Below are 88,060 nucleotides of genomic sequence, written 5' to 3'. Positions count from 1 at the left end.
ACGTGTATCTGGACGCGACCTACTGCAAGGCGCGGGTGAACCATCAGATCGTCTCCCGGGCCGTGGTCGTCGCCACCGGGATCACCGAGGACGGCGGCCGCGAGGTACTGGGACTGATGGTCGGCGACAGCGAGACCGAGATGTTCTGGACCGAGTTCCTGCGCTCCTTGCGCGAGCGCGGCCTGGCCGGGGTTCGGCTGGTCATCGGTGACCATCACAGCGGCCTGGTGAAGGCGATTCGCAAGGTCATGCTGGGTGCCGCCTATCAGCGTTGTCGCGTTCACTTCCTGCGCAATGTCTTTTCGGTGATCCCGAAGGAGGCGGCGGAGATGGTCGCGGCAACCATCCGAACGATCTTCGCCCAGCCTGCCGAAGCCGCGGTCCGGGCTCAGCTGGACACCGTCGCTGAGATGCTCGGAAAGCAGTTCCCCAAGGTCAGCCAGATGCTGCTGGAGGCCAAGGACGATCTGACCGCCTTCGCGGCCTTCCCGGAACGACATTGGAAGAAGATTCAGTCGACCAACCCGTTGGAGCGGATCAACCGCGAGATCAAGCGCCGCACGGATGTCGTCCAGGTCTTCCCCAACGACGACGCGCTCCTGCGGTTGGTCACGGCCGTGCTCTTCGAGATGCATGACGAGTGGATCGCTTTCCCCCGCCGCTATCTGCCTGAGGGCAGCATGGACCAGCTCTACCCTGGCGAGCAGGCTCGCGACCAACTACCACCCACCGCATGACCGTTGGCAAACGACCACTACACCACTTCACGGGACATGACCTCGCATCCGGCGGGAGCTCATTGTCAGTGCCGTCGAATAGGGTGCGGACCGGCAAGCCCGACCACGGGCAGGTCGGTGGAAGGGGAGGGGCGTCATGAGCGACGGCATCCAGTGGCTCGCCGAGGGCGGGCGGCGGCTCACCGGCGTGCTGTTCGCGCGCGGGATCCCGCCGGAGGAGCTGGCCCGGCGGATGGGCGCGGACCCGGCCCGCGCGGCCCGGCCGATCAGCGGCGCCGAGGTGTGGGACCTGGACGCCGAGGTGTACCGGCCGGGCGCGGACGGCGACGGCGTGATCCGGGTCGGCGAGTCCGGCGGCTGGTCGTTCGCGATCGAGTACGGCGACTCCACCGGCGGCGACCTGCTGACCGAGATAGCGCGCGACGGCGTCGAGGTGGTCCACTTCCGCCCCATGGCCGAGCACGCGCCGGCGCTGCTCGACTACGCCCGCGACGGCGCCGTCCTGTGCGGGTTCGGCCTCGCCGAGGAGCGCTGGCGCTGGGGCCGCGAGCCGGACCTGCTGCTCCCCGACCTCGTCGCCGCGGGCGTCCTCAAGCCTGACGGCGTCACCCGCGTCGCCCCCGACGGCGAGCCCCGCGCGGCCGCTGACCGCCGCACCCTCGGCGCGGTCGAGCGGCGCTTCGGCCTCACCCTGCCCCCGGCTGTCCTGGACGGGATACGGCTCAGGACCTACGCGGTGCGCGGCACGCCGGACCTCGACGCCTGGAAGGGGCTCGGGTGACGGGAGTTGGACTGCCCCGGGTACGCGTCCGCCAGTCCGTCCAGGTAGGCCTGGCGGCCGGCGACGTCCGGCAGGCCGCTCTCGGGGGCGCGGCGCAGGACGAAGTCCGGGGTGAGCAGTTCGCCGTGGTGGTCGAGGTTCTTCCGGTCGGTCTCGTAGCAGGGGTACCAGCGGTGCAGGACGGCGCGCACGCGGTTCTCGTAGCCGGCCTGGGAGAGGGCGGCGCGGAGCTGGTCGAACGAGGTGTTCTCGGGCATGGCAGCTCCTTCGGTGCGGGGGAGGCGGCGCACGGCGAAGTCCGTTGCGTGCACACACACGCTAATGATGTGTGCGCGCACACGCAACTCGGTACGATGAACGCCATGAACCGTGCCGACCTCACCATGGGCCCGCTGTCGGAGCAGGACCACGCCTTCTACGGCCTGGTCTGGGCGGGCACCACCCTCGCCGCCCGGGTGGACCGCGAGCTCACCCGGGCCCATGGGCTGCCGCTGTCCTGGTTCGAGGTGATGCTCTGGCTCAACGGCCAGCAGGAGCCCGTCGCCGCCTCCGACCTCGGCGCCAAGACGATGCTCAGCCGCAGTCAGGTCTCCCGCGTCGTCGACGCCCTCGCCGAACGCGGCCTGGTGGCCCGCTCGCCCTCCGCCTCAGACGCCCGGTCCGTACGGATCGAGCTCACCGAGCAGGGTCGCGCCGCCTTCGCCGAGGCCGACAACACCCGGCGGGCCGTGCTCGGGCCGGTCTTCGCCGACCGGCTCGACGAGACGGACATCGCCGCCCTGGAAACGGTGTGGCGCAAGCTCAAGGAGCCCCGCCCGGGCAACTGATCAGCCTTCCGCGGCGAGCTCCTTCGCGAGGAACACACAGGGATCCTCGACGTCGTGGACCTCGCCGCGGTCGTCGACGTAGGACCACCGGTCGATGTAGCGGACCACCGGCCGGTACCCGAGCCGGGCGTACAGCGCCGCGGCCCGGGGGTTGCCCTCCTCGTCGACGCCCAGCCCGATCCGCCGCACGCCACGCCGGACGGCGAGCCGTTCGGCGTGGCGGATCAGGGCGGTGCCGATGCCGCGCCCGCGCAGGGGTTCGGCGACGTCGAGCCCGTTGATCTCCGGGCAGTCCGGCAGCGACCGCCGGACCTCGGCCGCGGCGCAGCCGTTCCAGCGGAGCTCGGCGTTCCCGACCGGGCGGTCGTCCACCCAGGCGACCAGGTACGTGCTGGTGCCCGCGAGCTGGCGGGTGAAGCGTCGCGCGTGGAACGAACTCCGGCCGCCGGAGGGCAGGTGCTCCTCCAGCAGGGCGACGTGGGCCGGCTCGCAGGCGGTGATCAGCATGGGCACCACGGTCCCGCGCGGCCCTGCCTGTGCGCCAGGGGTTTTCGCGGCGTCGGCCCGACGCCGACCCGTGCGATTACAGCGGATCGCCGAGCGGGCCGTACGTGTCCACGAGGGCCTCGGCCCAGTGCGCCGCGAAGTCCGGCTGCGAGCCGTCCGCGTCGGTGAATCCGTACTCCTTGTAGAGGTCCCAAGTGGCCAGCGCCCGGCCGCTCTTGGCCAGCACGTCCGGGTCGGCGGCGAGCGCGGCTACCGCCCGGCCGAGGTAGGCGGGGCTCTCGGAGTACGCGAAGTCCGGGTCGACGGCCGCGCCCTCGCGCCAGGTGTCCTCGGTGACGCCGAAGTGCTCCAGCACCGCCTCGGAACGCAGGAACCCGGGGGTGAGCGCGACGGCCGCGACGCCGTGCGGGCGCAGCTCGGCCGCCTGGGCGAACGCGAGCCGGATCACGGCGGACTTGGCGAGGTCGTAGAAGAACGAGCCCCGGTAGCGCGCGGTGTTGCCGTCTGTGACCTCGACCACGAGGCCGCTCTTCCGCGCGACCATCAGCGGGAGGGCGTACCGGCTGGTGATCACATGGGTTTCGACGGCCTGCCGGAGGAGCCGCAGGCCGGTGTCCAAGTCCTGTTCCCAGAGCGGGTGTTCCCAGTCGGTCAGCGGATCGCCGCCCCACACGCAGTTGACCAGGACGTCGAGCCGGCCGTCCTGGTCGGTGGCGATCCGCTCGACCAGCGCCGCCACCTCCTCCGGCCGGCTGTGATCGGTCCGCACCGGGACGGCGACGCCGCCGGCGGCGGTGATCCGGTCGGCGGTGTCCTCGATCGTCTCGGGCCGGTCCAGACCCGAGCCGCCCGCCCCGCTGCTCCGGCCCGTGACGTACACCGTGGCACCGGCGGCGCCGAGTTCGACGGCGATCCCGCGCCCGCCGCCGCGCGTGCCGCCCGCGACGAGGGCGACCTTGCCGGCGAGCGGCTTCCTGTCCGTTCTCATGACTCCTCCGTTTTCGTTGTGACGTGCGGGGACAGCAGGTCGGCCAGTTCCTCGCGCAGCCGTTGCGGCAGGTCGCCCTCGCGGTCGAGCGCCCAGGTCAGGCCGGTACCGGCGATAACCGCCTGAACCGACCGCGCGAGCCGCGCCGGATCCGCGTCCGCGCGGAGCTCGCCCTGCTCCAGGGCCGCGTCCAGCAGCCGGGCGATCGCCCGCCCCTGGGCCCGGTGGACGGACAGGGCGTGCTCGTGCAGCTCAGGATCGGCGAGGTCCATGCAGAGGAACGCGAGGTGATTGGCAAAGCTCTCCGGGGTGGCCATCGGCGCGGACGTCTCCTCGGCGAGCGCCCGCAGCGCGGCGAGCGGCGACGCGTACGAGGCCCGCAGCCGCTCGTACCGCCCGTCCGCCGCCTCCGCGGAGCCCCGCGCGAGCGCCAGCAGCAGCCCGCGCTTCGACCCGAACCGCTGCACCAGCGTGGCGGGCACCACCCCCGCCGCCCGCGCCACGGCAGCGAGGGTGAACCCGCCCGGGCCCACCTGCCCCATCACCTCGGCGGTGTGCCGCAGCAGCACCGCATCGTCGACCCCTCGGGGGCGTCCCGCCACGCCGGGCCTCCATTCATAAATGACCGTTCATTTATTAAACCTCGCGCGGGCGGGCCCGGCAAGCCTTCCCGGGATACGGTCCGAGCCCAGCGGATGGGCCGCCGCACGCCGCCGGGGCGGGCCTTGGTGGCCCGCCCCGGGGTGAGGGTGTGTCAGAGGGTTCGCGCCGTCAGGAGACGGTCACGTCGTCGTAGTAGGTGTAGGTCGGGTCGCCCGGGTAGTTGTCGTCGACGTTGGTGAGGGTGAGTGTGTAGCTGTGGCCGGGGGTGATGCTGCCGGTGGCGGACTTCCAGCCGAGGCCGCTGGTGCAGGTCTTGGCGAGCACCGTGGCCGTGGTGCCGGTGGTGTTGTCCTTGAGGGTCGCGGTGGCCCAGTCGTAGGTGACGGTGTCCGGGCAGGTCACGTCGTACCAGAAGCCGACCTTGCTGGAGCCGGTCGGCGCGGTGAAGGTCTGGCTGACGGAGGACGTGGTGCTCGGGTTGGTGGAGCCGAGCATCGCTCCGTAGCTGCCGGTGTGCTTGGCGGCCGTGGAGGCCGCGGCCACACCGGTGGCGGTCCAGCCGCTCAGGCTGCCGGTCTCGAAGCCGCCGTTGGTGATGCCGCCGCCACCCGGGGTGCTGACGGTCCAGCCGAAGGTGGCCGAGCCGGAGGCGCCGGTGGTGTCCTTCGCGGTGACGGTGACGCTGGAGGTGCCGGCGGTGGTCGGGGTGCCGGTGATCAGGCCGCTCGCGGAGATCGAGAGCCCGGCCGGGAGGCCGGTCGCCGAGTAGGTGAGGGTCTGGCCGGAGGCGCTGTCGGTCGCCGCGATCTGGAGCCTGACCGCGTTGCCGGTGGTGCCGGCCTGGCTGCCCGGGTTGGTGACGGTGACGGTGTTGCCGGTCGTCCCGCCGACGATCGGGTGCGACATCTCGCAGCCGCCCGCACCGGAGTTGAAGTCGTTGGACCAGGTCGACTGCATCGCGAAGCTGCCGGTGGCGAAGTTGACGTTCGCCGAGGCGCCCTGGCCGCTGCTGACCCAGGCGCACTTGTCGCCGTTCTCGTAGCCGGTGCTGTCGGTCCAGCCGCCGGCCGGGTTCTGGTCGGTGATGGTCTCGGCGTACTCGTGGCCCTCGACGATGGTCGCGCCGTCGAGCGTGCCGGCCGAGCCCGCGTTGACGAAGTTCTGGCCGCACCCGCTGCCGGCGTCGGTGACGTACGGCAGGTTGGTGAACGCCATCTCGCCGTACGGCGAGGAGACCGCGCCGCCGGTCAGCGTGGTGTCACCGGTGTAGTCGTGCCAGGCGCAGAAGCTGCCCGACGGGGTGTTGAAGCCGTCCGGGTTGGTGCCGGTGGGCGAGACGATGACGTACTGGTTGTTGCGGTTGGCCGCGGCCGAGGTGTGGCCGAAGTGCCCGGACGCCGTGACCGCCTCGGCGCCGATCTGGTTGCCGGTCGCGGAGGACGGGGCAGCGGCCGAGGTGTCCACCCAGACGCCGGCGAGGGCGCCGCCGGTCGGGTACGCGACGTGCGCGGCGTTGCTCGGACAGGTCTGGGCGCCCTTGGCGATGCCCTCGCAGTACTGGGTCATGACGCCGGACCAGAGCTCGTTGCCCGCGCCGATGCCCTTGAACAGCTGCTGGAGCCGCGGGGCCATGCCGTTCGGGTCGCCGCTCAGCGTGGTGTTGCCGTTGGCGTCGGTGCCGGAGGTGCCCCACTGGGAGCCCCAGAACACCAGGTAGACCTTCTCCGGGCCGGTGGTGACGCCGATGCTCGGATTGCCGTTGCCCCCACCGTAGTTGAGGTTGTTGGCGGCCGTGGCGGCGTTCGACGACCGGTGGCCGCGGAGGGGGACGGCGCCGTGCCGGTAGGGGTGGCTCGCGGACGCCGAGGGCGCCGCGTTGTTGTCGGGCTGCGCCTGGGCCGGCGCCGCGGTGAAGCCGGCCACCGCGAGCGAGAGGGCGGCGATGCCGGTGAGGGCCGTTCTCCTGGCAGGACGGAACGTGGGGGAAATGCCCATGTGAGGGTTGCCTCTCTCATGTCGACCACCCGGACACCTGTGGGTGACGGGTGACCGAAAGGACAGGGAGAGGCCGGAGGCGGTGGGAATGCCTTGATGATCTGCCGCACGTGCAGATCATTTTGGGGGATCAGGCCCGCCGTCGGCCGCCGAAAGCAAAGCAGCCTCCGGAGAATCAGGTCAACGGGCGTACTGGTAAAGGGAATTGAGCGAAATCCCGCGTAAAGGGAAAGGCCGCACGTCGGTGGAGGGTTGACGCGGGTAGCACAACTTACCTCAACTGTATGGAGGTTCTTGTGAACCGTATGAGGAATCGGCTGTCACGTCGGCATGACCCCGAGGATGCGGGAGAGTGCGAACACCCGGGCGTCGTCGCGAAGGTGGCACCAGGCGTTCAGATACGGCGGGTCGAGTTCGAGTGCGCTGAGCGAACGCACGGTGTGGGCGCCGGAACCGTCCACGTACTCGATGATGATGGCTTCCCCGGTGTGGACCGCGTGCGCGAGTTGGCGGACGTCGGCCAGGGGCAGGTGCTTCGCCGACTCCCCGAAGATCTCCTCGGTGTCGGAGTCGTAGGGGATGCCCCGGTCGGGGTCGGGCAGGGGCAGTTCGGCCGGGGCGCCCACCAGCTTCGACGCGAGAGACCGGAGATCGGGCGGTGCGGGCGTGCCGGGTCGCCCCGCACGGGCGCGGGGCCGGGGAACGGGGGTGGCGCGCTGTGGTGCCGTTCGCTCGATGCGGACGGCGCCGTCGGCGGCCTCGGCCACCGGGGCGTACCCGTTGGCGCGCAGGGCGGCCAGCGCCTGCGCCACGGAGGCCTTGCCGACCAGGACCGTCGGTGCCAGCTGCCGGAGGCCGAGGCCGGCCAGCTTGCGGTGGGCCACGATCTCGGCCAGCAGTGCCGGTTCGAGGCCATGGATCACGCAGGCGGCCGAGGCCACCCGGACGCGGCCGTGGCGGCGTGCTGTGTCAGTGATCAGGTAGCTCAGCGCCTGGGGGAGCGGCCCGCCGGCGATGGCTGCGAGATCGGCCTCGATCGCCGGGGCGTCGTGTCCGGCGTCGAAGGCCCGGCGAAGGCTGTCGGTGCTGAACCGCCACACGGAGGCCGTCCCTCGTGCCTCGCGGTCGGCGAGAGAATCGAGGAGCGAGGTGAGCCGCGCGGAGGGAGCGCCGGTCGCGACCGCGGTGAGGTCGGAGCCGATGCGGACACCATGGACGGCCGGGGGCATCAACTGGCGGGCTTGATCGGCCAGTTCAGCCACGTTGCCCAGCGCTGCGCCCAAGGGTGAGAGCGCGCCCCGGGCGAGGACGCCGAGCAGGCTCGCCTCGTGGATGACCGTGGCGAACGGCCGTTCGTCCTGGGGCAGTTGCTCGGCGAACGGGTGGTGCCAGTCGATGAGAAGGCCCAGATCCGCGGTCTCGGCCACACCCTGGCCGGGCGGGAGACAGCCGAGCGCCGCCAACAGCCCGCGGCGGGCCTGGACGCAGCCGTCGCATGCTCGCGTACGGGCCAGCGCGGGCAGGACCTTGCCGTCCTCGTCGCGGGACTGGGTTGGCGTGAGCGGCAGTTGCCACCAGGCGCCGACCAACTGCGCCACCTGCGCGGCCGGTTCCTCCTCGGCCCAGGAGTCGTACGCCCCGGTGACGAGGACACGGTCGCCTTCGCGTGTTACGAGTCCGGAGCCCTGGGCGGTCTCCAGCACCAGCCGGACCGTGGGCTCGTCGCACCGGACCGCCTTGCCGACCCGGGCCAACTCACGTGCGCCGACCCCACCGGACTTGAGCACCGTCAGCGGCCTCGCCGCGCACTCGGCCAGCACGGCCGCCGCATGACCGCCGAAGTCCCCGGCGGCGGAAGCGGTCTCCCGGCCCACGTCGGCGGCGGACACCCGCGCCAGGGCCGGCAGCGGCGGGACGGGGTCGAACGGGGCGTGCCAGTCCGCCCCGCGCAGGGCGAGCGCCACCTCGGCGGGCATCCGCGCGGGCCCGAACCCGTGACGGTCCTGCACCAGCAGGCCGCGAGCGACCGCCCAGCGGGCGGCAGCCGGCACGTCGGGGGACGGCGAACCGAAGACGATCCAGGAACGCGACTCCACCGGCTTCGTCCGGGCCCGTCGCTCCAGCAGTTCCCGGGTCGGCGTGGGAGCCTTCGCCACGATCCCCGCGATCCACTCCGCCGAGCCGTACTGCTCCAGCAGCGCCGTCACGCGCTGCTGCCGGGTGGCGGGAGGCTTGAGGCCGAGCGACGACAGCATTCCGCGCAGGTCCTCCGAGGTCTGCCCGGGCAGCAGATCCGCGAGCGGGGGCTCAAGGCCCAGCGGAGCCGGCCAGGCCTGCCGCAGGGCCGCCGCCTGATGCAGCCGGCCGTCCCCGTCGGCCCAGACCAGCGCGTGGTCGGCCAACACGGCCAAGGTGTCGTCCAGTTGGGGGCCCGGAACTCCGAGCAGGGCGGCCAGCTCACTCCGGGACGTGGTCTCCCCCAACGCGGCCAGGGCCTCGGCCACTTGGAGACAGGGCAGGGGCAGCCGACGAATCGCCGGCGCCACCGACCCCGGTCGCTGCAGCCGGTCGGCCAACTCGCCCAGGGCGCGCGGCTCCGGAGCGGCCCCGGCGTCCGGACGATTGGACAGCACCCGGTGCAGTTGCTCGGCGTCGAGCGTGCACAGCCACGCCGTCAGCGGCGACCGGCGACTCTTCGTGTTACGGCTCACTTTGTCCTCCCGCGGAGAGCTTACGGTCTCCGGGTGGGCCGTCCGGCGGCTGCCGGACGGGATCGACCAGCCGGTCGAACGCCCGATCGGACCGTTCGAGTCAGGTGCCATCAGCGCCCGCCGCGTACCGCGCGGCCAGCGCCGCGACCGTCTCCGCCACCGCCGCCCGCAGCTCCGCCGGGCCGAGGACCTCCGCCTCCGCCCCCAGCCGCAGCAGATCGCCCACCGCGACCGCCGGCGACTCCACTGCCAGCTCCACCTCCATCCACCCCGCCCCGTCCGCCGGCCCGGCGTCCGCCAGTGCCAGGCTCCCGGCAGCGCCGAACAGCATCGGCAGCAGCGACCGCCCCCGCGGCGACAGCCGCACCCGCGCCGTGCCCTGTTCGAGCATCGCCTCCAGCCGCCGCGAGGACTCCTCCCAGTACCCGGCCAGGTCGAAGTCCGCGGGCCGCTCGAACCCCGCGTCCGTCGGCTCCACCGCCGTGAACCGGGACACCCGGTACGTCCGCAGCGCGCCGTCCGTACGGGCCACCAGGTACCAGATGCCGCTCTTCAGCACCACGCCCAGCGGCTCCAGCTCCCGCCGCACCTCGCCGCGCCAGCGCCGGTACTCCGTGCGCAGCACCCGCTGCTCCCACACCGCCTGCGCGATCGGCGCCAGGAACGTGCCCGGGTCGCCGTCCCGGAACCAGGCGGGCGCGTCCAGGTGGAACCGCTCCCGCACGCGCCGCGCGTGCTCGGCCGAGCCGCCCGGCAGTGCGGCCTGGAGCTTCAGCTGAGCGGTCGCCAGCACCGCGCCCAGCCCGAGGTCCTGCGCCGGGCCGGGCGCGCCGGCCAGGAAGAGCGCCCCGGCCTCGGCGTCGGTGAGCCCGGTCAGCCGGGTCCGGTACCCGTCCATCAGCCGGTACCCGCCGAGCGGCCCGCGGTCGGCGCAGACCGGCACGCCCGAGGCGGCCAGCGCCTCCACGTCGCGGTAGACGGTGCGGACGGACACCTCCAGCTCGGCGGCGAGGTCGGGCGCGGTCATCCGGCCGCGGTTCTGGAGCAGCAGGAGCAGGGCGAGGAGACGGTCGGCGCGCATGCCGCCCATCATGTCGGCCGTACCTGACAGCACGTACCTGACAGAAGGTGTCAGGTACGGCCGAGAGACTTCAAGGGCAGGACCGCACGGAGGAGCCGTGCGGCCGATCGAGAGGACCCCCATGCCCACGCGCACCACCGGCTACATCACCGCCGCCGACTGGCAGGAGCGGAAGGCCGGCCCGGCGGAGACGAGCCCCCGGCTCGCGCTCGCGTCCGTCGTCAACACCTTCACCGGCGGCATCGAGGCCGCCGACACCACCTGCGAGTACGTCATCGCCTATGCCACGGAGAAGACCGGGACCTTCGCGGGCATGGAACTGCTCACCGGCACCCTCGACGGCCGCGCGGGCGCCTTCGTCCTGGACGAGCGCGGCACCTTCGAGCCCGACGGCTCCGTGCGCTGCACCTTCGAGGTCGTCCCCGGCAGCGGCACCGGCGCCCTGACCGGACTCACCGGCACGGGGAGCTTCGTCTACCGCCCCGGCGAGCCGTCCTTCCCGTACACCTTCGACTACGAGCTCGGCCCCGAGCTCTCCTGAGCGCCACGGGCGGCCGGGCGACTCACTCGTTCGGGTGGGTATCCCGTCCTCGCCCGGGGATCTGTAGAAGGCTTTGCCGGTGGCAGGCCGACAACGCGGCGGCCCTCAGTGACGGCACTCGGAGGCCTCATGACACCGATTCCGGACGACCTGAAGTACACCAGGGACCACGAGTGGGTGCGGTCCGTGGAGAAGGGCCGGGTGCGCGTGGGCATCACGGCACACGCACAGCACCAGCTCGGGGACATCGTCTTTGTCGAGCTTCCCAAAGTGGGCGAGCGGCTTGAGGCCGGCGATCCTTTCGGCACCGTGGAGTCCGTCAAGGCGGTGACCGAGGTCTACGCTCCCTTGGCCGGGGTGATCGCCAGCGTGAACGGGGACCTGAGCGACGACCCGGAGCTGCTCAACGAGGACGCCTACAGCGACGGCTGGATGATCGAGATCACGCCGGCCAAGGACTCCAGGACGGACGGGCTGCTCACGGCTGCTCAATACCAGGCGTACATCTCTGACACAGAGACGGACTAGCCGCCCGCTGCTCCGCCCTGCCGGCCTCATCCGGCAGGGCGGAGTGCTGTCAGGCGTCGGGCCCGGGTTCGGGTGCGGCGTTTGCCGGCGAGCCTTGCGGAAACGTGGCGGGAAGGGGCCTGAGCAGGGGGGATACCGATCGGTATCATGCCGGTGGGGGAGTGTCATCGGGGAGGGGATGTCGGTTGGTCGGCGAGGGCGGGACTTCCGGCGGGCTGCGGTTCGCGGTGCTCGGGCCGGTGCGCGGGTGGCGGGACGGGGTGGAGCTGCCGCTCGGTTCGCCGCAGCAGCAGAGCCTGCTGCTGGCCCTGCTGTTCCGGGCCGGCCGGCACGTCTCGAGCGCCCAGCTGATCGACGACCTGTGGGGCGACGAGCCGCCGGCCAGGGCCACCGGCGTCGTCCGGACGTATGTGCACCGGCTGCGGCGGGTGCTCGGGGCGGAAGCGCTGACCTCGGTCGGTGGCGGGTACCTGCTCGCGGTCGGGGGCGGCGGCCTCGACACCGAGCGGTCCGAGGCGCTGCTGGCCGAGGCCCGGGCCCTGCGCGCCGACGGGCGGCACCCCGAGGCCGCGGCCGTGCTGCGGACGGCGCTGGCGTTGTGGCGGGGCGAGCCGATGTCCGGGCTGCCCGGCCCGTACGCGCAGCGCCAGCGCCGGGAGTGGGACGAACGGCGGCTCGCCCTCCTGGAGTTGTGCCTGGAGGCGGAGGTCGAGGGCGGTCGGTGCACCGAGTCGGTCGCCGAGCTGGCGGCGGTGGTCGAGGAGCATCCGCTGCGCGAGCGGCTCTCGGAGCTGCTGATGCTCGCCCTCTTCCGCTCAGGCCGGCAGGCGGAGGCGCTCGCGGCGTACCGGGCGGCGGACCGTCGGCTGCGCGCCGAACTGGGCGTGGGCCCCGGCCCGGGCCTGCGCGACCTGCACGGCCGGATCCTCGCGGCGGACGAGACCCTCTCAGTGCCCACCGACTGGACGATGGCGCCGATACCCCCGGAGCCGACCGCCCCGATCGCCGGAGCGGACCCGGCGTCCACCCTTACACCGGCCCAACTGCCCGCTGCTGCCGCCGACTTCACCGGGCGGCAGCCGGAGGTTGCGGCGCTGCGCGAAGCCCTGCGGGAGTCGGGCAGTGTGCCCGTGGCGGCCGTCGCGGGCATGGGCGGGGTCGGCAAGACCGCGCTCGCCGTACACGTCGCGCACGGCCTCGCCGCCGAGTTCCCGGATGGCCAGCTCTACCTCGATCTGCACGGCGCGGACGGCCGCCCGACCCGTCCCGAGGAGGCGCTCGCGATCTTCCTGCGCTCCTTCGGCGTCGTCGGGGAGGCGATCCCGGCGGGCCTCGCCGAGCGGTCGGCCCGCTACCGGTCGCTGCTCTCCGGCCGCCGAGTCCTCGTCCTGCTCGACAACGCGCGCGACGCCGAACAGGTCCGGCCGCTGCTGCCGGGCAGTCCGGGCTGCGCCGTCCTGGTCACCAGCCGGACCCGGCTCGGCGCGCTGCCCAACGCCCGCTTCGCCGAACTGCCGGTCCTCCCGGCCGGGGAGGCGGTGACCTTGCTCACCCGGGTGGTCGGTGCCGAGCGGGTGGCGGCCGAGGAGGAGGCGGCCGGCGAACTCGTCCGGCTCTGCGGGCAGTTGCCGCTGGCGGTCCGGATCCTCGCCGCGCGGCTGGCCTGCCGCCCGGGCTGGACCATCGCCCGGCTGCTGGAGCAGCTCACCGGTGACCGGTACCGGCTGGACGCGCTGCGCAGCGGGGATCTCGCGGTCGAGTCCTCGTTCCGGTTCGGCTACGACCAGCTGGATGCCGAACAGGCCCGCGCCTTCCGGCTGTTGGCCGTCCCCGAGGTGCCCGATCTGTCGCCCGCGGCGGTCGCCGCCGTGCTCGACCGGCCCGAGCCGGCCGCCGTGGAACTCGCCGAGTCCCTGATGGACTGCTCGATGCTGGAGAGCTCGGCGAACCCCGACCGCTACCGCTACCACGATCTGCTGCGGGCCTTCGCCCGGCGGGTGGGTGCCCGAGGGTGCCAGGGCGACGGTCCGGCGGCTGGACCCGATGAAGGGAGTGGCGCGCTGGCCCGACTGGTGGACCATCACCATGCGCAGGTCTCGGCGGCGCTCGGGGCATCGGCCGCTCTCGGGGCGTCGGCGGCGCGGGGCGGGTTCGCCGTCGGGGAGTACCTGGGCGTCGGTGCGCTGGTGAGCCAGTGCGCGAAGCTCCCGGGCCGCTCCGCTGACACCACCCCGGGCCTCGACCGGCTCGCCGAACTCCTGCTGGGCTGTTGCCTGTTGGCCGACTCCGGCCATGCCACCCGCCCGCTCGGCCATGCCGCCAACGCCCTGCTGCACGCCACCCTGGAGCAGGGCGACCGGGCAGCGGAGGCCCGGGCCCGACTCGTGCTCGGCCGGCTGCTGACCGACGTCGGCTCCGCGCCCTCGGCGCTCGCCGAGCTGCTCCGGGCCCGCGACCTGTGCACCACGTACGGGCTGTCGCAGCCGCTGCTCGCGCTCGCGCACAGCTCACTGGCGGCCTGTTTCGTCCAGATCGGGCGCCCCGACGAGGCGGTGACCGGGTTCTCGGCCGCGGTCTCGGTCTGGGAGCGGGCCGGTGACCGGCGGTCGCTGGCCGCCGAACTGCTCAACCTGGCGGGGGCGTTCGCCCGGCAGGGTCGCTTCGACGCGGCGAACCGGGTGGTCGACCAGTCGTTGGTGATCAGCCGCGAACTGGCCGACCGCGAGCTGGAGGCACTCGCCCGGGACTCGCTCGGGACGATCGCCCACGACCGCGGCGACCACGATCAGGCGGTCGCCCACCAGCGGGCCGCCCTCGCCCTGGCCGACCCGGACGACCACCGCCGGACCGGCCGGATCCTGCTGCGCCTCGGCGAGTCGCTGCGCGCGGCCGGGCGCGGCGCGGAGGCGGTCGAGGCGGCGGGCCGCGCGGTCGACGCGCTGACCCTCGACGGCGACCACCGGGGCCGGGGCCTGGCCCTGGCTGCGCTCGGCGATGCCCTGGCGGACCGCTGCTTCGGCGGCCCGGGGCCGACCGGCGACCTGGCCCGAGCCCGTGCCTGCTGGGCCGAGGCACACGGCATCCTCGCCCCGATCGGCTCGCCGGAGGCCGACCGTCTGCTGCCCCTGCTCGGCGGCGACCACCCGGCCGGCCCGCCCCAACAGCGCTGGCCGTCCTGGCTCCCGGCCTGAGCCGACGGCAGGACGGGATCAGGTACTGGAGCGCCGAGCGGTTCGGCCGCACGTGCGGCCAGTGCCTCGCCGGGCGTCCCCGCATGGGGGGTTGGCCTGTTCGCCCGGCGCGCTACCATGCGGGCCATGGGCGGCGACGGGGGCGCGGGCGGGGTCCACAGCACAAACGGGGGCCACAACGAGTTCAGCGGTGGTTCGGCCGACCACGTGGTGATGGCGGGACACATCGACAAGGTCACCATCACGGCGCCGGGCGCCGCGGTCACACCCGTGGACCGGGCCGCGCTCGAACTGGCCCGGATGGTCGGCGCGCAGTGGCGGGCCGAGGCCGGCGTCCGGGGTCTCCTGGACAAAGCGGCTCTCCCGGTTCGGTGGACGCTCGACGAGGGGCCGGGAGAACTCGCCACCGCCGGAGGGCTGGAGGCGCTGGCGGAGGCGTACCTGGCGTTGCCTCGGGGGCGGCTGGTCGTGCTGGGCGGACCGGGAAGCGGGAAGTCGACACTGGCGGTTCTGCTGGTGCTGGCCCTGCTGTCGCGGTTCGGGCCGGGCGATCGGGTGCCGGTGCTGCTGTCGTCGGCCTCCTGGGATCCGGCGGCGGAACACCTTCACGCCTGGCTCGCGCGGCGGATCTCCGAGGAGTATCCGCGGCTGCTGCGAGCGGAGTTCGGAGGAGCGCAGGGTCCGGCCCGGTTGATCGAGGCGGAGCGCGTGCTGCTGGTCCTCGACGGGTTGGACGAACTACCGCAGGGCCGGCGGGCGGTGGCGCTGCAGAGGATCAACGAGTCCGTGCCTGGGGACGCCCCGGTCATCCTGACCTCTCGCGCGCAGGAGTACTGGGCCGCCGTACGGGAAGCCGACGTCCTGCGGTCGGCGACCGTCGCCCGGGCCAATCCGGTGGGGGTGGAGGAGCTCGTCGACTACCTCCGCGCCGCGGTGCCGGCCCACCGCACCGCGCAGTGGCGGCCGGTGATCGACGCGCTGCGCTCCGAGTCGGACGGACCGCTGGCCACGGCTCTCGCCTCGCCGCTGATGGTGGGTCTGCTGCGAGCCGTCCATGTCACCCGGCCGGCCGATCCTGCCCTGCTCCTGGACCGGACGCTGTTTCCCGACGCCGGCGCCGTCGAGAACCACCTGCTGGACTCGCTCGTCGCCACGGCCTTCCCCGACACCCCGCCGGCGCCCGGCCTGCCCGGACCGCGTCGACGCTGGCGGGCCGCGGCGGCCGAGCGCTGGCTCGGTGGCCTGGCCGTGGACCTCGGCCACCGGGGCACCGAGGACATCGCCTGGTGGCAGGTGGGGGTGCCGAACTGGCAACGCGCCGTGGCGGCCGGCCTGGCCGGTGCGGTGCTCGGCTTCGTCTCGGTCTGGCCGCTGCCGACCGGCGAGCCCACGTTCGCCTTGATCATGGCCGCACTGGGCGCGGGCTTCTACGGCGATGCTGCCTCGCGAACGCGTCGGTACGTGCCGCACCGGAAGCCCGTCTCCCGTTCCTGGCCGTGGCAGCGGCCACGTCCTCCGCTGATCGCTCTCGTGGTCGTGCTGCCTCTGGCACTTCTGGTCCTGATCTACGTCGTCATCTGGGACATCGGAGCGGGGAGCGGATACCAGTGGGTCACCCTGCTCATGATGCCCGCACCCATGCTCGGCCTCTGGGCGGGAGCCCTGCTGGGCCGGTCTGCGGCATCGGACGACGCCGCGACGCCTCCGCAGTCCGCGACCCGGGCACTTCGAAGAGCCGCTGGAGCTGCGGTGGTGGTGGGTTCGCTGGTGACCTTCGCGGGAATCGCCGCGGCCCTGCTCGTCGATCACGGACTGAATGCCGCCGTCGCCGCATTGTTGGCGACGTTCGGCATGCACGCGGGACTTGTTGCTCTCCTGCGCTCACAGCCGGGCCGGTACGCGGTGGCCCGGGTGGTGCTGGCGGCGCGGGGACAGCTGCCCTGGCGGTTGACGGCGTTCCTGCAGGACGCCTACCGGCGTGGCGTGCTCAGGCAGGCGGGCTCGGTGTACCAGTTCCGCCACGCCCGGGTGCGGGAGCGACTGATGCACCGTCAAGTTGCGCTGTTCCAGCGGTCGGTCAGGCGGCGGTGACCGTCCAGATCTGGTCGGGGGTGCCGGAGCAGAACCGGATGGCGGCGGGCGTGGTGGGGCCCGCGGCGGACAGGCAGCGCCCCGGGTCCTTGGTGATGGCGATCAGATAACCCCCGTCCACCGGCACGAACGACCAGATCTGGTTCGAGCTGTAGGGCGGTGAGCGCCACAGCTGCGCCTGGGAGTGCGTCTCCTCCAGGTCCAGGACCCTCGTGTACTGGGTGGCGCCGTTGAACAGGAAGTACCCGCCGTCCTGGTGCTGGAGTCGCCAGAGGGCGGGCGATGCCGAAGTCGGCGATGACCACGCGCTCGTCGCGGACCATCAGGTTGTCCGGCTTGATGTCCCGGTGGACCACGCCGGCCTCGTGCGCCGCCCGGAGCGCCGCCAGCACCTGGAGTGCCAGCCCGAGCGTCTTCGGGGCGGTCAGCCGGCCCCGCCGCTTCAGGACGTCGCTCAGCGGCTCGCCGTCGATGAGCTCCATGACCAGGTACGCGATCGGGCGACCGGTGCTGCCCCAGGCCGTGGTCCAGGACCGGCCGCCGTCCGTCCGGCCGGAGCCGAAGTCGTGCACGCCGACGATGCCCGGGTGCCGCAGCCGGGCCATCACCCGGGCCTCCTCGTGGAACCGCTCCGCGAAACCCGGTTCGTCCAGCAGCGCGGGTTTCAGGACCTTGACGGCCACGCGGCGGCCGAGCACCTCGTCCTCGGCGAGCCAGACATCGCCCATCGAACCGCCGCCGAGCCACTCGTCCAGCCGATAGCGGTCCCCGAGCGTGGTGCCACGCATGATCCTCCTCGACCCCGTTCGTCGTCGCGTCCGCCTCCATCGGCCCGGGCCGGGCCGTCGGTCACGTCCGCCGGCCCTCTCACCTGCGAATAAACGCTGACTTGACGTGGGCACCGAAGCCCTGGAAGCCAACGGATCGTCAACGTCCCCGTTGACGGTCCGTCGACACCGCGTACACCGCCGCCCGGTGGCATGTCCCTCGGCCGGCTCCAGGGGGAGTCGCCGAGAGGAGAGCTTCGAGATGATCACCCGTCGTGCGGCCGCCGCCGCAGTCCTGTCCGCCGCGACCGTCGTGTCCGGGATGGCCTTCGGCGCCGGGACCGCCAGTGCGGCGACCGAGCCGCTGCCGTCCAGCGGCGCCGACTACCGAATCTCCAGTTACGCGGGCGGCGCCCTCCAGTGGGACAGCCGGAACAACGGCTCCAACGTGGTGATCCGCGACTGGAACCAGTCCTCCGCCCAGCAGGCCTGGACGGTCAGGGACGAGGGCAACGGCACCTGGTCGGTCAAGGTGCCCGGCACCAACAACGCGGTCGACCGCGACCGGAACAGGAACACCGTCGGCGCCTGGAACTACATCGGCGCGGACAACCAGAAGTGGCGGCTGGAGAACACCTCGATGGGCAACGGCCGGGCCTGGCTGCTGCACAGCGTCTCCGACAACAACCTCTGCCTCACCCGCGGCGCGGACCTGAACACCAAGGTGGCCGCCTGCAACGCCGGGGACCCGGCGCAGTCCTGGAACCTCGACCGGAACAACGGCACCACCCCGCCGACCGTCAACCGCCCGACCATCGACCTGGACTACTCGCAGGCCCCGGACCTGGGTCCGTGGCTGGAGCAGCAGAAGCAGACCGTCGCGGACTACTACCCGACGATCTCCGGCCTGATCACCAAGGGAGCGTTCCCCGCCCCCACCTACTTCCGGATCATCTTCGACCCGACCCTGACCCAGAACCCCGCCTACACCACGTACCAGAACGGCGCCAACGAGATCCACGTCAACATCGGCTACACCCGGGGCAACAAGAACGACACCGGCTTCCTCGTCCACGAGGCCGTGCACGTCGCGGTCTGGAACAACCCGACCAGCCGCCCGGTCTGGCTGGGCGAGGGCCTGGCGGACTGGGTGCGCGACTACAACTTCCAGCCGGGCACCGGCGCCCAGCACTTCGGCCCGGACGCCAGGTACGACAGCAGCTACCAGGTCACCGCCCGGTTCATCGACTACGTCTCGAAGGCCTACAACCAGCCCGACCTGGCGCACCTGCTGAACACCACGAACTACAGCGACCAGATCTGGGTCCAGCTCACCGGCAAGAGCGCCGACCAGCTCTGGAACGAGATGCCCAAGTAAGCCTCACTGCCTGACGGCCCGGCACCCGCGTGGTGCCGGGCCGCAGTGGCACTCACTCAGACAGATGCACTCACTCCGACGGCCGGTGGCAGGGCGGGCGCCGCGCGCCCTCTGACGGCGGTGTCCGGCGGGCGTGCGGCGTGGGGCGCCCCTAGGGTGGGCGGAACGAGCGCGGGCGCGTGCGCTGCCCTGGCGTGCGCCCGGAGTACGCGGCCGTCCGCCAGGCCTTCGCGTGGTCTTTCGAGAAGTCGCGAGGTCTTCGAGAGGTCTTCGAGAAGTGGAGTCCCCATGCACACCGTCGTCCGCGGTGCCGGCGCGCTCGGCCTGACCGCGCTGCTCCTCGCCTCCTCGGCCGGCTGCCAGGGCGGGACCACGTCGGCCGCCGAACCCGCGCCGACCTCGGCGGCGACGGCGTCCGCCACCGGATCCCTCACCTTCGCGCACCTCGACTGGCAGGCCTGCCCCGCTCCCAACGCCGCCCAGGGCGGCGGCACGGCCCCCGCCGGGGACTGGCAGTGCGCGACGCTGAAGGCGCCGCTGGACTACGCCAAGCCGTCCGACGGCACCATCGACCTCGCGCTGATCCGGTCCCGGGCCAAGGACGAGCAGCACCGGATCGGCTCACTGCTGTTCAACTTCGGCGGCCCCGGCGGCTCCGGCGTCGCCACGCTGCCCGCCCTGGCCGCCGCGTACACCTCCCTCAACACCCGCTACGACCTGGTGAGCTTCGACCCGCGCGGGGTCGGCGCCAGCGCCGGGGTGAAGTGCCTGGACGACAAGGCGATGGACGCCTCCAACGCCATCGGCAACACCCCCGAGAACCCGGCCGCCGTCAAGGAACTGGACGAGACCACCGCGCAGTTCAACGCCGCCTGCGAGCACAACTCCGGCCCGGTGCTGCCCTTCGTCGACACCGAGAGCGCCGCCCGCGACATGGACCTCATGCGCCAGGCACTCGGTGACCAGCACCTGTACTACTTCGGTATCAGCTACGGCACCGAACTCGGCGGTGTTTACGCGCACTTGTTCCCGCAGCAGGTCGGCCGCCTCGTGCTGGACTCGGTGGTCGACCCGACGAAGGACCCGCTGCAGAACTCGCTCGGCCAGGCGAAGGGCTTCCAGCTCGCGCTGGAGGACTTCATGAAGGCCTGCTCCACCCAGGTCTCGGACTGCCCGACCGGCAGCGGCGGCGCCCAGGGCACGGCGCGGATCACCGAGTTGCTGCAGAAGGTGGAGAAGACGCCGCTGCCCACCAGCAGCGACCGGCAGCTCACCGGGAGCCTGGCCGTCACCGGCATCGCGGGCGCGCTGTACAGCCAGGAGACCTGGCCGGCGCTGGCCGCCGGGCTGGCCGAGGCGATGCGGCAGGGGAGCGGCACGGTGCTGCTCCAGCTCGCCGACAGCCTCCTCGGGCGCGGCCCGAACGGGCACTACAACAACCTCAACGCGGCCAACCGGGCCATCAGTTGCGTGGACGCCAAGCAGCGCTACTCGGACCAGGACGTGGAGCAGCAGCTGCCGCAGTTCCGCACCGCCTCGCCGGTGTTCGGCGCGTTCACCGCCTGGGGCCTGACGAACTGCACCGGCTGGCCGGTGCCGGGCAGGACCGACCACCCGGACGTGGCCGCCCCGGGCGCCGCCCCGATCCTGGTGGTCGGCACCACCGGCGACCCGGCCACCCCGGTCGAGGGCGCGCGGGCGATGGCGCAGCAACTCGGCGCGGGCGTCGGCGTCACGGTGACGCTCCAGGGCGAGGGCCACGGCGGGTACAACACCGGCAACCCGTGCCTGAAGCAGACGGTGGACTCCTACCTGCTCGACGGGAAGGTCCCGGCCGACGGCACGGTGTGCAGCAGGCCGGCGACCTGAGAGCGGCCGGAGTGGGCGGAGTGGGCGGAGTGGCCCACTGTGGTGGGAGTGAATTGGCCCTGGGGAGCGGTCCACTCGGCCGCTAGGCTCACCGGGGTGACCACCAAAGTCGATTTCTACTTCGATCCCATCTGCCCGTTCGCCTGGATCACCTCCCGCTGGATCCTGGAGGTCGAGCGGCAGCGCGAACTCGACCTCACCTTCCGGGTGATGAGCCTGTCCGTCCTCAACGAGGGCCGCGAGGACCTGCCCGAGCGCTACCAGCGCCTGATGACCACCGGCTGGGGCCCGGTCCGGGTCTGCATCGCCGCCGCCGAACGGCACGGCGAGCACGTCCTGCGCGACCTGTACACCGCCCTCGGCACCCGCCTGCACGACCAGGACCGCCCCGCCGACGCGACCGTCATCCGGGAGGCGCTCGCCGAGGCCGGCCTGCCGGAGGACCTGGCCGACGCGGCCGACAGCACGGCGTACGACATCGCGCTGCGCAAGAGCCACCACGAGGGCATGGACCCGGTCGGCGAGGAGGTCGGCACGCCGACCATCCACGTGGACGGGGTGGCCTTCTTCGGGCCGGTGCTGAGCGCGATCCCGCGCGGCGAGGACGCGGTGAAGATCTTCGAGGGGGTCCGGCTGCTGGCCGGCTACCCGAAGTTCTTCGAGCTGAAGCGCACCCGGACGGGTTCGCTCGACTTCTCCTGACAGGGCATCAGCTCTAGCTGATCGATCGTGAGTTCTGCGTCTCCTTGAGGTCCTTGAGCGCAGCGGAGGCCGGCCACGTGAGAAGCACCAGGCCGGCCCCGCCCGCCAGGGCCGCGGCGGGGTGCCCGTCCGGCCAGGTGGCGAGGAGCGTCCCGCCGGCGAGCACACCGGCGGCGGCCAGGCTCGCCAGGCCTGCGCGCAGGCGGCCGGGGCGCGGGGCGACCATGGCGCGGCCGGCGTCGGCGACGGTCCGGCAGGCCTGCACCGCGGCGACGGCCAGGGCCGCCCACCAGCAGGCGAGCGCGGCGTAACGCCAGTCGCTCGCCCCGATGGCGGCCCCGGCGGCGGAGTGCGCGAGGGCCACCAGGCCCGCCCCGGCGGCGACGGGCGCGGCGAGCCGCCGGACGGCCGTGCCGAACAGGGCGCGCAATGCGGCACCGTCCAGCCGGGGGCGCGGGGCGACGAGGGCCAGGCCGAGCAGCAGGAGAGCGGTCGTGGCCGGGCCGGTCCACTGCCCGCCGGGCGCGGTGGTGAAGCGGGCGCCCTGCTCCGTGGCCAGGTTGCCGACGTAGCCGGTGGCGAGTGCGACGGCCAGTGCCAGCACCGCCGCCCGCTCCCGCCGCTGGGTGCGCGAGTCGGCGGGCCAGACGGTGGGGTGCAGCCACATGTCCGCGATCCCGGCCAGCAGGCCGGGCCAGGCCTTCCAGCCCGCCGCCCGCATCTCGTCCGCCAGGTCGGCGCCCCAGCGCTCGCGGAACGCGGCGGGGTAGAGCCGTACCAGCCCGTTCGCCCCGCTCATGCCGGGTTCACCCCCAGGCTGCGCAGCCCGGCGGCGGCGACCTTGGCCATCGACCGCAGCTCCTCCTCCAGCACCTGCCGCCCCTTGGGCGTCAGCCGGACGGGCCGCTGGCGCGCCTGCGGGTCGGTGGACTCGGCGGGCTCGATCAGCTGCTTGGCCTGCAGCCGGGTCAGCGCCCCGTAGAGGCTGCCGGGCCCGAGCCGCTCGCCGACCAGCCGCTCGATCGCCGCATTGACGGCGTAACCGTGCAGCGGCCCGTCGGCCAGGGCGCAGAGCACCAGCGTCTGGGCGTCGTTGGCCTGCATGCGTCCTCACTCCTCTCCGCTTCCGGGGTTCACGATCTCCGAGGCTCACGATACTACGTGACAAGTACTACGCGGTGTGTACTATGCCGCCATGCTCGAAAACGACACCCGTGTCACCGAAACCCCCGTGCCGCCAGGCGACTTGACCCGATGCCCCGGCCCTTCATCGGACCTGGGCCCGGGCCGACGGGCGGACGGCGCAGCCCCGACCGTCCTGCTGGCCGCCCTGCTCGCCCTCGGCCTGCTGACGGCGTACGCCCCCGCCGACCTCGCCGGCCCCCTGAGCCGCATCCTCCCGGCCGAGCAACAGCTGGCGGCCCGCGTCACCCCGAGCCTCCCGTGGCTGCCGGCCCCGGCGGCGCGGTCGGGCGCGGCTGCGGGAGCCCGTCCGTGACCCGCACCCAGACCCTTGCCCTGCGCCTCTCCCTCGCCCTGGCCGCCGCCTTCACGGTCTTCGCCTACGCCACCTCGCAGGCCCACCTGCTGCGCGCGGCCAGCCCGTGGCAGAGCGACCCGTACGACGCCGTCGTCTCCTTCACCCTGTTCCTCGTCCCCGCCCTCGCCGCGCTGACGGCCGTGCGCGCCCTGCTGTGCCGGCGCGGCGTCCCGCAGCCGGGCTACCGGGTCGACCAGCTGCTGCGGGCCGCCCGGCTGTCCACGGTGCTGGTCGCCGCGACCGTCTCCACCGACTGGACTGCTGCGGCCCTGTGCGCGGATCGCGAGCTGTGGGATGAGCGCACGCCCTGGCTGATCGCCGCCCTCCTGCCGCTCAGTGTGGGGGCGGCGGCCTGCCTCACCCTGCTGCGCCGTGCCTTCCGGCAGCCGGCGCCCACCGACACCCGCCGGACCGGTGGCGACTGGCTCGACGACCTCGCGCTGCTCGCCGCGCCGCTCGTCGACCTGCGCGCCGCGACCGCCTTCCTCCGCCGCCACATCGCGGGCGCGGCGGCAGCGCTGAGCGTGCTGGCCGGTGGGCTGCTGGCGACCGGCCAGGCGGTCGGCGAGGGCTGGCCCGGCCCGGGGATCGCGTTCCTCGAGCTCTCCGTCAACACCGGCGGGTTCTTCGCCTTCTGCCTGATCAGCAACGCCCTGCTGCGCATCGCGGCCACCGGCGACCGGCCCGGCGACCGGCCCGGCGCCGCCCGGACCGCCGCAGTGGCGGCAGCCCTCGCCCTCCCGGTGACGGGCGGGCTGCGCGACGCGCTGTGGGCCATGGCCGGGTTGCCGGGTGCGGTGGACTCGCCGGGCAAGCTGCTCGCGCTCATCTACCCGTGCGCGCTGCTCGCCGGCGCGATCACCTGGGGTGTCGTACGCCTGTGGGGGCGGACCCGGTAGGACCAGTTGGCTGGCCGTGTACTCGGTGTAGTCGACTGTCGGCCCTCGCGCCTTGCCCACCGGCGTGATCACCTGAGGCGCCCCCTCGGCCGAAGGGGCACGTATGGAGGGGCCACGCCATGAAGGAACCCGTCGAGCGGGCCGACGGTCGCTGACCAGGACTCCCGTTCGGGGCCGTCGCGTCCGACCATGGAGACGGAGGCCCCGGCGGTCGCCTCTCGCCCGTCCGCCTCCGGAGAGGTGGTGAGCGCAGATGATCGCACGTGTCCGCCTGCGCGGCGCCCGCCACCGGGCCACCCCGCCGGACCCCCCGCCGTCCCCGCAGCAGCGGCCGCCCGGCAAACCGGCGCCCCCGCCCTCCACCCTCCGTCGCTGGCTCCTGCCCTTCGGCGCCCTCCTCGCCCTGATCCTCCTCCTGGTCGTCCAGAGCCCCGGCCCGGCCGGCACCCGCTACGGCTACACCGACTTCCTCAACCGGGTCGGCACCGGCCAGGTCCAGACCGTCAACGTGACCGACACCGGGGGCGTCAGCGGCGCCCTCAAGGACGGCACCCACTTCACCAGCCAGATCCCGACCGCCCTCGACACCTCCCAGCTCAGCCATGCCCTCTCCGACCAGCACGTGGACGTCACCGCCAGCCGCAGCGGAGGCAGCTCGGTCTGGTCGACGCTGCTGCTGTTCCTCCCGCTGCTGCTCTTCGGCGGGCTCTTCCTCTGGTCCGGCCGGATGGCCGCCCGCTCGGTCACCGGCGGCCTGAGCGCGATCGGCCGCTCCCGCGCGAAGATCATCGAGGCCGAGCGCCCCACCACCGGCTTCGCCGATGTCGCCGGGTACGAGGGCGTGAAACAGGAGGTCAGCGAGGTGGTCGACTTCCTGCGCCACCCCGGCCGCTACGCCGCCGCCGGGGCCAAGGGGCCGCGCGGTGTGATCATGGTCGGGCCGCCCGGCACCGGCAAGACCCTGCTCGCCCGGGCCGTCGCCGGGGAGGCCGAGGTGCCGTTCCTGTCCGTGACCGGCTCCGGCTTCGTCGAGATGTTCGTCGGCGTCGGGGCCTCCCGGGTCCGCGACCTCTTCGACGAGGCCCGCAAGCGCGCGCCGTCGATCATCTTCATCGACGAGATCGACGCCGTCGGCGCCCGCCGCGCAGGCGGCTCCAGGATCGGCGGCAACGACGAGCGCGAGCAGACCCTCAACCAGCTGCTCGCCGAGATGGACGGCTTCGACCAGAGCACCGGCATCATCGTCATCGCCGCCACCAACCGGCCGGACGCCCTCGACCCGGCCCTGCTGCGCCCCGGCCGCTTCGACCGGCAGGTCACCGTCCCGCTGCCCAACCAGCGCGAACGGGCCGCGATCCTGGCCGTCCACGTCCGCGGCAAGACCCTCGCCCCCGACGCGGATCTGGACCGGATCGCCCGCGGCACGCCCGGCTTCTCCGGCGCGGACCTCGCCAACCTGGTCAACGAGGCCGCCATCAACGCCGTCCGCGACGAACGCGCCACCCTCACCGCCGACGACCTCGACACCGCCCGCGACCGCGTCCTGCTCGGCCGCCGCGAGTCCTCCAACGCGCTGCTCCCCGACGAGCGGCACGCCGTGGCCGTCCACGAATCCGGGCACGCACTGATGGCGGCCCTGTGCGAGCACGCCGACCCCGTCGCCAAGGTGACCATCCTCCCGGCCGGCGTCTCCCTCGGCGCCACCGAACAACTCCCCGAGGCCGAGCGGCACCTGTACAGCGAGGCCTACCTGACCGATCTGCTCACCGTCCAACTCGGCGGAAGGGGAGCCGAGTTGGTCGTCTTCGGGGAAGGCTCCACCGGCGCGGCCAACGACCTCGCCAACGCCACCTCCGTCGCCACCCGGATGGTCCGCGAGTTCGGCCTCTCCCCGGAGATCGGCCCGGTCGGCTACTCCTCCGGCTCCCCGCACTACCTCGGCGACAGCCCCGAGGACCTGCTCCGCCGCCCGTACTCCGAGGAGACCCAGCGCACGATCGACGAGGCCGTCGCCCGCCTGCTGCGCCACGCCGAGCAGCGCGCCGTCGGCCTGCTGCGCGAACACCGCCACCACCTCGACGAGTTGGCCGCTCTGCTCGTCGCGCAGGAGACGGTGGACGGCGCGGTCGTCCTGGAGATCCTGCAGCACCCCGCGCAGGGGCCGGAGGCACCGGATAACCTGCGCGAATGAACTGGCAGGAACGCGCGGCCGGCGCGGTCATCGGCTCGGCCGTGGGCGACGCCCTCGGCGCCCCGTACGAGTTCGGCCCCGCCGGGGCCTTCTCCGCCCGCTTCCCGAGCGGCGGCGAGATGGCCGCGGGCGGCGGCTGGGACCGCGGCGAGGCGACGGACGACACGCAGATGGCCGTCCTCGCCGCCGAAGCCCTCGTCGAGCACGGCTCGCCGCTGCCCTCCACTTCAACTCGACGATGCGCGCCGGCCGGGTGCTGCGCACGCCCGACCTGCTGGCGTTGGTCGAGCGCCTCACCGGACGTCAGAACACGAAGTGAGGCAGGCTGGTCGCGAGCGCGGCCAACAGCCCCACCGGCAGCAGCAGATGAACCGCGAGCGCCCCGGTCGCCCCATTGGCAGAACTGAGCCCCCATCATGGCCTCCGACCTCTCGCCGCTACGATGCGGGTGATCACGAACCGAAGGGGGAGCACAGGATGGCGAACACGCCGCACGAGGTGACGTCGAAGCCGGTGGCCGAGGTGGTCGGCGGGCGCGACGAGGTGTACGACGACGCCTGGGGGAGCGTCAGCGCGATCATCCGCCTGGACGCCGAGCAGTTCACCGAAGAGGCGCTGTACGGCCTGGAGGCGTTCTCCCACCTGGAGATCGTCTACCACTTCGACCGCGTCCCCGCCGACAAGGTGGAGACCGGCGCCCGGCACCCGCGCGGCAACACCGACTGGCCGCTGGTCGGCATCTTCGCCCAGCGCGGCAAGAACCGCCCCAACCGCCTCGGCGTCTCCCGCTGCACCCTCCTCCGGGTGGACGGCCTCGACCTGCACGTCACCGGCCTCGACGCGGTGGCCGGCACCCCGGTGCTCGACATCAAGCCGTACCTGGCCGAGTTCGGCCCGCGCGGCGAGGTCCGCCAGCCCGACTGGTCGACCGAGCTGATGCGCGACTACTACGACTCCGACCTCGACTGACGCACCGAAGGGGGGCACGGCATGACGACGGAACGACTCGCGGTGGTGTCCGGCGCCGGCACCGGCATCGGCCGGGCGATCGCGGCCCGGCTCGCCGCCGACGGACACCGCGTGGTGATCCTCGGACGGCGGGCGGCCGTCCTCGAACAAGCCAGGGACACGATCGAGCGGACGACCGGCCCGGGCCGGATCATCCCGCTTCCGGCGGACCTGACCGACCCCGAGGCGGTCGGGTCGGCGGCCGCCCGGATCGCCGAACTCGGCCCGGTGGACGTCCTGGTGAACAACGCCGGCGCCATCGTCACCCCGCCCGCCGACGACACCCTCGCCGCCCTCGCCCACTCCTGGCGCCAGGACCTGGACGGCAACCTCCTCACCGCCGTCCTCCTCACCACCGCCCTCCAGAACCACCTGCGCCGCCCCGGGTCCCGCCTGGTCGTCATCAGCTCGGCCGCCGCCCAACGGGGCGGCGCCGGCCCCCACTCGGCCGGTTCCTACGCCGCCGCCAAGGCCGCCCTGCACGGCTGGGCCTTCGGCCTGGCCCGCCAACTCGGTTCCGACGGCATCACCGTCAACGTCCTCGCCCCCGGCTACATCGAGGACACCGAGATCTTCGGCGACGGCTGGACCGAGTCCTTCCACGCCCAGAAGGTGGCCGACACCCTCGTCGGCCGCGCCGGCACCCCCACCGACGTGGCCGAGGCCGTCGCCTACCTGGCGTCCCCGGCCGCGGGCTACCTCACCGGCCAGGTCATCGGCCTGAACGGCGGCGCGGTGCTGGGCCGCTGACCGGTCCTGATTACTCTTGGTCACCCAGTCGGCATCGCTGGTCCGGGGGAAGCAGTACTGCGGCAGATACTCGCCCGCCCCACCGTTGAGCAATCCCGAGGGGGGCCGCGATACCGGCCGCCCGGGCGGTGCGCACGATCAGTGACGACATCTCGGCCGCCGGGATTCTCCCGCGGCGGCGTGTGTCGGTCGGTGGGAGTATGGAAGAGAGGGCCCGGCGGGCCCGTCGACACTCTGTGCACGGAGGAGAGTTGTGGTCAAAATTGCCGATCTGAACGGCCGGCGCTATCGACGCAACGCCCCGGGCGAAGACCCCAACGCAGTCTACTTGGTGATCGACAGCCAGCTCCGTTGGATTGCGAATCCGCCGACCTACAAGAATCTGTTTCCGGATAATGAGGGAATTTACAGCGAAACGTTCCTGGACGACATACCTGGAGGGCAGGTCATCGATGGTGCCACTCTTGCTCGCCCCGGGAATGACGCGGCCATCTATCTGATGATTGACGGGAAGAAGCGACTCATCCCGAATCCCGCAACCATGGACAGGTACCACTTCAACTGGGACAATGTGGCGTCCATTCCCGTGAACGCCATGAATGACGTCCCGACTGGCGATCCAGTTCCCTGACAACGACGGGGCAGACACCGCCACGAAAGGCGCGGGCGCCGGTGTTACGGGCGCCCGCAGCTCGCCGCCGCCGGTCAGCCGGGTGGCCTTTGACGGCTCGTAGGTGATCGTGATGCCGGTGCCGTCCTTCTTGGGGTCGACCGACACTCGCGAGTCCCGCAGTCCGGACGGCGTGTGCGGCCCCTGGCTCCGATTGCCGCCTCACGTCGGGCGGTTGTGCTCCTGGCCCAGGGGCCGTTGCCAAGCATTCCGCACACGCGGGCGGCGCCGGCCCGGTGTCAGACGACGATCTCGACGGCCTCCATGCGCAGTCCCGCGCCGGTCGTGCCGACGACGGCGGTCTGGCGGGCGCTTGCGCACTGCCAGCCCTGCCAGCCGTAGGTCTCCTGAGCCGACCGGTAGGGGCGGCGTGGCTGGATCCGACCGGCGTTTACCGATCGTCAACAACCTTTCCCTACGGTGGGCCCGAGGGGCCGTCCCGAGGCGTGCCCCGACCGCACAGAACGTCATGCACCGTCATGAACGTCACGCACGTCACGCACCAGGGGGGATCCCACTGTCCAGGATCATCACGGCCGCCGTACCGGCGCACGGTCACGTCGGCCCGCTGCTCGCCATCTCCGCCGATCTCGTCGCCCGGGGGCACGAGGTGGTGTTCCTCGGCGGGGCGCGGTTCGCCGGGGCGGCGGAGAAGGCGGGGGTGCGGTTCGTCGCGCTGCCGGTCGAGGCGGACTTCGACGACCGCGACCTCGACGCCCGGTTCCCCGGGCGGTCGGAGGTGCCGGCGGGGCCCGAGCGGATCGCGTTCGACGTCAAGCACGTGTTCACCGAGCCGATCCCGGCCCAGTACGGGGCGCTGGAGAAGCTGCTGGCCGAGTTCCCGGCCGAGGCGGTGATCGCGGACGCGTTCTTCCAGGGCGCGCTCGCGCTGGCGCTGAGCCGGCCGCGGGAGGAGCGGCCGGTGGTGGTTTGCATCGGGGTTGCGCCGCTGGTGTTCCAGAGCGTCGACACCGCGCCGTTCGGGCTGGCGCTGGCGCCGCTGCCGGGGGAGGCGGGCCGGGCCCGCAACCGGGCGCTGAACGAGGAGATGAACCGGCGCGCCGAGCCGTTGCAGCGGTACGCCGAGGAGGTGTTCGCGGGCCTCGGCGTCAAGCTGCCCGAGGGGCCGCGTGGCAACGCGATGGTCACCGTCCCGGACGAGTTCCTCCAGCTGACCGTGCCCGGCTTCGAGTACCCGCGGAGCGACGCCCCGGCCGCGATCCGGATGATCGGCGCGCTGCCGTCGGTCGTCGGCAACGAGCACCTGCTGCCGGCCTGGTGGCGGGAGCTGGACGGCAGCCGCCCGGTGGTCGTGGTGACCCAGGGCACGCTGGCCAACGCGGACCTCGGCGACCTCGTCGCCCCCGCCGTGACGGCCCTGGCGGACCGCGACGTGCTGGTGATCGCGGCGACCGCGCGGAAGGACGGCCCGGAGGCGCTCACCGCGCTGCTGGGCGAGCTCCCCGGCAACGTCCGCGCCGCCGGTTACGTGCCGTTCGACCTGCTGCTGCCGCACGCCGACGTACTGGTCAGCAACGGCGGCTACGGCGGCGTGCACACCGCGCTGCGGTACGGCGTGCCGCTGGTGGTCGCGGGCGCGAGCGAGGACAAGCCGGAGGTGGCGGCCCGGGTGCAGTGGTCGGGCGCGGGCCTGGACCTGCGCACCGGGCGCCCGGAGCCCGCGGACGTCGCCCGGGCGGTCGACGAGGTGCTGGCCGACGGCCGCTTCCGCGAGTGCGCCCGCGCGCTGGGCGCGGAGCTCGCGGAGCACCGGCCGTTCGACACCATCGCCGAGCTGGTGGAGTCGCTCGGCCGCTGAATTCCGCGGCGGCCGTACCGTGTTCGTTCCCGGTTACGACCCGGTCCAGGACCTGGATCACCAGCCCTGGGGTGTCTGGGAGGTCGAGAACACCTGGCGTGACAACCGCTACTCGGCCGTCCCGGCGGACGGGGCGGAGACGGACCTCGACTTCATGTTCGTCCGGCTGAAACCGGTGAAAGATCGTGAGCCGCAGTGAGGAAGCTCACTGCGGCTCACGACCCGCTCAGATTCCGGGTGGTGACGTGCTCCTGCGGGTTCGGCGGGTGCCGCTGCGGTGGCTCACCGGGCCGGGGGCTGAAGCGGCCTCACTCGCCGTCGCCGTCGGCGTCGGGTGCGGCGGTGGGCGCGGCGCTGCCCTTGCTGATGCCCAGCTTGGCCTCGGCGGTGGTCCAGTCGGTGACGATGGCCTGCTGGGCGGCCGCGAGGGTGGTCTGGCCCTTGCAGATCGCGGTGTGCAGGTGCGTCTCGACGCTGTCCTTGGGGTTGTTCGGCCCCTTGCCCGGGACGTGGTCCGGGGACGGCGGCTGGACCCAGAGGTTGCGCGGGTCGTTCGGGTCGCCGCCGAGCTGGAGGCTGATCAGGTGGTCGTACTCGGCGTCGGCCATCGGGCCGGTGTAGCCGTAGGACTTGGCGTTCTCGGCCTTCTCCTTGCCGGTGATGTTCGCCGGCGGGCGGATCGTCGAGGTGTAGCCGCCCGGCTTGCAGATGGTGTCGTTGATGTTGGCCTGGGTGACCGCCGGGCTGGTCGCGCCCGGGGTGCAGTTCGGGTCGGGCAGCGGCTGCTTGTCCGCGGTGTAGCGGTACTTGCAGGAGCCGGCGGCAGGCTGCGGCTGCGCGTCGTACGAGCTCTTGGGGCCGGTCCCGACCGGGATCGCGTGGGCGCCGGCCGCGTCGGCGGCGGGCGGGGCCGCCGAGCCGTGCGGGGCGGAGCTTTGGGGAGCCGGCTTGGCGGTGTGGCCGCCGCCGGACGAGCAGCCTGTGGCGGCTGCGGTGAGCAGGACGGCCGCGGCTATGGCGAGAGCACCACGGGCGGGAGCCAGCACGAGTTCCTCCAGATGGGTGTGCGAAAGCTGCGGGCCGACGGAATGCCGGATACCGCGCCTGCGGACACTACCGCGTCAATAGGTCCAAAGGGGTGACGTCACGTCCGGGCGCGGGAGGACCGCGACCGGCGCGCGGAATCGTTTCGGCGTGGTCGTGGTCGTGGTCGTGGTCGTGGTCGTGGTCCAGAGCTGACGTCGGGCGGAGCAACCCAGCAGGCCGGGGCCCGCTGACCCTGCGTAGCTTCGTGATCGAACGTCCGTCGATCGGCAGCGTTCGCCCTCCTCGGACCCCGACCGGAGTCGTCCATGCGGATGCCCGCCCTCCTCACGGCAGCCGCCCTGCTGCCGCTCTCCCTGACCGCCGCGCAGGCCGCCCACGCCGCCGCCGGCCCGACCCACCGTTCGACGTACGCCAAGGACCTCAGCGTGCAGGTCAGCCCGCCGTCCTCCCCGACCGCGCCCGGTGCCGTCGGGACGATCCTGGTGACGGTCTGCAACAACGGCCGCGAGACGCCGACCGAGGCGACCCTCGTGGTCAACGGCCCCGGCGACCCCGGGCTGACCCTCACCACCGACCGCGCCGGCCCGGTGGACGGCGGCTGGAACTGGATCCGGTTCACGGTCGCGAAGGGCCTCAAGCCGGCCACCTGCGAGACCTCGCGGATCTACGGCAAGACGCTCAGCACCACCCCGGGGCAGAAGAGCTACCCGGGCGGCACCGCCGTGGTCACCTGGGACCCGGCGCAGAACCCCGGCGACAACTCCACCACCTGGTCCTTCGACACCTCCGCGCCGGTCACCAACGCGGTGCTGGAGATGTGGCGGCCCCCGCAGCCGGCCGGCCCCGGCAACCCGGCCGACTTCGAGGTGCTGGAGCGCAACCTCGGCCCGTCCACCGACTACCCGTGGCGCGGCCAGGTCGTCGCCCAGCTCCCGCCCGGCTCCAAGTGGCTCGATTCCGCGCCCAGTTACAACAAGTGCGTGATCTCGGCGGACGGCACGACGGCCACCTGTGCGGATCCCGTGAACAACACCTGGTCCCAGTACAACCGCGGCTTCGCGCTCCAGGTGGACCCGGCCGCGACCCCAGGCACGAGCATCCCCGTGACGCTCACCTACCAGGCCCCCGCCAACCCGGACCCGCACACCTTCGTGCTGACGGTGCTCATCCCGGTGTGCTGATCCGGCCGTCTTCGGGACGAAGAGGTCGTGGGTTCGGATCCCGCCACCCCGACCCAGGTCAGAGGCCCTGTCGGAGAAGATCCGATGGGGCCTCTGACGTATGAGCCGGCACGAAAGTGCGGCAACTGCCATGGCTGCCGGCGACCTTCACCGACCACCGGCTCAGCCTTCCTGCGAAGCTGGTGGCCCGCTCGCGTTATCTCCTTCTCGAACTCCCCGCCCTGGCCGCCGAAATCGACGAGCGGTGGGGCCGGATCACCCGGATCACCGTGAACCCCGCGCAGTGGCCCGTCATCCCCCCGCGCATCCCGGTCACCGGACATACCGTTCATGCGGGCTGGTTCACCACCGAGCAGGACGAGCACACGATCGCGGTGTTCTCGTACGCCCCGCGCCGGCTGAACCTGCTGGTCGTCCCGCCGGCGACGGATGCCGTCGATGCCGCCCGGCTGATGTCCGAGGCGAGCCGACCCGGCCAACACCCGGACCGCGAGTGAACTGCTCGCCGCACGGTCGGACGGTGGTGCTGCAGGCTCCGCCCTCCTGCCCTCGGCCGTCGCGCCCGCCGACGGCCCCGGCGAGGCCGGCCTGCGCGCGGACCTCGCCCGGAGCCGAGCCGCCTCCTGGCCGGTGTCGGCCTGACGGGCGAGCCGCACCGGCCCGATCGGCCGCAGCCGGGTGCGTCACTCGCGTGACCACTCGGTCTCGGCCTGGGGTTCGCCGATCGGCTCGGGCCCGTCCCAGACCCGGATCCGGACCGCCCGGGGGCCGGGAGCGGGCCGGGAGAGCGTGCGGACGAACACGTCCCGCAGGTGGTTGGCCGCCCGCTGGGGCGGTCCGTCGTACTCCAGGGGGTTCGGCATGGAGCCACCGTCCTGACGGGACCAGCGGCCGTCGTCGTCCTGGGTCTCCAGATCCCATCGGTAGTGCGGCATCCTGGCCTCCTGTGACGACGAGCCGGCCCCAGGACAGACCGTAAGGGCCGTAGCAGCCCACGGCGACCGGGGCCCGCCCGCTCGGAGCAGGCCGGACGGTCCTCGTCAGTACTCGGAGCCGCTTCGCAGGTAGGTGCCCACCACCTGGAGCCATGCCGAGGGGCTGAAGTACGCCTCGATCTGATGCGGGGTGTCCTCGTAGACGCGCAGCACCCGCAGCGCCCCGCTCGGGTGCAGGTCGTACTCGTAGGTGACGCCGTCGGCGCCGTCCTGGAACTGCATGTCCAACGGCCCCTTCGACGGCTCCGCCGGCGACCGGGCCTCGGTCGAGAGTTTCACGTAGACGGACATGTGACCGCCTTGCCTTCCTGCCTGCCGGGGAGTCCGCGTGGGAAGCAGTCCCTTTCAGGACGCTTCGACGATCGGCCCGTCCCGATATCCCCACGGTACGCTGCTCCTGCCGGGCGGGTCCGGCCGCTTGTGGGGCGATGCGGCAGGGCGGCCGGGGCACCGGTGCCTCAGCGCCACGTAGTGTCCAGTTCGCCGGCGATCAACGGGGCGATCAACCTGGGCGGCAGCTCATGGCCCAGGTCCAGCAGCCTCCCCAGCAAGCGTTCGCCGAACTCCTCCGACCGGTCCGGCTCGGCTGCGGCGGGCCGCCGCTCACCGCTCATCTGCGCTCACCGACGGCTCTTTCCCTGCCGCCGGACACCCGGCACGGCCTTGATCAACCCCACCTCCGGTGCGGTTCACCGGGCCGGTCCTTCCATTACGCCCGACGGCGGCGTCCTGTGCTCGGCTTCTGAGTCATCGCCCTTCTGAGGCGTCGGCGCGGGTGGGTGGGACCGGAGCACCGGCCTCGCCCACCCACCCGCCGTCAGTGCGCGGCGATCCAGTCCGTGATCAGCTCGTCCAGCACCCCGAGCGGCAGGCTCCCGTGCCCGATCACCTGGTGGTGGAACTCCCGGACGTCGAACCGCTCGCCGAGTGCGGCCCGGGCCCGCTCGCGGTGGCGGACGATCTCCCGGCGGCCGATCAGGTACGCGGTGGCCTGGCCGGGCCAGGCGATGTACCGGTCGATCTCGTTGCGGACGTTGGCCTCGGTGGTGGCCGTGTTGTCCCGCATGAACGCGATCGCCCGCTCCCGCGACCAGCCGAAGTGGTGCAGCCCGGTGTCCACCACCAGCCGGACGGCCCGCAGCGCGTCCATCGAGAGCATGCCGAAGCGGGACAGGTCCGAGCTGTACAGCCCCATCTCGTCCGCCAGCCGCTCGGTGTACAGGCCCCAGCCCTCGACGTGCGCGGTCATCTGCCCGCTCGCCTTCTGCCGGAACTCCGGCAGGTGGTGCAGGGTCTGCGCGACGGCGATCTGCAGGTGGTGGCCCGGCACGCTCTCGTGGAAGGCGATCGCCTCGTACTCGTACCGGAACCGGGTGTGCGGGTTCAGCGTGTTGATCCAGTGGGTGCCGGGCAGGCCGCCCGGGCCCGGCGGCTGGTAGTACGCCAGCGGCGCGGTCTCCGCTTCGACGGGGTCGATCTCCCGGGTCACGCAGTCGGCGATCGGGTAGGCACGGAACCAGCCGGCCGAGGCGCGGCGGGCGCGCTCCAGCGCGTCGTCGACCAGGGCGACGATCTCCTCGGCGCTGCCGAACCGCAGCGCCGGGTCCTCGCGCAGCGCGGCCAGCACGCCGTCGGGGCTGCCGATGCCGAGTACCTTGCCGCCGAGTTCGGCGAAGTCCTCGCGCAGCGCCGCCACCGTGTCCAGGCCGATCCGGTGGATCTCCTCCGGGGTCAGCCCGGGCCGGGTGTAGCGGGCGACGGCGTCCGCGTAGCCCTCGGCGCCGCCGGGGAGGTGGCAGACACCCGCCTGGTCGTCCGGCCTGGCGCCGGCCGCGAGCCGCTGCGCCAGGCCGGCCCGGTAGCGGGCCACCGCGGGGCGCACGCCGTCGCGCACGATCGTCTTGGCCCGCTCGGCCTCCCGGCGGCCCCGCAGCGGGCGCAGCAGCTGGTCGTCGGCGAGGTTCCCGGCGAGGTAGGTGTCCAGCTGGGCGATGGCCGCGTCCACGCCGCTGCGCAGGGGGTGGCGTCCTTCGGCGGCGGCGTCCACGTGGCGCTGGAGGTGGGTGTCGAAGTACCCGGGCAGGCCGGCCAGCCGCTCCAGGTAGGAGTCGGCCCCCTCCTGGTCGACGGCGGTCATGGCGAGGGACTGGAAGGCCTCGTTCTGCGGCGCCGTGATGGTCGCCGAGACGCTGAAGTCGTCCAGCCCGTGGGTGATCCGGCCGGTGCCGTTGTCGATCAGCCGGCCGAGCACGCGGTGCGTGACGCGGTCGTCCACGTCCAGCCCGTCGACGGGTATCGCGGTGAGCCGCGCCCCGAGGCCCTTGAGCACCGCGCGGTGGGCCAGCGCGGCCTCCCGGGACGGGTCCGGCACCTCGTGGGCGTGCCCGGCGACCCCGCTGAGCGTGGCACCGAACGGATCGTGCGCGTTCTCGGCGGCGAAGTACTCCTCGGCGAGCGCGGCGAGTTCGGCCTGCTGGGTCTGGTCGGTCATGTTGCTCCCGGGTCCGATGTGATGTGCGTGACAAGGGTTCCTGGGGGTGCCCCGGTGGCGCCGATTATTCGGACTTGGTGCACGCGTGGTCAATACGGGGGCGGGGAGACGAATTCCGAATGACCTTTACTGCAGTAGGCGCCCGGGGCTGCTGATATGACGGAATGTCGTCCTTTGCCGCCCGGTGCCGCCCGGTGCCGCCCGGTGCCGTCCGGTCGATCGAGCGGGCGGTCACGGACCGCCGAGGCCCGCCTCTTCGAGGTCGAGGTCGCGCTGGAGGCGGCGGAGGGTGGTGTCGCTGATGCAGTGGTCGTCGTAGAGGCGGTGGAGCTCGCCGTTCTGGACGGTGATGACCTCGCGGCGGATGTCGCGGTAGGCGGCGAGGGCGTCGGCGCCGGGGGAGTCGTCGGGGTCGTCGGCATGCCGGAGGCGGGCTTCGAGGCCGCGGCGGATGCGGTCCAGGACGTGGTCGGGGACGGATTCGAGGTCGGCGAGCTGGTCGAGGTGGGCCAGGCCGGCCCGGGCGAGGGAGGCGCGGGCGCCGGCCTCCTCGCGGGCGGTGTGCTCGGGTTCGAGGGCGAGGCCGGAGCGCTGGACGAGCGGGGCGAGGCTGAGGCCCTGGACGACGAGGGTGAACACCACCACGGCGGTGGTCAGGACGAGGATCAGCGGACGGCCTTCGAGGCGCCCGCCGGCCTCGGTGGCGAGCGGGATGGAGAGGGCGGCGGCGAGCGGCATCACGCCGCGTGTCCCGGCCCAGGCCACCACGCTGGCGACCTTCCAGGACGGCCGCCCGCCGGTCGGCTTCACGGCGGCGGAGAGCGGCAGCATCCACACCACGCGCAGCCCGATCAGGACGGCGGCCAGGGCGAGCGCCTGGAGCGGCCACAGGCCGCTGCCGCTGGGCAACTCGCGGACGAGGTTCGGAAGTTCGAGGCCGATGATGCTGAAGACCACGCTCTCAAGCAGGAACACCACCACCGCGTGGACGGCGTGCAGCTGGAGCCGGATCCGGGCGTCGCTCAGCCGGTGCCCGGAGCGCCCGAGCAGCACCCCGGCGACCACCACGGCGGTCACGCCCGAGGTGTGGGCGGACTCCGCGAGCACGTACGCGGCGTACGGGGTGACGAGGGCTGTGACGGTCTCCAGCACCGGGTCGGCGGTGCGGCGTCTGATCAGCGCCACGCCGCCCGCGACGGCCGCGCCGATCGCGCAGCCGCCCCCGGCGAGCAGCAGGAACTGCCCGCCGGCGTCCTGCCAGCCGACCGCCCCGGTGGCGACCGCGACGGTCACCGCGACCCGGAACAGCACCAGCGAGGTGGCGTCGTTGAACAGGCTCTCCGCCTGCACCAGCACCTGCACCCGCCCGGGCAGCGCCAGCCGGCGGCCGAGCGCGGTGACCGCGACCGGGTCGGTGCTGGCCAGCACCGCGCCCAGGACGAAGGCCATCGCGGGCGGCAGCGGCGTCAGGACGGCGGCCAGCAGGCCGACGGCGGCGGCCGAGACGAGGACGAGGCCGAACGCGAGCAGGGTGACGGGCCGCCAGACCGCCCGCAGGTCGCGCAGCGACAACTCCTCGGCGGAGGCGTAGAGGAGGGGCGGCAGGACGATCAGCCCGATCGTCTCCGGCGCGATGTGCAGCGCGGGCGCGCCGGGTATCAGCGCGACCACGAGTCCGGCGAGCACCAGCAGGGAGGGGGCGGGCACCCGCCATCGCCGGGCTCCGGTGGCCACCGTCGTCGCCAGTACTACCAGGAGGAGAACGGTCCCCACCGCGCGCATCCGCCGAGACCTCGGCCTTCGTTCACGGGGGCGCCCCGGCCCGTTGCCGTTGTCCGTCCCCCGGCCGACCAGGCTTCCCGGCACACCGTCGTCGTATTTTATCAACTCCTTACCGCGTGCGTTCGAATCACGTATGGACCTTGACGGCTTGTTAGCGCCGATTCTGCCTGCCGGTCAGCGATAGCCCTCCGGAGCGGCGGGTTTGCCGGCGTCCTGGACCTCGACCAGGTAGCGCCAGCAGTCCGGCCGGCTGCGGTCCCGGCCGGTGAAGCCGTACACCTGTCGACGAAACGAAGGTGCCGGCGTCCGTTCAACGTGGGTGAACGGGCGCCGGCACCATCCTTGCGCAGGGGTCCGACAATCGACCGGGGCCGATCGATCGAGCGGGTCAGCCCGCCTTGGCGGCCTTCGCGGCCTTGGCCGCGGCCTCCTTCTCCTGCTTCTCCTTGATCCGCGCGGTCTCCTTGCGCAGGTCCACCTGGTTGGCGCGCTCGTGCTGGAGCCAGAGCGGGTTCTCGGCCTTGATCGCCTCGATCTGCTCGGTGGTGATCGCCTCGGTCACCCCGCCGCGGGCCAGGCCCGAGATGGAGACGCCGAGCTTGGCGGCGACCACAGGGCGCGGGTGCGGGCCGTTCTTGCGCAGCTCCTGGAGCCACTGCGGCGGGTCCGTCTGAAGCGCGCTGAGCTCCTCGCGGGAGACCGTGCCCTCCTGGAAGCCCGCGGGGGTCGCGTCGAGGTAGATCCCCAGCTTCTTGGCCGCGGTGGCCGGCTTCATGGTCTGGCTGGTCTTCTGCTTGAGCGATGTCATGAGGACAAGGGTAAGGGAGTGTGCGGGTGCTTCCGGTCACGGTCGGTAGCCTTGCCCTGTGACAGACATGCAGGTGAACCCGTCCTTCCGGCTCGCGTACGTCCCGGGCGTGACCCCGAGCAAGTGGGCGCGCGTCTGGGGTGAACGGCTCCCCGACGTGCCGCTCGACCTCGTCGCGGTCCCCGCCGCCGACGGCGAGCGCACCCTGCGCGAGGGCACGGCGGACGCCGGCCTGGTGCGGCTGCCCGTCGACCGGGAGGTGCTCAGCGCGATCCCGCTGTACACCGAGACCACCGTCGTCGTCTTCCCCAAGGACCACTGGCTGGCCGCCGCCGACGAGGTCGCGCTCGCCGACCTGGCCGACGACGTGGTCTTCCACCCGCTCGACGACACCCTCGGCTGGACCGACCTGCCCGGACGCCCCGCCATCGAGCGCCCGGCCACCACGGCCGACGCGATCGAGCTGGTCGCGGCCAACGTCGGCGTGCTGCTCGTGCCGCAGTCCCTCGCCCGGCTGCACCACCGGCGGGACCTCACCTACCGGACGGTCGCCGACGCGCCGCAGTCGCAGATCGCACTGTCCTGGCCGCAGGAGCAGACGACGGACCTGGTGGAGGAGTTCATCGGCATCGTCCGGGGGCGGACGGTGAACAGCTCGCGCGGGCGGGGGGCCACCCCGGCGGACGACCCGAAGAAGACTGCGCAGCCGAAGAAGGCCGCCCCGCCCCGGAAGCCGCAGCCGCAGAAGAGCGGGCAGCAGAAGCCCAGGCCCAAGCCCAAGCCCGCCGCCGCCAAGCGCGGCAAGCCCAAGCGCCGCTCGTAGCGCCCAGGTGCTGGCCGGGGGCCCGGCGGGGCGCGTACCGTCGGTCCCCGGGCTCTCCCGCCCCGGCCGGTCGAGGGGCAGGAGTCGAGGGGCAGGAGTCGAGGGGCAGGAGGAGCGGCCATGTGGCACGACCTGGTGATCGTCCAGATTCCGATCGTGGAGAAGATCCTCCGCACGATCGCGGTCTACGCCCTGATCCTGGTCCTCTTCCGGATCGCCGGGAAACGCGGGCTCGCGGGCCTGAACACCTTCGACATGGTGGTCGTCTTCCTGCTGTCCAACGTCGTGCAGAACGCGATCATCGGCAACGACAACAGCCTGCTCGGTGGCGCCATCGGGGCCGTCACCCTGATCGCGGTGAACTCCGCCGTCACCCGCTGGCTCGCCCGCGACCCGCGTGCCGCCCGGCTGCTGGAGGGCACGCCCACCACGGTCGTACGGGACGGCACGCTCGTCCCCGGCGCCCTGCACAGCCTCGCGCTGCGCCCGTCGGAGCTGGAGCACGCCATCCGCCTCCAGAACGGCGACAACGTCAGCGACGTCGCCCGCGCCCGCCTGGAGCCCGACGGCCAGCTCCTGGTCACCCTCAAGCCCGCCGAACAGAGCGCCACCCGCGGCGACGTCGAGGACCTCCGGCGCCGCCTCGACGCCATCGAGCACCTCCTCACCACCCTCGCCGCCGACCGCCGCACCGAGCCGCCGCGCTAGCCGGCGGGGGGGTCGGTGCGGCGGCGCGGAATCCCGGAGCTCCGAGGTGTACTGGGTGGGCACGGGCGTCACCTTGGGTGTGGGGTTGGTGATCGGCAGCTTCCCCGGCGGTGGTTGGCGAAACGGCCGCCGGGCGGCGGGTGGGTGAACGCCGGGGCGTATGCCGAACGTCCGTGCGCTGTCCGGCTGTTGGTGTGACCTGGGGCCGCGTCGCGCGGCGAGGGGTACCCGTGGGCGGCGTCGCGCGCCTAGACTGCGAAGCTCTTGCGAGATTACCGGTCAGTAGGGAATGGGGAGTTGGGATGGCCGACGAGCGGACCCACGCGTTCACCAACGACGCCCTCGGCGAGCACGACGCGGTGGCGCTGGCCGCCCTCGTGCGCGACGGCGAGGTCAACCCCCGGGAGCTGGTCGCGGCGGCCGTCGCCCGCGCCGCGCGGATCGACGACACGCTGCTGCCCGTCGCCCACGCCTCGTACGACCGGCCGCAGATCAGCCGGGAGGGCATCGGCGGCCCGCTGTGGGGCGTCCCGACCTACCTCAAGGACAACGTCGACCTGCGCGGCCTGCCGACCGCGATGGGCAGCGACGCGTACCGGGCTCGCCCGGCCCGGCGCAACGCGCGCTTCACCGACCAGTTCCTCGCCACCGGCCTCGCCGTGCTCGGCAAGACCCGGCTGCCCGAGTTCGGCCTCAACGCCTCCACCGAGTTCGCCACCGCCCAGCCGGTGCGCAACCCGTGGAAGCCCTCGCACTCGCCCGGCGCCTCCTCCGGCGGCGCGGCGGCGCTGGTCGCCTCCGGCGTGGTGCCGATCGCGCACGCCAACGACGGCGGCGGGTCGATCCGCATCCCGGCCGCCTGCTGCGGCCTGATCGGCCTCAAGCCCACCCGGGGCCGGCTGGTCACCAACGCGCAGGGCGGCAAGCTGCCGATCGACATCGTCACCGACGGCGTGCTGACCCGGTCCGTCCGCGACACCGCCGCCTTCTTCGCCGCCGCCGAGCGCCACCACCGCAACCCGGACCTGCCGCCGCTCGGCCTGGTCGAGGGCCCGGGGGAGCGGAAGCTGCGGATCGGCCTCGTGGTGGACTCGCCGATCGCCAAGACCGACGAGCAGACCCGCCGGGTGGTCGAGGAGACCGCCGCCCGGCTGGAGGCGCTCGGCCACCGGGTCGAGCCCGCCACCCTGCCGTTCGGCGAGGACTTCTCCCGCGACTTCGTCTCGTACTGGGGCTACATCGCCTGGGTGATCGCCCTCACCGGCAAGTTCCTGCTGGACCCGAGCTTCCGCACCCGGGACCTGGACGGCCTGACCACCGGTCTGCGCCGCCGCTACCGGAGTGAGTTCCGGCGCACCCCGGGCATGCTGCGCCGCCTGCGCCAGGCCGAGGCCGCGTACGCGGGGATCTTCCGCACGCACGACGTGATCCTCTCCCCGGTGCTCGCCCACGTCGCCCCGCCGATCGGGCACCTGAGCCCGAACGTGGCCTTCGACGAGCTGATCGAGCGGCTGCTGCGCTACGTCGCCTTCACCCCGGTCAACAACGTGACCGGCGGCCCCGGCATCGCGCTGCCCGCCGGGGCGGCGGCGAACGACCTGCCGATCGGCGTGCACCTCTCGGCCGCTCACGGGCAGGAGCGCCTGCTGCTGGAGCTGGCGTTCGCGCTGGAGGCGGACCGGCCCTGGCGGCGCATTCAGGACTGACGGTCTCTAAGGCCGGAGTGCCGCGATGGACCGGGCAGCGTGGACCTCGTGGTGCAGCCGGGCCAGTGCGCAGTCGGGGGTGAGCACGTCCTCGGGCGGCTCGGGCAGCGCCTCGCCCGTCCGCAGGGCCTCGGCGAGGTCGGTCAGCTCGCGCGCGACCGCGCCGACCTCGGCCGCGGACGGTACCGGCGCGCCGTGCTCGACCCGTACCCGGGTGGCGGTCGTGGTGTCGACGATCCGCTCGACCGCGATCACCAGCGGCCACCACGCCTGCGCCCGGGCGCCGACCGGCGGCGGCTCGGTGAGCGCCCGCTGGAACTCGCTGCGGACGGCGGCCAGGTCCCGGAAGAGCCGCCGCCGGTAGCGGGCCCGGGCGGGCTGGTCCCGGCCCGGGCCCGTGGTGAACGCGAGCGAGACGTACGAGGCGGTGTCCGCGACGGCGTCGGCCAGCCGGTCCCCGATCCGGGTGTGCCAGGACTCCGGCCACAGCAGGTAGCCGGCCAGCAGCGAGATCCCGCAGCCGATCAGCGAGTCGTACAGCCGCGGTGCCACGAGGTGGAAGCCCTGGTGGTTGAGCAGGTCGGACAGCAGCAGGATCACCGGCGTGATCGCCGCCGTCTGGAAGGCGTACCCCTTGGCCGACAGCGCCGGGATCAGCGTCGCCAGCGCCGCCATCACCGGCACGTCCCACCACCCGTGCGGCACCTCGGCCAGCACCGGGATGGCGATCAACAGCCCGGCCGCCGTGCCGAGCGCGCGCAGCACCGCCCGGGAGAACACCGAGCCGAAGTCGGGTTTCATCACGAAGGTCACGGTGAGCGCCACCCAGTACGAGCGGGGCACCGGGATCACCGACACCAGCACCTGTGCGAGGCCGATGCACAGCGCCAGCCGCAGCCCGTACCGCCAGGACGCCCCGGACAGCAGCAGCGCCCGCGCCGCCCGTCCGGCCCGGTCGCGCAGCGCGGCGGGGTGGCCGAGCCGGTCGGCGGCGGCGTACGGGTCCGGCTCGGCCTCGTGCACGACGTCGGCCGCGTGCCCGATCGCCTCGTCCAGCGCGCGGGTGGACGGCCCGGCGGGCTCCGGCAGGGCGGGTGCGGGGACGGGCCCGGTGCGGCTCTGCTCGACGGCGTCCGCCAGCTGCCGCACCGCCGCCGGGTACGCGGCCGGCAGCGGGCCGTACGAGCTCGGGCGCAGCTGCGCTGCCGAGGCCGCCTCGACCACCGGGATCACGGCGTTGAGCTGGGCGAGCAGCCGGACGAGGCTGCGCGAGCGTCCGTGCCGCCGCGCCCGCCGGGCGAGCAGCAGGTCGTACGACTGGTTGAGGGACTGGGTGAGGGCCTGCCGCGCGCCGTCGTAGCCGGGCGAGCCGGCGGCCTCCAGCAGGTCGGCGACCGCCCGGTACGTCCCGGCGACGACCGCGCGCTCGGGCGTGCCGCCGCGCAGCGGCCAGGCGAGCAGGGCGAGGACGAGCACCACCCCGCCGCCGGTAAGGAGCAGCAGTGGCGGCAGCCACCAGGGCGACGGCAGCGGCAGGCCCGCGCCGACCACCGCGTTCAGCAGCAGGAGCAGCCCGGACACCGAGGCGACCGCGCCGATCGACGAGATCATGCCGGAGACCAGCGCGATCAGCGTCAGCAGGGCGACGGCCGTCCAGCCCGCGCCGTGCACCAGGCTGCCGAGCAGCACCCCGAGGGCGCCGAACAGCTGCGGCACCGCGATGTTGAACACCCGCATCCGGTAGGCGTCCGCGGTGTCCCCGATGACGCCGGACAGCGCGCCCATCGACACCAGCGCGCCGTACCCGGGCCGCCCGGTGGCCGTCCCGACGGCGAGCGGCGCGGCGAGCGCCACCGAGGCCCGGGCCACCGCCGCCCACGGGATCGGCGCGGCCTTGGGCCGCAGGCTCTCGGTCAGCCAGCTGGGCGGGGCGAGCCGGGCGGCGGCTCGGGAGCGGCGTGCCATACGGCCAACGTACGGCGGGGCGGCGGCAGCGGCTCCCGGTGGCAGGTGCCTACGTCAGAAGTCGTAGCGTGTGAACGACTGCAGACCGAGGCACGGCACGGCAGCGGGTCACCAGGATGTGCGGGGGATGATCTTCGCCGTCCTGTGGTGGCACGGGGCCGGGAGGGATGTACAGCGGATGGAAAGCCAGGGTCGGAGCCGGACGGCGCTCGTCGAGGACCTGATGGAGCGGTTCCCGGAGGTGCCCCGGGAGGCGGTGATCAAGGAGGACCTGCTGCGCGGCGGCATGGCCTTCGACGAGTCGGCGCTCAGCGGCAGCGGCGGCGCGGGGGAGGGGGAGGTCAAGCCCAAGTCGTACTTCATCTTCTCCTTCGACCACCGCACCCTGCCCGAGCTGGGCGCCGCCGCGCTCAACCGGCCGCCGGAGGAGATCGTGCTGACCGGCGGCCCGTACGGGCTGCGCCGCACGGTGGTGTCGGTGCGGGTGAACCCCGACGCGCCGTACCGGGTGCGAGCCGGCGAGGACGGCACGCTCGGCCTCTACCTGGACGGCGCGCGGATCGCGGACGTGGGCCTGCCGCCGATGCCGGACTACTACCGGCACACGCTGGCCAACGGGAAGTCGGTGATGGAGGTCGCGCCGACGATCCAGTGGGGCTACCTGATCTACCTGACGGTCTTCCGGGTGTGCCAGTACTTCGGCGCCAAGGAGGAGTGCCAGTTCTGCGACATCAACCACAACTGGCGCCAGCACAAGGCGGCCGGCCGGCCGTACACGGGCGTCAAGCCGGTGGAGGAGGTGCTGGAGGCGCTGGAGCTGATCGACCGCCACGACCCGGCCCGCACCTCGCAGGCGTACACGCTCACCGGCGGCTCGATCACCTCGCACGTCGGCGGCAGGGCGGAAGCGGACTTCTACGGCCAGTACGCCAAGGCCATCGAGGAGCGCTTCCCGGGCCGGTGGATCGGCAAGGTGGTGGCGCAGGCGCTGCCGCGCGAGGACGTGCAGCGGTTCCACGACTACGGCGTGCGGATCTACCACCCCAACTTCGAGGTCTGGGACAAGCGGCTGTTCGAGCTGCACTGCCCGGGCAAGGAGCGCTACGTCGGCCGGGACGAGTGGCACCGGCGGATCCTCGACTCGGCCGAGGTGTTCGGCCCGTCGAACGTGATCCCCAACTTCGTGGCGGGCATCGAGATGGCGCAGCCGTTCGGCTTCACGACCGTGGACGAGGCCATCGCCTCCACCCGGGAGGGCCTGCGGTTCTTCATGTCGCACGGTGTGGTGCCGCGCTTCACCACCTGGTGCCCGGAGCCCACCACCCCGCTGGGGAAGGCCAATCCGCTGGGCGCGCCGCTGGAGTACCACATCCGGCTGCTGCAGACCTACCGGGCGACGCTGGAGGAGTTCGGCCTCTCCTCCCCGCCCGGGTACGGGCCGGCGGGGCCGGGGAAGGCGGTGTTCTCGGTGAGCTCTTTCATGGACTCGCTGCCGAGCTGACCGCTCTCTCACAGTCTCCACGTCCGGGACAACGGACGTGGCCGCTCCGGCGGTTCACTCCTGATCGACCCTGTCGGCACACTCGGCCGCCCGAGGCTTCGGCCTCGGGCGGCTCTTGTTATGTCAATTCCCGAAACATACCCGCGCTTATGTCAGTTGGCGAAACATAAAGCGAGCCCGGCGGTGCCCCTGAGCTGCGCCGAATTCCCTATTGGTAACCGGGGGACGAGGGTTGACACCATTAGTTGGTCTAGTCCACCGTAGGGGGAACGCCATCCGGCGAGGACCGAGGCAGGGTGAGAGGCCTTGCCGGGCGGGCGAGTTGGCCGCGCGACCTGGCGAGAGTTCCATGGCCCGGGCCGCGGCAGGGTCGAGCGCATGCGGAGGGGCATGCGCTCCGCGGGCTGATTTCCCCACGCGATCGGTGACGATCCGGCAGCTCGTCGTGCCCGCACTGTACGTCAAGGAAGCACTGTGTCGAATGCGAACCATGGAGTGACTTGTTCATGTCGACCCCTGACGGATATCTGCATCGGGCCGCCTCGGACCGTCCCTACTTCAGCGCCGACGGGGAGGCCTACCTCGCGCAGACCGCGCTGCGGGACATCCGCAAGACGCGGCCGCTGCGCGTGCTGTCCGAGGAGGACTACGCGTTCTGGCAGACCTACGGCTACGTCGTCGTGAAAGAGGCGATCCCGGCCGGGGCGGCCAAGCGCCTGCTCGACTTCACCTGGGACTTCCAGGGTCTGTCCCCCGACCGCCCCGAAGACTGGTACCAGGAGCGGGAGTTCCGCGACGAACTCGACCAGCACCTGCACATCTACGGGTTCGTCGAGGCCTACCACCACCAGCTGATCTGGGACAGCCGGCAGACCCGGCGGGTCTACGACGCCTTCGTGGACGTGTGGGACTGCGAGGAACTGTGGGTCACCCTGGACCGGCTCAACCTCAACCCGCCCAACGTCCGCAACCGCGACCGCGCGCACATCGAGCCCACCGACAAGGGCTTCGACATCGAGCTGCACTGGGACGTCGACACCACGCTCGGCATGCTGCCCCAGCGCGTCCAGGGCATCATCGCGCTCAACGACACCCAGCCCGGCCACGGCGGCTTCCAGTGCAACCCGGAACTCTTCCGGCGGTTCAACCAGTGGCAGGCCGCCCAGCCCGGCGACCGCGACCCGATCCGGCCGAACGTCGACCGGGGAGAGTTCCCGGTCGTACGGCCCGAGTTGAAGGCCGGCGACCTGCTGATCTGGAACGGCCTGCTCGCCCACGGCGTCGAGCGCAACACCTCGGCGAACGGCGTCCGCGCCGTGCAGTACCTGTCGATGATGCCCGCGCTGGAGGAGGCCGAGGGGATCCGCCGCTCGCGCGTCGAGTCCTGGCGCGCCCTGAGCACGCCGGACTGGAACCGCACGCTCGTCGGCGACGCGACCCGGCACGAGTCGCTGCGCTACGGGCGCGCCGAGCTCACGGAGTTGGGTGAGAAGCTGCTCGGACTCGCATCCTGGAGCGGCAAGGGGTCCACCGGGGCGGGGGAGTAGCGGTGCGTCGCAGAATCTGCCTGACCCTGCCGACCAACCGGGCCTGCGCCGGGACGATCGCCGAGATCGGAGCCGAAGCCGCCCACGCGGCGCGAACGTTCGACGCCGAGGTGCACCTGCTGATCCTGGACTCCGCCGACGAGCCGGCGTACGAGGAGCACGCCAAGGCCGTCGCCGCCCTGCCCGGCACCGCCGACGTGCTCGTCCACCACCTCGACGAGGACGCCCAGCGGGCCTTCCTGCGGGACGTCATCGCGCGCTCCGAACTCGTCGGCGCGGACCGCTTGTTGGACCTCATACTGCCGGACGCCGTGTCCTACGGCGCCTGCACCAACCGCGCGTTCCTGATCGCCGCCGCCCTCGGCTGCACCTCCGTGCACCGCCGCGACTCCGACAGCCACTACCAACTCCTCGACGGCAAGCCGGTGTTCCCCGTCGACCACGAACTCGCCACCCTCGGCCGGCGGGCCGTCGACGCGGCCGGCGCCGTCACCGAGAGCGCCCTCGACCCGGCCCACGCCGACAAGCCGGTCGCGCTCGTCGGCGGCTCCTTCGTCGGTGAACTCTCCGTCGACATCGGCGAGATCCGCGACCTCGACCCGGCGGTCTACCACGAGATCGTCGGGCTGTGGGCGCCCACCGGCGCCACCGAGGAGGAGCGGCGCGAGCTCGCCGCCGAGTCCTTTGCAGGTGCCGGCACCGACCCGTTCACCCGCGACCGCGCCGTCCTCGACCTCCCGGACATCTGGCGGATCGACATGTGCAACGTCGCCCTCGACCACGAGGTCTACGAGCGCGTCCCGTTGCCGCCCGCCACCGCGACCATCGGCAGCGACTACTTCCTGCTGCACCTCGTCCGCGACGCCACCCTGCCCGGCGTCGTGCACAACCGGCACATCGTCAACTACTACACCCCGGAACGGCGCACCGGCCCCGGCTTCACCGCCTACCAGCTGCGCTACGCCAAGTTCCTGCTCTCCATGCTCTACCTCTACCCGGTCTACTCCGAGATGGAGGCCGCCGCCGGCGCCCTGCTCGACGAGCACCACCACGTGCGCGCCGACCTGATCGCCGACTCCGCCCGCCGCAGCGCCGCGACGGACCGTGCGGAGAACCACCGGCGGCTCGCCGCGCTCGACCACTGCTACCGGCAACTCGGCGGCAAGTACGCCGAGTTCGCCGATCACCTGGCGCCCCTGCGGGCGCGTCTGCTCGACGAGGCGCAGGCGGACATCGAGGACTTCGCACTGCTGATCGACGCGTGGGGCCCGCTGGTGCGGGCGAGCAAGGCCACCCCCGCCGACCGGCTGCCGCGGTAGCCGGGACCAGGAGCCCCCAGCGATGCATCAGAGAACCGCACAGCCCAAGGCCGTCCAGCCCAAGGCCGCTCAGCCCAAGAGGGCACAGCCCACAGCCGTCCAGCACACGACCGTGCACCCGCACGCGCCGCACTGCGCCTCCCTGCACGGCCGCACCCCGCACGGCCACGCGGAGCCCGACCGGCCCGCCCACGACCGGACGGCCCTGCGCGCCGCGCTGGCCGCCGCGACCGACGACCGGATCATCTACGACCTCGACGGCGTCGCCGGCCAGTACACCACCCTGGTGGCCGAACTGCCCGGCGTGGCCGTCCGGTTCGCGATGAAGGCCTGCCCGGTGGACGAGGTGCTCGACTGCCTGGCGGGCCTCGGAGCCGGCTTCGACGCCGCCTCCCCGCAGGAGATCGCCCAGGCGCTGCGCACCGGTGTGAGCCCCGGCCGGATCCACTACGGCAACACCATCAAGTCCGACCGCAACATCGCCGAGGCCCACCGGCTCGGCGTGCGCGACTTCGCCACCGACAGCCTGGAGGACGTCGCAGCGATCGCCCGACACGCGCCCGGCTCCCGGGTGTTCTGCCGCCTGGCCACCACCGGCGAGGGTGCGCTCTGGGGGCTGAGCCGCAAGTTCGGCTGCTCGCCCGAGGACGCCGTCCGGGTCCTGGCGGCCGCCCGCGAGGCCGGCCTGACCCCGTCCGGCCTCTCCGTCCACGTCGGCTCGCAGCAGATGACCGCCGAGGCCTGGCACATGGCGATCGACTCGCTGGCCGCCGTCGTGGAGGCGCTCAACTGGCGGGGCATCACGCCCACGTCCATCAACCTCGGCGGCGGCCTGCCCGCCCTCGGCGTCCTGGACCGGCGCGGCCGCCCGCTGAACCCGCCGCTGGACAAGATGTTCGCCGTCATCCGGGACGGCATGGACCGGCTGCGCGCCCTCTCGTCCGGGCCGCTGGAGTTCCTGCTGGAGCCGGGCCGCCACCTGGTGGCCGACCACGGCGCCATCCGCGCCCACGTGGCCCGGCTCTCCTCCCGCCGCCGGCTCGACGGCACCCGGGAGGACTGGCTCTTCCTGAGCTGCGGCAAGTTCAACGGCCTGTACGAGATGGACGAGCTGCAGTACCGGCTGGAGTTCCCGACCCACCCCGGCGGCCGGTTCGTCAACGCCTTCGTCGCCCGCCCGACCTGCGACAGCGACGACGCGTACGCCCAGGAGGACGGCCTCGTGCGGGTACCCCGCGCGATCGCCTCCGGTGACCCGGTCTGGGTGCACTCCTGCGGCGCGTACGCCATCGCGTACACCACCCGGGGGTTCAACGGCTTCGAGCCACTGCCGTACACCTGCATCGGGATCGGCACCGGCACCAGCACCGGCAACGGGATCGGCATCGGGGGAGGGGAGTAGATGGACGGCATCCGGATCCGTTCGGTGCACGAGGACGACTGGGACGCGATCGTCGCCCTGGAGGCCCGCGCCTACGCCGCCGGCGGCCTGTCCGAGGGCCGCGAGGCGCTGCGGTCCCGGCACGATGCCTCGCCGGGCACCTGCTTCGTGCTGGAGCACCGCGGCCGCTTCGGCGGCTACCTGCTCGCCCTGCCCTACCCGCTGTTCCGCTGCCCCGACCTCAGCCGGGCGGAGGCCGCTATCGCCATGGACGCGGATGCCACCAACATGCACGCCCACGACCTGGTGATCGCCGAGGAACTGCGCGGCCGGGGCCTCGCCCATCGGTTGCTGCGGCACCTGGAGGACCTCGCACGGGCGGGCGGCTACCGCACCGTCTCCCTGGTCGCTGTCCGCGGCTCGCATGTCGTGTGGACCCCGCTGGGTTACCGGGTCCGGCCCGAGATCGGCGTGCCCGCGAGCTACGGCTCCGAGGCGGTCTACATGGCGATGCCGCTGAGCCCGGACCGGACCGGGGCACCGCCGACCCACACCACCGACCCGCACCTCGGGTCGCCGTTCAGAGCCGAAGTGGGCTGATGCACATGATCCGCGTTCGTGACGACTTCCGCCGGCACCAACTGGCCATCGCCGCACTGTTCTTCGTCCTCGGGTTCCAGTACGCGACCTGGGTCTCCCGGGTGCCCGCGCTCAAGGCCGGGCTCGACCTGAGCGAGGCGCAGATCGGGCTGCTGCTGATGACCTGCGGGGTCGGCGCGGCGGTGTCCTTCCCACTGGTGGCGGTGCTGATGCGGCGGTTCGGCTCCCGCCTGCTGTCGGTGGTGTCCGCGCTGGCCCTCGGCGGGATCCTGCCCGCCCTGTCCGTCGTGCCGAACTACCCGGTCACGCTGCTGGTGCTGTTCTGCGACGGCGTCGCGGTCGGCTGCCTGAACGTCGCCATGAACGCCCAGGGCGCGGCGCTGGAGGCGCGGTTCGAGCGGACCACCATGTCCCGCCTGCACGCGACGTTCAGCGCGGGCTCGCTGCTGGCGGCGCTGCTCGCCTCGGCCGTCACCGCGGTCACCGGGACGCTCGCCGTGCACTTCGGCCTCGCCGTGGTGCTGCTCGTCGGGCTGGTCGCAGTCGCGCGGCCGGCGCTGCTGGCGGACGGGGAGGACGGGGAGGACGCCCCGGCGGAGGCCGCTCCGAAGAAGGAACGTCGTGGATTCGCCCTGCCCGCCATGGCGACGATCTGGATGGGCCTGGCGATGGTGTTCGGCACCGTCACCGAGGGCGCCATGAACGACTGGTCGGCGCTCTACCTCAAGGACGTCGTCGAGGCGAGCGCCGGCCTCGCCCCGATGGGCATCGCGGTCGTCTCGGTCATGATGGTGCTCGCCCGGATCTTCGCAGACGGCTGGCGCACCCGCTTCGGCGACGGCCGGATCGTCCGGGCCGGCAGCCTGCTGGCCGGCGCCGGGCTGGCCCTCGCGCTGCTCACCGGCGGCGTGCTGCCGACCCTGCTCGGCTTCGCCTGCGTCGGCCTCGGCGTCGCCGCCGTCACCCCGTGCGTCTACGTGGCGGCGGCCCGCCAGGGCTCCGACGCCCTCTCCCTGGTCGCCGCGATGGGTACCACCGGCCTGCTCGCCGGCCCTGCGGTGATCGGCTTCGTCGCCGAGGCCACCAGCCTGGTGTGGGGCATGGCCGCCGTCGCCGCCTCGGCGGCGATCGTCTCGCTGTGCGCCACCCGGATCCGCTGGCCCGCCCGCGAGCCCCGCGTCCCTCTTGATGTTCACCTCGCCCCCGACGCGACCTGAGGGTCGCGCTCGCAGACCTCGCCCGGCACGTCGACGCCCCCCGTCGTGGACGTGCCGGGCGAGCCCCTCTTCCGTAGCGCTGATCCGGCGCTGATTCGGGACGAACTGCCACCCGCCCGCGCATCCACACCATAAGAACCCGCGCGGGTGAGGGGCCAGTCACCAGCGCACCGCGGTGAAGTCGACGGGGCGGGGCCGGAGTTCTCGGGTACGCGCGGTCAGCCGCCGGAGCCGCTCGGCCATGTCGTCGGCGGGGAGGCGTCGGCGGTCGCCGTGGCCCGGCAGCAGCCACTCGAAGTGCAGTCGGTCGGCGGTCCGGGCCAAGGAGGCGGCCAGCTCGCTGATGGAGTACCAGGTGACACTGTCGGCCACCTCGATGTCCGCCGTGGTGCGCGACCAGTAGAAGCTGTCGCCGCTGAAGCAGTACCGCTCGTCCGCGAGGAAGAGCACGCTGCCTCGCGTGTGCCCGGGGAAGGGGAAGGCGAGCACCCCTTCGGCGATCTCCACCGGGTCGGTGCCGCGCAGCACACGGTCGGCGTCCGGGGCGGCGTCGAGGTCGCCCTCGTGGATCCACAGCCGGGCGCCGAGGCGGTCGGCGTAGCGGCGGCCGTGCGCGGCGTGGTCGCGGTGGGTGAGCAGGACATCGGTGACGGGGCCCAGTGCCTCGTAGCGCGCGGCCAGCGACGTGCTCCAGCGCGGCGTGTCCACCATCATCGCGGTGCCGTCGGGGCGGCGCAGCAGGTAGGAGTTGGCCCCCGCGGTGTGCGTGGAGTTGTGTCCGCACAGGTACACGGTGTCGTCCAGGGCCATCGGGAAGGGGTCCAGCGCCGCGTCCAGCCGCCCGACCGGCGGGCGGATCGACCGGGTGGGGCAGGCGTGCGCGGCGGCGTGGAGCTGCCGGATCTCGGTTTCGCCGCGCGGCTGGCGCAGGACGACCGAGCGGCCGTCGACCTCACCGATCAGGCCGGGCGCGAGCTGCCGGGCCACGTCGCAGTTCGTGCACCGCTCGTCGACCCGCCAGCCGTCCTCAAAGCGTTCGTCGCTCATGGCCCGCTCCTCTCCGCACTGCGCCCGCCGGCCGGGTGCTCACCATCCAGGGGTACCCCGCGCCGTGCGGATAAGGAAGAGGGTTTGGTTCTTGTACTTTCGGCATCACGCTGCTCTGAAGGGCCGTGCGGCCCGGGCGGCTGCGGCGGCTTGCTGGGCGAGGGTCAGGGGCAAGCCGGCGGACGCGTTCTGACGGTCCTTCTTCTAGAGTCGCTGCGGTACGACCGTTCGAATCAGAGCCGCACGGAGAGGCAGAACCACCATGAGCGAGCAGGCACCCGAGCCGTTCCAGCCCGTCGACGAGGACTGGCAGACCGCCCTGGCCGTCGTCGCCCACCCCGACGACATGGAGTACGGCGGGGCCGCCGCCGTCGCCCGCTGGACCTCGCAGGGCAAGAAGGTCGTCTACGTGATGGTCACCAGCGGCGAGGCCGGGATCGACTCGATGAGCCCCGAGGAGTGCGGGCCGCTGCGCGAGGCCGAGCAGATCGCCTCCGCCGCCGTGGTCGGCGTCGACACCGTCGAGTTCCTCGGCCACCCGGACGGCATGCTGGAGTACGGGCTGGCGCTGCGCCGCGACATCGCCCGCGCGGTGCGCCGGCACCGCCCGGACATCGTCATCACCAGCAACTTCCGCGACACGTACGGCGGGGTGTTCCCCAACCAGGCCGACCACATCGCCGTCGGCCGGGCCACCCTGGACGCCGCCCGGGACGCCGGCAACCGCTGGGTGTTCCGCGAGCTGCTGGAGGAGGGCCACGAGCCGTGGAACGGCGTCCGGCAGGTCTGGGCGGCAGCCTCGCCGGAGTCGAAGCACGCCGTCGACACCACGGACCACTTCGACCTGGGCGTGGCCTCGCTGGAGGAGCACAAGGCATACCTGGCCGGGCTGGGCGGGGGGATGGCCGACCCGCGCGAGTTCCTGGAGGGCTTCGGCCGGGGTGCGGGCAGTCGGCTCGGGGTGCGGTTCGCGGTGCCGTTCGAGGTGTTCTCGCTGCGCTAGTCCGGTCGCTCGTCGGTGCCGGAGTCGGCATCTGTGCCAGTGCCGGCGTCGGCGTCCTCGCGGCGCCGGCGCCGGTAGCGCACCACCTGCCGGACCAGGAACGCCGCGACGAGCACCCCGAGCGCGATCGCGAACCAGAGCTGATAGCGGATCGCCGTCCGGTACACCGTGCCGATGTTCGCCCCGGCGACGTACCCGAACGTCCCCCAGACAGCCGTCCACAGCGCGGCGCCGAGCAGGTTGAACGGCTGGAACCGGCGCCACGGCATCTCGGTGGTGCCGGCGATGATGCCGTTGGTCTGGCGCAGACCGTCCACGAAGCGGGCCACCGTGACGACCTTCCCGCCGTGCCGGGCGAAGAAGCCGTCCGCGCGCTCCATCCGGGCCGGGGTGAGCAGCACGTAGCGGCCCCAGCGGTGGACGAAGGCGCGCCCGCCGGTGCTGCCGATCGTGTAGCCGAGGGTGTTGCCGAGCGACGCCGCCCCGAAGGCGATGACCAGGACGGCGGCGAAGCTCAGGTGCCCGGTGCCGGCGTAGACCGAAGCGAGCACGAGGATGGTCTGCCCGGGCACCGGGATGCCGCCGTTGTCGAGCAGCACGAGCACCGCCACCGCGAGGTAGCCGTAGTGGTCCAGCAGTGGCGTGAGCCCGGCGAGTGCCCCGGGCAGCGGGGTCGCGGGGGCGGACACCGCTCGTCACCACCTCGCCCGGGCCGGGCACGGGGTGATGGGCGCGTCGGTCAGCGGTGCGCCTTCGGGGGCTCGATGTTGCAGTCGGGGCCCGGGTAGATCAGACCTTCGTGGCCGTCCTCGAAGCGGACGACGTAGGGCGGCTCGCCGTTGATGCCGCGCACCTCGATGATCTCGCCCTTCTGGTCGGTCATGCCCACGGACCTGCTGTGGATGTGGAGCTGGTCGCCTACCGCTGCGTGCATTGGTCTGCTCCTCGGATCGCGGTGGCCGCGTCCGCGGCCGGTCTGCTTCCACTGTGCTGCGCGGGGAGCGGCCTCGCAACGGCTCGGGCGGACGGGCTGGGCGGGGCGCGGGTGGGCCCTATGGCAGTTGTTCCGCCAGGTAGCTGCGGACCAACCGCTTGCATTCGGCGATCAGCGCCGGGTCGCCGTCCGGGTCACCGCGGAAGGCCAGTTTGAGCACCGCGTCGGCGGCCTCCAGGGCCACCCGCAGGGCCAGCGTGAGGGCGGCCGGGTCGCCCGCCGTGAACAGTTCGCCGCCGAGCGCCTGGAGCCGCAGTGCCACGGCGGTGTTGTTGTCCACGCCCGCGTCGAGCAGGTGCTTGTCGTCCCGGACGCCGGCCGGGACGGCCGCACCGGCGAGGCCGAAGTCGAGCTGCCCGAAGCCGGGCACCGCGCGCTTCATCGCGACGAACTCCTCCACCGCCAGGTCGGTGAACCGGGCCGGACCGACCGGTGCCGCCTCCGCGAGCCGGCCGTCCAGCCGCTGGAGGTAGTGGTCCAGGTTGCGGGTGGCGAGCGCGGCCAGCAGGTCCTCCTTGCCGGCGAAGAACTGGTACAGGGTGCCGATCGGCACCTGGGCGCGGGCGGCGACCTCCTTGGTGGTGAGCGCGGTCGCGCCGACCTCGTCGAGCAGTCCGGCGCAGGCGTCCAGGATCCGGCCGTACCGCTCCTGGCTGCGCTGCTGCACCGGCTTGCGCCGTCCGGGGGCTTGGTGACTCCTCGTGTCCGCGCTCATAGGGGTCACTGTGCCGTATCGGGCGTTCCGGCGGCGAATCACGGCGAATCGCCGGGCACGGGGTGAGGGAATTGATTGACAAACTCAACCTTTCACGTCTAGCGTCGTTATTGCTTCAAGTGATGAAACATCGATGAGCGCAAGCCATCCCCGAGCACCGTGAGACCCTCATGAACCTCACCATCGAAGACACCCCCGAAGGCATCCCCGGCGTGGTCGCCCGGCTCCGCGCCGAGTTCGCCACCGGCCGCACCAGGCCGCTCGCCTGGCGCCTGGACCGGCTGGCCGCCCTGCGCGCCCTGCTCACCGAGCAGGCCGAGGTGTTCCAGCAGGCCCTGCACGCCGACCTCGGCAAGAGCGCCACCGAGGCCCACCGCACCGAGATCGGCTTCACGCTCAACGAACTCGACCACACCGTTGCGCACTTGGAGGAGTGGCTGCGCCCGAAGCCGGCCGCCGTACCGGAGTTCTTCCGCCCCGCCGAGGCCCGCGTCGTCCGCGATCCGCTGGGCGTGGTGCTCATCATCGCGCCCTGGAACTACCCGCTCCAGCTCGCCCTGGCCCCGCTGGTCGGCGCCTTGGCCGCCGGGAACACCGCCGTCGTCAAGCCCAGCGAGCTCGCCCCCGCCACCTCCGCGGCCATCGCCGAACTGCTGCCGCGCTACCTCGGCGCCGAGACCGTCGCGGTCGTCGAGGGCGCCGTGCCCGAGACCACCGCCCTGCTGGAGCAGCGCTTCGACCACATCTTCTACACCGGCAACGGTGCGGTCGGACGGATCGTCATGGCCGCCGCCGCCAAGCACCTGACGCCGGTGACCCTCGAACTCGGCGGCAAGAGCCCGGTCGTGGTCGAGCCCGGCGCCGACCTCGCGGTCACCGCCCGGCGGCTCGCCCGCGGCAAGTTCCTCAACGCGGGCCAGACCTGCGTCGCCCCCGACTACGTCCTCGCCATCGGCGACACCGCCGCCGAGCTGGAGAAGGAACTCGCCGCAGCCGTGGGGGAGTTGTTCGGCGACGACCCATCCCTGAGCACGGACTACGGACGGATCGTCAACGAGCGCCACTTCGACCGGCTCGCCGCGCTGCTCGGCGACGGACGGACCGTCACCGGCGGCGGCCACGACCGCGCCACCCGCTTCCTCGCGCCGACCGTCCTCGCCGACGTCGCGCCCACCGCCCCGGTGATGCAGGCCGAGATCTTCGGGCCGATCCTGCCCGTCCTCACGGTGCCCGACCTCGACGCGGCGATCGCCTTCATCAACGAGCGCGACAAGCCGCTCGCCCTCTACGCCTTCACCGAGTCGCCGGAGAGCAAGCGGCGCCTGGCCGAGGAGACCTCCTCCGGCGCGCTCAGCTTCGGCCTGCCGGTCTCCCACCTGGCGATGCCCGAGCTGCCGTTCGGCGGCGTCGGCGAGAGCGGCATGGGCCGCTACCACGGCGAGTACTCGATCGACACGTTCAGCCACAGCAAGGCCGTCGTCGACAAGCCCCTCGCCTGATCCATTCGCCTGCCGCTTTCGCCTGCTCATTCGCCCGGCCCTTTCGCCTGGCCCTTTCGCCTGGCCCTTTCGGAGACCTGGAGACCATGCCCATGACCCCGCTCGACCACAGCGCCGCCGTCGCGACGGAGACCGCCCGGCTCGTCGCCGCCGTGCAGGACGCCGATCCCGCCACCCCGGTCCCGACCTGTCCCGGCTGGACCCTCACCGACCTCGTCCGCCACACGGGCAGCGTCCAGCGCTGGTTCACCGTCCTGCTCCAGCAGCGCGTCCAGGAGCCGCCCCGCAGCCGCGACGTGGACCTGCGCCTCCCGGAGCAGGCGGAGGACTACCCGGCCTGGCTGGCCGAGGCCGCGGCCCAGGCCGGCGAGACCTTCGCCGCCACCGACCTCGACGCCCCGATGTGGGCCTGGGGCGCCGACCAGCACGCCCGCTTCTGGGTGCGCCGCATGCTGTGCGAGACCCTCGTCCACCGCGCCGACGCCGAACTCGCCCTCGGCCTGAAGGTGGACATCGACCCGGCCCTCGCGGCCGACGCCGTGGCCGAGTTCCTGACCAACCTCCCGTACGCCGTCTTCTTCGCCCCCGGGACGGCGAACCTGCGGGCCGAGAACCGCACCATTCGCTTCACCCGCACCGACGGCGAGGACAGCTGGCTGGTCCAGCTCCGCCCCGACGGCTTCGCCCTCACCGCCGACACCACGCCCGGCGCCGCCGACGCCACGGTCTCGGCCAGTGCCGCGGACCTGCTGCTGCTTCTCTACGGCCGCCTCGACCGCACGTCCGGCGGCGTCGCCGTGAGCGGGGACGACGACCTGCTGGAGCTGTGGTTCGCCAACTCGGCGTTCTGATCTCGGCGTTCTGCCTTCGCGTGCCGAATTCGCGTTCCGGCTACGCGTTCTGACGAGGGGACCCGTCAACCTCCGGGCCCAGCTGGGGCAGATCAACCGACCACAGGCACCGCCCTCTCCGGCAGCCAACGCGACGGGTGTGCCGCCTGCCCCACCACGGGGCAGGCGGCACACCCGCCGGGAACCAGCGAGTTGCGGGTGCGTTCATCCCTTCCGCAGGCCGGCGTTGCCGTTCGGCTGCTTGAGCGGCTGCTGCGGGTCGTAGCCGGGGAAGGGGCGATCGAAGAGCCAGTTGTAGAGCATCTCCCGGCAGATCTGCGGCTGGAACGCCGGCACCTGGTGTCCGGAATCAGGCACGCTGACCTGCGTCAGGTTCCTGTGGCGGCGGACGTATCCCTTCGGGTTCCCCTGCGCATATGTCCAGATCAGCCGGGGAGCGTTGCGCCACTGCGCGTGCTCGTACTCGCCTTTCTGCTTCATGAGCTCGTCCAGGATCTCCTCGAACCGCCTGGTGTGACCTCGGCCTGCGCGGGAGGGTCAGCTGAGCCGTTCCTTGAGGTGGGCGAACAGCTCGGTGACGGCGGCGTCGGCGGCGGGGGAGATGGGGAAGAGGTTCAGGAAGGTGTGGATCAGTCCGTCGTAGGTGCGGGCGAAGACGTCCACGCCGGCGTTCTTCAGCGCTTCGGCATAGGCGTTGCCCTCGTCGCGCAGCGGGTCGTACTGGGCGGTGCCGATGACCGCGGGCGCGAGGCCGGTGAAGCGCTCGGCGCGGATCGGGGAGGCCTGGTAGGAGCCGCGGACGGCGGGGTCGTCGCCTGCGTAGAGGTGTTGGAGATCCAGGACGTCCTGGGTGCCGAGGACGTAGCCGGTGGCGTTCTCGGTGCGCGAGGGGTAGTCGCCGATGAGGTCGGTGGCGGGGTAGACGAGCAGTTGGGCGGCGAGCGGCCGGCCTTCGTCGCGGAAGGTGAGGGCGACGGCGGCGGCGAGGTTTCCTCCGGCGCTGTCGCCGGCCACGGCGAGTCGGTCGAGGCGGCCGCCGTAGTCGTTGATGTGGTCGGCGACGTGGTGGGCGGCGGCGAGGCAGTCGTCGTAGGCGGCGGGGAAGGGGTGCTCGGGGGCCAGACGGTAGTCGACGGCCACGACCACGGCGTTCACGTCGCGGGACATCCGGCGGGTGACGTCGTCGTGGGTGTCGAGGTCGCCGGTGAGCCAGCCGCCGCCGTGGAAGAAGACCACGGTGGGGACGGGGCCGCCGGCGGCAGGCCGGTAGACGCGTACGGGTATCTGCCCGGCGGGTCCGGGGACGGTGGTGTTCTCCACCGAGCCGACCTCGATCGGCTCGGGCAGCGTGACCCAGCTGCCCATCTGCCGGTTCACCTCGCGCAGCACCTCGGGGTCGGTGTCGATGACCCGGGGGATGGGCTGGGCGTTGACCTGGTCGAGTACGGGGGCGATGGACGGGTCGACGGGCATGGGAGGCACCTTTCCTTCGACGGGGTGTGCCCAGGGGCACGGGGGAGTGTGGCGGTTCGGGTCTTCGGATCGCATCGTGCGGTTGCGGTGCGGATGCCGTTACCGGAGGCGGGCAGCGGCCCTCCGTGCCCGCGCGGGTGGGAGGGGAGGGGGAGTCAGGGGCGCAGGATCAGCCGGATCGGGTCGCCGTCCTTCGTGTGCAGGCGCTGCACGGCCTTGGCGGCGTCGGCGAGCGGCAGCACGTCGGTGATGGAGCGTGAGAAGTCCAACCGGCCGCCTTCGGTCAGGGCGACCAGCTGCGGGACGGCGTTCTCCTCGGAGCCGTAGTGGCCGAGGATCTGGTGCTGGAGATAGCTGAAGCGGGTGCCGTCGGTGACGGTCAGCGGTTTGTCGGTCAGTCCGACCAGGACCAGCCGCCCCTTGGGAGCGAGGACGGCGAGGGCCTGTTCGCGGACGGCGGCGACGCCGGCGAAGTCGAACGCGACCTCCAGCGCCCGGTTGCCCGTGGCTTCCAGGACCTTCTCGCGCAGCTGGGGGTCGGCCGGGTCCAGGGCCAGGTCGGCGCCGAAGTCCAGGGCACGCCGACGGGCTGCCGGTACGGGGTCGACCGCGATGATCGGGTGGGCCCCGACGGCGCGCAGCAGCTGGACGGCGTGGGCACCGAGCCCGCCTATGCCCCACACGCCCACGGCCTGGGCCGGCCGGACCCCGGCGGTGGTGGTGATGGCTCCCCAGGGGGTGGAGACCGCGTCCGGGATGATCGCGGCCTGCTCGGACGGGATCGAGTCGGGCAGCGCGAACACCGTCCCGACGCTGGCCAGCGCGTACTCGGCCCAGCCGCCGTCGTAGTCGACACCTCGCGTCAGGAGACGGCCGTCGCGGACCTCTCCCGCCTGCAGCACGACCCGCTGCCCGGCCGTCCAGCCGGTCACGTCCGGTCCGAGCGCGGCGATCGTGCCGGCGACCTCGTGCCCGAGGGTGACGGAGTCGCCCGGCAGATAGGTCGGCGTGAGGGTGCCGTCGATCAGATGGACGTCGGACAGGCACACGCCCGCCGCCTCGACCTTCACCAGTACCTGCCCGGCACCGGGCACGGGCCTGGGCACGTCCTCGATCGTCAGTGTGCGGGAGGGAATGTGCAGCCGCGCGGCACGCATCTGGTCCATGGCGGGTTCGTCCGTTCCGGTCGGCGGCCTGCGGCTTATCGCAAGTCGTCTTGCATTCCAACGTACGACCGCCGGTTACATATCGCAAGAGCGCTTGCGTTAGGATCGGTGTTGTGGCGGATGACGGTGTTGTGACGGATGGCAGAGCCGGGACGGACGGCATGGAACCGCCGCCGCTCAGGCGCCGCGGTGAACGGATGCGGCAGGCCGTCCTGGCCGCCACCGTCGACCTGCTCGCCTCGGAGGGCCTGACCGCGACCACCGTGGCCGCCGTCGCCCGCGCGGCCGGCGTCCACGAGACCTCCGTCTACCGGCGCTGGAAGACCCGCGAGAACCTCATCTTCGACGCGCTCGCCACCCACTCGGATACCGCGCTCCCGGCGCCGGACACGGGGGACGTGCGCGCCGACCTGTCACTGCTGTTCACGGCACTGGCCCAGTACCTTGCGGCGCCGACGGGCTCCGCTCTGCTGCACCTCGGCACGGTGCGCGGCGAGGGCGACCTGGAGGAGGGCCGGCGCTCCTACTGGCGCGCCCGCATGGAGCGCGCCGAAGCCCTCGTCCGGCGCGGCATCGACCGAGGAGACCTGCCCTCCGGCACCGACCCCCACCTCCTGGTCGAGGCCATCGCAGGCCCACTCCTCGCCCGGGTGCTGCTCACCGGTGAACCGTTGGAGGGCACCTTGGTGCCGCGCCTGGTCGACCTGGTCCTGGACGGGGTGCGCGCCTGACCCGGCAGCACGCTGTCAGCCGATGCACGTCGTCAGCCGATGCACGCTGTCAGTCGACGAAGGACTCCGCGTAGGCGGCGAAGGCATACATCGCGTCGAGGCTGCCCGGCCGCGGTGGGTCGGCCCGCGTAGGCGGCGAAGCAGGACGACGGGCCCCGGGGGCTATGTGGCGTTTGCGTAGGCGAGGTGGCTGCCACAGACCCGGCACTGGAAGAGGTAGGCGGTTGGCTGGCCGTTCTTGGACAACGCCTTGAGGTACTGCTCGGCCTGCGACGAGGACCAGGGGCCGTGGCCGAGTTCTTGCCGAAGTGATGCCCATGCCTCGGGGTAGTCCGTGAGGTCGGCGGCTCCGGCGCTCCCGAGGAAGGCAGCGCCGTCGCCGCAGTGGATCAGCCAGTGTTCCTGCTGCCACCCGCTGAATCCTGGCGTGCGTTGCGTGATCGCGAACAGCCGGTCCAGCGGAACGTCGTCGATCACGTCTGTGAACTGGGCATCGAAGCGTTCGGCCGCGCTGCCGTCCGCGATGCACCAGGGACACAGCCGATCGCGGAGGTTCTCCGCTGCGTAGACGGGGCCGGCGTAGATGTAGCCGCGGGCCCGACCACAGCAGCTGCACTCCGCGTGCGACGGGACGACGGCACCGGTGGCCACCGGGTCGGGGTGGTACGGGAACTCTGGAAGCGGCTCTGTCACGGCCAGCGACCGTATCACCGTGGTTCCGGCTGCTTTCGCTGTGCTGACCCGGCCAGGCGGGGCCTCGTCCGCAGGACCTCACCGGCCAGGCACAGGCGGGACGTTCCAGGGGCGGCGGGACGCCGACGGTCACACCGGCACCTTCACATCGGGCCGGGTCAGCCGGCGAACCCCGGCACCACCAGACCGGACTCGTACGCGATGACCACCGCGTGGGTCCGGTTCTGCGCGCCGAGCTTGGTCAGCACGTTGCCGACGTGCGTCTTCACCGTCTCCAGGCTCACCGTGAGCGACTCCGCGATCTCCGGGTTGGACAGGCCGGTGGCCATCAGCCGCAGCACCTCCTCCCGCCCCGTCAGCGCCGCCTTCGGCAACGCCTCGGCGGAGCCCAGCGGGCGGGCGGTGACCATCCGGCGCAGTGCGGCCGGGAAGAGGATCGCCTCTCCCGCCGCCACCACCCGCACCGCCTCCGCGATCTGCCGGACCGGAAGGCGCTTGAGCAGGAACCCACTGGCCCCCGCGCTGAGCGCGGCGGTGACGTAGTCGTCGTTCTCGAAGGTGGTGATCACCACGACCTTCGGTGGTTCGGCCGACTCGGCCAGCAGCAGCTCCCGCTCGGCCGCCAGGGCGAGCCGCTCGGCCGACGACGGACCCAACAGCCGCGGCGCCAACCACCGCAGCGCGCTCGTCACCGCCACGCACACAGCCGCCGCCGGCAGCACGCAGCCGAGCGCCGCCGCCCAGCTCCAGCCACCCGTCACGTGCGCCGACCAGCCGAACAGACTCGCACCCGAGACCCCGGAAACCACGATCGTGGTAGCGGGCGAGCGCCCGGTCGGCCGGCTCCCGCGCGTATCCGGCCCGCGCCTCGCCCCGCGCCCTCATCGCCACTGGCGAACCCACCACGACCGCCCCTGCCTCCGAGGACCCCACCGCCCCGCCCAACGACGACAAGTCCAGCGGGTCGCGCCGCAACCCCTGCGCGCCTGAGCGAGGTCAGCAGTTCGAGGCCGCTCCCTGGCCGGGCAAGGAGCGGCGGGGGGTGACGAGGCCGCTCTCGTAGGCGAGGACGACTGCCTGGGCGCGGCTGGAGAGGCCCAACTTGGCCATGATGCGGTTGAGATGGGTCTTCACGGTGCCCACGGTGACCACCAGGCGGCCGGCGATCTCGTCGTTGCTCATACCGGCGCCGACCAGTTGCAGGACGTCGAGTTCGCGTGACGTGAGCGGGTCCAACTCCGGTGGGGGAGCGGTCTCCTGGCCCACCCGGTGGGCGTAGGCCTCGATCAGCCGCATGGTGACGCTGGGCGCGAAGAGGTTGTCGCCGCCGGCGACGACCTCGATCGCGGTGAGCAGCCGCTCCGGCGGGGTCTCCTTGAGGAGGAAGCCGCTCGCCCCGACCCGGAGTGCCCCGTAGACGTACTCGTCCAGGTCGAACGTGGTCAGGACGAGCACCCGGGGTGGCGGGTCGGCGGCCCGGGCGAGGATGCGCTCGGTGGCGGTGATCCCGTCGACGTCCGGCATGCGGATGTCCATCAGGACCACGTCGGGCCGTAATCGGGCGGCGAGGGCGATGGCCTGCTCGCCGTCGGCGGCCTGGCCGCAGACGTCGAGGCCGGGTGCCGCCTGGATCAGTGCGACCAGTCCGGCCCGGATCAGGACCTGGTCGTCCACCACGAGCACGCTGGTCAAGTGCCCGCCTCCCCCTACCTGCGATCGGGTCCGCCCCCTGCGGACACCGGGCCCGACCTCGGCAGGGTGAAGGCGACCTCGAAGCCCCCGCCCGCCGTCGGTCCCGCACGCAACATACCACCGTGCGCCATGACCCGTTCATGCATGCCGATCAGTCCGTGGCCGCCGCTGACGCCCGGCGGTGCGGCCGGGTGGCGGCGGGCCGGGCCGGCGTTGCTGATCCGTACCGAGAGCTCCTTCGGCCGGTAGTCCAGGGAGACCCGGACGGCGGTCGGGCCGGCGTGCTTGAGCACGTTGGTGAGGGCCTCCTGGACGACCCGGTAGGCGCTCAGGTCGGGGCCGGGGGCAAGCGGGTAGGGCTCGCCGTCGACCGTCAGCTCGACGGTCGGCCCGGCGGCCTCGACCCGCCGCACCAGGGCCGGCAACCGGACCAACCCCGGTGCGGGGTCGTCCGCTTGACCGTTGTCGGCGTCCTCATCGGGCGGCACGCGCAGGACGTGGAGGAGCCCGCGCATCTCCTCCAGGGCGTCCCGGCTGCTGCCCGCGATGGTGTCGAGGGCGGTCCGGGCGGTCGGGGGATCGCTCGCGAAGACGTAGCCCGCCAGGCCGGCCTGGACGGCGATGACCGAGATGTGATGGGCGATCACATCGTGCAGTTCGCGGGCGATCCGGATCCGCTCCTCGGTCACCGCCTGCCTGGTCCTGGCGGCCTGCTCGCGCTGCAACTGCAGGGTGAGGGCGGCCAGTTGGACGTTGCGCTCGCCGAGCAGGCGCAGCGTGGCCCCGAACGCCCAGGCCGTGCCGATCCCGATCGCCACCTGCGCGAGCGCCACCTCGGGGGAGACCACCTTGGTGGCGAGGGCGCTGTACAGCCAGACGGGCGCGGCGCAGCAGGCGCCCGCCACCGAGGTGCGGGAGGGGCGGACGGCGGACAGGGTGAAGACGGCGAACAGCGGCGCCCAGATGTTCGCGGACGGCTGGTACCCGCCGGCCGTGTACGTCACCAGCCCGGCGCACGAGACGAGCAGGACGGGCACCGGGGCGCGCCGACGGAAGGCCAGCGGCACGTTGACGAGCAGGCACAACACGATGGCGGTCCGGTCGAACGGCGGCCAGCCGGGCGGGTGGTACTGCTCGGCGAACGACAGCGTGGCGGCGGTCAGCGTCAGGGCCAGGAGCGCGTCGATGACGCGCCGGTGCGTCTCGGTGAGCCACGCCGGCCTCCCCGGCGGCCCCTTGACGGGGGGCGGGGACACGTCTGTCTGCATCCTGGCAGCCTAACGACTCGGCCCTGGACGGAGATTGATCGCGTCGACGCGGGCCGAAGACTCTCCCCCGGGAGCCTCCGGCCCGCGCCCCTCACCCCCGTGTGGAACATGACGCTACGCTCCAGCCCCGGGCAGGAGCGTCTGGCCACGGGTGGAAGCCCGCCCACAACCCACGCGGTACGTCGCGTCGCGGCGTCAACCTGTGCAGTACACGGGCCGGTTCCCGTACCGCCCTGGGACGCTACGGCGAGGCCGAGGACATCGCCGCCGCGGTGGTCATCATCTGCCGGGCTGCGGAGGCCTGTTGCCGGGAGCTCGGGTGCGTATCGCGGGAACGCGGGAGAAAATGCTCCCTCGATCGGGGGAGGTCGCCGGTGAACCGGCCGACCATACTGGCCGCATCGTGATCAGGGGAATCCGGCCGCTGTTGCGCGGCTCCCCGAATTCGGTTGTGCCGTTCGCCTCCGCCAGGCCGGACGCCGTCCAGCAGGGCATGAACGCGCTGGTGCGTGACGACGGCCTGCCCGCCGCGCCGGCGAGCGTCACGGACCGCGACGGCCGCACCCGTAACCACACCGCGGGGGTCGGCGGCCTGGCCACCGGCTCGAAGGTGCCGGTCGACGGCCAGGTGCGGATCGGCAGCAACACCAAGACGTTCACGGCGGTGGTCGTGCTGCAACTGGTCGGCGAAGGGAAGATCGGCGGCTGGGGATCATCAGCAGGCCACTGTCGTGCGGCGGTGTCTACTGGGGCCACGGCGGCGACATCCCGGGATACGAGACCCGGGGCGGGGTCACCGACGACGGCCGCGCCGCCAACGTCGCCGTGACCACCATCCCGACCGGCACGGCAGGCACGGAGCATGTCGAGAGCGTCGTGGACACGGCTCTGTGTCGCTGAACCATACCTCCTGAGGGCCGCCGGCGCGTTAGGGGCTGAGCCGGAGAGGTGGCCGCTGCGTTGGCCTGCCGGGGAACGTCCCATTGGCTGTTCCCCGGGCAGTTCCTTGGCCTGGTCCGGCCGGACCAGGCCGAGGAGGCGAGGGTCAGCCGCGTACGGCCTGCTCGGCGACAGAACGGTCTTCGTCCTTGTGGCAGAGGCGAGTCGGTAGCGAAGGGTGGACGCGACCTGGCTCGGTCAGGGTACGAGTCTCTGCATCGAGGCGGGTGGTAGTGACGGGTTGGCTGCCGCTGCTTCCACCACCTGCCAGTTGTCGTCGGTGAGCAGCTCGATGATGACCGGGGGTGGCAGGGCGGGGTGGCCGGCGGCTATGGGCCGGGCTTGGCGGTAGGTCAGGCACGTGAGTAGTGCCGGGGCTGTTGTGTGGCGGTGGCGGGCGATCTCGCGGAATGCTTTCTGCACCGGCGGCTGGTGCCGGGCCAGTTGCTCCAGGAGTGCTGCACTGGCGTCGGGATTGGTTGCCACCTTCGCAAGGACCCGGCTTCCGTGCCGCTCGACCATCGCCTGCAGTTGGGCTTCGGCCAGGCCTGGGTGCGGTGCGATGGACTTGACCACCTTCGCGTCCGGGTCGCGGGCCAGCGCGTCGCGGATTTCTGCCGGCAGGTCGCGGCGCCGGGCCAGGAGCATGCGCACGGTCGGGTGGGGTGAGGCGGCCAGCTCCTCGACCTCGGCGGGGGAGGCCGCGGCGATGCGCGGCAGCAGGGGTGAGCCGAGCCTGGTGGCGTCGGTGAGGCGGACGAGGACGTCGAGCGGCAGGCGCGGGTGATGTGCGAGGCGACGCTGGACGTCGTGGCCGCGGTCGGTGGCCAGGGTGCGGATCAGGGCTTCGTCGATCGCGGGATTGTCCGCGAGTTGCGCCCGCACGCCGGGGATGGGGTCCTCGGCGAGTCGCGCGTACGCCTGGGGCGACAGGTCGGTGCGGGCGGCCAGTTCGTGGCGCAGCAGCATCGAGGGGTGGTCGGCGAAGCCTGCGGCGGCCGTCGCGGGGGTGGCCGGGTTGCGCAGTGCCATCTGCTGGATGTCGTGCACGGTGGACTGGTGGGAGCCGTCGCAGGCGGCGCCCGGTGGCAGCTCGCAGTCGGGCCGCGGGCAGTGCGGATCGTGAACGAAAGGGGTCGACTCGCGGTCACAGACCAGGCAGGAGCGCGCCGGTGGCAGTCCCGCGCCGGTGAGAAGCGCCGCCAGGACGGCTGGTGGTGTCGCCTCGTTGGCCGCGACGGCGCTGCGGACCTCGGCGTGCGGATGCTGCGCGAGCTGGGATGCCAGGTCCGGCGTCGTCCACAGCGCGAGTTCGGCGACGACCCGAACCTCCGGGTCCGTCGCGAGTGTCCGGGCCACCTCCACCGGAAGGTCGGGGCAGGCGGCCAGCTTCTCCCGATGCTCCACGAGCGGGTCGGCGGCGAGCACCTGCGCCCACTGCGGCAGGCCGGCGCGCTCGTCCAGCAGGGCGAGAGCGGCTCGCGGCTGGGCCACCGGGTCGATGTCGTCGGCGGCGAGCCGGCCCTCGTAGGCGAGTCGCACCGCCGCCTGCTCGAACCGCGAGGCCAGCGCGGCCGCCTGCGCCCGGCTGAGGTCCGGGCGGCCGGCCAGCGCATCGGCGAGGTCGGTATCCGCGGCCGCGATCAGCCGATCGACCAGCTCGGACGGCAGGGCCGGGTTGGCAGCCAGCCCGTACAGAACATGGTTCACGGGGAGACATCCTGCCCGACCCCTGAGCCTACGGCTCAGGGATTTCGTAGCGCCGGTACGTGCGGCGTCGATATCCGACGGTGCCGGTGCCTGGGGGAGGGCTACCGGACAGGGGAGTGGCCGGTGTGACCATGGCCCCCTGAGCGGGAAGTCGGCCGCTCCGACCTCCCGCTCCGCGCAGCCCTACCCGCTTCGCGAGTGAACGGCGTTGGGAAGCGTCACATGCCCCCCGATCCTGCACCGGCCGTACGACGAACCGGGCCAGCCTCACGAGGCCCGTCCGCGAGCCTGCCGCCGAGGGAGGGTACGGCGAACTCCGGACGAAGATCGTCCTGCTCGCCGACTTCGGCACCCGCTCCGGCTCCACCCGGGCCGACGCCCTCCGAGCTGCTGCCGTCAGGGGACAGTCGTCAGCTGCCCGCCGCGCGGCCGGGGTCACCGGCCAGTGGCGAGGAGCTTCTCCGACAGGCTCCACAGGCGCTCGGCGTTGTCGGGGTCGAGGGCGTAGCGGGCGACGCCGTGCAGGGTGCCGGTGCGGCGGTCGACGGTTTCGGTCTCGTTGCAGTCGACGAAGTAGCGGCCGCCGACGCCGTCCAACAGGGCGCGGCAACCTCGGTGGCCGTGCCGGCAAAGCCGAACGGCGTCTTGATGGCGGTCATGGTGAACTCCTTGCTGTGGGCTGCGTACGGCTGAAGGCCAGGAGCAGAGCAACCGGCTGTTACGGGGTGAGCAGCCGGTCCTGCTCGGTGGGCGGCGTCCCGCCGTGCCACGGCAGGGCCTTCCCGAACCGGACGAGCTCGCCGTACAGCACCGGGTCGACCGGTTCGCCGAACACGAGGTCGAGCACGGCACGGGCGGCCTCGGCAGGGCTCTGCGCCTGGCTGTAGTCGCTGAACCAGGGCCGGGAGGTGGCGGTGTCGACCATGCCGGGGCAGACCGCGGCGACCAGCGTCCCCTCGGCGAGATCGCGCTCGCGGCGCTCGGCCGCCACCGCCCGTACGGCCGCGACCTGCGCCACCTTCGACGGCACGTTCAGCCAGCGCGGCCAGCCCGCCTCCTCCGCCGTCCCGACGTGGACCGCGCTGCGCCAGGACTCGACCGCGTACTCGACCTGGTCGAGCGTCGCGCCGTCGAACCGCGGGTGCAGCCGCGGATCCAGATGGCCCAGGGTGCCCAGGGTGCTCGCGACGACGATCAGCCGGCCGCCCGGCCGCCCGGCCGCCCGGCCGCAGCACCGGCGCGAAGGAGCGCAGGACCGCATGGGTGCCGCCGTTGGCGACATCGATGAACTCGTCGGCCTGAGCGGCCTGGGACCGGTCGGGCAGGAGCCGGGCCACCGCGTTGGAGATCACGATGTCGACTCCGCCGTGGCGGCGCCGCAGCTCGGCGGCCAGAGTGCCGACGGCGTCGGCGTCGGCGTCGGTGACATCGAGGACCCGGCCCTCCACCCGGCTGCGGGTGGCCGGGGCCCGTGCGACCTGGGCGGCCGCCTCGGCGACCCTATGGTCGTTGCGGCCGGTCAGCAGGACCAGGTCTGCCGAGCGCATCCGGGCGGCCAGCCCCTCGAGGAGTGCACGGCCGAGACCTTGGTTGGCCCCGGTCACCAGCGCGATCCGTGGTGTGGTCATGCCTCCACGCCAGGGAGCACCCGGGCATGAGGCCAACGAAAGTTCGGAACACCTGGTATGCGTAGAAGTCATGGACTTCACGGACGTCGCCCTCGCCGCTCACCAGGTGTGGGGCGCGTCAGGCGTCCTCAGGCGTACAGCGCCACCCGTGGCTCGATCGCGCCTTGGCCGGCTTCCGTGACCGTGAGCCGATAGTGCACGGTGAGGGTGTGGTGACTGTGGAGGACGAGCTTCGCCGGGATGAGGTCGGTGTACAGGGTGCCGGTCTGGCTCCCGAGCGGCACGGTCTGCCAGCGGCCGTCGGCTGCCAGCAGTTCGAGCCTGACGTCCCCCGGCCCGAGGAAGGGGCCCTTGTCGGGTGACTCGACGAGGATCTGCGGGGCGACGGTCTGGTCCGCCGACGAGTTGTTGCGATAGGTGACGGTGATCCTGTGCGCCGCGTGGTCGGCCGGAAGCGGGCGGCTGGGCAGGTTCACGAAGGAGACCGGTGCGGCGGCGGCCGACGTCGGCAGAGGAGCGGAGGCCGCGGAGCCGGCCGCCTGTACGGGTGGCGTGAACGCGGCCGCCGGCAGGGCGGCGAGGGCGAGGGTGGCCAGGACCAGACTCGGGCGAGGGACCTTCCTGGTGGGCATAACGCCTCCTGGGTCGTCGACGGCGCCGTGGAGTACGCCGGCGGGCGGGCGCCGGCCGCGGGAAGTCTCCGCCTCCGACGGGTGCCCGGTGACCGAACGCTTCCACGGGTGCACAGGCCGTCGCTGTCCGGGCGGGCTGTACGCCTCTACCGTGCACGACAATGGCGCACGGCGCATCCGACCGGCGTTCGGCACGGGGGGAGGCCTCCCGGCGACGGACCGAAGGGGCTCGGCCGTCGCCGGGAGTCATGCCATGCGGGTCGGTACGCGCCCCGAACAGCGGATCACCCGGCCGCGATCGGTCCGAGGTAGGTGCCGCCGGAGACGTCGATGGTCTGGCCGGTCACCCAGCGGCCCTGCGGACCCGCCAGGAAGCCCACCACGTCCGCGACGTCCTCCGGCTCGCCGATCCGTCCGAGCGCGGTGATCGACTCAAGCCCGGCCACCGCCTCGGGAACCGCGGTGAAGCCGGCGACCATGTCGGTCCGCACCACCCCGGGTTCGACCGTGTTGACAGTGATCCCGCGCCGGCCCAGCTCGTTGGCGAGCGAGGGGCCGAGGGCCGCCAGTGCCGCCTTGGTGACGGTGTAGCCGATCTGGCGGGGATCCGCGATCCGGGTGGCCGCCGAGCCCACGTTGACGATCCGCCCGCCGTCCCGCAGCAGCGGCAACGCCCGCTGCACCACGAAGATCGGCGTGCTCACGTTGACCGCCAGCACCCGCTCGAACTCCTCCTCCGTGAGCTGCCCGATCGAACTGACCGAGTGGATGCCCGCGTTGTTGACCAGGATGTCCAGGCCGTCCGCGCCATGGTCCGCCAGCCCGGCGGTGAGCCCCTCGAACAACCGGTCCACCGCACCGCTCTCGCCGAACCGGGCCTGCACCGCGAACGCCCGGCCGCCGGCCTTGTCGATCAGCGCCACGGTCTCCGCGGCGGCCGCGTCGTTGCCGGCGTAGTGGACCGCGACCAGCGCCCCTTCGGCGGCGAGCCGAAGGGCGACCGCGCGCCCGATCCCCCGCGAGCCGCCCGTCACCAGTGCGGTCCTGCCGTCCAGTTCCCCCACGATCGCCTCTCCCTCGTCTTGCCCCGGTCGAATCCGGGACCGATATTCGGTCGTCACAACCCGATGTCGTCACAACCCGATGTCGCCACAACCCGATGTCGGGCACCCGTTCTATATGCCCGGAGTCGAACTTCTGAAGCCGCCCGGCTTCGGAACTACCCGTCCAGGGAGCCGCACCCCTGAGGCGGCGTGGCACCCGGGTTGCCGTTGATCACCGAGTCGGGTGGCGTGCACGGGAGATGCCTCCTGGGGGAGAGGTCGGGGGGACGGGGATCGCGCCGACGGCCGCCCAGCCGTGGGGGTTGCCCCAGCGGCCGTCGGCGCGAGTTCGTGGGGTGGTGTGCGGCGCCTACTGCTTGCTGACCGTAATGGTGTCGGTCAGCGGGCCCCGGTGCCGGACGTCGATGCGGACGCCGGTGGCGGGGTCGGTGAAGGACTGGCCGGGCTGGTACGCCGCCATGTCGAGCGGCCTGCAGCCTTCGGGCGGGGTGGCGTCCGGGTTGCCGTTGATCACCCGGATCGGGCCGTAGCCGGTCTGGACGGAGGTGTCGACGCGGTAGATCAGCACACCGGTCGAGCACGCGGACGTGTCGCCGCCGACAGCGCGGCGGGACTCGGCGACGTATGCGGTGGTGTCGCCGGTGCGGATCACCGCGATCTTGGTGCCGCCGGGGCGTTCGATCGCCCGCAGGCGGACGGTACGGCTGCCGGTGGTGGGCAGGCAGGCGATCTGGCGGTCGTCGATCCAGCCGAACTTCCAGCGCTCCCAGCCCAGATGCTGCGGTGCCGGCCCCGAGATGAGGCCCATCAGGTCCCAGCCGCCGACGTAGCGGTGGGGGTCGGTGCCGTCGAAGGCGTACAGGTCGGGCAGGCCGAAGGTGTGCGAGGTCTCGTGGTCGGCGACCTTGGGGCCCCAGTGGTACATGTCCTGGCCGAAGGTGACCGCCCATTTGATCCGCGTGCCGCCCGCCACGATGCCGGGGGCGGCCGGGTCGTACAGGTAGGTGGGCGAGAAGGTGATGGCGGAGGCGGATCTGGTCGGGACGATGTAGAGCAGGTCGTACCGGGAGAAGTCGACGTCCGGGCCGGCGGCCTCGACGGCCTGGCGCACGTATGCCTCGTGCTGTTCGAAGCTGATGCCGCGCTGGAAGCCGTACGAGCCGGAGTCCTGCGGCAGGTGGAGCCAGCGGTTGAGCGGGGTGATGTCGAGGCGGGTGCGGCCGTAGGAGTCCTGCCGCATCCAGTCGGCGGCCGGGGCGAGTTGGCCGTAGTAGTCGGCGAGGTCGCCGGTGGCCGGGGCATCGGGGAAGTCGACGAAGAGCATCAGGACGTGCTTGGTGCCCAGCGGCTGCTGGAACTGGGTGGCGTCGGTGGTGTGGCCCTCGTCGGTCCAGCCGGTTCGGCCGGGCAGCGCGCAGTCGGACGCGGGGGAGGAGGACGCGGGAGAGGAGACGGAGGAGGCGGCGACGCCCGGGCCTGCGGCGAGGAACGGGAGGGCCAGGGCGATCGCGCCGGCGAGGATGCGGGAGTTCAACGGGTTTCTCCTTCGCGGGGGTTGGTCAGGCCCGGCCGGAGGCCAGGTCCATCAGGCGGGCGAGGACTCGCCCTCCGGAGGCGGTGACACCGTCGTGCTCCCACTCGTTGGTGACCCAGGCGCGCAGGCCGCCGACCGCGCGGGCGGTGCCCAGGGACAGGCCGGCGTCCACGTACATGTCGTCGTGGTAGACGGCGGCCGCCACCGGGACCCGGTTGGCGGCGAGCCGGGCCGGGTCGTACAGCTCGGGCCAGTCGGTGCGGGCGGCGAGCAGGTCGGCGGCCTCGGCGAACGGGCGCAGGCCGGCGATCTCCCGGAGCATCCAGGGGTAGATCATCTCGCCGGTGAGCAGCAGCGGGTCGGCATCCTCGGCGAACGCGGGGTGCGCGGCCAGGGCGCGTTCGGCGGCCCAGCCGGTGGCTGCGCCGGCGCGGCCGTAGATGGACTCCTGGAGGACGGCGAAGAGCGGATTGTCGGTGAAGGAGGTCAGCTGCATGACCTGTTGCAGGAAGGTGGCGGTGGGTGCGCCGTCGGCGCCGAGGGCCTCGTCGAGCAGCCAGTGCAGGCGGGCGGAGCCGTCGCCCATGCCGAGCATGAGGCCGAGGGCGCGCAGACGGCGTACGGTGAGCCGGTCGCCGTCCGGGAGGTGGACCGGGTGGCGGGCGAGGTGGTCCGCGAGGTGCCGGAGCAGCGCGCGGTCGCCGGGGTGGCGGCGGTAGTGGGCGGTGAGCCGTTCGCGCACCCGGGGATAGGTGGCGGCGTACACGTCGTCGGCGGTGGCGTCGAGGCCCGGCAGGCCGCCGGTGATGTAGCAGGCACGCAGGCCCTCGGACGCGAAGGAGAGGTAGCTGAGGGTGACGAAGCCGCCGTAGCTCTGGCCGAGCGTCTCCCACGGTTCGTCGCCGCAGAGTTGACGTCTGATCAGTTCGGCGTCGGCGACGATCGAGTCGGCCCGGTGCAGCGCCAGGTGATCGGCCAGCCGGCGGGCCGGGCCGAGGGCGGCCGCCGCGCGGGCGGTGACGGGGGTGGAGCGGCCGGTGCCGCGCTGGTCGAGCAGCAGTACCCGGTGGGTCCTCAGGGCGTGGCCGAGCCAGCCGCCGGTGTTCAGCGGGCGCGGTGACTTCCCGCCCGGTCCGCCCTGGAGGTAGAGCAGCCAGGGCAGTTGATCCCGGGCGCGGACCGGGTCGGCGAGCTCGCGGGCGAAGACCTCGATGGTTGCGCCGCCGGGGGCGGCGTGGTCGAGCGGGACGGTGAAGGCGTGGTCGGTCACGGCGAGGCCGGGCAGGCGGTGGCTGGTACGGATCACGGCATTTCCTCTGGGAAGTGGCACGCAACTTCGTGCCCCGGCACGATCGCCCGCAGGGCGGGCCGCTCGGCGGCGCAGCGGTCGGCCGCCTTGGGGCAGCGGGTGCGGAAGCGGCAGCCGCTGGGCGGGTCGAGGGGGCTGGGGAGGTCGCCGCGCAGCACGATGCGCTCGCGGCCGCGCTCGGCGTCCGGGTCGGGCAGCGGCACGGCGGACAGCAGGGCGCGGGTGTACGGGTGGGCCGGGGTGGCGAACAGGGTGTCGCGGTCGGTGGTCTCGACGACGGCCCCGAGGTACATGACGGCGATCCGGGTGCTGATCTGCCGGACGGCGCCGAGGTCGTGGGCGATGAACAGGTAGGCGAGACCGTACTCGTCCTGGAGGTCCTTGAGCAGGTTGAGGATCTGGGCCTGCACCGAGACGTCGAGGGCGGAGACCGGCTCGTCGCACACCACCAGCTTCGGCCGCAGGGCCAACGCACGGGCGATGCCGATGCGTTGGGCCTGGCCGCCGGAGAACTCGTGCGGGTGGCGGTCGGCGTGGTCGGCTCTCAGCCCGACGCGTTCCAGCAGCCGCTCCACCGGCTCGTCGGGTTCCAGCCCCTGGTAGGCGAAGGGCGAGGCGAGGATCCGGCGGACGGTCTGGCGGGGGTTGAGCGAGGAGAGCGGGTCCTGGAAGACCATCTGGAGTTCGCGGCGGACCGGGCGCAGCCGCCTCTCGTCGAGGCCGGCGAGGTCCTGCCCGGCGAAGCGGACGGTGCCCGAGGTCGGCCGTTCCAGCCGGGTGAGCAGGCGGGCCACGGTGGACTTGCCGCAGCCGGACTCGCCGACCAGGCCGAGGGTTTCGCCCGGGGCGACCCGCAGCGAGACGCCGTCGACGGCGGTGACGTGTCCGGCGAGGCGCCGGGTGAGGCCGTGCCGGACCGGGAAGCGCTTGACGAGGCTGCGGGTTTCGAGCAAGGGGGGTTCGAGCAGGGGCGTTTCCGGAAGAGGGGTGTCGCGCAGCTCGCTCATGCGCCCACCTCGCTGCGCTCGGCGGTCGCTTCGCGAAACGCGCACCTCTCGATGATTCTCCCCCAGCCTTCGGCCGGGGGGACCCCCATGCTCCGCTCGCTCATGAGCTCGCCTCCAGGGTGGGCAGCCGGTGGGGCAGCGGCCCGTCGATGCGCGGCACGCAGGCGAGCAGGCCCCGGGTGTAGGCCTCCTGCGGCCGGTGGAAGACGTCGTGGACGGTGCCGCGTTCGACCGCTCGGCCGTCGTGCATCACGACGACGTGGTCGGCGAGTCCGGCGACCACGCCCATGTCGTGGGTGATCAGCATGATCGCGGTGCCGGCCTCCTGCCGGAGCTCGCGCAGCAGGCCGAGGATCTGGGCCTGGACGGTGACGTCGAGCGCGGTGGTCGGCTCGTCCGCGATCAGCAGGTCCGGCTCCAGGCACAGCGCCATCGCGATCATCACCCGCTGCCGCATCCCGCCGGAGAACTCGTGCGGGTAGGAGCGGGCGCGCCGTTCGGGCTCGGGGATGCCGACCCGCTCCAGCATCCGGACGGCGACCCGGTGGGCCGCCTTCCGCCCGGCCCGGTGGTGGGCGCGGTAGGCCTCGGCGATCTGGAAGGCCACCGGGTAGTACGGGTTGAGGCAGGACAGCGGGTCCTGGAAGACCATGGCGATCCGGTTGCCGCGCAGGCGGCGCAGGGAACGTCGGTCCAGGCCCGTCAACTCGCGCCCGTCGAAATGGATTTCGCCGCCGACCCGGGCATCGCGGGGCAGCAGCCCGAGCACGGCGAGGCTGGTGACGGACTTGCCGCTGCCGGACTCCCCGACCACGCCGAGCACCTGCCCGGCCGCCAGGTCGAGGTCGAGCCCGGCCACGGCGCGGACGCCGGAGCCGAAGTCGACCGTGAGGCCGCGTACGGTCAGCAGACTCATGCGCCCACCTCGCTTCGCTCGGCAGGGGCATTCGCCCGCGCGCACCTGTCGATGATTCGCTCTCCCCCAGCCTTCGGCCGGGGGTACCCCCATCGCTCGCTCATGCGACGGCCCTCACTCTCGGGTCGAGCACGGCGTAGACGAGGTCGACCACCAGGTTGGCGAGCACCACGAAGCAGGCGGCGACCAGCGTGACGCCGAGGATCACCGGCTGGTCGGCACCCGCGATCGCGTCGGCGGCGAGCTTGCCGACGCCGGGCAGGCCGAAGACCGACTCGGTGATGAGCGCGCCGCCGAGCAGGGCGCCGAGGTCCATGCCGAAGATCGTCACGATCGGCATCAGTGCGGGCCGCAGCGCGTGCCGGCGTACCACGGTGACCTCGGCCAGGCCCTTGGCGCGCGCGGTGCGGACGTAGTTCTGGCCGAGGCTCTCCAGCATCTCGCTGCGGGTGACCCGGGCGTACACCCCGGCGTAGAGCATGGCCAGGGTGATCCAGGGCATCACCATCGACTGCGCCCAGCCGGCCGGGTCCTCGGTGAGGGGGACGGCCGTGGGGTAGGGCAGCACGTTCAGCCGGACCACCAGCAGGTACTGGAGCACCAGCGCGGTGAAGTAGACCGGCAGCGAGACCCCGCCGAGGGCGGCCGTCATCGCGGCGCGGTCCCACAGGCTGCCGCGCCGCAGCGCGGACACCACGCCCGCCGCCACGCCGACGGCCAGCCACAGCACGGCCGCGCCCGCGGCGATGGAGACGCTGACGGGCAGCCGGGCGGTCAGCATCTCCCAGACCGGCCGGTTCGTCTGGAAGCTGAAGCCCAGGCAGGGGAATGGGCACGGGACGGCCTGCGCACCGGTGCCATACGTGCGGCCGGAGAGGATGCCGCCGAGGTAGTCCCCGAACTGGGCGAACGGGGACCGGTCCAGTCCGAGGGTGGCGCGGATCCCGGCGAGCCGTTCCGGGCTGCAGGCCTTGCCGCACGCGCCCTGGGCGGGATCGGCGGGCATCAGGTAGAAGATCGCGAAGGTGGCGGCGCAGATCACCAGCAGGATGAGTGCGGTGACGGCCAGTCTTCGCAGCAGGTAGAGGATCATCGCGGTCTGCTCCGGGGATCGAGCGTGTCGCGCACGGCGTCGCCCAGCACGTTGAAGGCGAGCACGGTGACGAACAGAAGGGCGCCGGGGATGAGGAAGTAGGCCGGGTCGGCGGCGTACCAGGGCACGGCGGTGGCGATCATCTGCCCCCAGGACGGCGTTGGTGGTTGGACGCCCACGCCGAGGAAGGACAGTCCGGCCTCGGTGGCGATGCAGGCCGGGATCGACATCGTCGCCACCACCAGCACCGGTCCGGTCAGGTTGGGCAGCACCTCGCGCAGCAGCAGCGTCCGCCGGGACGCGCCGAGCACCCGGGCCGCCGCGACGAACTCGCCGCGGGCGAGCACCATCGCCTGCCCGCGGACGATCCGTCCGACGTACGGCCAGCCGAAGAACCCGAGCACCACGACCAGCAGCAGCCGGCGGTCGGCGCCGGGCGCGGCCGAGATCAGCGCGATCATGAAGATCAGGCTGGGGAAGGACAGCAGTAGGTCCATCAGCCGGCCGATGACGGTGTCGGTCCAGCCGCCGAGGAAGCCGGCGAGCAGGCCGAGGGCAGTCCCCAGCGTCACCGACAGGGCGGTGGCCAGGACGGCGATCAGCAGCGAGACCCGCGCGCCGTACACCACCCGGGCGAGCACGTCCCGCCCGTTGACCGGCTCCACACCCAGCCAGTGCGCGGCGCTGATCCCGCCCGCGGTCCCGCGCGGCAGTCCGCCGAGCGCCGGGTCCACCGCCTCACCGTGGAACGCCGTCGGGGAGCTGCCGGCCAGCCAGGTGATCAGCGGGGCGGCGAGCGCGGTGAGCACCAGCAGGGCAACCGCGGTCAGCGCCAGCGCCGCCGAGCGCTGCGCCAACAGCTTGCGCAGGACGGTCACTTCCGAAGCCCCAGCGAGACGAGGTCGAGCCGGCCGACGAAGGCGGTGTGCCCGTACGCACCGGCCACGTTCGGCCCGACCAGGACGGCGGCCCTGTCCCAGAGGAACGGCACGACGGGGGCGTCCCGCATGATGCGCTGGGCGAGCTCGCCGTAGGCGCTCTGCGCGGCGGCCGGGTCGCCGACGGCCGCGATCTCGTCCAGCCGGGCGTCGACCTCGGGGGAGTCGTACTGGGCGCGGTTGTTGTTGCCCTCGGGGGTGATCAGCCGGCCGTCGAACAGGATCGGCAGATAGGTGGAGGCGCCCGGCCAGTCCGGCGTCCAGCCGTCGATCACCAGGTCGTGCTGCCGGGCCGGGCTGCCGACCGTGCTGTAGAAGGCCGAGGAGCTGATCTCGTTGATCTTCACGGTGATGCCGGCCCGGGCGAGCGAGGCCTGCACCGCCTCGCCCTGGGCCTTGCCTCCGGCGGTGGCCGGGGTGTCGAGGGTGAGTTCCAGGCCGGAGGCGTGACCGGCCTCGGCGAGCAGGGCCTTGGCCTTGTCCGGGTCGCCCTTGCCGTCCTTGCTCGGGTACGGGTCCTCGGGGGCTCCGCCGGGCGGGGTGGCGGCCGCGGTGGCCGGGGTGGCGGCCGCGCCGGACAGGGTGGGTGGCAGCAGGGTGGTGGCGAGGTCGCCCGCGATCGGGCCGCCGCGGGTGGTGCGCAGGGCGTCCTTGTCGAGCGCGTACGCGATGGCCTGCCGCACCCGGACGTCGTCCAGTGGCCGGTGCCGGGTGTTGATGCTGAGGAAGCGGGTGTTGATGGATTCGCCGGTGACCAGGCGTTTCTTCAGCCGCGGGTCGTTCACCACCCGCCCGACCGAGGCCGGACCGATCGGCTCCAGCGCGACGGCGTCCGCGTCCTCGCCCTGACCGGCGATCAGCCGTTGGTCGACCACCGCCGGGTCCAGGTTGAGGTCGATGACGACCTTGTCCGGCAGGCCCTTGCGGACGGTGTCGGTGGTCCGGTCCCACGCGGGGTTGCGGACCAGGGTGAGCTGCTTCTTCGGCTCGAACGCGTCGATCCGGTACGGGCCGGAGGAGAACGGGCGGTTGTCGTAGCCCACGCCGGTGTCCTTGTCCTGCGGCACCGGGGCGAACATCGGCAGCGACACGGCGGAACCGAAGTCGGCCACCGGACGGTTGAGCCGGAAGACGATGGTCCGCTCGTCCGGGGTCTCGATCGACGCGAGCCCGGCCGGGTCCTTGTACGGCCCCTTGTACGTCTCACCGCCCGCCAGCCAGAGCCGGGCGTACGGCGGGCCCTCCGGCAGCTCGGCGGCGAAGGTGCGCTCGACGCCGTACTTGACGTCCTTGCTGGTGACGGGCCGGCCGTCCTCGAACTTCACGCCGTCCTTGAGGGTGAAGGTCCAGGTCCGCGCGCCGTCGGCGGGGCGCCCGGTGTCGGTGGCCAGGTCCGGGACGATCTGCCCGCCGGCCTGCCCGGGGGCGGGGGCGAACGTGGTGAGCGTCCGGTAGAGCAGGCGGCCCACGTCCTGGGTGGAGGTGACGTAGGCGCGGGCCGGGTCCAGGTGCTCCAGGTCGATGCTGGACAGGACGTGCAGCGTGCCGCCCGGCGCCGGGGTGGCGTCCGCGGCGGCACCGCCGCCGTCCGGCCCGCCGCAGGCCGCCGCCGACAGCAGTCCGAGAGTCGCGGTCAGGGCGCATGCGGCTCTTCGTGGCCTCATTTGTCCCCCTTCTGTGCGCTTTTGTGCGAGGTCTATGTGATATGACATTTCACATGTGGGACAAGATTGGGCCGTCCTGGCCCCTTCCGGGAGCTCTCAGCTGCTCATAACATCCGCTTATGGAGCTAGAGATACGGCACCTGCGGATGATCTGCGCCATCGCCGAGACCGGCAGCCTCACCCGGGCCGCCGCCTCGCTCCGCCTCACCCAGCCCGGCCTCAGTGCCCAACTGCGCCGGATCGAGAGCCTGTTGGGCGGCCCGCTGTTCGACCGCCGACCCACCGGCGCCGTCCCGACCGCCTTCGGCGAGACCGTGCTCACCCGCGCCCGCGCCGTCCTCCCCACCGTCGACGAGCTGCTGAGCGCCTCCACCCTCGCCGCCCGCACCGGCAGCCCGACACCCCGCTTCCGGCTCGGGTCCGTCAACGCCCCGCTGCTCGGCGGGCTGATCACCGCGCTGCGCACCCACCACCCCGAGGCGCGGATCGCCTCCCGCGCCCAGGGCTCGTCCGTTCCCCTGGTCGACGACCTCGCGCACGGGCGCCTCGACGCCGCCGTGGTCGGCGACTGCCCCGGCTACGAGCTGGCCGCGCGGTCGGGCGTGGTCCTGCGGCCGGTCGTCACCGAGCCCGTGTTCGTCGCCCTGCCGGCCGGTCACCGCCTCGCCGCCCGACCGGAGGTCCACCTGGACGAACTGGCGGACGAGGACTGGGTCGCACCGCGCCCGGACGACGACCGGGTCCGCGAGTACTGGTCCACCACCTTCCGCGCGACCGGCCACCGGATGCGCACCGTCCACGAGGCGGAGGGGCGGCTGCTGCTCGAACTGGTCCGCAGCGGGCACGCGGTGAGCCTGTGCCAGGCCACGTTCGAGGAGGCCCCGGGCATCGCCGTACGGCCCATCGCCGGCGACCCGCTCTGGTACCGGCACCTGATCGGGTGGCACCAGGCGGGTCAACTGGCAGCCCTGGAGACAGCGCTCGTCGAGCACGCCCGTGCGGCCCATCGGGCCGCGGCCGAGCGCAGTCCGGTGTACCAACGGTGGCTGCGCGCAGCCCGGGACGGGCGCGAGGAGTAGCGCGGATCCCGAGCCGCTAGACCGTGCCCACCCAGGCGTTGCTGCCGAGCAGGGTCTTGATGTCCGAGGCGAGGCCGTTGTCGGGGTTCACCAGGAAGCCGAGCTCGTAGAGGGTGTCCTTGTCCCAGTTGGTGGTCAGCAGGCGGACCGGGACGTCGCCGGGGTGGGCCTGCAGGGCGAGCTTGATCTCGGCCACCACGTCCGAGGTGATCTTGCCGAGCGGCACGGTGATGTGGACCGGTGGCTTGGTGTCGAGTTCGGCGGAGGAGACGTCGAGGGTGGTGATCTCCTGGCCGAAGATGCTCAGGGAGCCGTCCCGCTCGTTGAGCCGGCCGCGGGCCGAGATGACGTTGTCCTCGACCATCTGCTCGGCCATCAGGTTGTAGGTGGCGGGGAAGAACAGCACCTCGACCGAGCCGTCGCGGTCGGCGAGGGTGATGATGGCCCAGGCGTTGCCGGCCTTGTTGATCCGGCGGTCGACGGCGGTGATCAGGCCGGCCAGCCGGACCTCGCCCTCGGTGCGGCCGGAGCCGAGGAGTTCGGCGATGGAGGTGTCGCGGTTGCGGGAGAGGATGTGTTCGGCGCCGTCGAGCGGGTGGCTGGAGACGTAGAGGCCGAGCATCTCCCGCTCCAGGCTGAGCAGTTGGCGGCGCGGCCACTCCCGGTCGGTGAGCTCGAAGTCCAGGCCGATGGCGGGCGCGGAGCCGTCGCCGGTGTCCAGTGCGCCGAAGAGGTCGTCCTGGCCGATCGCCTGCTGCTTCTTCACCCCGGTCACCGCGTCGATCGCGCTCTCGTGGACGGTGCTGAGCGAGAGCCGGGTGTGCCCGAGGGAGTCGAACGCGCCCGCCTTGATCAGGGAGTCGACGGTGCGCTTGTTGCAGACCACCAGCTCGACCTTGTCCAGGAAGTCCGCGAACGAGGCGTACTTGCCCTTCTCCTTTCGCGTCTTCACCAGCGAATCGATGACCGGCACACCGACGTTGCGCACCGCCTTCAGGCCGAAGCGGACGTCGCTGCCGACGGCGGTGAAGTCGACCACGGACTCGTTGACGTCGGGGGAGAGGATCTTGATGCCCATCTGGCGGCACTCCGCCAGGTAGACGGCCATCTTGTCCTTGTCGTCCGCCACCGAGGTGAGCAGGGCGGCCATGTACTCGGCCGGGTAGTTGGCCTTGAGGTAGGCGGTCTGGTACGAGACGAGGCCGTAGGCGGCGGAGTGCGACTTGTTGAAGGCGTAGCCGGCGAACGGCACCAGGACGTCCCACACGGCCTGGATGGCCTCGTCGGAGTAGCCGCGGTCGCGGCAGCCGGCCTGGAAGGGGATGAACTCCTTCTCCAGGACCTCCTTCTTCTTCTTGCCCATCGCGCGGCGCAGCAGGTCGGCCTGGCCGAGGCTGTAGCCGGCCAGGACCTGCGCCGCTCGCTGCACCTGCTCCTGGTAGACGATCAGGCCGTAGGTGGGGCCGAGGACCTCGCTGAGCGGGGCCTCCAGCTCGGGGTGGATCGGGACGATCTCCTGCTGGCCGTTCTTGCGAAGTGCGTAGTTGGTGTGCGAGTTCATGCCCATCGGGCCCGGCCGGTAGAGGGCGCTGACGGCGGAGATGTCGGCGAACTCGGTGGGCTTCATCAGGCGCAGCAGGGCGCGCATGGGGCCGCCGTCGAGCTGGAACACGCCGAGGGTGTCGCCGCGCGCCAGCAGTTGGTAGGTCGTGGGGTCGTCCAGCGGGATCTTCTCGATGTCGACGTCGGCGCCCCGGTTGGATTTGATGATCTTGATGCAGTGGTCGATGATGCCCAGGTTCCGCAGACCCAGGAAGTCCATCTTGATCAGGCCCATGGCTTCGCACGACGGATAGTCGAAGCCGGTGATGATCACGCCGTCCTTGTCCCGCATGTGCAGCGGGATCAGGTCGAGCAGCGGGGTGGAGGAGAGGATGACGGCGGCGGCGTGCACGCCGGTGCCGCGGATCAGGCCCTCGATGCCCCGGCCGGTGTCGATGATCTTCTTGACGTCGGGCTCGTTGTCGTACAGCGCCCGGATCTCGGTGCCCTCGTTGTAGCGGGGGTGGTCCTCGTTGAAGAGGTCCGCGAGCGGGACGCCCTTGCCCATCACGTCCGGGGGCATCGCCTTGGTGATCCGGTCGCCCATGGCGAAGGGGTAGCCGAGGATGCGGTTGGCGTCCTTGACGGCGGCCTTGGCCTTGATCGTGCCGAAGGTGTTGACCTGGGCGGTGTAGGCGGAGCCGTACTTGTCGGTGACGTAGCGCACCATCTGGTCGCGCTGGCGGTCGTCGAAGTCGATGTCGACGTCCGGGGGGTTGATGCGCTCGGGGTTCAGGAAGCGCTCGAAGAGCAGGTCGTGTTCGAGTGGGTCGAGCTCGGTGATCCGGGTCAGGTAGGCGACCATCGAGCCGGCCGCCGAGCCTCGGCCCGGGCCGACCGGGATGCCGTTGTCCCGGGCGTACTGGCAGATGTCCGCGACCACGAGGAAGTAGGCGTCGAACCCCATCGGGCTGATGACGCCCATCTCGAGCTCGATCCGGTCCAGCACCTCCTGGCCCGGGTTGTCGCCGTAGCGTGCCGTGAGCCCGGCGGTGATCTTCTTGCGCAGGTACGAGGCCTGGGTCTCGCCCTCGGGCACGTCGAACTGCGGCATCCGGTCGACGTAGGTGAAGACCTCCTCGTACGACTCGACGCGCTCGGCGATCAGCAGGGTGTTGTCGCAGGCCTGGGGCAGCTCGCGGAACAGCTCGCGCATCTCGGCAGCGGTCTTGATGTAGTAGCCGGTGCCCTGGAACTTGAAGCGGTTCGGGTCGTCCTTGTTCTTGCCCACGCCGACGCAGAGCAGGCTGTCGTGGGCGTCGGCCTGGTCGGCGGTCACGTAGTGCGAGTCGTTCGTGGCCAGCAGCGGGATGTTCAGCTGCTTGGCGAGGCGCAGGAGGTCCTCGCGGACGTCCCGTTCGATGGACAGGCCGTGGTCCATCAGCTCCAGGAAGTAGTTCTCCTTGCCGAAGATGTCCTGGTACGCGCCGGCGGCCTTGACCGCCTCCTCGTACTGGCCGAGGCGCAGCCGGGTCTGCACCTCGCCCGAGGGGCAGCCGGTGGTGGCGATGATGCCGCTCGCGTTGGCGGCGATCAGCTCGCGGTCCATCCGGGGCTTCATGTAGTAGCCCTCCATCGACGCGAGCGAGGAGAGCTTGAAGAGGTTGCGCAGGCCGGTCGCGTTCTGGGCCCACATCGTCATGTGGGTGTAGCGGCCGCCGCCGGAGACGTCCTTGCCGCCCTCGCCGTCGGCACTCGCCGGGCGCTGCCCGCCGGGTGACCAGAACACCTGCTTCTTCTCGAAGCGCGAGCCGGGTGCGACGTACGCCTCGATGCCGATGATCGGCTTCACCCCGGTCCTGGCCGCGGCGTGGAAGAACTCGTACGCGCCGAACATGTTGCCGTGGTCGCTCATCGCGATCGCGGGCATCCCCTGCCGCTCCGCCTCCGCGAACAACTTGCCGTTCTTCGCGGCCCCGTCGAGCATCGAGTACTCGGTGTGGACGTGCAGGTGAGCGAACGTGTCGGACACTTCGGTGGAACTCCTTGCGGATCGGGCGCGCAGGCGGAAGTGCCCACCCTAGCGAGCGGCGGAGACCGGCTCGCCGTGATGCCCGTTGCCACGGATACCTTTGACAACCCCTTGACACCCGCTGCGCAGGCATTGATCCGTCAGTGTGACCGGGCCTCCGGGACAGGTGCCGCACGCGGGACGTCACGATGCGCCCGGGCAGACTTGGGTCTCCGTGTTCACCCTCCACCGGCGGCGAGGTCCCCATGGCGTTCGGCCTGTCACGTCGTGAGCTCCAGCCGAAGGTGCGACTGCTGCACGGGGAGGGCGGCCGGCACCACCTGACCAGCCTGGAGGGGCTGGCCGCACTGTCGCTCGACGCACTGAGCTCGGTCGCGTACGGTCCCGAGGCGATCGTGGTCGTGCTGATCGCGGCGGGGACGGGCGCCCTCAATGCCGCGCTGCCGATCACCGTCGCCATCACCGTGCTGCTCGCGGTGCTCGTCGTCTCCTACAGCCAGGTGATCGCCGTGCACCCGGACGGCGGCGGCGCGTACGCGGTGGCCAAGAAGGACCTCGGCGGATGGACCAGCCTGCTGGCGGCGGCCAGCCTCGTCGTGGACTACGTGCTCACCGTCGCCGTCAGCCTCGCGGCCGGAGCCGCCAGTCTGGCGTCCGCCTTCCCCGGGCTGCGCGGGTATCTGGTGGAGGTCTGCCTCGGCATCCTGGCCCTGCTCACCCTGGTCAACCTGCGCGGCATTGCCGAGAGCGCCCGGGTGATGATGCTGCCCACCGTGCTGTTCGTCGTGACCATCCTCGGCATCGTCGTGCTCGGACTGGCCCGGGCCCATCCGGTCACGGTGGTCGGCACCGCCGACACCGTCCCGGTGACCGAGAGCCTCGGCCTGCTGCTGGTGCTGAAGGCCTTCGCCGCGGGCTGCTCCGCGCTGACCGGGGTGGAGGCGATCGCCAACGGCGTGCCGGCCTTCCGGGAGCCGCGCGCGAAGCGCGCCCAGCGCACCGAGATGATGCTCGGCGCCCTGCTCGGGCTGATGCTCCTCGGGCTGTCGGTGCTGATCCGCCGCGACCACGTCGCCCCGCGCGGCGGGGTGACCGTGCTGGCCCAGCTCACCGCCGGCGCCTACGGCGACGGGTGGGCGTACTACGCGACCAACGTGCTCGTCGCCCTCATCCTGGCCCTGGCCGCCAACACCAGCTTCGGCGGGCTGCCGGTCCTGATGAGCCTGCTGGCCCGGGACCACCGGCTGCCCCATCTGTTCGGGCTGCGCAAGGAGCGCCCGGTGTACCGGTGGGGCGTCCTGGCGCTGGCCCTGCTGTCCGCGGTGCTGATCGCCGCCGTGGACGCCGACACCCAGCGGCTGATCCCGCTGTTCGCGATCGGGGTGTTCATCGGGTTCACCATCAGCCAGGTCGGCCTGGTCCGGCACTGGCGGCAGGAGCGGCCCGTGGGCTGGCGCCGCCGGGCGCTGATCAACGGCACCGGGGCGATCATGACCGCGGTGGCCGCGCTGGTGTTCCTGGTCTCGAAGTTCCTGGAGGGCGCGTGGGTGGTCGTCGTCGCGGTGCCGCTGATGATGCTGCTGTTCGCGCGCATCGAGCGCTACTACAGGGCGGTCGGGATCGAGCTCGGGCTCGGTCGGATCCCGGCCCGGCCGGCCCGCAGTTCCAGCCTGGTCATCGTGCCGATCGGGGAGGTCAGCAAGCTGGCCGAGCACGCGCTCAGCGCCGCGCTGGCGTTGGGCGACGAGGTGGTCGCCGTCGCCGTCCACTCCGATCCCGGGACGGCAGCCGCTCTGGTCCGGCGGTGGAACCAGTGGAACCCGGGCGTCCGGCTGGAGGTCATCGACAGTCCGCAGCGCTCGCTGGTGGAGCCCATCGTCCGGTACGTGCGGAACGCGGCACAGGGCGGCCGCCAGATCGCCGTCCTCATCCCCGAGGTCGAGCCCCGGCACCGCCGGTATCAGATCCTGCAGAACCAGCGCGGCATCCTGCTCGCGACCGTCCTGCGGGCCCGCACCGACGTCGTCGTCTGCATCCTGCCGCACCGGCTCTCTCTGTAGGGCCTCCCCGCCGCTGCCCTGCCGGCGCCTCAGCCGCAGGCCCGCGCGAACCTGCCCCTCCCCGCGGGCGATGCGGCAGCGAAGTGCCGGCGGTGTCGATGCTCCGGGTGTGCCGGCCGACGGGCGCCGGGGCGTGTGGTGCCCGGTCGGGAGACTATGGATTAAGGCCGCGGGTTCACCGTCGGCTCGAACGAGGTTCTTGTGATGAGCATGTCATGGCATGCGCCGTCCCGGCCCGTACGCGAGGTCGCCGAGGCGATGGCGGGGCGTGGCCTTGAGGCGGTGGCGCAGATCCTGCGGTCAGTGCCGGACCGGGTGGGCGCGCATGCCGGCGGTCTCTACCTGCTGTCGGAGGACCGGCAGCTGCTCGAACTGGCCATGACATTCGGAGCGGCCCGGCAGTTCACCAGGCCGTGGCGGCACATCGGCATGACCGCGCCGATCCCGGTGGTCGAAGCGGTGCGCAGCGGGCAGGTCGTCTGGGTGGGCGGCGCGGAGGAGATGGCGCGCCGGTTCCCCAGGGTCGCGGTCGCCATGCCGTACGCGTTCTGCCTCGCGGCTGCGCCGCTCGTCGCGGGGCGGACCACGTACGGGGCGATCTTCATCATCTGGCCCGCCGCCCATCCCCCTGAACTGTCGCTCCGCGAACGCGGCGCGCTCGACGCACTCGCCCTGCGTCTGGCGGAGCTGCTGGCGCGGGAGGCCCGGGCGGGCTGTCCGATCCGACCCGGCCCCCGCCCGGCGGTGGCGGAGAACCGTTCCGCCGACCCCTTCACCGCGATGGCGGCACGACTGCCGGAGGGCGTCTGCGGCATGGACCTGGACGGCCGGGTGGCCGCAGTCACGCCGACCGCCGCGGAGCTGCTCGGCGAGCCGGTGGGGCGACTGCTGGGCGAACGGCCGTGGACGGTGCTGTCATGGCTGCGCGATCCGGTGTACGAGTACCACTACCGGGCGGCGGTGATCGGCGGGGAGTCCACGTCGTTCGTCGCACTGCGGCCGCCGGACCAGTGGCTGTCGTTCCAGCTCTTCCCGGACCCCTCCGGAGTCACCGTGCGGATCGTCGCCGCCGATGCCTCCCTGCACGACCCGCACACCGAAGCACCCGCCGAACGGGCGGTGCACACGCGGCCCGGAGCGCTGTACCACCTCCTCCACCTCGCGAGCGCGCTGACCGAGGCCATCAGCGTGCAGGACGTGGTGAACATGGTCTCCGAGCAGATCCTGCCGGCGTTCGGCGGCCAGGCCGTCGCCGTGCTGGTGCCCGAAGGCGGCCGACTGCGCCTCGCGGGTCACCGGGGCTACCGGCCCGGCCTGATCGACCAGTTCGACGGCACCCGGCTGACCGAGCCGACGCCCGGTGTCCAGGCGTCCACCAACCCCGTACCGGTGTTCTTCGAGACCCGTGCGGAGCTGGAGCGGGTGTACCCGGACCGCCACGAGACGCAGGACGAGATGTCCGCCTGGGCCTATCTGCCGCTGGTGACCTCGCGCAGGCTGATCGGCACCTGCGTGCTGGCGTTCGCCGAGCCGCACCGCTTCGACATGGAGGAGCGCGCCGTCCTCACCTCGCTCGGTGGTCTGATCGCCCAGGCCCTGGACCGTGCCCGGCTGTACGACACCAAGCTCGTGCTCGCCCAGGGTCTCCAGGAAAGCCTGCTGCCCCACACACTGCCCGTCGTCCCGAGCCTGGAGATCAGCGCCCGCTACCTGCCGTGCACCGAGGGCATGGACGTCGGAGGCGACTTCTACGACCTCATCCGGGTCGGGCCCGACACCCTGGCCGTCGTCATCGGCGACGTCCAGGGCCACAACGTCAACGCCGCCGCGCTGATGGGCCAGATCCGCACCGCCGTCCGTGCCTTCTCCGCGGCCGACGCCGATCCGAGTACCGTGCTCGCCCGCACCAACCGCCTGCTGACCGACCTGGACACGACCTTGCTGGCCAGCTGTGTCTACCTCTGCGTCGATCTCGCCCGCCGCGAGGCCTGGCTGGCCAACGCGGGGCACCCGGTGCCCCTGTTGTACGGCCCGGACGGCCGGACGGTGGCACTGGAGCCGCCCGGCGGTATGGTGCTGAACGTCGACCCCGCCGCCGAGTACCCGCAGATTCGGATCGATCTGCCGATCGGCACCACCCTGGTCCTGTACACCGACGGCCTCATCGACACGCCCGGCGCCGACCTCGACCAGGCGCTGGCCGATCTCACCGCCACGCTCGCCCGGCACGGCGGCGAACCGCTCGACCGGCTGGCCGACGTGCTCATCGGCCTCGCCGGGCACACGGAGCACCGCACCGACGACGTCGCGCTGCTGTTGGTCCGGTCCGTCCCCCGATGAACCGCGACGGGTGGATGAGCGGGGGAGGACACCGAGTACCGGCTACTCGGGCTGAGCGCACCGGGGGTTACGACCTTGGGAGCAATGCTCGTGGTCGCGGTCGGCCCGTGACGTGAGAAGGGCCGCACGGGTTGGGTGAGTTGTGACGCTTACCTGGGCCCGTGCGGCCTGCTCTCATCCTGCCCTGTCCGGGGTC

At 72.6% G+C, this 88,060-nt stretch carries 76 protein-coding genes and 6 pseudogenes; 38 read left to right on the top strand and 44 right to left on the bottom strand.

The window, feature by feature from the left end; translation table 11 throughout:
* Both KV557_RS25765 and KV557_RS25760 read left to right on the top strand, forming a co-directional pair.
* A partial coding sequence (locus tag KV557_RS25765) for an IS256 family transposase (protein WP_218203862.1) occupies positions 1–737 on the top strand: 737 nt, incomplete at its 5' end.
* Between the two features lie 136 nt (positions 738–873).
* A complete protein-coding gene (locus tag KV557_RS25760; protein WP_218203861.1) occupies positions 874–1,518 on the top strand; it encodes a DUF6461 domain-containing protein in 645 nt (214 codons plus the stop codon).
* Here the strand turns inward: KV557_RS25760 and KV557_RS25755 are convergent.
* A complete protein-coding gene (locus KV557_RS25755; protein WP_218203860.1) occupies positions 1,467–1,775 on the bottom strand; it encodes a hypothetical protein in 309 nt (102 codons plus the stop codon). The genes KV557_RS25760 and KV557_RS25755 overlap by 52 nt on opposite strands.
* A 105-nt stretch (positions 1,776–1,880) precedes the next feature.
* On the opposite strand from KV557_RS25755, the gene KV557_RS25750 reads away from it, so the two are divergent.
* On the top strand, positions 1,881–2,345 hold the full coding sequence (locus tag KV557_RS25750; protein WP_218203859.1) for a MarR family winged helix-turn-helix transcriptional regulator: 465 nt from the start codon (positions 1,881–1,883) through the stop codon (positions 2,343–2,345).
* Here the strand turns inward: KV557_RS25750 and KV557_RS25745 are convergent, their stop codons facing one another.
* The 6 genes from KV557_RS25745 to KV557_RS25720 all read right to left on the bottom strand — a co-directional run bounded on the left by KV557_RS25745 (position 2,346) and on the right by KV557_RS25720 (position 10,230).
* A complete protein-coding gene (locus KV557_RS25745) occupies positions 2,346–2,852 on the bottom strand; it encodes a GNAT family N-acetyltransferase (RefSeq protein WP_218203858.1) in 507 nt (168 codons plus the stop codon).
* Positions 2,853–2,928: 76 nt separating this feature from the next.
* Entirely contained in the window at positions 2,929–3,840 is a 912-nt protein-coding gene (locus tag KV557_RS25740; RefSeq protein ID WP_218203857.1) for an SDR family oxidoreductase, read from the bottom strand.
* Positions 3,837–4,442 carry a TetR/AcrR family transcriptional regulator gene (locus tag KV557_RS25735; RefSeq protein ID WP_218203856.1) on the bottom strand — a complete coding sequence of 202 codons (606 nt, stop codon included), beginning with the start codon at positions 4,440–4,442 and terminating at the stop codon, positions 3,837–3,839. The genes KV557_RS25740 and KV557_RS25735 overlap by 4 nt, the downstream gene beginning before the upstream one ends.
* 169 nt (positions 4,443–4,611) lie before the next feature.
* Positions 4,612–6,438 carry a putative Ig domain-containing protein gene (locus tag KV557_RS25730; RefSeq protein ID WP_218203855.1) on the bottom strand — a complete coding sequence of 609 codons (1,827 nt, stop codon included), beginning with the start codon at positions 6,436–6,438 and terminating at the stop codon, positions 4,612–4,614.
* A gap of 320 nt (positions 6,439–6,758) precedes the next feature.
* Positions 6,759–9,149, bottom strand: coding sequence for a helicase-associated domain-containing protein (locus tag KV557_RS25725; RefSeq protein ID WP_308130069.1), 2,391 nt, complete (start codon positions 9,147–9,149; stop codon positions 6,759–6,761).
* Between the two features lie 100 nt (positions 9,150–9,249).
* On the bottom strand, positions 9,250–10,230 hold the full coding sequence (locus KV557_RS25720; protein ID WP_218203853.1) for a helix-turn-helix transcriptional regulator: 981 nt from the start codon (positions 10,228–10,230) through the stop codon (positions 9,250–9,252).
* A 121-nt stretch (positions 10,231–10,351) separates the two neighbouring features.
* On the opposite strand from KV557_RS25720, the gene KV557_RS25715 reads away from it, so the two are divergent.
* The 4 genes from KV557_RS25715 to KV557_RS25700 all read left to right on the top strand — a co-directional run bounded on the left by KV557_RS25715 (position 10,352) and on the right by KV557_RS25700 (position 16,581).
* Positions 10,352–10,771 carry a DUF3224 domain-containing protein gene (locus tag KV557_RS25715; protein ID WP_218203852.1) on the top strand — a complete coding sequence of 140 codons (420 nt, stop codon included), beginning with the start codon at positions 10,352–10,354 and terminating at the stop codon, positions 10,769–10,771.
* A 129-nt stretch (positions 10,772–10,900) separates the two neighbouring features.
* Positions 10,901–11,299 carry a glycine cleavage system protein GcvH gene (gcvH, locus tag KV557_RS25710; RefSeq protein WP_218203851.1) on the top strand — a complete coding sequence of 133 codons (399 nt, stop codon included), beginning with the start codon at positions 10,901–10,903 and terminating at the stop codon, positions 11,297–11,299.
* 185 nt (positions 11,300–11,484) lie between these two features.
* A complete protein-coding gene (locus KV557_RS25705; RefSeq protein WP_218203850.1) occupies positions 11,485–14,490 on the top strand; it encodes an AfsR/SARP family transcriptional regulator in 3,006 nt (1,001 codons plus the stop codon).
* A 126-nt stretch (positions 14,491–14,616) separates the two neighbouring features.
* Complete coding sequence (locus KV557_RS25700; protein ID WP_218203849.1) at positions 14,617–16,581, top strand: NACHT domain-containing protein; 1,965 nt, start codon at positions 14,617–14,619, stop codon at positions 16,579–16,581.
* Here the strand turns inward: KV557_RS25700 and KV557_RS25695 are convergent.
* Positions 16,542–17,369, bottom strand: a complete 828-nt coding sequence (locus KV557_RS25695; protein ID WP_218203848.1) for a serine/threonine-protein kinase — start codon at positions 17,367–17,369, stop codon at positions 16,542–16,544. The genes KV557_RS25700 and KV557_RS25695 overlap by 40 nt on opposite strands.
* A gap of 241 nt (positions 17,370–17,610) precedes the next feature.
* Here KV557_RS25695 and KV557_RS25690 point away from each other — a divergent pair, with 241 nt between their 5' ends.
* The 3 genes from KV557_RS25690 (at position 17,611) to KV557_RS25680 (ending at position 21,297) form a co-directional block, all read left to right on the top strand.
* Positions 17,611–18,726, top strand: coding sequence for a basic secretory protein-like protein (locus KV557_RS25690; protein WP_218203847.1), 1,116 nt, complete (start codon positions 17,611–17,613; stop codon positions 18,724–18,726).
* Between the two features lie 288 nt (positions 18,727–19,014).
* Positions 19,015–20,595, top strand: a complete 1,581-nt coding sequence (locus KV557_RS25685; RefSeq protein WP_218203846.1) for an alpha/beta hydrolase — start codon at positions 19,015–19,017, stop codon at positions 20,593–20,595.
* Between the two features lie 96 nt (positions 20,596–20,691).
* The gene (locus tag KV557_RS25680; RefSeq protein WP_218203845.1) at positions 20,692–21,297 is read left to right on the top strand and encodes a mycothiol-dependent nitroreductase Rv2466c family protein; all 606 of its coding nucleotides are present in this window, start codon (positions 20,692–20,694) and stop codon (positions 21,295–21,297) included.
* A gap of 13 nt (positions 21,298–21,310) precedes the next feature.
* On the opposite strand, the gene KV557_RS25675 is transcribed toward KV557_RS25680, so the two are convergent.
* Together KV557_RS25675 and KV557_RS25670 are read right to left on the bottom strand one after the other, a co-directional pair.
* Positions 21,311–22,096, bottom strand: coding sequence for a hypothetical protein (locus KV557_RS25675; RefSeq protein ID WP_218203844.1), 786 nt, complete (start codon positions 22,094–22,096; stop codon positions 21,311–21,313).
* Entirely contained in the window at positions 22,093–22,401 is a 309-nt protein-coding gene (locus KV557_RS25670) for a PadR family transcriptional regulator (RefSeq protein WP_218203843.1), read from the bottom strand. Before KV557_RS25670 ends, KV557_RS25675 begins: the two co-directional genes overlap by 4 nt.
* A 91-nt stretch (positions 22,402–22,492) precedes the next feature.
* Between KV557_RS25670 and KV557_RS25665 the strand changes: the two genes are divergently transcribed.
* The 7 genes and pseudogenes from KV557_RS25665 to KV557_RS25635 all read left to right on the top strand — a co-directional run bounded on the left by KV557_RS25665 (position 22,493) and on the right by KV557_RS25635 (position 28,316).
* Complete coding sequence (locus KV557_RS25665) at positions 22,493–22,795, top strand: hypothetical protein (RefSeq protein ID WP_218203842.1); 303 nt, start codon at positions 22,493–22,495, stop codon at positions 22,793–22,795.
* Entirely contained in the window at positions 22,792–23,736 is a 945-nt protein-coding gene (locus KV557_RS25660; RefSeq protein WP_218203841.1) for a hypothetical protein, read from the top strand. Before KV557_RS25665 ends, KV557_RS25660 begins: the two co-directional genes overlap by 4 nt.
* A 253-nt stretch (positions 23,737–23,989) precedes the next feature.
* The gene (ftsH, locus tag KV557_RS25655; protein ID WP_218203840.1) at positions 23,990–25,927 is read left to right on the top strand and encodes an ATP-dependent zinc metalloprotease FtsH; all 1,938 of its coding nucleotides are present in this window, start codon (positions 23,990–23,992) and stop codon (positions 25,925–25,927) included.
* Positions 25,924–26,247: pseudogene (locus tag KV557_RS42980) on the top strand (ADP-ribosylglycohydrolase family protein); the annotation flags it as partial. The gene ftsH and the pseudogene KV557_RS42980, both read left to right, overlap by 4 nt.
* 157 nt (positions 26,248–26,404) lie before the next feature.
* Entirely contained in the window at positions 26,405–26,896 is a 492-nt protein-coding gene (locus KV557_RS25645; RefSeq protein ID WP_218203839.1) for an SAM-dependent methyltransferase, read from the top strand.
* 21 nt (positions 26,897–26,917) lie between these two features.
* Positions 26,918–27,685 (top strand): SDR family NAD(P)-dependent oxidoreductase, encoded by a 768-nt coding sequence (locus tag KV557_RS25640; RefSeq protein WP_218203838.1) that lies wholly within the window; start codon positions 26,918–26,920, stop codon positions 27,683–27,685.
* 253 nt (positions 27,686–27,938) lie between these two features.
* Positions 27,939–28,316, top strand: coding sequence for a hypothetical protein (locus KV557_RS25635; protein ID WP_218203837.1), 378 nt, complete (start codon positions 27,939–27,941; stop codon positions 28,314–28,316).
* Positions 28,317–28,594: 278 nt separating this feature from the next.
* Here the strand turns inward: KV557_RS25635 and KV557_RS44930 are convergent, their stop codons facing one another.
* Positions 28,595–28,735 (bottom strand): hypothetical protein, encoded by a 141-nt coding sequence (locus KV557_RS44930; RefSeq protein WP_218203868.1) that lies wholly within the window; start codon positions 28,733–28,735, stop codon positions 28,595–28,597.
* Between the two features lie 89 nt (positions 28,736–28,824).
* On the opposite strand from KV557_RS44930, the gene KV557_RS25625 reads away from it, so the two are divergent.
* A complete protein-coding gene (locus KV557_RS25625; RefSeq protein ID WP_218203836.1) occupies positions 28,825–30,174 on the top strand; it encodes a glycosyltransferase in 1,350 nt (449 codons plus the stop codon).
* A gap of 19 nt (positions 30,175–30,193) precedes the next feature.
* Positions 30,194–30,373, top strand: a complete 180-nt coding sequence (locus KV557_RS25620) for a hypothetical protein (RefSeq protein WP_218203835.1) — start codon at positions 30,194–30,196, stop codon at positions 30,371–30,373.
* Positions 30,374–30,482: 109 nt separating this feature from the next.
* Here the strand turns inward: KV557_RS25620 and KV557_RS25615 are convergent, their stop codons facing one another.
* On the bottom strand, positions 30,483–31,220 hold the full coding sequence (locus KV557_RS25615; protein WP_308130068.1) for a hypothetical protein: 738 nt from the start codon (positions 31,218–31,220) through the stop codon (positions 30,483–30,485).
* Positions 31,221–31,526: 306 nt separating this feature from the next.
* On the opposite strand from KV557_RS25615, the gene KV557_RS25610 reads away from it, so the two are divergent.
* Together KV557_RS25610 and KV557_RS25605 are read left to right on the top strand one after the other, a co-directional pair.
* A complete protein-coding gene (locus KV557_RS25610; protein WP_218203834.1) occupies positions 31,527–32,402 on the top strand; it encodes a hypothetical protein in 876 nt (291 codons plus the stop codon).
* A gap of 116 nt (positions 32,403–32,518) precedes the next feature.
* Positions 32,519–32,899, top strand: a complete 381-nt coding sequence (locus KV557_RS25605) for a DUF5994 family protein (protein ID WP_218203833.1) — start codon at positions 32,519–32,521, stop codon at positions 32,897–32,899.
* 186 nt (positions 32,900–33,085) lie between these two features.
* Here KV557_RS25605 and KV557_RS25600 read toward each other — a convergent pair whose 3' ends face one another.
* The 7 genes and pseudogenes from KV557_RS25600 to KV557_RS25575 all read right to left on the bottom strand — a co-directional run bounded on the left by KV557_RS25600 (position 33,086) and on the right by KV557_RS25575 (position 38,478).
* Entirely contained in the window at positions 33,086–33,337 is a 252-nt protein-coding gene (locus KV557_RS25600) for a hypothetical protein (protein ID WP_218203832.1), read from the bottom strand.
* Between the two features lie 105 nt (positions 33,338–33,442).
* On the bottom strand, positions 33,443–33,688 hold the full coding sequence (locus tag KV557_RS25595) for a hypothetical protein (protein WP_218203831.1): 246 nt from the start codon (positions 33,686–33,688) through the stop codon (positions 33,443–33,445).
* Positions 33,689–33,873: 185 nt separating this feature from the next.
* Positions 33,874–34,011: pseudogene (locus tag KV557_RS42975) on the bottom strand (serine/threonine-protein phosphatase); the annotation flags it as partial.
* A 203-nt stretch (positions 34,012–34,214) separates the two neighbouring features.
* Positions 34,215–35,888 carry a DUF885 domain-containing protein gene (locus tag KV557_RS25590; protein WP_218203830.1) on the bottom strand — a complete coding sequence of 558 codons (1,674 nt, stop codon included), beginning with the start codon at positions 35,886–35,888 and terminating at the stop codon, positions 34,215–34,217.
* 231 nt (positions 35,889–36,119) lie between these two features.
* Positions 36,120–37,670, bottom strand: coding sequence for a Na+/H+ antiporter (locus KV557_RS25585; RefSeq protein ID WP_218203829.1), 1,551 nt, complete (start codon positions 37,668–37,670; stop codon positions 36,120–36,122).
* 174 nt (positions 37,671–37,844) lie between these two features.
* Positions 37,845–37,952: pseudogene (locus tag KV557_RS25580) on the bottom strand (short-chain dehydrogenase); the annotation flags it as partial.
* A 106-nt stretch (positions 37,953–38,058) separates the two neighbouring features.
* The gene (locus KV557_RS25575) at positions 38,059–38,478 is read right to left on the bottom strand and encodes a DUF5997 family protein (protein WP_218203828.1); all 420 of its coding nucleotides are present in this window, start codon (positions 38,476–38,478) and stop codon (positions 38,059–38,061) included.
* A gap of 67 nt (positions 38,479–38,545) precedes the next feature.
* Between KV557_RS25575 and KV557_RS25570 the strand changes: the two genes are divergently transcribed.
* The 3 genes from KV557_RS25570 (at position 38,546) to KV557_RS25560 (ending at position 41,715) form a co-directional block, all read left to right on the top strand.
* Entirely contained in the window at positions 38,546–39,301 is a 756-nt protein-coding gene (locus KV557_RS25570; protein WP_256177950.1) for a LysR family substrate-binding domain-containing protein, read from the top strand.
* A gap of 120 nt (positions 39,302–39,421) precedes the next feature.
* On the top strand, positions 39,422–40,009 hold the full coding sequence (locus tag KV557_RS25565) for a DUF421 domain-containing protein (RefSeq protein WP_218203826.1): 588 nt from the start codon (positions 39,422–39,424) through the stop codon (positions 40,007–40,009).
* A 302-nt stretch (positions 40,010–40,311) separates the two neighbouring features.
* On the top strand, positions 40,312–41,715 hold the full coding sequence (locus tag KV557_RS25560) for an amidase (protein WP_218203825.1): 1,404 nt from the start codon (positions 40,312–40,314) through the stop codon (positions 41,713–41,715).
* 6 nt (positions 41,716–41,721) lie between these two features.
* Here KV557_RS25560 and KV557_RS25555 read toward each other — a convergent pair whose 3' ends face one another.
* Positions 41,722–43,680 (bottom strand): FUSC family protein, encoded by a 1,959-nt coding sequence (locus KV557_RS25555; RefSeq protein WP_218203824.1) that lies wholly within the window; start codon positions 43,678–43,680, stop codon positions 41,722–41,724.
* Positions 43,681–43,858: 178 nt separating this feature from the next.
* Here KV557_RS25555 and KV557_RS25550 point away from each other — a divergent pair, with 178 nt between their 5' ends.
* The 6 genes from KV557_RS25550 (at position 43,859) to KV557_RS25525 (ending at position 51,245) form a co-directional block, all read left to right on the top strand.
* Positions 43,859–45,181: a radical SAM protein gene (locus KV557_RS25550; RefSeq protein WP_218203823.1), complete on the top strand. Its 1,323-nt coding sequence runs from the start codon at positions 43,859–43,861 to the stop codon at positions 45,179–45,181.
* A 506-nt stretch (positions 45,182–45,687) separates the two neighbouring features.
* Positions 45,688–46,728, top strand: coding sequence for a phytanoyl-CoA dioxygenase family protein (locus tag KV557_RS25545; protein ID WP_218203822.1), 1,041 nt, complete (start codon positions 45,688–45,690; stop codon positions 46,726–46,728).
* A gap of 2 nt (positions 46,729–46,730) precedes the next feature.
* Complete coding sequence (locus KV557_RS25540) at positions 46,731–48,047, top strand: DUF6271 family protein (RefSeq protein ID WP_218203821.1); 1,317 nt, start codon at positions 46,731–46,733, stop codon at positions 48,045–48,047.
* Between the two features lie 22 nt (positions 48,048–48,069).
* Positions 48,070–49,449 (top strand): type III PLP-dependent enzyme, encoded by a 1,380-nt coding sequence (locus KV557_RS25535; protein ID WP_218203820.1) that lies wholly within the window; start codon positions 48,070–48,072, stop codon positions 49,447–49,449.
* Complete coding sequence (locus tag KV557_RS25530; protein ID WP_218203819.1) at positions 49,450–50,028, top strand: GNAT family N-acetyltransferase; 579 nt, start codon at positions 49,450–49,452, stop codon at positions 50,026–50,028. It begins immediately after the preceding gene.
* Between the two features lie 5 nt (positions 50,029–50,033).
* Positions 50,034–51,245, top strand: coding sequence for an MFS transporter (locus KV557_RS25525; RefSeq protein ID WP_218203818.1), 1,212 nt, complete (start codon positions 50,034–50,036; stop codon positions 51,243–51,245).
* A gap of 159 nt (positions 51,246–51,404) precedes the next feature.
* On the opposite strand, the gene KV557_RS25520 is transcribed toward KV557_RS25525, so the two are convergent.
* Positions 51,405–52,292, bottom strand: coding sequence for an MBL fold metallo-hydrolase (locus KV557_RS25520; protein ID WP_218203817.1), 888 nt, complete (start codon positions 52,290–52,292; stop codon positions 51,405–51,407).
* A 262-nt stretch (positions 52,293–52,554) separates the two neighbouring features.
* On the opposite strand from KV557_RS25520, the gene KV557_RS25515 reads away from it, so the two are divergent.
* Entirely contained in the window at positions 52,555–53,295 is a 741-nt protein-coding gene (locus tag KV557_RS25515; RefSeq protein ID WP_218203816.1) for a PIG-L deacetylase family protein, read from the top strand.
* On the opposite strand, the gene KV557_RS25510 is transcribed toward KV557_RS25515, so the two are convergent.
* The 3 genes from KV557_RS25510 to KV557_RS25500 form a co-directional block, all read right to left on the bottom strand.
* A complete protein-coding gene (locus KV557_RS25510) occupies positions 53,292–53,984 on the bottom strand; it encodes a DedA family protein (protein WP_218203815.1) in 693 nt (230 codons plus the stop codon). The two genes, KV557_RS25515 and KV557_RS25510, sit on opposite strands and share 4 nt — an antisense overlap.
* Before the next feature lie 50 nt (positions 53,985–54,034).
* Complete coding sequence (locus KV557_RS25505) at positions 54,035–54,229, bottom strand: DUF1918 domain-containing protein (protein ID WP_218203814.1); 195 nt, start codon at positions 54,227–54,229, stop codon at positions 54,035–54,037.
* A 118-nt stretch (positions 54,230–54,347) separates the two neighbouring features.
* Complete coding sequence (locus tag KV557_RS25500) at positions 54,348–55,004, bottom strand: TetR/AcrR family transcriptional regulator (protein ID WP_218203813.1); 657 nt, start codon at positions 55,002–55,004, stop codon at positions 54,348–54,350.
* Between the two features lie 170 nt (positions 55,005–55,174).
* On the opposite strand from KV557_RS25500, the gene KV557_RS25495 reads away from it, so the two are divergent.
* Both KV557_RS25495 and KV557_RS25490 read left to right on the top strand, forming a co-directional pair.
* Positions 55,175–56,503: an aldehyde dehydrogenase family protein gene (locus KV557_RS25495; protein WP_218203812.1), complete on the top strand. Its 1,329-nt coding sequence runs from the start codon at positions 55,175–55,177 to the stop codon at positions 56,501–56,503.
* Positions 56,504–56,595: 92 nt separating this feature from the next.
* A complete protein-coding gene (locus KV557_RS25490) occupies positions 56,596–57,354 on the top strand; it encodes a maleylpyruvate isomerase family mycothiol-dependent enzyme (protein WP_218203811.1) in 759 nt (252 codons plus the stop codon).
* A gap of 204 nt (positions 57,355–57,558) precedes the next feature.
* Here the strand turns inward: KV557_RS25490 and KV557_RS25485 are convergent, their stop codons facing one another.
* The 3 genes from KV557_RS25485 to KV557_RS25475 all read right to left on the bottom strand — a co-directional run bounded on the left by KV557_RS25485 (position 57,559) and on the right by KV557_RS25475 (position 59,993).
* On the bottom strand, positions 57,559–57,834 hold the full coding sequence (locus KV557_RS25485) for a S10 family peptidase (protein ID WP_218203810.1): 276 nt from the start codon (positions 57,832–57,834) through the stop codon (positions 57,559–57,561).
* Between the two features lie 57 nt (positions 57,835–57,891).
* On the bottom strand, positions 57,892–58,827 hold the full coding sequence (locus KV557_RS25480; RefSeq protein ID WP_218203809.1) for an alpha/beta hydrolase: 936 nt from the start codon (positions 58,825–58,827) through the stop codon (positions 57,892–57,894).
* A 155-nt stretch (positions 58,828–58,982) separates the two neighbouring features.
* A complete protein-coding gene (locus KV557_RS25475; protein ID WP_218203808.1) occupies positions 58,983–59,993 on the bottom strand; it encodes a zinc-binding dehydrogenase in 1,011 nt (336 codons plus the stop codon).
* 197 nt (positions 59,994–60,190) lie between these two features.
* On the opposite strand from KV557_RS25475, the gene KV557_RS25470 reads away from it, so the two are divergent.
* Positions 60,191–60,724, top strand: a complete 534-nt coding sequence (locus KV557_RS25470; RefSeq protein ID WP_218203807.1) for a TetR-like C-terminal domain-containing protein — start codon at positions 60,191–60,193, stop codon at positions 60,722–60,724.
* A gap of 162 nt (positions 60,725–60,886) precedes the next feature.
* Here the strand turns inward: KV557_RS25470 and KV557_RS25465 are convergent, their stop codons facing one another.
* The 4 genes from KV557_RS25465 to KV557_RS25450 form a co-directional block, all read right to left on the bottom strand.
* On the bottom strand, positions 60,887–61,417 hold the full coding sequence (locus tag KV557_RS25465) for a CbrC family protein (protein ID WP_218203806.1): 531 nt from the start codon (positions 61,415–61,417) through the stop codon (positions 60,887–60,889).
* A 158-nt stretch (positions 61,418–61,575) separates the two neighbouring features.
* Positions 61,576–62,226, bottom strand: a complete 651-nt coding sequence (locus KV557_RS25460) for a helix-turn-helix transcriptional regulator (RefSeq protein WP_308130067.1) — start codon at positions 62,224–62,226, stop codon at positions 61,576–61,578.
* 187 nt (positions 62,227–62,413) lie between these two features.
* Positions 62,414–63,109: a response regulator gene (locus tag KV557_RS25455; RefSeq protein WP_218203805.1), complete on the bottom strand. Its 696-nt coding sequence runs from the start codon at positions 63,107–63,109 to the stop codon at positions 62,414–62,416.
* A 14-nt stretch (positions 63,110–63,123) separates the two neighbouring features.
* Positions 63,124–64,377 (bottom strand): sensor histidine kinase, encoded by a 1,254-nt coding sequence (locus KV557_RS25450; RefSeq protein ID WP_218203804.1) that lies wholly within the window; start codon positions 64,375–64,377, stop codon positions 63,124–63,126.
* A 346-nt stretch (positions 64,378–64,723) separates the two neighbouring features.
* On the opposite strand from KV557_RS25450, the pseudogene KV557_RS25445 reads away from it, so the two are divergent.
* Positions 64,724–65,080, top strand: a pseudogene (locus KV557_RS25445) (serine hydrolase); the annotation flags it as partial.
* A 434-nt stretch (positions 65,081–65,514) separates the two neighbouring features.
* On the opposite strand, the gene KV557_RS25440 reads toward KV557_RS25445, so the two are convergent.
* The 12 genes and pseudogenes from KV557_RS25440 to KV557_RS25385 all read right to left on the bottom strand — a co-directional run bounded on the left by KV557_RS25440 (position 65,515) and on the right by KV557_RS25385 (position 78,811).
* Positions 65,515–67,026 carry a hypothetical protein gene (locus tag KV557_RS25440; RefSeq protein WP_218203803.1) on the bottom strand — a complete coding sequence of 504 codons (1,512 nt, stop codon included), beginning with the start codon at positions 67,024–67,026 and terminating at the stop codon, positions 65,515–65,517.
* Between the two features lie 435 nt (positions 67,027–67,461).
* Positions 67,462–67,626: pseudogene (locus tag KV557_RS25435) on the bottom strand (SDR family NAD(P)-dependent oxidoreductase); the annotation flags it as partial.
* Between the two features lie 118 nt (positions 67,627–67,744).
* Positions 67,745–68,654: pseudogene (locus tag KV557_RS25430) on the bottom strand (SDR family NAD(P)-dependent oxidoreductase).
* Positions 68,655–68,782: 128 nt separating this feature from the next.
* Entirely contained in the window at positions 68,783–69,286 is a 504-nt protein-coding gene (locus KV557_RS25425) for a hypothetical protein (RefSeq protein WP_256177939.1), read from the bottom strand.
* A 284-nt stretch (positions 69,287–69,570) separates the two neighbouring features.
* Positions 69,571–70,350, bottom strand: a complete 780-nt coding sequence (locus KV557_RS25420) for an SDR family NAD(P)-dependent oxidoreductase (RefSeq protein ID WP_218203802.1) — start codon at positions 70,348–70,350, stop codon at positions 69,571–69,573.
* 349 nt (positions 70,351–70,699) lie between these two features.
* A complete protein-coding gene (locus KV557_RS25415) occupies positions 70,700–71,884 on the bottom strand; it encodes a M6 family metalloprotease domain-containing protein (RefSeq protein ID WP_256177938.1) in 1,185 nt (394 codons plus the stop codon).
* Positions 71,885–71,909: 25 nt separating this feature from the next.
* Positions 71,910–73,187 carry an alpha/beta fold hydrolase gene (locus tag KV557_RS25410; protein ID WP_218203864.1) on the bottom strand — a complete coding sequence of 426 codons (1,278 nt, stop codon included), beginning with the start codon at positions 73,185–73,187 and terminating at the stop codon, positions 71,910–71,912.
* On the bottom strand, positions 73,187–74,200 hold the full coding sequence (locus tag KV557_RS25405) for an ABC transporter ATP-binding protein (protein ID WP_218203801.1): 1,014 nt from the start codon (positions 74,198–74,200) through the stop codon (positions 73,187–73,189). Before KV557_RS25405 ends, KV557_RS25410 begins: the two co-directional genes overlap by 1 nt.
* A 100-nt stretch (positions 74,201–74,300) precedes the next feature.
* On the bottom strand, positions 74,301–75,116 hold the full coding sequence (locus KV557_RS25400; RefSeq protein WP_218203800.1) for an ABC transporter ATP-binding protein: 816 nt from the start codon (positions 75,114–75,116) through the stop codon (positions 74,301–74,303).
* A 100-nt stretch (positions 75,117–75,216) separates the two neighbouring features.
* Complete coding sequence (locus KV557_RS25395; protein ID WP_218203799.1) at positions 75,217–76,209, bottom strand: ABC transporter permease; 993 nt, start codon at positions 76,207–76,209, stop codon at positions 75,217–75,219.
* Positions 76,206–77,087 carry an ABC transporter permease gene (locus KV557_RS25390; RefSeq protein ID WP_218203798.1) on the bottom strand — a complete coding sequence of 294 codons (882 nt, stop codon included), beginning with the start codon at positions 77,085–77,087 and terminating at the stop codon, positions 76,206–76,208. The genes KV557_RS25395 and KV557_RS25390 overlap by 4 nt, the downstream gene beginning before the upstream one ends.
* The gene (locus KV557_RS25385) at positions 77,084–78,811 is read right to left on the bottom strand and encodes an ABC transporter substrate-binding protein (RefSeq protein ID WP_218203797.1); all 1,728 of its coding nucleotides are present in this window, start codon (positions 78,809–78,811) and stop codon (positions 77,084–77,086) included. The genes KV557_RS25390 and KV557_RS25385 overlap by 4 nt, the downstream gene beginning before the upstream one ends.
* Positions 78,812–78,930: 119 nt before the next feature.
* On the opposite strand from KV557_RS25385, the gene KV557_RS25380 reads away from it, so the two are divergent.
* Positions 78,931–79,890, top strand: a complete 960-nt coding sequence (locus KV557_RS25380) for a LysR family transcriptional regulator (protein ID WP_218203796.1) — start codon at positions 78,931–78,933, stop codon at positions 79,888–79,890.
* Positions 79,891–79,906: 16 nt separating this feature from the next.
* Here KV557_RS25380 and dnaE read toward each other — a convergent pair whose 3' ends face one another.
* A complete protein-coding gene (dnaE, locus tag KV557_RS25375) occupies positions 79,907–83,464 on the bottom strand; it encodes a DNA polymerase III subunit alpha (protein WP_218203795.1) in 3,558 nt (1,185 codons plus the stop codon).
* Between the two features lie 245 nt (positions 83,465–83,709).
* On the opposite strand from dnaE, the gene KV557_RS25370 reads away from it, so the two are divergent.
* Positions 83,710–85,524: an APC family permease gene (locus KV557_RS25370; RefSeq protein WP_218203794.1), complete on the top strand. Its 1,815-nt coding sequence runs from the start codon at positions 83,710–83,712 to the stop codon at positions 85,522–85,524.
* A 204-nt stretch (positions 85,525–85,728) separates the two neighbouring features.
* A complete protein-coding gene (locus KV557_RS25365; protein WP_256177937.1) occupies positions 85,729–87,864 on the top strand; it encodes a SpoIIE family protein phosphatase in 2,136 nt (711 codons plus the stop codon).
* Positions 87,865–88,060 lie beyond the last annotated feature (196 nt).

This window comes from Kitasatospora aureofaciens, assembly GCF_019192735.1.
GTDB lineage: Bacteria > Actinomycetota > Actinomycetes > Streptomycetales > Streptomycetaceae > Kitasatospora > Kitasatospora aureofaciens_A.
This window is presented reverse-complemented; position numbering and strand designations above follow the sequence as displayed.

Coding starts and splice junctions, on each gene's coding strand:
- KV557_RS25760 (WP_218203861.1), top strand. CDS start 874: ATGAGCGACGGCATCCAGTGGCTCGCCGAGGGCGGGCGGCGGCTCACC.
- KV557_RS25755 (WP_218203860.1), bottom strand. CDS start 1,775: ATGCCCGAGAACACCTCGTTCGACCAGCTCCGCGCCGCCCTCTCCCAG.
- KV557_RS25750 (WP_218203859.1), top strand. CDS start 1,881: ATGAACCGTGCCGACCTCACCATGGGCCCGCTGTCGGAGCAGGACCAC.
- KV557_RS25745 (WP_218203858.1), bottom strand. CDS start 2,852: ATGCTGATCACCGCCTGCGAGCCGGCCCACGTCGCCCTGCTGGAGGAG.
- KV557_RS25740 (WP_218203857.1), bottom strand. CDS start 3,840: ATGAGAACGGACAGGAAGCCGCTCGCCGGCAAGGTCGCCCTCGTCGCG.
- KV557_RS25730 (WP_218203855.1), bottom strand. CDS start 6,438: ATGGGCATTTCCCCCACGTTCCGTCCTGCCAGGAGAACGGCCCTCACC.
- KV557_RS25720 (WP_218203853.1), bottom strand. CDS start 10,230: ATGCGCGCCGACCGTCTCCTCGCCCTGCTCCTGCTGCTCCAGAACCGC.
- KV557_RS25715 (WP_218203852.1), top strand. CDS start 10,352: ATGCCCACGCGCACCACCGGCTACATCACCGCCGCCGACTGGCAGGAG.
- gcvH (WP_218203851.1), top strand. CDS start 10,901: ATGACACCGATTCCGGACGACCTGAAGTACACCAGGGACCACGAGTGG.
- KV557_RS25700 (WP_218203849.1), top strand. CDS start 14,617: ATGGGCGGCGACGGGGGCGCGGGCGGGGTCCACAGCACAAACGGGGGC.
- KV557_RS25695 (WP_218203848.1), bottom strand. CDS start 17,369: ATGCGTGGCACCACGCTCGGGGACCGCTATCGGCTGGACGAGTGGCTC.
- KV557_RS25690 (WP_218203847.1), top strand. CDS start 17,611: ATGATCACCCGTCGTGCGGCCGCCGCCGCAGTCCTGTCCGCCGCGACC.
- KV557_RS25685 (WP_218203846.1), top strand. CDS start 19,015: ATGCACACCGTCGTCCGCGGTGCCGGCGCGCTCGGCCTGACCGCGCTG.
- KV557_RS25675 (WP_218203844.1), bottom strand. CDS start 22,096: ATGAGCGGGGCGAACGGGCTGGTACGGCTCTACCCCGCCGCGTTCCGC.
- KV557_RS25670 (WP_218203843.1), bottom strand. CDS start 22,401: ATGCAGGCCAACGACGCCCAGACGCTGGTGCTCTGCGCCCTGGCCGAC.
- KV557_RS25665 (WP_218203842.1), top strand. CDS start 22,493: ATGCTCGAAAACGACACCCGTGTCACCGAAACCCCCGTGCCGCCAGGC.
- ftsH (WP_218203840.1), top strand. CDS start 23,990: ATGATCGCACGTGTCCGCCTGCGCGGCGCCCGCCACCGGGCCACCCCG.
- KV557_RS25645 (WP_218203839.1), top strand. CDS start 26,405: ATGGCGAACACGCCGCACGAGGTGACGTCGAAGCCGGTGGCCGAGGTG.
- KV557_RS25640 (WP_218203838.1), top strand. CDS start 26,918: ATGACGACGGAACGACTCGCGGTGGTGTCCGGCGCCGGCACCGGCATC.
- KV557_RS25625 (WP_218203836.1), top strand. CDS start 28,825: ATGCACCGTCATGAACGTCACGCACGTCACGCACCAGGGGGGATCCCA.
- KV557_RS25610 (WP_218203834.1), top strand. CDS start 31,527: ATGCGGATGCCCGCCCTCCTCACGGCAGCCGCCCTGCTGCCGCTCTCC.
- KV557_RS25600 (WP_218203832.1), bottom strand. CDS start 33,337: ATGCCGCACTACCGATGGGATCTGGAGACCCAGGACGACGACGGCCGC.
- KV557_RS25595 (WP_218203831.1), bottom strand. CDS start 33,688: ATGTCCGTCTACGTGAAACTCTCGACCGAGGCCCGGTCGCCGGCGGAG.
- KV557_RS25590 (WP_218203830.1), bottom strand. CDS start 35,888: ATGACCGACCAGACCCAGCAGGCCGAACTCGCCGCGCTCGCCGAGGAG.
- KV557_RS25585 (WP_218203829.1), bottom strand. CDS start 37,670: ATGCGCGCGGTGGGGACCGTTCTCCTCCTGGTAGTACTGGCGACGACG.
- KV557_RS25575 (WP_218203828.1), bottom strand. CDS start 38,478: ATGACATCGCTCAAGCAGAAGACCAGCCAGACCATGAAGCCGGCCACC.
- KV557_RS25570 (WP_256177950.1), top strand. CDS start 38,546: ATGCAGGTGAACCCGTCCTTCCGGCTCGCGTACGTCCCGGGCGTGACC.
- KV557_RS25565 (WP_218203826.1), top strand. CDS start 39,422: ATGTGGCACGACCTGGTGATCGTCCAGATTCCGATCGTGGAGAAGATC.
- KV557_RS25560 (WP_218203825.1), top strand. CDS start 40,312: ATGGCCGACGAGCGGACCCACGCGTTCACCAACGACGCCCTCGGCGAG.
- KV557_RS25555 (WP_218203824.1), bottom strand. CDS start 43,680: ATGGCACGCCGCTCCCGAGCCGCCGCCCGGCTCGCCCCGCCCAGCTGG.
- KV557_RS25550 (WP_218203823.1), top strand. CDS start 43,859: ATGGAAAGCCAGGGTCGGAGCCGGACGGCGCTCGTCGAGGACCTGATG.
- KV557_RS25545 (WP_218203822.1), top strand. CDS start 45,688: ATGTCGACCCCTGACGGATATCTGCATCGGGCCGCCTCGGACCGTCCC.
- KV557_RS25535 (WP_218203820.1), top strand. CDS start 48,070: ATGCATCAGAGAACCGCACAGCCCAAGGCCGTCCAGCCCAAGGCCGCT.
- KV557_RS25530 (WP_218203819.1), top strand. CDS start 49,450: ATGGACGGCATCCGGATCCGTTCGGTGCACGAGGACGACTGGGACGCG.
- KV557_RS25525 (WP_218203818.1), top strand. CDS start 50,034: ATGATCCGCGTTCGTGACGACTTCCGCCGGCACCAACTGGCCATCGCC.
- KV557_RS25520 (WP_218203817.1), bottom strand. CDS start 52,292: ATGAGCGACGAACGCTTTGAGGACGGCTGGCGGGTCGACGAGCGGTGC.
- KV557_RS25515 (WP_218203816.1), top strand. CDS start 52,555: ATGAGCGAGCAGGCACCCGAGCCGTTCCAGCCCGTCGACGAGGACTGG.
- KV557_RS25505 (WP_218203814.1), bottom strand. CDS start 54,229: ATGCACGCAGCGGTAGGCGACCAGCTCCACATCCACAGCAGGTCCGTG.
- KV557_RS25500 (WP_218203813.1), bottom strand. CDS start 55,004: ATGAGCGCGGACACGAGGAGTCACCAAGCCCCCGGACGGCGCAAGCCG.
- KV557_RS25495 (WP_218203812.1), top strand. CDS start 55,175: ATGAACCTCACCATCGAAGACACCCCCGAAGGCATCCCCGGCGTGGTC.
- KV557_RS25490 (WP_218203811.1), top strand. CDS start 56,596: ATGACCCCGCTCGACCACAGCGCCGCCGTCGCGACGGAGACCGCCCGG.
- KV557_RS25485 (WP_218203810.1), bottom strand. CDS start 57,834: ATGAAGCAGAAAGGCGAGTACGAGCACGCGCAGTGGCGCAACGCTCCC.
- KV557_RS25480 (WP_218203809.1), bottom strand. CDS start 58,827: ATGCCCGTCGACCCGTCCATCGCCCCCGTACTCGACCAGGTCAACGCC.
- KV557_RS25475 (WP_218203808.1), bottom strand. CDS start 59,993: ATGGACCAGATGCGTGCCGCGCGGCTGCACATTCCCTCCCGCACACTG.
- KV557_RS25470 (WP_218203807.1), top strand. CDS start 60,191: ATGCGGCAGGCCGTCCTGGCCGCCACCGTCGACCTGCTCGCCTCGGAG.
- KV557_RS25450 (WP_218203804.1), bottom strand. CDS start 64,377: ATGCAGACAGACGTGTCCCCGCCCCCCGTCAAGGGGCCGCCGGGGAGG.
- KV557_RS25425 (WP_256177939.1), bottom strand. CDS start 69,286: ATGCCCACCAGGAAGGTCCCTCGCCCGAGTCTGGTCCTGGCCACCCTC.
- KV557_RS25405 (WP_218203801.1), bottom strand. CDS start 74,200: ATGAGCGAGCTGCGCGACACCCCTCTTCCGGAAACGCCCCTGCTCGAA.
- KV557_RS25400 (WP_218203800.1), bottom strand. CDS start 75,116: ATGAGTCTGCTGACCGTACGCGGCCTCACGGTCGACTTCGGCTCCGGC.
- KV557_RS25395 (WP_218203799.1), bottom strand. CDS start 76,209: ATGATCCTCTACCTGCTGCGAAGACTGGCCGTCACCGCACTCATCCTG.
- KV557_RS25385 (WP_218203797.1), bottom strand. CDS start 78,811: ATGAGGCCACGAAGAGCCGCATGCGCCCTGACCGCGACTCTCGGACTG.
- KV557_RS25380 (WP_218203796.1), top strand. CDS start 78,931: ATGGAGCTAGAGATACGGCACCTGCGGATGATCTGCGCCATCGCCGAG.
- KV557_RS25370 (WP_218203794.1), top strand. CDS start 83,710: ATGGCGTTCGGCCTGTCACGTCGTGAGCTCCAGCCGAAGGTGCGACTG.
- KV557_RS25365 (WP_256177937.1), top strand. CDS start 85,729: ATGAGCATGTCATGGCATGCGCCGTCCCGGCCCGTACGCGAGGTCGCC.